This window comes from Streptomyces endophytica, from assembly GCF_026153355.1.
Classification (GTDB): domain Bacteria; phylum Actinomycetota; class Actinomycetes; order Streptomycetales; family Streptomycetaceae; genus Streptomyces; species Streptomyces endophytica.
This window is the reverse complement of sequence record NZ_CP110636.1, coordinates 2,701,308-2,814,889: the sequence shown is the minus strand read 5'-3', so window position 1 is coordinate 2,814,889 and position 113,582 is coordinate 2,701,308. Positions and strand designations below refer to the sequence as shown.

Here is a 113,582-nt window from a genome sequence, read left to right as displayed (position 1 = left end):
ACGCCACCGCAAGCTGGTGCACCGTTACGTCAAGCGCCTGATCATGCACGCCGTCACGCACATCCCGCACGGCTTCACGGTCCTGGACCGCTCGGCCACCGAGGAGCTGAACCCGTCGGGCGGGCTGACCGGGGTGCCCGCGCTGGTCTTCTGCGGTGAGCACGACACGGTGTCCTCGCCCGCACGGCAGCGGGAGTTCGCCGCCACCATCGAGGACAGCCGCTTCCTGACCATCGCCGAGTCCGATCACTGGGTCGCCCTCGAACGCGCCCAGGCGGTGGTCGACCTGGTCGTCCGGTTCTTCACCGACCAGCCCCTGGAGACCGCCGACTACCTGGTCACCTGCGAGCCGGCCCGGCTCTGAAACGGCGCACGGGCGGGAAGCCGTAGTCCGCGCCGGGCGGGGCCGGTTGTCAGTGGCGGCTGCCATGCTCGACGTATGGGAGTGCTCTACGGCTATTACGCCGCCGCTGACGACGAAGACGCCGCCCGGGCCGTGGTCGGGGGCGACGACCGGCCGACCGGATCGGACCACGACGAACTGGTCGTCAAGGGCGTCGATCCGTCGGACGACCTGCTGCTCGCCGAGTCCCTCATCACGGGCACCGCGGCGAAGACGCTGCTGACCACGCCCCGCCGGTGCTCCCTGATACCCCACGCTCGGCGAGGGCGAGGTGGTGGCCGTCACCCTCACCGACGACTTCCGCGACGCCCTCGCCTCGTTCGACACCGCGCTGCTGCCCGACGTCGCCCAGGGCTGGGCCGCCGCCGGTGACTTCTTCACCCCGCCCGACCCGGATTCCCTGACCCGCTTCCTCACCGAACTCGCCGCCCTGGCCCGACGCGCCGTCAGCCGCGGGCAGCACCTCTACTGCTGGATATGCCCGTAGCGGAGGCCGGTAGCGGACAGGACCACGAGCGTCTGGGCGGACTCCGCTAGCCCTGGACCTGGCTCAACCAGTACAGGGTGCGGCGGAGTTCGGTGGGGAAGGCGTGGTGGGGGCCGTGGAGGCGCTCGGCGTCGTAGAGGAGGCGGGAGAGGGCTTCCTGGGCGGCGCCGCGTTCGCCCTGGGCGAGGAGCAGGTGGCCTATGGAGCGGCGGATTTCCAGGGGGCGGAGGGGATCGTCGGCGTAGTGCTCGAAGTACGGGAGCAGGGCGCGGTATTCCTCCAGGGCCTGGGTGACCTCGCCGAGCTGTTCGAGGCACTGGGCGGCCTCGTAGTGGAACTGCAGGGCCTGGCGGGTGGCGCCGGCGCCGGATTCCTTGGCGTACTCCTCGGCCAGCAGCCGGAGTTCGGGCAGGGCGCGGCGGTACTGGCCGTCGTCCATGAGGGTCGCGGCGTACTGCTTGCGCAGGGTGCGGACGACCGGGGAGTGCGCGCCGTGCCGCTCGGCGGCGGCCGGGAGGATGTTGCCGAGGATGTCCACGGCGTGGGTGATCCGGCCCTGGTCGAGCAGGTTCTTGACCTCGTCGACGGCGGCGGCGACGTCCGGTCCGCCGGAGGGGGGAGCGGACGGGGGGGGGCACCAGGGGGGTGGCGGCGGAGGTCCAGGCGCCGGGCGGGCGCGAGGTGTGGGGCGCTGCCGGTGGCGGGCCCGGTTCGTCGGGGCCCGGGTGCACGGCGCCGCCGGACGTCAGTACACCCGAGAGGGCGGAGACCCGGGGGTCGGCCGGGGCGGCGGGTGCGGGTGGTGCCGCGGCCTGGGGGTGGAGAGGGCGGTGGGGCCGGGGGGTGGGCGGAGCGGAGGGGCCAGGGGGCCTGGGGGTGGCGGAAGGGACGGGTGGGGTCCATGGGGGCGAGCGGTGCGGGCGGGCTCGCCGGGGAGCCGACCGTAGCGGTGGGCAGGAGCGGGGCCAGGGCCTGGTAGACCTCCTGCGCGTCGGCCGGGCGGGCCTGGGGGTCCTTGCGCAGGAGGTGCAGGACGAGGGCTTCGAGGGCCTCGGGGACGTCGGGCCGGAGCTTCCGCACCGGCACGGGCTCCTCGTGGAGGTGGCGATGGAGCACTCCGAGCGCCGTCGACCCGGCGAACGGCACCTCGCCGCTGAGGAGTTCGTGCAGCAGGACACCCAGCGCGTAGAGGTCGGTGTACGGGCCGACGGCTCCGCCCATGGCCTGCTCGGGTGCCATGTAGGCGGGGCTGCCGATGGGCGAGCCGGTGTGCGTGAGGCGGGTGGTGTCGGTGTCCAGCGCGGAGGCGATGCCGAGGTCGAGGACGACCAGGGAACCGTCCGGGCGGATCATGACGTTACGGGGTTTGAGGTCGCGGTGGACGATCGGCACCGCGTGCACGGAGGCGAGCACGGCGCAGAGCTGGGCCGCGACCGACACCGCCCAGGGCCAGGGGTAGGGGTCGTGCTCGGCGAGGTGGTCGGAGAGGTCGGCGCCCTCGACGTACTGCATGACCAGATAGAGGTCCTCGCCGTCGCTGCCGGCGTCGTGGACGGTGACCAGCCCGGGGTGGTCGACCTGCGCGGTGACCCGGCACTCGCGGACGAAGCGGCGCCGCATCTCCTCGCCGTCCGGGGTCCCGGCCACCCGGTCCGGGCGCAGCAGCTTGACGCCGACCCGGCGGTCCAGCCGGCGGTCGTAGCCGATCCAGACCTGTCCCATCCCGCCCTGCCCGAGCAGTGCGGAGAGTTCGTAACGGTCGCCGATGACCCGGCCGTTCACCGCCCCTCCTCCTTGCGGAGGTAGTCGCTGAGTTCGTCGAGTTCGGCCCGCACCCGGTCGATGCGCTGCGGCTGCGGACGCTCCTGGGGCGCGGGCGCGGGGAGGTACGGGGCGGGCGCGGGGAGGTGGCCGGGCGCCGGCGGCGGGGGCAGCCGGGTCTCGGTCACGGCGTACGGGTTGGCCGGGCGGGGACCCTGGTACGGCTGGGTCTCCCGGCTGTGGAAGGCGCCCGGTGCGGCCGGCGGCGGGCCGTAGGGCTGCGCGAGGGGCGGGACGCCCGGGATGCCGGCGAAGCCCGGGTAGGGCGCCGGCGCGTGGCCGGCGCCGGGTGCGGCGGTGCGCCGGGCACGGGTGTCGACCACGAGGTAGTAGGCCACGGCCGCCGCGATCTGCATCAGCAGCAGGCCCACCCCGACGTTGGTGCGCCAGTCCGTCTCGGCGTAGCTGGTGATCAGCACGCACGCGCCGATGACCGCCACCAGGTCACCGCCGAACAGCCACCAGCCCAGCTGCCCGCGCTGCACGATCGCGGCCGCAGCATCGGCACCCAGGCCAGCAGCCCCAGGCTGAGCACCGCGGTGGCCACGAACACCACCCGCAGCAGGATGACCGTGCCCTGCGCCGGCGGACGGTGCGGGGGGTGGGCCGGGACGGGGCCGTGCATCACTGCTCCTGACGGATCGGTTCGTGGCCGGTGGGGCCGTGCTGACACGGCGGCCTGGCACGCCGGCGGTGGTGCGCCCATCGCCGCACGTGCCTTGCGAGCGTATATACGACACCGGGCCCGCGTGCGGGGTTGTACGGAATGGGCCGGGCGATGTGCCGGGCCCATTCTGCGACCTCCGGCGGCCTCCCAGGCCCCGAGGGCCCTCCCTTCCGCCGGTCCGTCCCTATACCCGATCCGTCCGTCCGTCCGTGAAGTGAGGGGCGCCCGGTGCCGGAAAACGCACCGGGCCGCGCGCCCCACCGGTCCGTCGGTTCGGCGTGACCACCGGTCCGTCAGCCCGGCGTGACCACCCGTCCGTCACTCCGGCGTGACCGACCCGTCCGTCAGTCCGTCGTAGAGGCCCTGGACCAGCTGTTCGCCGAGCCGGGTGGCCTGGCGCAGGGTGCTCTCGAAGGCGGCCAGGTCGCTGAACCGGCTGCCGTAGCGGCGCTGTTCGGCGAGCGGGAGCCGGGGCAGCTGGAGACGGCGGACGTCGAGCCGGGTGGCGGTGGAGGCGTAGCTGCTGGCCTGGCGGTTGTTGGCGGTACCGCGCAGGAAGCCGGCGAGGAACCACGGGTCGAGGGCGGCCGGGTCGGGGCGCAGCAGGGTGAGGTTGCGGCCGAGGGCGGCGCCGGCGGTGGCCGCGTCGACGACCCGGGCGATGGCGCCGCCGCCGAGGACCGGGACGACGACGTCGCCCTCGCGGATCAGGACCGGTTCCTCGGCCGGCCCGGGGGCGGGCGTTTCGGGCAGGGCGCCGGAGGGGGCGCCGCCGGCGATGACGTCGTGGTCGGTGAGGACCGGGGGCGCGTCCATGCCCTCGGCGGGGGCGGTGCCGGGGCCGCCGGTGCGCAGCACCAGGGCGCCGGAGCGGGGCGAGTTCGCCGACGGTGGTCAGCGGCCAGCGGGCCGGTCCGGCGTCGGCGTCGGCGGGGCGCGGGGTGAGCTGGGTGGTCCGGACGAGGGTGGCGGTCAGCCGGTCGTGCACCTCGGCGAGTGCGGCCGGGCCGCCGGCCGCGGCGGGCGGCGGGAGGTGCCGGGCCGGGGCCAGGTCGACATCGTCGTCGAGGAGGTCGATGGCGGCCAGCGAGCGCCGGACGCCGGGCCGTTCCTCGATGCCGCCGTCGCGGTCGAAGGCCCGCCAGGCCTCCACGGCGGTGTCCCGGACGGTCTGCCAGTCGGGCCGGTCGCGGCCGGCGGCGGCTGGGCCGGCGGCGGGGCCCGCGGTGTCGACGACGAGGAGTTGCGGGGTGGGCGGGGTGGTGCCGCCGGGCTTGCGCAGCACCACAGGTGCAGCGGGACGCCGTTGGGCGGGGCGGCGCCGGCCGGCAGCGCGATGACCGCGCGCAGTGCGCCGCGGCGCAGCAGGTCGGCGCGGATCCGGCGGCCGGAGCGGCGGGACGCGGCGGCGGGCGGCATCAGCACGACGGCGGTGCCGCCCTCGCGCAGCCGGGCCAGGGCGTGCTGGACCCAGGCGAGTTCGGATTCGGTGCGGGCCGGGAAGCCGTACTCCCAGCGCGCGTCGTAGGCGAGTTCGTCGTGGCCCCAGTTGCGTTCGTTGAAAGGCGGGTGGACGAGCACGGCGTCCGCGGTGAGTTCGGGGAAGGCGTCGGCGCGCAGGGTGTCCGCGGCGCGCACCCGGACCTCGGCGGCGGGGGCGCTCAGGGCGAGGCGGAGCGCGGTGAGCGCGGCGAGGTCGGGGTCGGACTCCTGGCCGTGGAGGGTGACGGCGGTGCCGTCGGTCTCGTCGGCGGTGCACTCGCGGGCGGCGGCGAGCAGTGCGCCGGCGCCGCAGGCGGGGTCGAGGACGGTGGTCAACGGGCCCGCCACGGCGGCGAGTTCGGCCATCAGCGCGGCCGGTCCGGGCGGGGTGAGGGTGTACTGCCGGGGGTTGGCGTCGAGGTGGCGGCCGAGCAGGAAGGCGTACGCCTCGGGGCGCCGTCCAGGACCGCGAGCTCGCCGGTGGACCGTACGAGCGCGGCGGAGGGGGCGAGTGCCTCGCGGGTGAGGCCGCGGACGGGGTGGCCGGGGCCGAGCCGGGCGACGAGCACGGAGTCGAGCATCGCGGGCAGCACACCGGTCAGCTCGGTGTCGTCGGCGGCGCCGCGCAGCTGCTGCCAGGCGGCGGGCCGGTCGTGGGCCAGCAGCAGGACGGCGCCGGCCTGGCGGAGCGCTGCGGCGGCACCCGCGGGGTGTCCGACGAGCTGCTGCCAGACCCGCTCGCGCAGCGGGACCTCGGCGAGTTTGCCCTGGTCGCGCAGCCATTGCTCGATGTCGCCGAGGGCGAAGGCGGGGCTGGTCTCGGTGCCGCCGACGGGCTTGGGGAAGTCGGCGTGGCGGCGCCGCCAGTTACTGACCGCGGCCCGGCCGACGCCGGCGAGCCGGGCGATGCCGGCGGCGGTCACCTCGGTCGGGCGGCCGTCCGCCCCCTGGTCCGCTGACGCGTTGTGCGGCACCTGGCTGACTCCCATTCCGTGAACCCCCGACCTCCTGTGACCCCCGACGCTGTGTCGGCCAGCATACCCATCCGTCGAGATCCTCCCCCTTCACAGCGTGAACCAATCCTCTTCGCTCATTCATGTTGACTCGGTTCACAGCCTCTGCTGTTATTGACCCATCACCACAACGGTCTTCGATCCACCAGCCCGGAAGGGGCTCCCACGCATGTCCCAGCAGATGCACTTCCAGCCCGCCCCGCAGGGGCACGCCGCCCGCAGCAGGCCCGTAACGGTCTCGGCATCGCCGCCCTGATCCTCGGCATCATCGGCGCGCTCAGCGGCATCCCGATGATCCTGTTCTGGCTGCCGGGCCCTGGGCATCCTGGCCCTGATCTTCGGCCTGGTGGGCATGAGCCGGCCAAGAAGGGCCAGGCCACCAACAAGGGCGTGGCGATCACCGGCACGATCCTGGGCGCCCTCTCGATCATCCTCGCGGTCGTCGGGGTCATCGTCACCCTGATGGCGGTCAACAAGGCCGTCGACGAGGTGCACAAGGAGTACGAGAAGCAGTCAGGCAGCAGCAGCAACATCAAGGACCTCGGCGCGGGCGCGGCGGCGAAGTACAACAACGGCCTCGAAGTGACCGTCTCGAAGCCGACCCCGTACACCGTCGACAAGAACACCCTCATCAGCGGCCACACCGAGGGCAACAAGGCCTGGAAGGTCACCGTCACCCTCAAGAACACCGGCACCAAGGCGGCCACCAACCCCCTCATGACGACCGAGGCCGAGGCCGACGGCAAGAAGGCCGAGGAGGTCGACGACGACAAGCACGGCATCCTCCACCACGACTGGGAGAAGCAGCTCGACCCCAAGGAGTCCGACAGCGTGGAGATGGTCTTCGACGCCCCGGCGACCGCCAAGCAGCTCGACATCAAGATCACGCCGGACCTGCTGCTCGACCCGGCGAACTGGAAGCTGGCGCTCTGACGCCACGGGGTCCCGCCCCTTCCTCCTCCCCCTCCTGCCCGGCACCGCGACCCGCGGTGCCGGGCAGGCGGCGTCCCGTCCGGCCGGCCGGCGGGAACGGACCGTGCCGGCGCGGCGTCTGACTCACTGCCCGACGGGCGCCCGGCATCCGGGCCGGCCGCGTCAGGTACCTTTCCGGCAGTTGAGAGTGAGTGAGGACCCTGATGGACACGGCCGCCGCAACGGCCGGGGGTGCCCCCGGACGGACCTGGGGCAGGACGGCCACACCGTGCCACCGCCCCGGACCGCCGCCGCCCCGGCCGCGCCCGCCACCCCCGGGCCGCCCGCCGGCCCCCTCCGGAGCACCGCCGCCTGCTGGACCGCACGGCGCCGTGGGGGCACCTCCCTGTTCGAGCGAAGCCGAGAGCTTGGGGGAGGGTCCCCCGCCTCGACCCGTACTGGGCCGCCCTCTTCTTCTTCCTCGCCTTCGCGCTGCTGGCCCTGCACCGCTTCCAGACCCTGTCCACGTCCTCCTGGGACCTGGGCATCTTCGAAACAGGCGATACGCGGCTACGCCCACTTCCGGGCGCCGATCGTCGACCTCAAGGGGCCCGGCACCAACATCCTCGGCGACCACTTCAGCCCCGTACTGGTCCTGCTCGCCCCCTCTACCGCGTCTTCCCTCCTCACTGACCCTGCTGATAGCCCAGGCCGCGCTGTGCGGTGTCCGTCATACCGGTCACCCGGGCCGCGGCCCGCGCCCTCGGCCGCCTCCCCGGCCTCGCCCTCGGCATCGCGTACGGCACCTCCTGGGGCCTCCAGAAGGCCGTCGACTTCGACTTCCACGAGATCGCGTTCGCCCTGCCGCTGCTGGCCTTCGCCCTCGAAGCGGTGCTCCGCGGCCGCTGGACCGCGGCGGTGTGCTGGGCGGCGCCGCTGTCCTGGTCAAGGAGGACCTGGGCGTCACCGCCGCCACCATCGGGGCCCTCGCCCTGATACGCACCCGGAGGGCCAGCCCCCTCCCCATCGCCCTGGTCGGCTTCGGCCTCGGCGCCGCGGCCCTCACCCTCGGCGTCCTCATCCCCGCCTTCAACGGTCCGGCTCGTACGACTACTGGAGCAAGTTCGGAGCCGACGGCGCGGCGCGACGATCCCCCTCGACACGGCGCTGCGCACCACGCTGTGGGTGCTGCTCCCCACCACCGGGCTGCTCGCCCTGCGCTCCCCCCTCCTCCTGGTCGCGCTGCCCACCCTGGGCTGGCGGTTCCTCTCCCACGAACCCCACTACTGGGCATCGACTGGCACTACAACGCCGTCCTGATGCCGGTGGTCTTCCTCGCCCTGATCGACGCGCTCCCCGGGCCCGGGTCTCCGCCCGCCCCTGGCTGCGCTCCTACGCCCACCACCTGCCGGCCGCCGTCCTGGCCGCGGCCCTCGCGCTGACCGCCAACCTGCCGCTGGCCCGGCTCACCGAGTCCGCGACGTACCGCACGCCACCGGACGTCGCGGCCGCCGCGCGGCTGCTCTCCCGCATCCCCGACGGCGCCACCGTCGAATCCGACATCCGCCCCCTGAGCCGCCTCACCGACCACACACGGTCTTCTGGCTCGGCAACACGGGGGCTTGGCGCCCGGCTACATCGCGGTTCAGCTGCGGGACGGGCACACGGTGCGCCAGGCGGTCGCGGATGCGGTTGCCCGGCATCCGCGGGCGCACTATGTCGTTCTCGGCGGGCCGCGGATGTCCTGGTACTCCGCCGTACGGCGGTCCACTGACCCGTACGTTGCCGGCTTGCCCGCCGGGCGCGGGCCGAGCCCCTGGCCTTTGACCAATCCCCACAAGGGCGGGGGCGCCCCACCGGACGCAAGGGGGCGGCCCGGAGGCGCCTGTTGGGTGGACGTAAAGCGTCAGCAGTCCACCCAACAGGCGCCGGAGGGCCGAACCCGGCACCGCCCACAACCAGGCGCCCCCGGCCCAAGCCCCCACGCCCGCCGAAGGCGGAAGAAACAGCAACCCCCACGGCGGGCAAGCCGACAACGTACGGCTAGCTCAAGACCGTCGTGAGGAACTCGCCCACCCAGGCGAGCAACTCACGTCCCACCACCGGCTTGCCGCCGATCTTGGCCGTTGTGGGCCGGGGAACCAGGATCTGGTGAGCGGCCGGCTTGAGGACCGTACGGGGGTACAACCGCTTCAGGCGGAGCTCCTGGGACTCGCGGAGGTCGACCGGGCCGAAGCGGATGTTGGCGCCCTGGAGGGTGATGTCCGAGACGCCGCAGGAACGGGCCAGCATCCGCAGGCCGGCGACGAGCAGGAGGTTCTCGACCGGCTCGGGCAGCTTGCCGTAGCGGTCGGTGAGCTCCTCGCGGACCGCGGCGATGTCCTCCTCGGAGTTCGCGGAAGCGATGGCGCGGTACGCCTGGAGGCGCAGCCGCTCGCCGGGGGCGTAGTCGTGCGGGACGTGCGCGTCGACGGGCAGCTCGATCTTCACTTCGAGCGGCGGCTCTTCCTCCACGCCGCCTTCGAGGGACGCGCGGTAGTCGGCGACGGCCTCGCCGACCATCCGCACGTACAGGTCGAAGCCGACGCCGGCGATGTGGCCGGACTGCTCGCCGCCGAGGAGGTTTCCGGCGCCGCGGATCTCCAGGTCCTTCATGGCGACGTACATGCCGGCGCCCATCTCCGTGTGCTGGGCGATGGTGGCGAGACGCTCGTGGGCGGTCTCGGTCAGCGGCTTCTCGGGCGGGTAGAGGAAGTACGCGTAGCCGCGTTCGCGGCCGCGGCCGACCCGGCCGCGGAGCTGGTGCAGCTGCGACAGGCCGAAGTTGTCGCCGCGCTCCACGATCAGGGTGTTGGCGTTGGAGATGTCGATGCCGGATTCCACGATCGTGGTGGAGACCAGGACGTCGAACTTCTTCTCCCAGAAGTCGACGACGACCTGTTCCAGGGCCGACTCCGACATCTGGCCGTGGGCGGTGGCGATCCGCGCCTCGGGGACGATCTCGCGGAGGCGGGCGGCGGCGCGGTCGATGGACTCGACGCGGTTGTGGATGTAGAAGACCTGGCCCTCGCGGAGCAGTTCGCGGCGGATGGCGGCGCCGATCTGCTTCTGCTCGTAGGGGCCGACGAAGGTCAGGACCGGGTGCCGCTCCTCCGGCGGGGTGGTGATCGTGGACATCTCGCGGATGCCGGTGACCGCCATCTCCAGGGTCCGGGGGATCGGGGTCGCGGACATCGTCAGGACGTCGACGTTGGCGCGGAGCTTCTTGAGCTGTTCCTTGTGCTCGACGCCGAAGCGCTGCTCCTCGTCGACGATGACCAGGCCCAGGTCCTTGAACTTGGTCTCGGAGGAGAACAGGCGGTGGGTGCCGATGACGATGTCGACGGCGCCGTCCCGCAGGCCCTCCAGGGTCGCCTTGGCCTCGGTGTCGGTCTGGAAGCGGGACAGCGCCTTGACGCTGACCGGGAACTGGCCGTACCGCTCGGTGAAGGTGCCGTAGTGCTGCTGGACGAGCAGCGTGGTCGGGACCAGGACGGCGACCTGCTTGCCGTCCTGGACCGCCTTGAAGGCGGCGCGGACCGCGATCTCGGTCTTGCCGTAGCCGACGTCGCCGCAGATCAGCCGGTCCATCGGGACCGACTTCTCCATGTCCTCCTTGACCTCGGCGATGGTCGTGAGCTGGTCGGGCGTCTCCGCGTACGGGAAGGCGTCCTCCAGCTCGCGCTGCCAGGGGGTGTCCGGGCCGAAGGTGTGGCCGGGGGCCGCCATCCGGGCCGAGTACAGCTTGATCAGGTCGGCGGCGATCTCCTTGACGGCCTTCTTCGCGCGCGCCTTGGTCTTGGTCCAGTCGGCGCCGCCGAGGCGGTGCAGGGTCGGGGCCTCGCCGCCCACGTACTTGGTGACCTGCTCCAGCTGGTCGGTGGGGATGTAGAGGCGGTCGCCGGGCTGGCCGCGCTTGGCGGGCGCGTACTCGACGAGGAGGTACTCGCGGGTGGCGCCCTGGACCGTGCGCTGCACCATCTCGATGTAGCGGCCCACGCCGTGCTGTTCGTGGACGATGTAGTCGCCCGCTTCGAGGGTGAGCGGGTCGATGGTCTTGCGGCGGCGGGCCGGCATCCGCTGGCCGTCCTTGCCGGCGGCCTTCTGGCCGGACAGGTCGGTCTCGGTCAGCACGGCGAGCCGGAGCTGCGGGGCGACGAAGCCGTTGTCGAGGGAGCCGCAGGCGACGTGGACGAGGGCGGGTGAGATCTCGGGGAGGTCGGCGTCCAGGCGGGCGGCGATGCCCTCGCCGCCGAGCACCTCGACCGTACGGGCCGCGGGGCCGTGCGCCTCGGTGACGTAGACCGTGCGCCAGCCGTCGGCGAGCCACTGCTTGGTGTCGGCCAGCGCCCGCTGGGTGTCGCCGCGGTACGTCTCGGGGGCGTGCAGGCCGAGCTTGAGGGTGTCGCCGTCGTCGCCGGCGGCCAGGTCCTCGTCGCCGTCGGCACCGGGCCCGAGGTCGCCGGAGGCGAACGGCGTCACCGACCACCACATCATGTCCAGCTCACGGGCCCGGTCGCGGACGTCCGCGATGCCCCACAGGGACGCCGCGCCGACGTCGATGGGCGCGTCGCCGCCGCCGGCCGTCGCGGCCCAGCTGGCCTGCAGGAACTCCTGGCTGGTCGCGACCAGGTCGGCGGCCCGGGTGCGCACCCGCTCCGGGTCGCAGACCACGGCCATGGAGCCCTTGGGCAGGACGTCGAGCAGCAGCTCCATCTCGTCGACGAGGACCGGTGCGAGCGACTCCATGCCTTCGACCGCGATGCCCTCGGCGATCTTGCCGAGGAGTTCGCCCAGCTCCGGGTGGCGCTCGGCGAGGGTCGCGGCCCGGTCGCGGACGTCCGCGGTGAGCAGCAGCTCACGGCACGGCGGCGCCCACAGGCCGTGCTCGGCGATCTCCAGGGAGCGCTGGTCGGCGACCTTGAAGTAGCGGATCTCCTCGACGTCGTCGCCCCAGAACTCGATCCGGAGGGGGTGCTCCTCGGTGGGCGGGAAGACGTCCAGGATGCCGCCGCGGACCGCGAACTCGCCGCGCTTCTCGACCAGTTCGACGCGGGCGTAGGCGGCCGCCGCCAGGCCGTCGACGATCTCCTCCAGATCGGCGGTCTGGCCCGTGCGCAGACTGACCGGCTCCAGCTCGCCCAGGCCCTTGACCTGCGGCTGGAGCACCGAGCGGATCGGCGCGACGACGACGGAGACGGGGCCCGCGGTGGGGTCGTCCTGGCTGGGGTGGGTGAGCCGGCGGAGCACCGCCAGGCGCCGGCCGACGGTGTCCGAGCGCGGTGAGAGCCGCTCGTGCGGCAGCGTCTCCCAGGACGGGTACTCGACGACGGAGTTGTCCTCGCCGGCCGGCATCAGGCTGCGCAGCGCGGCGGCGAGGTCCTCGGCCTCCCGGCCGGTGGCGGTGACCGCCAGCACCGGGCGCTTCGCCTCGCGGGCGAGCGCGGCGATCACGAACGGGCGGGCGGCCGGCGGGCCCACGAGATCCACGTGCGGGCGGCGTCCGTCGGTCGCGGCCCGGACCGCTTCGGCGAGCGCCGGGTCCCGTACGACGGCGTCGAGCAGACCAGTCAGGCTCATGAAAGGCTTCCGTCCCAGAAAGCGAGGCGAACAACGCGAACAGCCCGCGACGTCACACGGGCGGGGGTTGCCCACGATACGCCCGACCGCCGACAAACCGCCGACCGAGCGGACGGGGCCCGGCCGGGGGCGGACCGCCTGGTCCCGTTCCGGATCCCGGTCCGGCATGGAAGGCTGTGACGGGAACGGTGCCCACTACACACAACGGTGGCACGGAAGCGGAGGGGGATCCATGAGCCGCAGGACCAGGGGCAGCGACCGCCCCACGGACCGGGGGACGGACGGCCCGCGGACGCCGGCGCCGGACACCGGGGACGCCCGCACCGGGCGGCGCGGCCCGGTCGTCGCCGCCCTGATGCTCGGCATGGCGCTGGCCGCGCTGGACTCCACGATCATCGCCACCGCCGTCCCCCAGATCGTCGGCGACCTCGGCGGCTTCGCGGTCTTCTCCTGGCTGTTCTCCGGCTACCTGCTGGCCGTCACCGTCACCCTGCCGGTCTACGGCAAGCTCTCCGACACCTTCGGCCGCAAGCCCATCCTGATCACCGGCATCGTGCTCTTCCTGGCCGGCTCGCTGGCCTGCGCCGCGGCCTGGAGCATGGCGTCGCTGATCGCCTTCCGGATCCTGCAGGGCCTGGGCGGCGGCGCCCTCCAGGGCACCGTGCAGACCATCGCCGCCGACCTCTACCCGATGAAGGAACGCCCCAAGATCCAGGCCAAGCTGTCCGGCGTCTGGGCCACCTCGGCGGTCGCCGGGCCGGCGCTCGGCGGGCTGCTCGCCGCGTACGCGGACTGGCGGTGGATCTTCCTGGTCAACCTGCCGGTCGGCGCGGTGGCGCTGTGGCTGATCGGGCGGCACTTCACGGAGCCGCGGCGGGCCGCGGACCGCGGCGGCGGCCCGGCCGGCCGGCCCCGGGTGGACTGGCCCGGCGCCCTGGCGATCTTCGCCTGCGGCGGGCTGCTGCTGACCGCCCTGGTCCAGGGCGGCGTCGCCTGGGCCTGGCTCTCCGCCCCGTCCCTGCTGCTGTTCGCCGGCAGCGTGGTGTGCGCCGCGGCCACCGTCCTGATCGAACGGCGCGCCGCCGAGCCGATCATCCCCGGCTGGGTGTGGCGCCGCCGCACCATCTCCGCGGTCAACCTCGCCCTGGGGGCGCTCGGCCTGCTGATGGTCGCCCCCACCGTCTTCCTGCCCACCTACGCCCAGTCGGTGCTGGGCCTGGGCCCGATAGCGGCCGGTTTCGTGCTGTCCGTGATGACCCTGAGCTGGCCGGTCTCGGCCGCGCTGAGCAGCCACGTCTACAACCGCCTCGGGATCCGCAACTGCGCCCTGCTCGGCATCGGCGCGGCCGGGCTGATCCTGCTCGCCTTCCCGCTGCTGCCCTACCCCGGCGCGGCCTGGCAGCCCGCGCTGATCATGCTGGCGCTGGGCGCCGCCCTCGGCCTCTTCCAGCTGCCGCTGATCATCGGCGTGCAGTCGTCCGTCGGCTACGCCGAGCGCGGCACCGCCACCGCGTCCATACTCTTCTGCCGCCAGGTCGGCCAGTCCGTCGGCGCCGCCCTCTTCGGCGCCGTCGCCAACACCACCCTCAAGGACCGCCTCGCCGACGCCCCGGCCGACATCCGGCCCGGCCTGCCCGGCGACCTCGACGCGGTCTCGCACGCCCTGGAGCACGCCGGCACGCTCACCGCGCACGCCACCGACTACCTGCGCCGCGCGGTCGCCACCACCGTCGGCCACGTCTACCTCGGCGCCGCCACGGCCGCCGCGCTCGCCGTGCTCGCCCTGCTCCTGCTCGCCCCGCGGCGCTTCCCGGTGCACGCGGAGGCCCGTACGGCGGAGGCCGAGCCCGGCGGGAAGTAGCCGGGCCGGAACCCTCGCGGGTCAGCCGCCGGCCTGGCGCGGCACCTGGGTCTCCACGGTGTCCTCCTCGTCCGGGCCGAAGGGGCCGGCCGCCGGGCCGTCGCCCTCCGCCGCCGGGGCCTTCCCGGTCAGCGCCGCCAGGCTGTTGCGGACGTGCGCCATGTGGGAACGGAGCTCCTCGCGCTCCTCGTCGTGCTCCCGCAGCACCCGCTCCGTGGACCGCTCGACGCGCTCCGCCGCGACCCGGGCCTGCGCCAGCAATTCGGCGGCCTGGTCCTCGGCGGCCTCCTGGTGGTGCCGGGCGGCCTCCTCGGCCTGGGCGTATCGCCGGCGCTCGTCGGCGAGCAGCGCCTCACCCCGCTCGTCCAGCTCCGCCACCAGCCGGTCCAGCGCCGCCTCCCGCTCGGCGATCTCCCGCCCGGCCGCGTCCCACTCCTCCCCCTGCCGCTTCTCCTGGTCGCCGAGCAGCTGGTCGGTGCGCCGCACCACGTCCGCCAGCGCCTCGGTGGCCTCCGTACGCAGCTGTCCGGCCTCCCGGGACGCCGTCGCCACCAGCTTCGTGGCGTTGTCCCGGGCCACCTCCTCGGTGTGCCGGGCCCGTTCGTCGGCGTCGGCGCGCAGCACGGACGCCGCCTTGTCCGCCGACTCCCGGACCTTCTTGGCGTGCGCATCGGCCGCGTCCCGCTCCTGCTCGGCGGCCTCCTCGGCCTCCGCGCGCAGCCGCGCCGCCTCGGACTCCGCCGTGGTCAGGATCAACCGGGCCTCGCGGCCGAGGGATTCGTACGTCTGCGGGGGCAGCTTGGCCAGATAGAGCCGCAGCTCGGCGAGTTCGGCCTCCATCTCGTTGCCAAGGACGGTGAGCCGCGCGGCCCGCTCCCAGCAGGAGTCACGGTCGATGGAGAGCCCCTCGAAGCGGCGGTCCACATCCTCCGGCCGGTACCCACGGCCCCGTACGATCTCGAACCCGTGAGGCGAAACCGATGCACTCATCCCTCAAGCCCCTCTGTGCAGTTGCGCGCACTTCTCCTCGGACCGGCCGGCGGCGGCGTCCTCGCGACCCGCCGGCCGACCCACTGCACCAGGATGCGTTATTTATCGACAGAAGTCGGAATTGGATCATCGTGGCGCAACGCCCGGAACAACCGGCTCGCCCCGTTTTCGTCCCACAGCAGTACCGACCCGGCCCCGGCCACCATCACCCCCGGCTGCCGCACCGGCACCGTCGTCGCCGCCCCGCTCCCGCCCGCGATCCGCTTCATCGCCCAGCCCATGTCCAGCAACTCCGCCATTCCGGCCTGCTGATCCACCCTCAACGCCGCCACCGACACGTCCAGCACCCGCCGCAGCCGGAACGGATCGAGCAGCACCCGGGAGTCCGTCATCCCGTCCGCCAGCGCACCGATCAGCTCACGCTGCCGCTTCACCCGTCCGAGGTCCCCCTGCGGGTCGGCGTACCGCGCCCGGACGTACGCCAGCGCCTGGGTGCCGTTCATCCGCCGGCAGCCCGCCGGGAAGTCCGCCCCCGACCTCGCGTCCCGCAGCGGCCGCGCCAGACACAGCCGCACGCCGTCCGGCAGCGCGTCCACCACCTGCACCAGCCCCAGGAAGTTGACCTCCGCATAGCGGTCGATCCGCAACCCCGTCGCCTGCTCCACCGTCCGGGTGAGCAGCCGCGGGCCGCCGTCCGCGTACGCCTCGTTGATCTTCCGGCTGCCGTACCCCGGCACCGGCACGTAACTGTCGCGCGGCAGGCTGACCAGCGAGGGACCGTGGTCGCCATAGTGCAGCACCATGATCGTGTCGGTGTTCCGCACCTGGTTGTTGCCGACGTGCAGCTCCTTGCGCTGCTCCGGGGTCAGCTCGGCCCGGCTGTCCGAACCGACCAGCAGCCAGTTCGTGCCCCGGCCCGCGGCCGGCCGCCCCGCGTAGTCGCCCAGCGCATCGACGTGCTGCAGCTGCCGCCCCGCCCGCACATACAGCCCCGCCCCGCCCGCCACCACCAGCAGGACCAGGATCAGCAGCGCCACCAGCAGCCACCTCAGCCAGGACAGCCGGGACGCCCCGGGCCCGGTCCCCCGGCGCCGCGGCGGGCGCCGCCCCGGCAGCGAACGGGCGATCCGCCGCCGGTGCCACCACGGCGGCCGCCGCGCCCGGTACAGCGTCGTCGACGAGGCAGGCCACGGCGACGGCCACGACGGGGGTATCGGACGGCCCATACAGGCATGGTCAGGGCGCCCGGCCCGGCCCGCAGGTCGAGCGCCCCGACTTCCCCCGGAGCACCGTTACAGCAGGCCGTCCCACATCTGCTCCAGCAGCACCGACCACCAGGTCTCCGGCGAACCGAGCGCCGGCGGATCCAGCGCCACCAGCTGCGCCTGGAAGTCCACCGTCCAGCGGCCCGCCTGCTCCGGCGTGAGCCCGTACCGCAGCCGCCACATCCGGCCCAGCATCGCCAGACAGCGCACGAACTCCGGCAGCCCGGAGTTCACGAACTGCGGCGCGGCCGGCTGACCGCCCGGACCGTCCCCCATAGCCTGAACGGCATGGGAGGTGCCCCCACCCATCGGCACCGCCACGATGTTCGCGGTCCCGTACTGGACGCACAGCTGACGGCCGAAGTCGTTGCCCATCACCAGGTACGACCCGGCGTCCGACGCCGGCTGCACCCCGCGCTCCGCCGCCAGCTCCGCCAGCGTCGGCACCGGGCGGCCCGGCTGCGCCTGCGCCCAGAAGAACGGCCCGAAGTCCACCGGCAGCCCGGCCCACACCAGCATCTGCGCCACCACATCGGGCACGCCGTGCCGGGAGACCGCCCGCTGGTCGAACCGGAAGATCCCCTGCGGCCCGAAGGACTGCTCCAGCTCCTGCCCGATCACCTGCGGCGGAACCGGCGGCACCGGCGGCACCTGCGACGGATGCGGCAACGGCACCCGCACCGGGGCCGGCCGCGCCGGACCGTCCGCGACCTGGTGCAACTCGCCCTGGTGCTCGACGAGATGGCGCACACCCTGCTGACGCGAGGCGTGGTCCCGGCCGTACGCGGCGGTGTGGCTGATCCGCACCTGCGGCCAGTTGTCCCGGATCATCCGCGCGCAGTAGCCGCCCGGCAGATCGCAGCACTCCAGCTCGGTGTGCAGCTCCAGCACCTGCTGCGGCGGGACGTTCATCCCGCGCAGCTCGTGCAGCAGCTGCCACTCCGGATGCGGCGTACCCGGCGCCGAACGGCGCACGATCTTCTGCTCCGAACCGTCCGGGGCGCGATAGCTCAGCACCGCCATGTAGCCCGGGCCGACCGTCGGCTGACCACTGGGCGCCGGCGGGTAGCCGTACGCACCGGGAGCCGCACCACCGGGGCCCGGCACACCGGGCGGCGGGGCGGGCTGCCCCTGCGGCGGACCCGGCACACCGGGCGGCGGCACGGCGGGACCGGCGGCCGGCGGCACACCCGGACCGCCGGGGCCGCCCGGGCCACCGGGCAGCGCCGCGCCACTGGCCAGCATCGTCGCCGCGGCGTGCACCCCACCGGAGGCACCGCCCGTGGCGGGCGCCGGCGGGGGCGGCGGCGGGCCGCCCGGCGCACCCTGGCCCCCCTGCGCGCTCTGCGCGCCCTGAGCACCGGGCGCACCCTGGCCGGGCCGCCCCGGCGGGCCGGGCGGCTTGGGCGCACCGGGTACGCCCGGAGGCGCGGGCGGCGGCGGCACACCCGGCCCCGCACCCGCACCACCCGGACCACCGGCACCCACGAGCTCCTGCAACGACGCCCCGTCGGCGAGCATCGTCGCCGCGGCGTGCACTCCGCCGCCCGGACCGCCGGCACCGGGACCGCCCGAGCCGGCCGCGGCCCCCGCACCGGGTCCGTCGGCGCCGCCCGGCCCGTCCACCGCGCTCAGATCGAGACCGTCCACATCCAGCTGCGAGACCAGCTGTGTCGGCACGTACCCGCCGGCCGGTGCACCGGCCGCACCCGGCCCGGACGCCGCGGGCCCACCGGACGGACCCGCGCCGGTCCCACCCGAACCCGCGGCCGGGGATTCCGCGGCCTGCGGGCGGGCGGGGGCGTGCCGGGGCCGGAAGCGCCCGGCACCGCGACACCGGGCGGCGGCGGGACGTCCGCGACCGGCGGTCCCGACGGCGGCGGCAGGTCCGGCAGCCCCGGAACGCCCGGCGGCGCGGACGGCATCGGCGGCAGCGGCGCGCCACCGGGCCCGCCGGCACCGTCGGACGGCAGGTCCAGCGCCGGCGCGACCTGGGTGCGCGGCAACTGGCTGCCGCCCTGGAGCAGTTCGGTCTTGGCGTCCGGCCGCGCCCGCGGCGCCGCCGGGGCGTCCTCCTCGTCGTAACCGGCCAGCGGCGGCGCGAAGACCGTCGCGGGCAGCCCCACCGAACGGTCCCCGCCGCCTGCGTCGGAATGAGTCGTGTCCGCCGCCGCCCAGGGGGTGTCGTCGCCGGCACCCGAAGCGGGGGCAGGAGTGGGGGCAGGAGCGGGCGCGGGCGTCGCGGACTGCTGTGGGGCGGCGGCCTGCTGCGGCACCGACGGGGCCGCCGGGCCGGAACCCGCACCGGTCCCCTCCCCCGCACTCCCCGTGCCGCCGCGCCGCTCCGGGACGCCGATCGCGTCCGCCGCCTCCTGCAGCCACTCCGGCGGCGTCAGCAGGAACGACGTCGCCTCCAGATCGATCCGCTGCGGCGGCGGCTCGGCGGCGCCGTACCCGCCGTCCACCGGCGAGCCGTACTCCTCCTCGTAACGGCGGATCACCTCGCCCACCGGCAGCCCCGGCCACAGCGTGGTCTCCCCGCTGTCCCGCGCGATCACCATCCGGGCCCGGCCGCCCTCCGACGCCGGACCCCCCTCACGGTCCTCCGCCCAGGCCACGAAACCCAGGTCGAACTCCCGCACCCGCACCTCACGGTGGAGCTCCGCCGGCACCTCGCCGTTCACCCACCGCTCGGCGCGCTCCTGCGCCTGCGCGAACGTCACCACCGCGATCAGCCCCCCACCGCGACGGCCTGTGCGAAACCGCCGTCCACCATCAGGTTCGCCACCGTCTCCAGCTCCGGCGGGTTACCCGCCAGCCGCTGCAGGAATTCGTCGAAATCCGCCCCGCACGGCAACAACAGCCGCTCCACCCGCTCCTGCACCGTCCAGCCGTCCCGGTCCCGCGCATCGTCGTACGGGCAGAACCACACCGAGCCCCGCCCCTCACCGCGCACCTTCACCGCGACCACACCGCCCTGCGCGAACGCCACCCCCAGATAGTCCTTGGTGAAGTGGTCCCGCAGGCACTTGTTCACGTACACCAGGTCGTTGACCGCCGCGTCGTCCCGCACCGTGAAGAACGGCTGGTCCACCAGCAGCCCCAACTCCGCGTCCAGCGCCGCACCCACCGGCGCGCAGCCGCCCGCCGCCTTCACGAACGACCGGTACGCGCCCGGCAGCCGGTACCCCAGCGCCTCCTCGGCCTGGACCACCTGCTCCTCACCCACCGACAGATCGCGGTGCGGCAACCCGAAGTGCGCCGGCCGGGTCTCCTGCAACGGCCGCGTCCCGCGCTTGTCGTGCGCCACCGCCGCCGTCGCCAGCCCACCGTGATGCCGCAGCAGCGCCTTCACCTCGACCGGGATCAGCTCCATCCGCCGGGTACCGGCCACGTGGTGCCAGGTCCAGCCGTGCGGCGTGGCCACCGGCGGCACGTCTATCCACAGCTCATGGCCCTGCGCGTGCAGCGCCGCGTTCGCCGACACGTAGTCCGTCAGCCTCAGCTCGTCGACCCCGAAACCCTCCGGCGGCTCGGCGATCTCCGCCGCGGCCCGGGCGTACGGCGTGAACTCCGGGAAGCCCCGCCCGTCCATCCGCACCCCCGCGGGATACCGCGCGGCACGCACCGGATCCGGAAAATGCACGACCTGTCCGGCATAGGCCGCATTCGGTGGCGCGGCATGTCCCGCCGCCTGGGGGCCGGGTGGAACCCCCAGCCCTGGCCGACCTGTCGTCATCGCGGTTGCCCCCTGGCTGAAGCTGGCTTTGAGGCACAGCCTATGCCGTGCCGCAACACCCTCCGCCGCCCCCGCCCCGCACGTCAGCGCCGCCCCCCGGGCCCGCGGCACGGCACCTCCGACCCCGCGGAACCGCGCCCTCCGCCCGCCAGCCCCCCACCCGTCAGCCCCGCGACACACCGGTGTCACCCGCCGGCCCACCACCCCGCAACCCCGCACACCACCCCGCCCACCAGCCCCGTTGGCCCCCGACCGACACCCCGTCAGCTCGTGGTGATCACCGCGACAGGCCGTCCGACTACCGGAACACCCAGCACATTTGGCAGGCTGACCCCCGCAACCGGGGGTTTGCAGGGAGGGAAAGCACCACGGATGAGCACCACGGCACGCCACGGCACCGGCACCGAAGCCGGCGACCCCCGCATCGGCTGGAGCGGCACCGCTGACACGCACCGCCCGCCCACGCTGCACCACCGCCGCGACGGCATCCTCCCCACCATCGGCGCCGCCTTGTCCGTACGCGGACACACCCTCACCTGCACCGCCAGCAAGGCCGAACAGCCCCCGCCGCTCCACCCCCTCGTCCAGGACTTCCTCGACACCCTCGCCACCGCACAACGCGAACGCTTCACCGGACGATGTCCCGAGGCCGTCCTGCTCTCCCGCCACCTCACCGCCGTCGAGGCCAACCGCGGCAAACGCGCCTCCCGCAAGCCCCTCACCAACGGCGAAGCCCGCCGCTCCCTGAAACACTCCAAGATCACCGCACGCCACATCCGCGAGGACGGCGACCCGCAGCACGGCACCTACGCCCCGCCCTGCCGCTCCTGCGACGCCCTCCTCGCCCACTTCGGCGTCATGCCGATCGGCGCGACGCCCACAGGGAGCTGAACCGCCACCATGCCGCCCACCACCCCCGGACCCCGGGACGCCGCCCACGACCGGGCCCCCGGCCCCGGCCGCACCGACTCCACCCGGTTCCCCGCCGCCGTCGACGTCGCCCTCCAGGGAGCCGGCTGGCAGCCCGGCCGCTGGGACATAGAGCAGGCCGAACACTGGGCCGACACCCTCCGTGCCCACACTTCCCCGGCCGGCCACCGCCACACGGTCTTCCCCGCCGCCGTCGAGGCCTGGGCCGAATTCGGCGGCCTGCGCATCGCCGGCCCCGGCCCCGGCCGCCACATCGCCCCCGCCCCGTTCGTCATCGACCCCCTGCACGGCCTCCACCTCGCCCGCACCCTCGGCGACCTCGGCCGTGCCCTCGCCACCGACGTCGCCCCCCTCGGCCGCGAGGAACTCACCACCCACGACGGCGTCCACCCCCAGGCCACCCTCGCCATCGACGCCGAAGGCCGCGTCTACAGCCTCGACCACACCGGCGACTGGTACCTCGGCGCGGACATCGACACGGCACTGGGCACCCTGGTGCTCGGCACACGGCCGAGCCGGCTCTCCACACAAGGGGCCGACTGACCACGGCGCCGCACCACGGCGCCTCCCGTCGATGAGGCGCCCCGCCCCGTAGGGCAAGGAGAAACGCCCTGGGTGCTCAGCCCGCGACGTGCGGAGCCGGCTGCGGCGTCGGCAGCACCGCCGAGACCCGGAAACCACCGGTGTCCGTCGGACCCGAGACGAAGACGCCCCCCAGGGCCGTCACCCGCTCCCGCATCCCGACCAGGCCGTTGCCACCGCTCGGCAGCCCCGCATCCGCCGCCCCGCCCTCACACGGACCGTTCTCCACCTGCACCGCCAGCTCACCCTCGCGATGCGCCAGCCGCACCCGCGCCCGGGCACCCGGCGCATGCTTGTGGACGTTCGTCAGCGCCTCCTGGACCACCCGGTACACGGTCCGCTCCACCCGCGCCGCATAACGCGGCCGGGACGACTCCGCCACCTCGTCGCCGTCCACCGACAGCTCCACCACCATCCCGGCCGCCCGGGACTGGCCCACCAGATCCCCCAGATCGTCCAGACACGGCCCGTCCGGATCCCCCTCCACCGCCGACGAGGACTTCACGGCGGACCGGTCCGGCGCCCCCTCGGTCGCCTCCTGCGCCCGCACCCGCGACGCCACCGCCGCCAGCCGCTCCGGCACATCCGCCCCCGCGGCACCCCGCACCGCCGATCCCTCGGCCGTCCGCAGCACCCCCAGCATCTCCCGCAGCTCCGTCAGCGCCTGCCGGCCCATGTCCCCCACCAGAGCCGCGTTCTTCGACGCCTTCTCCGGGTCCTTCAACGCCACCGCCTGCAGCGCCGCCGCATGCACCACCATCAGGCTCACCCGGTGCGCGACCACGTCGTGCATCTCCCGCGCGATCCGCGTCCGCTCCTCGTTACGGGCCCACTCCGCCCGCTCCTCGGCCCGGTCCGCCAGCAGCGACAGCTCACGCTCCAGACCGTCCGCACGCTCCCGCAGGCTCTCCACCAACCGCCGCCGCGCACCGACGTACAGACCCCACAGCACCGGCGGCGCCGTCAGCACCAGACCCAGCGCCAGCGCCATCACCGGCACCAGCCACACCGGCGGATTGAAGTCCGGCTGCGACGCGATGTCCTGCCGCATGCTGAGGAACGTCGTCACCAACGTCCCCGTCACCGTCATACCGGCCAGCAGCGCGGTGATCCGCCGCGGCACATCCGACGCGGCCAGCGTGTACAGCCCCACCACGCTGAGCAGCCCGCCCATCTCCGCAGGCATCACCGCTATCGAGACCAGCACCACCACCACGGGCCACCGGCGACGCACCAGCAACACCGGGCCCACCAGCAGACCGAGCAGCATCCCCAGCAGCTCCGGCAGGTCCGCCCCGTGCGCGAAACTCGCGCCTTCGAGCAGGCATTCCACCGTCGAAGCGGCCGCCAGCGACGCGTCCAGTACGGCACTGCGCCGCCGCGCCCACCACCACGGCCCACCTATCGGCGCACCCCGCGCGCCCACACCTTCACTTGCCCCCGTCGCGGTCATACCGACCAGCCTACGGGGGCCCACCCCGGTTCCTCCGCCCTCTTATCGACGCCCGCTCGCCCGGATACCAGCCTTACCCTCGGTTATTCCTTGAACTGTTGAATCGCCCACGTTTGCGCCTCATTCTCCCACTTGCCCCGGCATCCCGACCCCAGGCCGAACACCCATCCCACCCGTCACGACTACGAAGCGTTACGCCACGAAGTCGGCCGGAGGACGGCAAGAGCAACCCGTACGCCCGCCGCTCTCACAGGCGGACCACATGGGCACCCCCGCGACCGACCCGCAGCGCACGGCGCTATACCGTCGCACCGAAGGCTGCTGGTACGGCATAGTGTTGGGTGCCAAGCGGCCAGCCTGACGGAATGTCCGGTATGAACCGCCCTACCATCCCCTGTGGTGTAATTGGCAGCACTGAGGCTTTTGGTGCCTTATGTCCGGGTTCGAGTCCTGGCAGGGGAGCCAAGCAAAGTTCGGGTCCTGATCGCAAGATCAGGACCCGCAGTCGTTTCTCCCGCAATACGCCCCGGTATCCTTCGGGTGACCACCACCCGAAGTAGCCAAGAAGCCGAAGGGCATCCCCGTGAGCGCCAACCGCCCGGCAGCCGTCGTCGTTCTCGCAGCGGGTGAAGGTACCCGCATGAAGTCGGCGACCCCCAAGGTCCTGCACGCACTCTGCGGCCGCTCCCTCGTCGGCCATGTCGTCGCCGCCTCCCGTGAGCTGGATCCCGAGCATCTCGTCGTGGTCGTCGGCCATGCCCGCGAGCAGGTGCGGGCGCACCTCTCCGAGGTCGATCCCGAGGTGCGGACCGCCGTCCAGCACGAGCAGCTGGGTACCGGGCACGCGGTCCGCATGGCGCTGGACGAGCTGAGCAACAGCGGTGTCGTGCTCGACGGCACGGTGATCGTGGTCTGCGGTGACACGCCGCTGCTCACCGGGGAGACCCTGCAGCGGCTCGCCGAGACGCACGCGGCGGACGGGAACGCGGTGACCGTGCTGTCCGCGGAGGTGCCGGACGCGACGGGTTACGGGCGCATCGTGCGGGATGCGGCGTCGGGCGCGGTGACGGCGATCGTCGAGCACAAGGACGCCTCGGAGGCGCAGCGAGCGGTCCGCGAGATCAATTCGGGGGTGTTCGCCTTCGACGCCCGGCTGCTGGTGGACGCGCTGGGGAAGGTGCGGACGGACAACAGCCAGGGTGAGGAGTACCTCACGGATGTGCTGGGGATCGTGCGTGAGGCGGGACACCGGGTGGGGGCCGCGGTGGCGGTCGATCACCGGGAGATCCTGGGGATCAACAACCGGGTGCAGCTGGCGGAGGCGCGGCGGCTGCTGAACGAGCGGCTGCTGGAGCGGGCGATGCTGGCGGGCGTGACGGTGGTGGACCCGGCGTCGACGTCCGTGGATGTGTCGGTGTCGTTCGAGCAGGACGTGACGGTGCACCCGGGCACGCAGCTGCTGGGTGCGACGCATGTGGCGTCGGGCGCCGAGGTGGGGCCGCATTCCCGGCTGACGGATACGTCGGTGGGTGAGGGTGCGGTGGTCTCGTTCACGGTCGCCGAGGGTGCGCGGATCGGTGTGGGCGCGAATGTGGGCCCGTATGCGTATCTGCGGCCGGGCACGGATCTTGGTCCTCGTTCGAAGGCCGGCGCGTATGTGGAGATGAAGAACGCGTCGGTGGGTGAGGGCACGAAGGTGCCGCATCTTTCGTATGTGGGGGATGCGACCATTGGCGAGTTCACCAATATCGGTGCGGCGAGCGTGTTCGTGAACTACGACGGTGAAGCCAAGCACCACACGACCGTTGGTTCGCATTGCAGGACGGGGTCGGACAACATGTTTGTGGCTCCTGTCACGATCGGGGACGGCGCTTATACGGCGGCGGGCTCGGTCATCACCAAGGATGTGCCCCCGGGTTCGCTGGCGGTCGCGCGTGGCCAGCAGCGGAATATCGAGGGCTGGGTCGCGCGTAAGCGGCCCGGAAGTGCCGCCGCGCAGGCTGCTGCGGCCGCTCGCCAGGAGTCGGAAGGCGAGCGGTGATCGTGATGGGGGAACCTCCCAGCGTTAGCTGGGGGAAGGTGCGCCGTGCGGGGCGTACCGTGATGAGCGCACGCAAACTGTGATTCGAGGAGATTTGCTGTGACCGGGATCAAGACGACCGGCGAGAAGAAGCTGATGTTCTTCTCCGGCCGCGCCCACCCTGAGCTGGCGGAGGAGGTTGCGCATCAGCTGGGTGTCGGGCTGGTCCCGACGAAGGCTTTTGACTTCGCCAACGGTGAGATCTATGTCCGCTATCAGGAGTCGGCGCGTGGTGCGGATTGCTTTTTGATTCAGAGCCACACGGCTCCGATCAATAAGTGGATCATGGAACAGCTGATCATGATTGATGCGCTGAAGCGGGCCTCGGCCCGCAGCATCACGGTGATCGTGCCGTTCTACGGTTATGCGCGTCAGGACAAGAAGCACCGTGGCCGTGAGCCGATTTCGGCGCGGCTGATCGCGGATTTGATGAAGACCGCGGGTGCGGACCGTGTGGTGACGGTGGATCTGCACACGGACCAGATCATGGGTTTCTTCGACGGTCCGGTGGATCATCTTTTTGCGCTGCCGGTGCTGGCGGATTACGTCGGCGCGAAGGTGGACCGGGACAAGCTGACGGTGGTGTCGCCGGACGCCGGCCGGGTGCGGGTCGCGGACCGCTGGTGCGACCGCCTGGGTGCGCCGCTGGCGATCGTGCACAAGCGGCGGGACAAGGACGTGGCGAACCAGGTCACGGTGCACGAGGTCGTCGGTGACGTGGAGGGCCGGGTGTGTGTCCTGGTCGACGACATGATCGACACCGGCGGCACGATCTGCGCGGCCGCGGACGCGCTGTTCGCGAATGGCGCGTCGGATGTGATCGTGACGGCGACGCACGGCGTGCTGTCGGGTCCGGCGGCGGACCGGCTGAAGAATTCAAAGGTGAGTGAGTTCGTGTTCACGAACACGCTGCCGACGCCTTCGGAGCTGGAGCTGGACAAGATCACGGTGCTGTCGATGGCGCCGACGATCGCCCGGGCGATCCGTGAGGTGTTCGAGGACGGTTCGGTGACGAGCCTGTTCGAGGAGCAGTGATCGTCGGCGTCCGTGGGGCGGGGTAGGTCCCCGCGTCCGCCGGGCGCTTGAGATCCATTTTGGGGCGGCCTTCCCGCCGGGTAGACTCGTGGAGTTGCTCGGCGAGGGAGGCCGCCTTTTTGGGTGGTTGTCCGTTATCGACGCGCTCTTCGTAGCAGGTCTGTCGTGGGCCGGGTGACGCCCACCAGATGTTTCTGAGATACGAGGAGTGCTGTCATGGCTGAGGTGAAGCTTTCCGCCGAGCTGCGGAACGACTTCGGTAAGGGTGCGGCCCGCCGTCTGCGTCGCGAGTCCAAGGTTCCGGGTGTCATTTACGGTCACGGTGCTGAGCCGCAGCACGTGGCGATCGACAGCCACGCGCTGATGATGGCCCTGAAGACGCCGAACGCGCTGCTGCGTCTGGAGTTCGACGGCAAGAACGAGCTGGTCATCCCCAAGGATGTGCAGCGTGAGGCGATCCGCCGGTTCCTGGTGCACGTGGACTTCCTGGCCGTGAAGAAGGGCGAGAAGGTCACGGTCGAGCTGCCGATCCAGACCGAGGGTGAGCTGGCCCCGGGTGGCAACCTGCTGGAGCACGTGCTGAACACGCTGCCGGTCGAGGCCGAGGCCACGCACATCCCGGAGTCGGTGACCGTGTCGATCGCCGGTCTGGACGCGGGTACGTCGGTGCTGGCGAAGGACATCACGCTGCCGTCGGGCGTGTCGCTCGCGGTCGAGGACGAGGCCGTCGTCCTGCAGGTCGTGTCGGCGCAGGCCGAGGCTCCGGCCGAGGAAGGTGCCGAGGGCGAGGCCGAGGGCTCCGAGGCCTGATTCGCTTCCGGGGCCGGCGTGCCCTGGTGATTCTTTTGGTGACCGTCGTCCCGTGCCGTTGGCGCGGGGCGGCGGTCGTGCCGTTGGAGGAGGGTGCAGATGTCGGCGGATGCGGACAGCCCGTGGCTGGTGATGGGTCTCGGTAATCCGGGTGCGGAGTACGCGGGTAATCGGCACAACGTCGGTTTCATGGTGGCGGATCTTTTGGCGGAGCGGATGGGGGGCCGTTTCAAGGCCCACAAGTCGCGGGCCCAGGTGGTGGAGGGCCGGCTGGGTGCGCCGGGGTTGTCGAGCCGCCGGGTGGTGGTGGCGAAGCCGTTGTCGTTCATGAATCTGTCGGGTGGGCCGACGACCGCATTGCGGGATTTCTTCAAGGTGCCGGTGGCGCATGTGGTGGCGGTTCATGACGAGTTGGACATTGATTACGGCGCGCTGCGGCTGAAGCTGGGCGGTGGTGACAACGGCCACAACGGGCTGAAGTCGATCACGAAGTCGCTGGGTGCGGATTACCACCGGGTGCGGTTCGGGATCGGGCGTCCGCCGGGTCGTATGCCGGTGGCCGATTTCGTGTTGAAGGACTTCTCGTCGGCGGAGCGGCGGGAGTTGGACTATTTCGTGGACCGTGCGGCGGATGCGGTCGAGACGTTGATCGTGGACGGTTTGGAGCGGGCGCAGACTACGTACAACTCGTGATCGAGCGCCTTTAGGGGACGGGTCGGGGCAGGGTCTGACGAATTGTTGTCGGAGGTTGACCGGGTGCTGGTGGATGGCCAAGTATCGCGGCCATGCCCAAGAGCAGTACGCGCACCCGTTCGGTCAGACGCAGTCGTTGGCGACGGCTCAGTGAGAGTGCCTACGGGGTGGTGCTGGTCGCCCGGACGGGGTTGATGGGGCTGCTGGCGTTGCTGTTGCTGGTGGCGGGGGTGTGGACGTCCTGGAGCACGGCGAAGTACGCGATGCTGGTCAAGGGCCGGGAGCACGGGGTGCTGACGGTGTCGGCGTGTGCGGGTGAGCGGTGTACGGGCCCGTATGTGCCGATGGCGGGGACGGGTCGGCCGCGCCCTTCGGTGTCGATCGCGAAGGCGGCGGCGCCGGAGAAGGGTGAGCGGGTCGAGGTGGTGCTGAAGCCGGGGACGTCGCGTGCGGTGCGGACGGGGCCGGCGGGGGTGCTGCATGCGTGGGTGCCGTTCGCGGGGGCGTTGTTGCTGGCGGCGCTGGTGGTGGCCGGGGGGATGCGGTTGCGGCGTACGGCGTGGGGGATGGGCTTGCTGGGGGCGGCGTTGCTGGGGGCGGCGTTCGCGGCGATGTAGCGCACGACGGAATTGCCTGGAATTGATACGGCGGCGGCCGGCTCCTTCGGGGAAGGGGCCGGCCGCCGCCGTATGTGCGTGTGGGGGGTGTGCCGGGTCAGCCGGTGTTGCGGAGGCCGGCGGCGACGCCGTTGACGGTGAGGAGCAGGGCGCGGGCCAGCACCGGGTCGGCCTCCTCGCCGCGTTCGGCGGCGGTGCGCTGGCGGTGGAGGAGGGAGACCTGGAGGTAGGAGATCGGGTCGAGGTAGGCGTCGCGGATGTGGAAGGTCTGCTTGAGGACGGGGCTGGCGTCGAGGAGTTCCTTTTCGCCGGTGATGCGCAGGACCTCGGCGACGGTGAGTTCGTGTTCGGCCTTGATGACGTCGAAGATGTGCTTCAGTTCGTCCGGCACGAGGGTGTCGACGTAGTGCTGGGCGATCCGCAGGTCGGTCTTGGCCAGCGTCATTTCGACGTTGGAGAGGAAGTTGCGGAAGAAGTGCCAGTGCTCGTGCATTTCGTCGAGGACGGTGTCCAGGCCGGCCTCGCGGGCGGCCTTGAGGCCGGTGCCGACGCCGTACCAGCCGGGGACGATCTGCCGGGACTGGGTCCAGCCGAAGACCCACGGGATGGCGCGCAGACCGTCGAGCGAGACGCCCGAGCCGGGGCGGCGGGAGGGCCGCGAGCCCAGGTGCAGGTCGGCGAGCTGGTCGACCGGCGTGGAGGCGAGGAAGTACGTCGGCAGGTCGGGGTCTTCGACGAGCCTGCGGTAGGCGCCGTGGGCGGCCTCGGAGACGGTTTCCATGGCCGCGTCCCACCGGGCGAGGGCCTCGTCCGACTGGCGGGGTGCGGTGTGCAGCGCGGAGGCCTGGAGGGTGGCGGCGACGGTCAGTTCGAGGTTTTCCCGGGCCAGGGACGGGATGAGGTACTTGTCGGAGATGACCTCGCCCTGCTCGGTGACCTTGATCTCGCCTTCGAGGGTGCCGTAGGGCTGGGCGAGGATCGCGTCGTGGGAGGGGCCGCCGCCGCGGCCGACGGTGCCGCCGCGGCCGTGGAAGAGGCGGAGGCGCACGCCGTGCCGGTGGGCGACGTCACGGAGGAGTCGCTGGGCGCGGTGGATCTCCCACTGGGAGGTGGTGATGCCGCCGAACTTGGAGGAGTCGGAGTAGCCGAGCATGACCTCCTGGACGTCACCGCGGAGGGCGACCAGGCGCCGGTAGGAGGGGTCGGCGAGCATTTCGTCGAGGAGCTGGTCGGCAATCTTGAGCTCTTCGGTGGTTTCGAGGAGCGGGACGATGCCGATCTTGGCCCAGCCGGCGTGCAGGTCGATGAGGCCGGCCTCGCGGGCGAGGACGGCGGCGGCGAAGACGTCGTCGGAGCCCTGGCACATGGAGATGATGTAGGACTCGATGACCTCGGGGCCGAAGGTCTCCTTGGCCTTGAGGATGGTGCGGAAGACGCCGAGGGTCTTGGCGCCGGCCTCGTCGAGGGGGCCGGGGTGGGGGCGAGCGGGCGCCGGGAGCGGAGTTCCTTGGCGAGGAGCTTGCGGCGGTAATCGCGCGGCATGTCGGCGTAGCGCCAGGATTCCTCGCCGAGTCGGTCGAAGAGCTGGCCGAGGGTGTGGTGGTGGGCGTCGGCGTGCTCGCGGATGTCCATGGTGGCGAGCTGGAGGCCGAAGGCGCCGATGGTGCGCAGGGTGCGTTCGAGGTGGCCGTCGGCGACCAGGCCACCGCGGTGTTCGCGCAGCGAGGTCTGCAGGAGGGTGAGGTCGTCGAGGAGCTCGGTGGTGCCGAGGTAGTCGCGGCCGGGGACGTGCGGGGTGTCGCCGGCGAGCCGCTCGCGGGTGTTGACCAGCTTCTGGCGGATGCAGGTGGCCTTGAGGCGGTAGGGCTCTTCGGCGTTGAGGCGCTTGTAGCGGGGGCTGATCTCGGGGAGGACGTCGAGGTCGCGCTGGAGGGATTCCAGCAGCTCGTCGGTGGCGCCGCAGTTGCGGATGGAGTTGGACAGGGCGCCGCGCAGCTCGTCGATGTGCTCAAGGGCGTCGGTGATGCCGTGCTCGTGCTGGAGGATCAGCACGTCCCAGGTGACCTGGGGGGTGACGTTGGGGTTGCCGTCGCGGTCGCCGCCGATCCAGGTGCCGAAGGTGAGCGGGCGGGTGCCGGGGGGCAGCGGGGAGCCGGCGCGTTCGAGCTCGGCGGCGAGGTCTTCGAGGACGTCGCCGACGGCGCCGCGGGCGAGCTCGTCGAGGTAGTAGATGGCGTTCCGGGCCTCGTCGGTGGGCTCGGGGCGGGCTACGCGGAGCTCGTCGGTCTGCCAGATGAGGTCGATGCTCTCGGCGAGGCGGAGGTCGGTGCGGCGCCGCTCGGTGGCGTCGGTCCGGTCGAGCAGCTCGGCGACCTTGCGGAGCTTGGTGAGGACGGAGCGGCGGGCGGCCTCGGTGGGGTGGGCGGTGAAGACGGGGCGTACCCCGAGGTGCCGGGCGGTGTTCCGCAGGTGCTCGGGGTCGGCGTCCTTGAGCATGTCGGCGGTGCGGGCGAGGATGCTGCCCTCGGCGGCGCGCTTGGCGCGCAGCTCACGGCCGCGGTGGACCTGCTCGGTGACGTTGGCGAGGTGGAAGTACGTCGAGAAGGCGCGGACGAGCTTGGCGGCGGTGGCCAGGTCGGTGTCGCCGAGGAGGCGGGCCGCTGCCTCACCGTCGGAGCGGGTCAGCGCGCGTACCCGCTCGACGAGGTCGAGGAGCTCAGGGCCTTCCTGCCGGACGAGGGTCTCGCCCAGGAGGTCGCCGAGGCGGCGGATGTCGGCGCGCAGGGCGACGCCGGCGGCCTCGCTGGGCTCGGTGGTCGCGGTCTCGACGGGGGTGTTGTCGGCACTGCTCACTGGTGCTCCTTGCGGCAATCAGGGGCGTCGCTCCGCGGCTCGCGGGGAGGGGTGTGGCGGCGACGCGTGGGCAGGTCTGATGCGGGCGGGTTGCGGACCGCGCTGTCCGACGTCCCCAGGATAGGACTGCCCACTGTCAGCGGATCACACCGTCCGATGGGTGGGCATCCGTGGCGGGAGGTGGTGGTGTGGGGCCTGTCACGGCCTTGCCCGTGGCGGTGTCACTGCCATACTTACGAGACCGTAGGTTACGGTTCCGTAGGCCGTAGCCGTGCCCCCGAGCCCCCGACGAGGGACACCATGACTGCTGGTCCTGAAGCCGTAGAAGACCCACCACTTTCCACTGATTCGTCCGGGCGGGCGGGTGGTCCGTTCCCGTCCGCCACGCTGGGGGGTGAGCAGCGCCGGTCGGTCGAACAGATCGCGCTGCTGCTGTTCATCACCGTCCCGTTCGTGGCGCTGGTGGCCTCGGTGCCGCTGGCCTGGGGCTGGGGGTGAGCTGGCTGGACCTGGCGCTGATGACGGCGATGTATTTCATCGGTTGCCATGGCATCACGATCGGTTTCCACCGTTATTTCACCCATGGGTCGTTCAAGGCGAAGCGTCCGATGCGGATCGCGCTGGCGATCATGGGGTCGCTGGCGGTGGAGGGTCCGCTGGTCCGCTGGGTGGCGGACCACCGCAAGCACCACAAGTTCTCCGACGCGGAGGGTGATCCGCACTCTCCGTGGCGGTTCGGTGAGACGGTGCCGGCCCTGATGAAGGGCCTGTGGTGGGCCCACATCGGCTGGATGTTCGACGAGGAGCAGACGCCGCAGCACAAGTACGCGCCGGACCTGATCAAGGACGACGCGATCCGGACGATCTCGCGGCAGTTCGTGCTGTGGACGACGGTGTCGCTGCTGGTCCCGCCGCTGGTGGGCGGGCTGGCGACGTGGTCGTGGCAGGGTGCGGCCACCGCGTTCTTCTGGGGTTCGCTGGTCCGGGTGGCGTTGCTGCATCACGTCACGTGGTCGATCAACTCCATCTGCCACGCGGTGGGCAAGCGCCCGTTCAAGTCCCGCGACCGTTCCGGCAACGTGTGGTGGCTGGCGGTGCTGTCCTGCGGGGAGTCCTGGCACAACCTGCACCACGCGGATCCGACCAGTGCCCGGCACGGCGTGATGAAGGGGCAGCTGGATTCCAGTGCCCGGCTGATCCGCTGGTTCGAGAAGGCGGGCTGGGTGTACGACGTCCGCTGGCCGAACGCGTCGCGCATCGATGCCCGGCGCAAGGAGACCGCCGCTGTGGGGTAGCCCGCGGCGGTGACGGGGGAAGGCATCATTGACGGGTGGCGATCGACGACAGCAGTACGAGCAGCAGCAAGAGCAAGTCTTCCGCCGCCGCGGGCACGCGGCGGGCGCGCAGGGTCCGGATGACCGGCGCGGAGCGCCGTGAGCAGCTGCTGGACATCGGTCGCACACTCTTCGCCGAGCGCGGCTTCGAGGGCACGTCGGTGGAGGAGATCGCCGCGAAGGCGGGGGTCTCCAAGCCGGTGGTCTACGAGCACTTCGGCGGCAAGGAGGGGCTGTACGCGGTGGTGGTGGACCGCGAGATGCGTCAGCTGCTGGACATGGTGACCGGCGCGCTGACCGCCGGCCACCCCCGTGAGCTCCTCGAACAGGCCGCGTTCGCGCTGCTCGACTACATCGAGAAGTACACCGACGGTTTCCGCATCCTGGTCCGCGATTCGCCGGTCGCCCAGTCGACGGGCACGTTCGCGTCGCTGATCAGCGATATCGCCACCCAGGTCGAGGACATCCTCGGCCTGGAGTTCAAGGCCCGCGGCTTCGACCCGAAGCTGGCCCCGCTCTACGCCCAGGCCCTGGTCGGCATGGTCGCCCTGACCGGCCAGTGGTGGCTCGACGTCCGCAAGCCGAAGAAGGCCGAGGTCGCCGCACACCTGGTCAACCTGGCCTGGCACGGCCTGGACGGCCTGGAGCAGAAGCCGCGGCTGATAGGGCACCGGAAGAACTGAGCTATTGCGCACAACATTAACCTTGTGAAACCCTCTGTGCATGACTGAGATCACGATCAGCTCTGCGCGCTCCCAGCTCGGCGATCTGGTCCGCCGGGCCGCCCATGGTCGCGAGACCATCGCCCTCACCGACCACGGGCACGTGGCTGCGCTTCTCGTATCTCCACAGGTCATAGAGGATCTCGAAGACGCCTTGGCCGTTGCCGACTACCAGCGTCGCAAGGCGGAGGGCACGCTCGGCGAGGGCATCCCCATGGCCGAAGTCCGCAGGCGACTGGGGCTCGAACAGCAGTGACCTACGAGATCATCTTCGAACCGCAGGCCCTCGACTCCGCAGCCCGGTTCTCGAAGGAAGACCCGAGCGGCCTCGCTGTGGTCCTTGACACCATCGACAAACTCGCCCATGACCCCCGCCCAGCGGGATCAACGCCCTACGGGCCCGAGATCCGTCGCCTGCGCGTCGGCAGCTACCGCGTCCTCTACGTAATCGACGACAGCGTGATCCGCATCCTCGTCACCCACCTGGGCCGTACCCCCTGATCCGTGCCGGCCTCAAACCAGCGGGCTTGCCTTGCCTCCCCAGGCAGGCGGCGAGCTGGTGTGGTCGAGGCCGGTTTCACGGGGCGTGGATCAGGCCGGCGGCTTCTGGGCCACCGCGAAGATGCGGCGGAAGGGGAAGACGGTGCCGTGGGGGCCGGTGGGGTAGGCCTTGCGGAGGGCGTCGCGGTATTCGGCGAGGAATGCCTCGCGGGCCACGGGGTCGTCCTCCAGGGCGGTCAGGACGGGGCGCAGGGCGGTGCCCTTGACCCAGTCGAGGACCGGGTCGTCGCCCGCCAGGAGCTGGACGTAGGTGGTTTCCCAGACGTCGGCGTCGCAGCCGAGGTCGGCGAGGCGTTCGAGGTAGGCGGCGGGTTCGAGGATGTGGACGAAGCGCCGGCCGTGGGTGGTGAGGCGTTCGCGCCACTGGGGGGCGTCGCACAGCTCGCCCAGGAGGGCATGGCTGGGCGAGGTGAAGTTGCCGGGGACCTGGAAGGCGAGGGTGCCGCCGGGCGGGAGGGCGTCGATCCAGCGCGGCAGGGACTCGGGATGGTTGGGAACCCATTGCAGCGCCGCGTTGGAAACGATCAGGTCGAAGGGCTCGTCGGGGGTCCAGTCGGCGGCGTCGGCGGGGGCGAAGTCGAGGTGGCCGCCGCCCGGGGTGGGGCCGGCGCAGGTCTCGGCTTCCTTGAGCATCTCGGGGGAGTTGTCGTATCCGGTGATGTGCGCGTCGGGCCAGCGGATGGTGAGCTGGGCGGTGACGTTGCCTGGGCCGCAGCCGAGGTCGGCGATGCGGGCGGGGCGGCCCCGGCGGGGCAGGTCCGGTATCCGGGCGAGCAGGTCGAGGAAGGGGCGGGTGCGGTGCCCGGAGTGGCGGAGGTACTGCTGCGGATCCCAGGTTGGTGCGTCGTGCATGTTCAGAACCCTTTCGTCGTGCAGGGCTGGCACAGGGCTTGGCGCGGTCGGGTGAGCAGGTCCGGTTCGGGCCGTGGCGGCCGGAAACCGAGCCTCCGCCGACGATGCCCCATAGTCCAGCGAAATATATCTCGACGTCAAGAGACTTCATGTCGACAGACCCTTTACACTGATCGTCATGGAGGACGAGGTCGACCGACTGGTCGCAGCATGGCGCCGGGAGCGCCCGGACCTCGACGTGGAACCGCTTGAGGTCCTCAGCCGCGTCTCCAGGCTGGCCAGACACCTCGACCGGGCCCGCCGCATCGCGTTCGCCGAGGTGGGCCTGGAACCCTGGGAGTTCGACGTCCTGACGGCGCTGCGCCGGGCCGGGGCGCCGTATCAACTCTCCCCCGGAGCACTGCTGACGCAGACACTGGTCACCTCGGGGACGATGACCAACCGCATCGACCGGCTCGCCAAGAAGAACCTCGTCGAGCGGCTGCCCGACCCCAGCGACCGGCGCGGAGTGCTGGTCAGGCTGACTCCGGAGGGCCGCGACAAGGCCGACCAGTCACTGGCCGGCCTGCTGGTACAGGAACGCGCCATTCTGGCCGAACTCTCCCGTCAGCAGCGCGGCGAACTGGCCGGCCTGCTACGGAAGCTGACCGGGCCGTTCGACAACATCCCGGGGTAGCCGGTCGCCGACGCCCCGGTGCGCCCGTCCGGCTTCCGGCGGCGGCCCGCCGCCCCGCCCGCGTCGACTTTCCGGGGCGGGAGAGGGCGCGTACTCCCCGGGCGGCGGCGCGGGCGCGGTCGCCAGAGGTCGCGAGGGCGGGGGCGCCACCGCGGAAACACACCGTCAGCCCGCGTGCGCCCCAGTGCCACACACGGAATTTGGGGGCGCGTAAGCCTGCGTAATGCGCCCCATGATTCGACGCGCGCCCCCTGTGCACCCCGTCCCCTTGCAGCCCGCTCCCGTTGTGCACTTGGATCGCGCCATGAGCCAGCAACGCGCACCGCGCCGGCCCCGCGGCCCGTACGGCAGGCGGTTCGAGGGCCGTACGGTCGTGGTGTCCGGGGCCGCCGCCGGTATCGGGGCGGCCACCGCCGACCGGCTGGCCGCCGAGGGCGCCGGCGTCCTGCTGCTGGACCTCGACGACGCCCGCGGCGAGCACCTCGCCCGGCGGATCCGCGCGGCCGGCGGCCGGGCCTCGTTCGAGCACGGCGATGTGGCCGGCGAGGCGGACTGGCAGCGGGCCGTCGAGGCCGCGCGACGGCGCTACGGCCCGGTGGACGGGCTGGTGAGCAACGCCTACCTGCCGTACGTGGCACCGGCCGACCGCACCCCGCTCGCCGACTGGGAGCGGCAGCTCGCGGTGAACCTGACCGGCTCGTTCCTCGGCGTGCGGGCCGCCCTCGCGGACCTGCGGGAGCGGCACGGCGCGGTGGTGCTGACCTCGTCCGTGCACGCCCTGGTGGGGCTGCCGGGCCGGCCCGCCTACGCGGCGGCGAAGGCCGGACTGACCGGGCTGGGCCGCCAACTGGCCGTCGAATACGGGCCGGAGGTACGCGTCAACAGCGTGCTGCCGGGGCCCGTGCTGACCGCGGCCTGGGACGGGATCGGCGAGGAGGAACGGCAGGCCGCCGCCGCGGAGACGGCCGCGCGCCGGCTGGGACGGCCCGAGGAGATCGCCGCCGCGATCGCCTTCCTGCTCTCCGCCGAGGCGTCCTTCATCACCGGCGCGAGCCTCGTCGTGGACGGCGGCTGGAGCGTGTACAAGAACTCGTCCTGACCGGGACGCGGGTCCCGGGCGCCCGCGGGCCACGGACCGGCCCGCCCGAGCTTCGACCCCTGGGGGGACCGATGGGCATCCATTTCGGCGGCGACTACAACCCCGAGCAGTGGCCCGAGGAGGTGTGGGCCGAGGACCTGGAGCTGATGAAGGCGGCCCACGTCACCATGGTCACCGCCGGGATCTTCTCCTGGGCGAAGGTCGAACCCCGGCCCGGGCAATGGGACTTCGGGTGGTTCGACCGGGTCATGGACGGGCTGGCCGGCGCCGGCATCGCCGTCTGTCTGGCGACCATGACCGCCTCACCGCCACCCTGGCTGTCCCGCGCGCACCCCGAGATCCTCCCCGAGGGCCCGGACGGACAGCGCCGCTGGCCCGGCGGCCGGCAGCACTACTGCCCCTCCAGCCCCGTCTACCGCACCCACGCCGTACGCCTCGTCGAGCAGCTCGCCACCCGTTACGCGGACCATCCGGCGCTGGCCATGTGGCACGTCGGCAACGAGTACGGCTGCCACACCCGGCAGTGCTTCTGCGACGTGTCGGCCGCGGACTTCCGGCGCTGGCTGCGCACCCGCTACGGCAGCATCGACGCACTCAACGCGGCCTGGTCGACGGCCTTCTGGTCGCAGGGCTACGGCGACTTCGACGAGGTGCTGCCGCCGCGCACCGCCCCCACCTTCCCCAACCCCGCCCAGCAGCTGGACTACCTGCGGTTCGGCGACGAGGCACTGCGCGCCTGCTACCTCGCCGAGAAGGAGGTCCTGGAACGGCTCACACCCGAGGTACCGGTCACCACCAACCTGATGCCACAGCACAAACCGGTGGACGCGTTCGCCTGGGCGCCCCATATGGACGCGATGGCACTGGACTTCTACCAGGACCCGTACGCCGCCGACGACCACGTCCGGGCCGGCTACGTCTTCGACCTGATGCGGTCCGCGCGGTCCGGGCAGCCCTGGCTGCTGCTGGAGCAGGCACCGAGCGCGGTCAACTGGCGCCCCCGCAACGGCCCCAAGCCGCCCGGTGCGATGCGGCTGTGGAGCTGGCAGGCCGTCGCACAGGGCGCGGACGCGGTGCTGTTCTTCCAGTGGCGGCAGTCGCTGGGCGGCGCCGAGAAGTTCCACTCGGCGATGGTGCCGCACGGCGGGACCGGCACCCGGACCTTCCGCGAGGTGACGGAACTGGGACGGGAGCTCGCGGCCGTTCCCGGCATCGAGGGCACCCGGTCCCGGGCCGAGGTGGCACTGCTGGCGGACTGGCACAGCTGGTGGGCACTGGAGCTGGACTCCAAACCGTCCACCGCACTGGACCACTCCCGGATCGCGCTGGACCACTACCGCCCCCTGTTCGAGGCCGGCGTGGCCTGCGACGTGCTCCCGCCCCAGCGCGATCTGACCGGCTACCGCCTGGTCGTCGTCCCCAACCTCTACCTGCTGACCGAACGGGACGCGGAGCGGCTGGCCGACTACGTGCGCGACGGCGGGCGGCTGCTGGTGTCGTTCTTCTCCGGCATCGTCGACGCACACGACCGCGTCCACCCGGGCGGCTACCCGGGGCCGCTACGAGAACTGCTGGGCCTGCGCGTCGAGGAATTCTGGCCACTGGCCGCGCACCAGTCCGTGAGCCTCGGAGACGGCGCGTACACCGGCCGGGCGGACCTGTGGTCCGAGGCCATCGACCTCCAAGGGGCCGAGCCACTGGCCCACTTCACCAACGGCGACCTCACCGGCCGCCCCGCCCTCACCCGCCACACCTACGGCCAGGGCACCGCCTGGTACGTCGCGACCCGCCCGGACCCCGCGCTGCTACGCGCCCTCCTGGACGACGTGCGGTCGGAAGCGGGCGTCACCCCCGTACTCCCGAACCTGCCCCCCGGCGTCCAGGCCACCCTCCGGGAGGGCACCCACGACCGCTACCTCTTCCTCCTCAACCACGGCGCGGACCCCGCCGACATCACCCTCCCGAGGCCACTCCACGACGCACTGACCCCCGACGGCCCCACCGTCACCCAGCTCACCCTGCCACCCCGCGGCGTAGCGGTCCTGATGGGTCCTTCCACATCCCCTGCGCGCTGAAAGGCGCTACGTACACCCCCACCGGCTCGTCACTTCCCCCTCACGGGAGGGGACGGGCCGGAGGGGCCTGGTGTGTGGACGTAAAGCGTCAGCAGTCCACACACCAGGCCCCGGAGGCCCGTCACCGCACCCACCACAACCCAGCCCGCCGCAGGCGCAACGGCGAGACGACCCGCGGCGGGACAGACAGGTACGTGCGGGGCGCCGCAAAGCGCAACGGCGAGAACCACCACGGCGGGACAGCCAAGTACGTGGGGCTACGGCACAGCCGGCACCGGCTCAAGCTCCACCGGCCCCACCCCCGCCCGGCGCGCCAGCGCCACCGCGGCGAGGGTCGAGTGCACTCCCAGCTTGCCGAGCACGTTCTGCATGTGCGTGCGGACCGTGTGCGGGGAGAGGAACAGCCGCTCGGCGACGGCCTTGCGGCCCAGGCCGGCCACCATGCAGCGGAGCACCTCGCGTTCGCGCGGGGTGAGCGACTCGACCAGCCGCTCGCTCTCCGAACGGTGTTTGCGGGCGGCCGTCAGCTCGCGCAGCACACCGGTCAGCAGCGCCGGCGGCAGATGCGTTTCGTCCCGCAGCACGCCGCGGATCACGGCGAGCAGCCGGGACAGCGAGCAGTCCTTGGCGACCCAGCCGGACGCGCCGGCCTGCAGGGCGGCGGCCGCCCGGCGCGGGTCGTCGCGGTCGGCCACGACGACCGTACGCAGGTACGGGTGGCTGGTGCGCAGGCCGGAGACCAGCGCGATGCCGTCCCGCGGGCAGCTGCGCGGGACGACCTGCTCACGGGCCGTGCCCTGTGCCGGCACCGCGAGCAGCGGCGCGGCCAGGTCGGCGTCGGCGAGCAGCACGTCGAAGCGGCGGCCGTCGGTGACCGCCCGGTCGAGGTTGCGCAGGGCGGCCGGGGCGCTGCCCGCGGCCGCGACGTCCACGTCCTGCTCCGCGGCGAGCGCGGCTGCCAGGGATTCGGCGAAGATGCGGTGGTCGTCGACCACCAGAACCCGGATGCGTTGCACAGAGACCCCCTGTCTCGGTGAACGGACCATAGCGGGCACGACGCCCGGATTGAAGATCGCCTCGGTCGCACGGCCGCCGCCGTGCCGACATGACTACCCCCACCCCAGGCGCCGTACCCGAACGGTCTCGCCCCCTGATCAGCACCGGCCCCACCGGTGCAGGATCTCAGGGTACGGACGGGCCGCGGCGAGGGAAGGTGAATGGCCAAACTGCTGTCGCAGCCCGTCCATTTGGTGACGCCCCGATGGCCGCACGCCGCCCGTCGCGCCCTACTGGAGCCGGTGCGCTCCGGCGCTGGGTACGGCTTCGAAGATCCGCGGTTCCAGGTGGCCGGCGGCCGCGAAGGCTGCGGTGACCGCCGTGCCGATGTCGGCGGCGGCGGCTTCCTCGACGAGGACGATCGCCGAGCCGCCGAAGCCGCCGCCGGTCATCCGGGCCCGAGGGCGCCCGCGGCGAGGGCGGTGTCGACGGCGAGGTCGAGTTCCGGGCAGGAGATCGTGAAGTCGTCGCGGAGCGAGGCGTGGCCGGCGGTCAGCAGCGGGCCGATGGCGCGGGTGCGGCCGGCGTCCAGGCAGGCGATGACCTCTTCGACCCGCTGGTTCTCGGTGACGATGTGGCGGACCAGGGCCTGCACGCCGGGTTCGCCGGCGAGCTCGGCGAGGGCCTCGGGCAGATGCGCACCGGACACGTCGCGCAGGGCCCGCACCCCGAGCGCCCGCGCTCCGCGCTCGCAGCCGGCGCGCCGCTCCGCGTACGCGCCGTCCCCCAGCTCGTGCTTCACCCGGGTGTCGACGACCAGCAGCCGCAGCCCCTCCCCCGCGAGGTCGAACGGCACCTGCCGGTGGGTCAGGTCGCGGGCGTCCAGGAACAGCGCATGGCCTTCGGTGCAGCAGGCCGCGGCGGTCTGGTCCATGATCCCGCAGGGCACGCCGACGAAGGCGTTCTCGGCCCGCTGGGCGATCCGGGCCAGCCGCTGCGGCTCCAGGCCGAGGGCGTAGAGGTCGTTGAGGGCGAGAGCGGTGGCGACCTCCAGGGCGGCGGAGGAGGAGAGTCCGGCGCCGGTGGGCACGGTGCTGTCGTAGTGCAGGTCCGCGCCGCCGACGGGCAGTCCGGCCTCCCGCATCGCCCAGACGATGCCGGCCGGGTAGGCGGCCCACCCTCCCTGGGCGGTGGGCCGCAGCGCGTCGATGCGGAGTTCGACGACGCCGCCGTCGGCGCCGCCGGAGTGCAGCCGCAGCACCCCGTCGGTGCGGGGTGCGGCGGCGGCGAGGGTGGTGTGCGGGAGCGCCAGCGGCAGCACGAAGCCGTCGTTGTAGTCGGTGTGTTCACCGATCAGGTTGACCCGGCCGGGCGCCGCCCAGATGCCCGTGGGGGCGGCGCCGTACACCGCGGCGAACCGGTCCGCGGTGTGCCGGGCGCCGTGCGGGCGCCCGGTGGTCGGGGTGGCGGCTTCGTGACCTGCCATCAGGGCTCCTTCGTCCGGTGCGGCTAGCTGGTGTGGTCGAGGCTCTGCGCGAACGCCCAGGCGTCGGCGACGATGCCCGCGAGGTCGGCGCGGCGGGGCTGCCAGCCGAGGCGGTCGGCGGCGGTCTTGGCGGAGGCCACCAGGACGGCCGGGTCGCCGCCGCGGCGCGGGGCGGTGACCTCGGGGATGGGGTGGCCGGTGACCGTGCGGACGGTCTCGATGACCTCGCGGACGGAGAAGCCGTTGCCGTTGCCGAGGTTGCAGATCAGGTGCTCGCCGGCGGTGGCGGCGTCCAGGGCCAGCAGGTGGGCGTCGGCCAGGTCGGCGACGTGGATGTAGTCGCGGACGCAGGTGCCGTCGGGGGTGGGGTAGTCGTCGCCGAAGACGGAGATCGCCTCGCGCCGGCCCTGGGCGACCTGGAGGACGAGCGGGATGAGGTGCGACTCGGGGTCGTGGCGCTCGCCGCAGCTGCCGTAGGCGCCGGCGACGTTGAAGTAGCGCAGCGAGACCGCGGCCAGGCCGTGGGCGGCGGCCTCGCCGCTGATCATGTGGTCGACGGCGAGCTTGCTGGCGCCGTAGGGGGAGGTGGGGGCGGTCGGGTCGGTCTCGGTGATGGGGGTGTTCACCGGCTCGCCGTAGGTGGCCGCGGTGGAGGAGAAGACCAGCTTGCGCACGCCCGCGGTGCGCATCGCCGCCAGCAGCGCCATGGTGCCGCCGACGTTGTTGTCCCAGTACTTCTCGGGCTTGACGACGGACTCGCCGACCTGGGAGAACGCGGCGAAGTGCAGCACCGCGTCGTAGGAGGCGTCCAGCCACTTCGCGGCGTCGCGGATGTCGCCCTCGATGAAGTCGGCGCCCGTGGGGACGCCGGCCCGGAAGCCGGTGGAGAGGTTGTCGAGCACGGTCACGGTGTGGCCGGCCTCCAGCAGGTGCTGGGCCACCACACTTCCGACATACCCCGCCCCGCCCGTCACCAGGTACTTGCTCATGGCTTGCTCGCTACCTCTCGCAGTCGCTCGGCCGCGGCTTCCGGCGGCACGTCGTTGATGAACACGTTCATGCCGGATTCGGAACCCGCGAGGAACTTCAGCTTGCCGGAAGTCCGGCGAATGGTGAAAAGCTCAAGGTGGAGGGCGAAGTCCGGGCGCTGTGCGGTGCGGTGCGGCGCCTGGTGCCAGGCGGCGATGTAGGGGGTCGGCGGGGCGCCGGCGCCGGTGTCGAAGATCCGGTCGAAGCGCCGCAGGAGCTCCAGGTAGAGCCGCGGGAATTCGGCGCGGGCGGCGTCGTCGAGGGCGAGCAGGTCGGGCACCCGGCGCTTGGGGTAGAGGTGCACCTCGTAGGGCCAGTGGGCGGCGTACGGGACGAAGGCCACCCAGTGGTCGCCGTCGAGGACGATGCGCCGGCCGTCGGCCCGTTCGTCGGCGACGACGTCGTCGAAGAGGTTGCGTCCGGTGGCCTCGCGGTGGGTGGCGAGCGAGCGCAGCATCCGCTCGGTGCGCGGGGTGACGAAGGGGTAGGCGTAGATCTGGCCGTGCGGGTGGCCGAGGGTGACGCCGATCTCCGCGCCGCGGTTCTCGAAGCAGAAGACCTGCGCGACGCCGGGGAGTTGGGAGAGTTCGGCGGTGCGGTCGGTCCAGGCGGCGAGGACCAGGGCGGCCTGGTCCTCGGTGAGGTCGGCGAACGACGCGTCGTGGTCGGGGGTGAAGCAGACGACCTCGCAGCGGCCGTGGTCCCCGGCGAGGGAGGGGAAACGGTTCTCGAAGACGACCACGTCGTAGTCGGCGGCGGGGATCTCGGACTGCCGGCCCTCGCGGGAGGGGCACAGCGGGCATGCGTCGGCCGGCGGGTGGTAGGTGCGGGCCTGGCGGTGCGAGGCGATGGCGACGCGGTCACCGAGGAGGCGGTCGGCGCGGATCTCGGCGGCGGTGGCGACCGGGTCGAGGGGGCGCCGGTCGACGGCGTCGCGTACGACGTCGTCGCGCGAGTCGTAGTGGATCAGCTCCCGGCCGTCCGCGAGCCGCGTCGTCGTCTTCTTCACCCCGGGGGCTCCTCACCTCACCGACCAAACACAAACAAACACAATGAAGCACAACTAAACAGTTGCGTCAACGCCGGACCAGGCCGCCGTGGCCGTGCGGGCAGCGCCGGACGAGGCGGGGCATATGCCCCTCCCTCATCACGATCCAACAACTCAAACGAACAAAAGTGTTCAGTTTCTGACCGCCCAAGCGTAGCTTTCTGTGCGTTCCGACCGCCCGCAACCGCCGCACGCAAAGAAGCGAGCTACGACATGATCAATCTGGCCGAAGGGCTACGGCTGCCCACCAACGGGCTCGACTACACGATCCTGGCCCTCTACTTCGTCGTCGTCCTCGGCATCGGCTTCGCGGCCAAGCGCAGCGTGAGGACGAGCCTGGACTTCTTCCTCTCCGGGCGGTCCCTGCCCGCCTGGGTCACCGGCCTGGCGTTCGTCGCCGCCAACCTCGGCGCCACCGAGATCCTCGGGATGGCCGCCAACGGCGCGCAGTACGGCGCCTACACCGTCCACTGGTACTGGATCGGCGCCATCCCGGCGATGGTCTTCCTCGGCCTGGTGATGATGCCGTTCTACTACGGCTCCAAGGTCCGCTCGGTGCCGGAGTTCCTGCTGCACCGCTTCGGCCCGTCCTCGCACCTGCTGTCGTCGGTCATCTTCGCCGTCTCGTCCGTGCTCATCGCGGGCGTCAACCTCTACGCGATGGCGATCGTGCTGCAGGCGCTGCTCGGCTGGCCGCAGTGGGTGGCGATCGTCGTCGCCGGCTTCTTCGTGCTGGCGTACATCACCATCGGCGGGCTGTCCTCGGCGATCTACAACGAGGTGCTGCAGTTCTTCGTCATCCTCGCCGCGCTGATCCCGCTGACCGTCGTCGGCCTCAAGCGCGTCGGCGGCTGGCACGGCCTGACCGACTCGCTGACCTCCTCGCACGGTGACGCGTTCCTGACCGCCTGGAAGGGCACCGGCATCGGCGAGGGCAACCCGCTGGGCGCCAACTGGCTGACCATCGTCCTCGGCCTCGGCTTCGTGATGAGCTTCGGCTACTGGACCACCAACTTCGCCGAGGTGCAGCGCGCGCTGTCCGCGAAGAACCTCTCGGCCGCCAAGCGCACCCCGCTGATCGCCGCCTTCCCGAAGATCTTCATACCCATGGTCGTCGTCGTGCCCGGCCTGATCGCGCTGGTCATGGAGCCGACGCTGGGCAAGAGCAAGGACGGGCTGCAGTACAACGACGCGATCCCGGTCCTGATGCGCGACCTGCTCCCCAACGGCGTCCTCGGCATCGCCGTCACCGGTCTGCTCGCCGCCTTCATGGCCGGTATGGCCGCCAACGTGTCGTCCTTCAACACGGTCTTCACCAACGACATCTGGGCCGCGTACCTGAAGAAGGGCCGCGAGGACGCGTACTACCTGAGGACCGGACGCGTGGTCACCGCGGTCGGCGTGCTGATCGGCATGGGCACCGCCTTCATCGCCTCGTCCTTCAGCAACATCATGAACTACCTCCAGACGCTGTTCTCCTTCTTCAACGTCCCGCTGTTCGTGGTGTTCATCATCGGCATGTTCTGGAAGCGGACCAGCGCCGCGGCCGGCTTCTGGGGGCTGCTGTCCGGCACCGCCGCCGCCATGGTCAACTACTTCGGCTTCTACAAGCAGGGCATCATCGCGATCCCCTCGGACCAGGGCGCCAACTTCGTCTCGTCGATCGTCGCGTTCGTCGTCGGCGCGCTGGTGATGGTCGTGGTCACCATGGTCACCAAGCCCAAGCCCGCCGAGTCCCTGGCCGGACTGGTCTACGGCACGAGGTCCCCCGGCATGGAGGAACCGCCCGCCGAGGGCGACGACGCCTGGTACCGCCGCCCGGCCCTGCTGGGCTGGGGCGCGCTCATCCTGTCCGCCGTCTGCTACGTCCCGTTCTCCTTCTGAACCCCGGCCCCGAACAGCGGAGTTGACCCACCATGAGTGACTACCAGCACGAGGTCGAGGAGCTGGAGCGCGAATCGGCGACCGCCGCGCGGCTCTTCGACGTACGGCGCATCATCGGCGGCCTGTTCGTCGTCTACGGCGTGATCGTCACGATCGCCGGCATCACCGCGTCCGACGCGGACCTGAAGAAGGCCCAGGACATCAACATCAACCTCTGGACGGGCCTCGGCATGCTCGTCCTCGGGCTGTTCTTCCTGGTCTGGCTGAAGCTGCGGCCGACCGTGCCGCCCACGGCCGAGGAACTCCGGGCCGCGGCCGGCGACGGGCCCGCCGAGGGCTGACCGGCGCCGGCCTGCCGCGGCGGCCCGGCCCTACTGCGGCGGCGGGGACGGCTCGTCCGTCCCCGCCGCCGCCGTCGTCCGCGCCGGCCGTCCGCGGCCCGCCCGGTCCAGCAGCCCGGTGCGCGCCGCCAGCGCGGCCGCCTCCAGCCGGGAGCCGACCTCCAGTTTCATCAGCACCCGCTGCACGTGCGTGCGCGCGGTGCTCGGCGCGATGTCCATCCCGGCCGCGATCAGCCGGGTGTCCTCCCCGTCCGCGACCCGCATCAGGACCTCGACCTCGCGCGGGGTGAGCAGTTCCAGCAGCCGCGCGCCCTCGTCGTCCGGCTGCGCCGCCGGGTGCAGCAACTCCTCGAACGCCTGCTGGAGGAGCTGCGGCGAGACCGCCGACTCCCCCGCCCTGGCCTTCATCATGGCCCGTTCGACGCCCTCGATCCGCTCGTCGTTGCGGACGTACCCGGACGCCCCGGCCGCGAACGCCGCGGCGATCCCGCGCGGACTGGGCACCGGACCCAGCACCACCACCGCGACCTGCGGCCGCTCCTTCTTGATCCGTACGACCGGGTCGAAGGTGCCCGGCTGGGCGGGCGCCGAGGTCCCCAGCAGGCACACCTCGGGCGCCCGGCTCACCACCAGCTCCGCGGCCCCGGCGCTCGGCGCGGCGGCCGCCAGCACCCGGTGACCGCGCAGCTTCAGCGCCGAGGCGAGCGCCTCCGCGAGCAGCCGGTGATCGTCGACCACCATGAGCCGCACGCCCATAGAGCAACCCCCTCCCTCCGCGCGGCCCCGGCGCGCCCCGGCCGGGCCGTTCGTCCCCGGGAAGCTACACGCTCGATTGCCGATGCGCGCCCCCTACCGGGCAGAAGCCCCCCGGAATGCTGGAATCCCGGCCATTCGGGGCCGATTGCCGCCTGAACGAGACACTCCGCCTGGGCCCCGGCGTGCGCGGGGAACGCCTCCGGGGCGGTGTCGGTGCCGTGTGCCACAGTTGACGGCAGCAGGCGGGGGACGGGACGACCGGCTCCATGCGGTGCACACGGCACGCGGTTCGATGCCGGGGTGGGGCGAAACGCGAGCGAAGGAACGTCATGAGTACACCGCAGCAGCCGCACAACGGCTTCGGGGGCGCGCCGGGTTACGGACCGTCCCCGGCCGGTCAGCCCGGCGGATACCCGCAGCAGGTGCCGGGCGGCCAGGTACCGGGCGGTCAGATACCGCCGCCCCCGGGGCCGTACGCACCGCAGGGGCCCTACGACGCACCCGCCCAGGGGCCGTACGGAGCGCCGCCGCAGTCGCCTTACGGGGTGCCGCCGCAGGGTTACCCCGGTTACGGCGGGCCCGGAATGATGCCGCCGGTCCCGCCCCGGAACAAGAGCGGAAAGGTGTGGGGGATTATCGGCGCGATCGTGGGTGTGCTGGTGGTCGGGAGCATCGCGTCGACCGTGGCGCTCCGCGGGGGCGGTTCCGGCGGTTCGGGTGGTTCAGGCGGCCCGAAGTACCGGATCACGGTGCCACAGACGCTGGCAGGTGGGGAGTACAAGCTCGCCAAGGACATCTCCCAGCAGGCCGACAGCGCGGTGCCGCACGACGGGGCCAACGAACACGGCCTACGGACGGTCGGCGGACAGTACACCAGCGGGACCAAGTCGATGGTGATGCTGGGGATGTACGGCTCCATAGACGACCCGGAGACCAGCGTCGAGCACGCCATCCAGGGGATGACGCGCGACGGGAAGACGGTCGTCGCGGTGCCGGAGAAGAAGTTCACGCCGAGCGGCGGCGGTGACCCGCTGACCTGTGGCGTGGACGTGCGCACGGAGATGGGGCAGAAGGTCACGCTGGCGTTCTGCATATGGGCCGACTCCAGCGCGTCCATGAACGTCGCCCAGACCGACGCCGCGGAGCTGTCCAAGGACCCGCAGTCCGTCGACCTCCAGGCGTTCGCGGACAAGGCGGGCAAGATCCGCACCGAGGTCCGCAAGCCGTTGAGCTGAGGCCCGCTGCGGTGGGCCGACGGCCCACCGCACCGGCCCGCCCCTACGCGTCCTCCGCCAGCTCCAGCCAGCGCATCTCCAACTCGTCGCGTTCCGCGGCCAGTTCGCGGAGCTGGGCGTCGAGGCCGGCGACCTTCTCGAAGTCGGTGGCGTGTTCGGCGATCTGGGCGTGCAGCTTCGCCTCCTTGTCACCGATCTTGTCCAGCTGGCGCTCGATCTTCTGGAGCTCCTTCTGGGCCGCGCGGTTGAGCGCCGCGGGCTTCTTCGCCGCCGCGGCCGGCTGCGCGGGCGCCGGGGTGGCGGCCTCGATGACCTTCTGGCGGCGCTCCAGGTACTCGTCCAGACCGCGCGGCAGCATCCGCAGCGTGGCGTCGCCGAGCAGGGCCTGGACCCGGTCGGTGGTGCGCTCGATGAAGTAGCGGTCGTGGCTGATGACGATCAGCGAGCCGGGCCAGCCGTCGAGCAGGTCCTCCAGCTGCGTCAGCGTCTCGATGTCCAGGTCGTTGGTGGGCTCGTCGAGGAAGAGGACGTTGGGCTCGTCCATCAGCAGCCGCAGGATCTGCAGCCGGCGGCGCTCACCGCCGGACAGGTCGCCGACCGGCGTCCACTGCTTCTCCTTGGTGAAGCCGAACTTCTCGCAGAGCTGGCCGGCGGTCATCTCCCGGCCCTTGCCCAGGTCGACGCGTTCCCGGACCCGCTGTACGGCCTCCAGCACCCGCCAGTCCGGGTCGAGTTCGGCGACCTCCTGCGAGAGGTAGGCCAGTTTCACGGTCTTGCCGACGGTGATCCGGCCGCCGGCCGGCTGCGTCTCGCCCGACGTACGGGCCGCCTCGGCCAGCGCCCGCAGCAGCGAGGTCTTGCCCGCGCCGTTGACGCCGACCAGGCCGATCCGGTCGCCGGGGCCCAGCTGCCAGGTCAGGTGCTTGAGCAGCACCTTCGGGCCGGCCTGGACGGTCACGTCCTCCAGGTCGAAGACGGTCTTGCCCAGCCGGGAGTTGGCGAACTTCATCAGCTCGGCGCTGTCGCGGGGCGGCGGGACGTCCGCGATCAGCTCGTTGGCGGCCTCGATGCGGAAGCGGGGCTTGCTGGTCCGCGCCGGGGCGCCGCGGCGCAGCCAGGCCAGCTCCTTGCGCATCAGGTTCTGCCGCTTGGCCTCCTCGCTGGCCGCGATCCGCTCCCGCTCGGCGCGGGCGAAGACGTAGTCGCTGTAGCCGCCCTCGTACTCGTGCACATCGCCGCGCTGCACGTCCCACATGCGGGTGCAGACCTGGTCGAGGAACCAGCGGTCGTGGGTGACGACGACCAGGGCCGAGCGCCGGGCCTGCAGGTGCCGGGCCAGCCAGGAGATGCCCTCGACGTCGAGGTGGTTGGTGGGCTCGTCGAGGACGATCAGGTCCTGTTCGGCGATCAGCAGCTGGGCGAGCGCGATCCGGCGCCGCTCACCGCCGGAGAGCGGGCCGATGACGGTGTCCAGGCCGTGCGTGAAGCCGGGCAGGTGCAGATCGCCGAAGAGGCCGGTCAGCACGTCGCGGATCTTGGCGTTGCCGGCCCACTCGTGGTCGGCGAGGTCGCCGATGACCTCGTGCCGGATGGTGGCGGCCGGGTCGAGCGAGTCGTGCTGGGACAGGACGCCGAGCCGCAGGCCGCCGGCGTGCGTGACCCGGCCGTCGTCGGCGCCCTCCAGCTTGGCCAGGATCCGGATCAGCGTCGTCTTGCCGTCGCCGTTGCGCCCGACGACGCCGATCCGGTCCCCCTCGTTGACGCCGAGGGAAACACCGTCGAGCAGGGCACGGGTCCCGTACACCTTGCCGACGGCTTCCAGATTGACGAGGTTGACGGCCATCTCACTCCTGCGCTTCCCACGATGCGCTTCACATCGATCGACCTTCCCAGCGTAGTCGGCCTCCGGAAGCGCCCCGACGGGGAAAGCGGCTGAGGGGCCGCGGCGGGGTTGGATAGCGTGATCGCATGACTTCCGGAAATGCCGACACATCCGGCGCGGGCACGCCGGTGGAGACGGAACGCGGGCTGGTCTACGGGCCGGGCGGCGAGCTGCTGGACCTCTACCGTCCGGCGGGGGCGGCCGGGCCGCTGCCCACCGTCCTCCTCTGGCACGGCATCGGCCCCGACGAACGCGACGTCCTCGAACCCCTGGCGCGCACCGCGGCGACGCGCGGTCTGCTGGTCCTCGTACCGGACTGGCGCTCGGACGCCGCGGACGGCGGCCGGTCGCAACTCCTGGAGTCGCTGGCCTTCGCCCGCAAGGAAGCGGGCGGGCTGGGCGGCAACGGGGAGTCCTTCGTGCTGGCCGGCTGGTCGGCGGGGGCCGGCGCCGCGCTGGGGGTCGCGCTGCGGCCCGAGGTTGCGGAGGAGTGGCGGCCGAAGGCGGTGGTGGGTATAGCGGGCCGCTACGACCTGCCGGCCCGCACCACCGGGACCGCCCCGCTGGCCGACCTCGCCGCGGGCCGGGACCCGGCCGTCCCGGTGCACCTCGTCCACGGCAGCCGCGACCCGATCGTGGCACCCCAGTACTCCCGCGACCTTGCCGAGGCGCTGCGCGCCGCGGGCCACCCGGTGACGTTGCAGGAGCCGGACACCGACCACGCCGGCGTGATCATGACCGCCTACGATCCGACGACGGACCGCTGCGTCCCGACCAACGACGGGTCCGCGGTGGCGGCGGGACGACTGGTGGCGGGGGTACTGGCAGCGGCCGGGGGCGCGACCCCCGCTGCTCACCCCTAGCACGCTCGGTCACCGTCGCCCGTACCCGCCGGACGACCATGCGTTGAGCACCCGGATCCGCTCCGCCAGCTCCCGACGCCTGACCTCGTGAGCCGGCGGGCTCTGCCCCGCCCCCGATGCATACGACACCTCCGGCGCGCACACGTAAGGCCGGACGAGGCGGCTGTCCTCCCCGCACAGGAGGAGCAGGCCGGGCGGCACCCGGCGGACATGCACCAGGCGACGCCGCGTCCGGGCCGTCGGCGGGGCGGCGGTGGCGCAATGGACGCCGGTACTGCGGCTCCCCCGATGACCGCCCCGCCCCGGAAGTAACCAACTCAGCAGCGTCTCAAGGGCTGCAAGGATCGTTCGGAGGCATCCCGTCATGCCGTTCACCGCGCGGCCGCCTTGCGAAGGACCTCGGCGAGCTGGCGGGCGGTGGCCTCGTTGCAGTTACCAAGGGCGACGAGCGGAACGCCGTAGCTCCCTGCGAAGCCCGGCAGATCGACGCCGAGCGAGGGCAACGTGATGCCGTTGTCCTTGAGCGCGGTACGCAACTCCTCAGCACTGTCGTGCACGTCTTCGGGGGTGGAGGGGTGGATGGGCATGACCGTGCGCCTTCCTGTACGCATTGCAACGAACCGCTCACACAGTGACGTCACTCGGCGTAGCGTGAAAGGGGTTTGGGCTCCCGGTCGCAGTGCGGGGAATGCGCGGTGTTGAGCTGTGGCAATGCGGGGAACCGGCGGGGCCCATCCGGAACGACCGTGAATCAGCTACCCGTACGGCGGTGAACCGTGGCGCGACGCAAAGACATCGACGGCTCGACAGGAGTCCCCACCTTTTACGGCAAGGAACTGCGCTATCAGCGGGAACTGGCCGGGCTCACACTCCAGCAGCTGGTCGAGGGCAGCTTCTTCGGGCAGAGCCACCTCAGCGAGATCGAACGCGGCGAACGACGCATGCCGCCGGAGCTGGCCGAGCACGTGGACAGGGTGCTCAAGACGGACGGCTTCTTCAAGCGGCGCTGCGAGGACGTACGGAAGGCGAAGAGGAAGGGCCATGTCGGCTGGTTCGAGGATGCATTGGAGGCCGAGAAACGCGCGGAAACCATCGAGGAGTGGTCCCCCACCCTCATCCCCGGTCTGTTGCAGACAGCGGCATACGCCACGGCGGTGGTACGGGCAACTCTTCCGCTGGCGATCGACGAGGAAGTGAAGGAGAAGGTCAGCGCCCGCGCTGCGCGGACTCACCTGTTCGAGGACGACCACAAGACGCCTGAGTACTGGGTGATCATGCCCGAGTCCGTGCTGCGCTGCCCGATCCTCCCACTGGACGAGATGGCCGATCAGGCCGACCACATCGCGGCGCTGGCACGGCGGCACCGGATCGTTCCACAGATCCTCCCGTGGAATTGCGGACCACACCCCCTCATGCTGGTCGGCTTGCTGCAGATCACGACCTTCTCTGATGCTCCGCCGCTGGCCTACGTGGAGTCCGAGTACAGCGCTCACACCCTCGACGATCCGACTCTCGTGAAGAAGTACCGCAAGGCATACGATCGGCTCCGGGCTGCCGCACTACCGCCGAAGGCGTCCCTAACCATGATCGAGACGGCCGCAGAGGGATACCGAAATGGCAAGCAACCGGATTGACTTGAGCACCGCCGTCTGGCGCAAGAGCAGCTACACCAGCGGTGAAGGCGGGAACTGCGTCGAGGTGGTCGACGGCCTCCCCGGCGTCGTCCCCGTACGCGACTCCAAGGACCCGCACGGGCCGGCGATAGTCTTTCCCGCCGCGGCCTGGTCGTCCTTCGTTTCCGCCGTCAAGGGTACGGCGCTGCCCCGCAGTTGAGCCGTACGGGGCGGGCGGGGGCCGCGGCCCGCGGGAAATATTGCCCGCCCTAGCCCCGTTGTGGCCCCGCAGGGGGCCTCGCGTCCCCCTACGGGATCCGTTCGAACACCCCTTGCGGGAACGCCCCCTAGAGAACCGTAGCCCCCGCCGCCGGCGCATCCGCCACCCGTACCGCACGGCAGGTCCCCGACGCCAGCAGCGCCGCGGAGACGGACCGGGCCGACTCCGCGTCCTTGACCAGGAAGGCGGTGGTCGGTCCGGAGCCGGAGACCAGGGACGCCAGGGCGCCGGCCGCGGTGCCGGCGCCCAGGGTGGCGGCCAGGGACGGGCGCAGCGAGAGGGCCGCGGGCTGGAGGTCATTGGTGAGGGTGGCGGCGAGGGCGGTGGCGTCACCGCTCGCGAGGGCGGCGAGCAGCTCGGGGGCCGCCTCGGGCTCGGGCACGTCCGTGTCCTCCGTCAGCCGGTCGAACTCGCGGTAGACGGCCGGGGTGGACAGTCCGCCGTCGGCGACCGCGAAGACCCAGTGGAAGGCGCCGCCGACGGGGAGCGGGGTCAGGAGCTCGCCGCGGCCGCGGCCCAGTGCCGCGCCGCCGACCAGGCTGAACGGTACGTCGCTGCCCAACTCGGCGCAGAGGTCGAGGAGTTCGTCCCGGGAGGCGCCGGTGGACCACAGGGCGTCGCAGGCCAGCAGGGCGCCCGCGGCGTCGGCGCTGCCGCCGGCCATGCCGCCGGCGACCGGGATGTCCTTGGTGATGTGGAGGTGGACGTCCGGGCTGCGGCCGTAGCGGGCGGCGAGGAGTTCGGCGGCGCGGGCGGCCAGGTTCGTCCGGTCCAGCGGGACCCGGTCGACGTCGTGGCCCTCGGCGGTGATCCGCAGGGTGTCCGCGGGGGTGGCGGTGACCTCGTCGTACAGACCGACCGCGAGGAAGACGTTGGCGAGGTCGTGGAAGCCGTCGGGGCGGGCGGCGCCGACCGCCAGCTGGACGTTGACCTTCGCGGGGACCCGTACCGTCACCGTCGTCGTCACTTGCCCGCCTCCCGGTTCTCCGCGATCCGTGCGAATTCCTCGACCGTCAGTGCCTCGCCGCGGGCCTGCGGCGAGACGCCGGCGGCGACCAGCGCGGCCTCGGCCGCGGCGGCCGAGCCGGCCCAGCCCGCCAGCGCGGCCCGCAGCGTCTTGCGGCGCTGGGCGAACGCCGCGTCGACGACGGCGAAGACCTCCTCGCGGCCGGCCGTGGTGTCCACCGGCCGCTCCCGGCGGACCAGGGAGACCAGGCCGGAGTCGACGTTGGGGGCGGGCCAGAAGACGTTGCGGCCGATGGCGCCGGCCCGCTTGACGTCGGCGTACCAGTTGGCCTTGACCGACGGCACGCCGTAGACCTTGTTGCCGGGGCGGGCGGCGAGCCGGTCGGCGACCTCGGACTGGACCATGACCAGGGTGCGGTCGATGGACGGGAACGTGGCGAGCATGTGCAACAGCACCGGCACCGCGACGTTGTAGGGCAGGTTGGCGACCAGCGCGGTGGGCGCGGGGCCGGGGAGTTCGGTGACGTGCAGGGCGTCGCTGTGCACCAGGGCGAAGCGGTCGGCGCGCTCGGGCAGCCGGGCGGCGACGGTGGCCGGCAGCGCGGCCGCCAGGACGTCGTCGATCTCGACGGCGGTGACCCGGTCGGCGGTCTCCAGCAGGGCCAGGGTCAGTGACCCGAGCCCGGGGCCGATCTCGACGACGACGTCGTCGGGCCGGACATCGGCGGTCCGCACGATCCGGCGGACCGTGTTGGCGTCGATGACGAAGTTCTGGCCGCGCTGCTTGGTGGGGCGTACGCCCAGCGTCGCGGCCAGTTCGCGGATGTCGGCGGGACCCAGAAGCGGGCCGGACTCGTCGGTCGTACTCTTGCTCACCCGTGAAGCTTACGGCCGCACACCGGCCACGGGCTCGCCCCCCGGCTGATGTAGAGCTTCTTGGCGCGGTAGGTCTGTTCCTCGGCGGGGGCGTCCTGGGGCCGGCCGCGGCCGCCGAGGGCGTGCCAGGTGGCGACGTCGAACTGGTAGAGCCCGCCGTAGGTGCCGGAGGAGTCGACCGCGTCGGGCCGGCCGCCGGCCTCGCACCGCGCCAGGGCGCCCCAGGCGAGGTGGTCGGTGCCGCGTACGGAGAGGGGCAGTTCCTTGGTGCCGAGGTGCACGATCTGCGGGCGGGGCGCCCGGACGATCTCGCTGTGCAGCCGTTTCGGTTTCTGCTTGACGCCGTTGACGGTGCGCAGCCGGTAGGTGACCCGGCGCACGCCGGGCCGCCCCTGCTGGACGATCGCCTCGGTGCCGCGGGCCAGCTGCGGGTCGGTGCGTTTGACGGTGCGGAACGGGACGGGCTCCTCGCGGACCTCCTTGCCGCCGGTGATCCGCAGCACGGAGACGGTCTGGCCCTCGCGCGGGAAGCTGTCCGGCGGTACGGAGGTGGTGTCCTGGTCGCGCAGGGCCAGCCCGGCCTCGGCGAGGGCCTCGCGGACGGTGGCGGCGTTGGTGCGGACGCGGTGTTCGCGGCCGTCGGCGACGAAGACGACGGTGCGCTCGGTGCGGACCGCCAGTTCCATGCCGTGCCGCTCGATGCGGCGGGAGCGGGAGGTGGAGAGGTAGGCGCCCTCGGCGCGCACCCCGAGCTGGTGCAGGGCGCCGGCGACGGTGTCGGCGGTGGTCCACACCTGGTGGCGCCGGCCGTCGATGGTGAGCACGACCGGGCGGCCGTGCCGGACCACGACGTGGTCGCCGCTGTGCAGGGTGCTGCCGGGGGCGGGCGCGACGATGTCGTGGTCGCCGATGCCGAGCTCTTCGTCGGCCAGCAGGTCCTCGACGTCGTCGGCGAAGGTGTGCAGGGTGCGGGGGGTGCCGTCGATGCTGAGCCGGACGGCCTTGTCATGGGCGATGAAGGCGGTGGTGCCGCCGGCGAGGAAGGCGACGACCGCGGCCCGGGGCAGCAGCCGCCGTAGGGTTTCGGGGCGTTCGGCGCGGCGTCTGCGACGGCCGCGCGCGGCGCGGTGGCTGCTGCTCTGCGGAAGACTCACGGCGCGCTCCACATGCCACGGATGCGGTTGACGGGCGGAGGCTAGCCGAGCGTCGGTCACTCTCCAAAGTCGGACCGATACGGTAAGTGGTCACTTCGGGGGACGTCCGGCCCGCCGCGGTGACGGCGGCGGGCGCGGTGATCAGTACCCGAAGGCGCGTGCCGTGTTGGCCGCCACGGCCGTCGCCAGGGCGTCCTCGGTCATCCCCTTGACGTCGGCCATCGCGCGCAGGGTGACCGGAATGAGGTAAGGGGCGTTGGCCCGTCCGCGGTACGGGGCGGGGGTGAGGAAGGGGGCGTCGGTCTCGACCAGGACGAGTTCCGGCGGGGCGACGGCGAGGGCGTCGCGCAGCGGCTGGGCGTTCTTGAAGGTGACGTTGCCGGCGAAGGACATGAAGTAGCCGGCCGCGGCGCAGGTCCTGGCCATCTCGGCGTCGCCGGAGTAGCAGTGGAAGACGGTCCGCTCGGGCGCGCCCTCCTCGCGCAGGATCCGCAGCACGTCCTCGTGGGCCTCGCGGTCGTGGATGACCAGGGCCTTGCCGTGCCGCTTGGCGATCTCGATGTGGGCGCGGAAGGACCGCTCCTGGGCGGCGATGCCGTCGGGGCCGGTGCGGAAGTGGTCCAGGCCGGTCTCGCCGACGCCGCGGACCTGGGGCAGGGCGGCGAGCCGGTCGATCTCCGCGAGGGCCTCGTCCAGCGCGGCGTCGCCGCCCGGCTCGCGGGCGCCCTGACGGGACCAGCCGTCAGGGTCCCCGAGGACGATCCGGGGGGCCTCGTTGGGGTGCAGGGCGACGGTGGCGTGCACGCTGTCGTACGCGGCGGCGGTCTCGGCGGCCCACTGCGAGCCCTTGATGTCGCAGCCGACCTGGACGACCGTCGTCACCCCGACGGAGGCGGCCTTGGCGAGGGCCTCGTCGACCGTTCCCTCCTGCATGTCCAGGTGGGTGTGCGAATCCGCGACCGCCACCCGAAGGGGTTCGGGCAGCGGCGGCGGGGTGTTCTTGTCCTGCGGTGCCATGGCCGCGATCCTACGAGGGCCGCGGCCGGGCCTCACCGGCGGTGGTGCTGGAAGGGGTGCAGCAGGTCGGAGAGGTGCCAGTGGTGCTTGCCGGCCTCCGGGGGCTCCTCGGCGGTGCTGCCGGTGCGCTCCGCGGCCGGCGTCCCCTTCTTCTCGCTCTTGTCGTGCTTCTCGGCCTTGTGGTTCTTCTCGCCGGCCGGCTGGCGCTGGTGCATGTTCGCGATCGCGTGGGAGACCATCGAGACCTGTCCGGAGCGCATGATGCGTACGACGTTGCTGCCGCAGCTCAGGCAGGTGGGGCAGGTCAGCGGCGACGGCACCCGCTCGCCGTCCGTGTAGTAGACGACCCGCTCACGGCCCTTGGTGTCGAGCTGGTGGACTATCTCGTACGCCTGCTCCCAGCCGTATCCGCACTTCATGCAGGCGAAGGAGTACGCCTCGTGGGCGGAGGGCTCGGGCTGGGGGATGGGGTGGACGCCGGTGGCGTTCGCCGCGGTGGTCTTAGCGATCTCGCTCATGTGCGCTCCTCTTGTCCGCTGGACAAGGTCTTCGGGAACGGTTCGTCCCTCCCCCAGTGGACGCCTTTCCGTGGCGCGATGCAGCAGGTCTCCGACGGTATTGGCGCAGATTTGGCCGACGGTAGGAAAATCACCCCAACGCCTCGGCCTGCGCTTTACCTTTCCGGCCAGTCATTTACCTTCTGATGAGTCGGTTTTCTCCGTGGCCTGCGCATTATTCTTCGGCGGCCGGTTTCGGAGTGGCCGGTGAGCCCGCGGTAAGGGCCGTCTACGGGGCGGCTTTCTCCGCCTACGGGGCGCTTTTCTCCGCGTTCTTCGCCGCGACCACCGCGTCGAAGACCTCCCGCTTGGGCAGCCCCGCCTCCGCCGCGACCGCCGCGATCGCCTCCTTGCGCCGCTCCCCCGCCTCCTCGCGGACCCGCACCCGGCGCACCAGCTCCTCGGGCGCCAGCTCCTGCGGCCCGCTCTCGGGGGCGCCCTCGACGACGATCGTGATCTCGCCCCGTACGCCCTCGGCCGCCCAGGTCGCCAGCTCGCCCAGCGTCCCGCGCTTGACCTCCTCGTACGTCTTGGTCAGCTCGCGGCAGACCGCGGCCCGGCGGTCCGCGCCGAACACCTCGGCCATCGCGGCAAGGGTGTCGTCGAGCCGGTGCGGCGCCTCGAAATACACCAGGGTGCGCCGCTCGTCGGCGACCTCGCGCAGCCGGGAGCGCCGTTCGCCGGCCTTGCGCGGCGGGAAGCCCTCGAAGCAGAAGCGGTCCACCGGCAGTCCGGAGACGGCCAGCGCGGTGAGCACCGCGCTCGGGCCCGGTACGGCGGTGACCTTGATGCCGCGCTCGACGGCCGCCGCCACCAGCCGGTAGCCCGGGTCGGAGACCGACGGCATCCCGGCGTCGGTGACCAGCAGCACCCGGGCGCCGCCGGCCAGCGCGTCGGCGAGCTCCGGCGTGCGGGCCGCCTCGTTGCCCTCGAAGTAGGACACGATCCGGGCGGTGGGCGTCACGTCCAGCGCCTGGGTCAGCCGGCGCAGTCGCCGGGTGTCCTCGGCGGCGATCACCTCGGCGGCGGCCAGTTCGGCGGCGAGCCGCGGCGGCGCGTCCGCGATGTCGCCGATGGGCGTCCCTGCAAGTACCAGCACTCCAGTCACCCGCCCATCCTCCCAGGACACCGCCGGCCCGCCGACCCGCCCCGGCCCGTAGGGCATCCGCCGGTGGCGCTCCCCACCGGTCCACAGGCCGCTTCCCTACGATGGGCCGGGTGACGAGTGACACCACCGCGACCGACGCCGCCGCGCACGCCGCTCCGGAGCCGGCCCGGCAGCCCCCCGTCTGGCAGCGGCGGCTGCGCCGATTCGGATATCCGGCCGCGCCGCCGGCCGACGTACGGACCCGGCTGGCGCCCGCGTTCCCCACGTCGGGCGGCCGGCTGTGGGCGGTGTTCGGCGCGGGCCCGGACGCGTCGGCCCGGCTGGCGCGCTGGTCGGGCTGGGGCGGCCCGCTGCTGGTGGCGCTGTTCGCGGGGGTGCTGCGGTTCTGGAACCTCGGCAGCCCGCGCAAGGTGATATTCGACGAGACGTACTACCCCAAGGACGCCTGGTCGCTGCTCCAGTACGGCTACGAGGGCACCTGGGCGAAGAACGCCAACGACGCGCTGGTGGCCCACCCGCCGCAGATCCTGCTCTCGCCGGAGCACTCGTACGTCGTCCACCCCCCGATGGGCAAGTGGCTGATTGCGGTCGGCGAGTGGGCGCTGGGGATGAACCCCTTCGGCTGGCGCTTCATGGTGGCGCTGCTCGGCACCCTGTCCGTGCTGCTGGTCTGCCGGATCGGGCGGCGGCTGATGCGGTCGACGGCGCTGGGCTGCCTGGCCGGGACGCTGCTGGCGGTGGACGGCCTGCACTTCGTGATGAGCCGTACCGCGCTGCTCGACCTGATCGTGATGTTCTGGGTGGTGGCCGCGTTCGGCTGCCTCCTGGTGGACCGGGACCGCACCCGCGCCCGGCTCGCGACGGCGCTTCCGGTGAGTCCGGACGGGGTGGCCCGTCCGGACGGCGCTGTCGGTGACCGGCTCCGGCTGGGGTGGCGGCCCTGGCGGATCGCGGCCGGTCTCTGCCTGGGCCTGGCCTCGGCCACCAAATGGAACGGTCTGTACTTCCTCGCGGCGTTCGCCCTGATGTCGTTCCTCTGGGACGTCGCGGCCCGCCGCACGGCCGGTGCCCGGCGCCCGTTCCGCTCGGCGCTGCGCCGCGACGTGCTGGCCGCCTTCGGCTCCACCGTCGTCGTCGCCCTGGCCACCTACCTCGCGTCCTGGACCGGCTGGATCGCCACCAAGGGCGGCTACTACCGCGACTGGGCCACCACCCCGGAGGGCCGGGCGGCCGGCTGGACCTGGCTGCCGGACTGGCTGCGCAGCCTGTGGCACTACCAGACCGAGGTCTACGCCTTCCACACCGGACTGACCACCCCGCACACGTACCAGTCCAACCCCTGGAGCTGGCTGGTCCTGGGCCGCCCGGTGTCGTACTTCTACGAGGACCCCAAGTTCGGCCAGGACGGCTGCACCGCGGCCGAGGGCTGCGCCCGCGAGGTCCTGGCCCTGGGCACCCCGCTGCTGTGGTGGGCGTCCTGCTTCGCGCTGCTGTACGTCCTGTACCGCTGGCTGTTCAAGCGGGACTGGCGGGCCGGCGCCATCGCCTGCGGGGTCGCCGCCGGCTACCTCCCCTGGTTCCTCTACCAGGAACGCACGATCTTCCTCTTCTACGCCGTCGTCTTCGTGCCGTTCCTGTGCCTGGCGCTGGCCATGATGATCGGCGCGCTCATCGGGCCACCGGGGGCGACCGAGCGCCGCCGGACCGTCGGCGCCGTGGGGGCCGGCGTCCTCGTCCTGCTCATCATCTGGAACTTCATCTACTTCTATCCGCTCTATACGGGCCTGCCGATCCCGAAGAGCGCCTGGCACCACCGGATGTGGTTCGACAGCTGGGTATAGCCGGGGAAACGCCGTTCGTCGCGTCACGCCACAACGGTCGTTGTTGGCGGTCGATGGTCAGCGTGGGCCGTCATCAGACGGCCCACAGACGGCCCCAAGGTCGCCCCCGTGCTGCCCCGAAATCGCCGTGCGGAATAACCCGAGATACGACCGGAGGCAGCGTGACTCTTGCCCGCTACGCTGGTACGCACCACCTCAAGAGGGAGAGTGCCCTGCGGATGGGACCGAAGACAGCCAAGGTCTACGAGACGATTCGTGCACGGCTCGCCTCAGGCGAGTACGCCCCGGGCGACAAGATGCCGTCAGAGCGCACTCTCGTGGAGGAACTCGGCATCGGCCGGACGGCACTTCGGCAAGTGCTGGCCCGCCTCGTAGCAGAGGGAGCCTTGGAGGTTCGCGGCCGTAGCTCCTATCGAGTGCCCGCTGCGAGTGTCGAGACTCCTGAGGGGCTGGAGCCTTGGCGTATTCATGGTGAGCGCGATATCTACGACAATCGCTGGGTCAAACTCCAGGTCTGGGATGTGGAGCCGCCCGGCATGGAACGCTTCGAACATCACGTGGTGAAGCTCAACCATGTCGCCGTGACTGCGGTTCTGGACGATCAGGACCGCGTGCTGATGATGTACCGGTACCGCTTCGTCCCGCAGCAGTGGGGATGGGAGCTCCCGGGCGGCATCGTGGACGCGGGAGAAGACCCCGCGGAAACGGCGGTACGGGAAGTCGTAGAGGAAACGGGTTGGCGGCCGAAATCGGTCGAGCACATCGTCACCTATCAGCCCATGGTCGGCATGGTCGACTCTCCTCACGAGATTTTCGTGGGGCGGGGAGCTGACCAGGTTGGCGACCCAACGGACCTTGAAGAGGCCGGCCACATCGCGTGGGTACCTCTGAGCGACATTCCGAACCTGATGGCTCGTGGCGAGCTGATGGGCTCCGGCACGCTCGTTGCTCTGCTCCACATCCAGGCCAGCCGCGGCACGCAGGGAGCTACAGCCGCGCGCTGAGGAGGTCAATGCGGCGGCGCTGGCGTACGGAACCCGTGCGACTCGCCAACAGCCTCGCTTGCCTCAGGTGGGTGTTCGCCTCCTCGTACTCGGCTCGCGCCAAGTGGGCCTGTACGAGGTCGGCGTGCAGCCCCGCCTGCGCTCGTACGAAGGACGGATCGACCACTTCCAGAGCGCCGTACAGGCTACGCACAGCATCCTCGTCGCCGAGCAGGGCAAGTGCGTTCCCGCGCCATCGAGCTAGGTGAGCCTCGTTGAGGAAGATGCTTCGCATCTCGGGATCGCGGTCCTCATGGCCAGGGGGGAGACTAGCGGCAGCAGCGTCGAGCGCCCGCCGGCAGTCATCAGGCAGTCCTGCATGGACGCACAACTCTGCTTCCGCGGCGTACAGCCACGCACGGAAACGGGGAGAGCCGTCCCGACCAAGGGTGCGCTGCGCGTCCCGTACCAGTTCAAGGCCGAGCCCCGGCCGGCCAGCCTCACAGAGCACGTACGCCTGCTCCGCCATGGCGTGCGTGAGGTACATGCGGTCCTCAGCGTCACGTGCTGCCCTCTTCGCAACTTCGTAGTGCCTCCAGGCTCGCTCGACCGCCCCGGCATCGATTGCCTGCCATGCGGCCAGCGTTGACGCTCCCGCCAGCGCAAGGGCCACAGGCCGCCGTGCACTGGGCAGGACCGCGAAGTTCAGCGCGTCTTCAAGGGCTGCGAGGTGACCCGTCATTTGGTCCACGAGGGCAGAGGCGCCCAACTGGCGGTCCATGGTTCGCAGTAGCTCGGTCTGGTCGTTGAACGTCTTCACCATGGATTGGCTGACGCTGCTAGCTGCGTCGATCCTGCTCAGCAACTCGTCGTACCCGTCGACCCCAGACGGGGCAACCTCGGTCGTGCCGCCCCTCAACTCCGTGTCGATGACACCGAGGAGTTTCCGCAAAATCGCCGCATAGCGGTCCGAGATGTTGCGCTTGCCGTTCTCCCACTCAGACACGTACACACGCAAACTCGCCGTCGAGGCAACATCCGTGACGTGCCGTCGGGCGTACTGCTCAATCTCGCGAACCAGACGCTCTTGAGACCAGCCTCGCGCTGTCCGTGCATTCCGAAGTCCTGTACTCACAGGCCACCGCCCGGCGATAGATCCGCTCGCTGACCACCCCAGCATGCCTCACAACACCGCAGGTCAACAGGGGTTAACAGGCTTGGGGTTAAGGCCTGTTGGCTACCGACACCCCATCCCGGACCGGTCTTCTAGAGACACGCCAGGGGCGGGCAACCGCCGCTCGAAACAGCGAAGCCCTTGACTCTGGTGCGCACCAGATGCCAATCTGGTGCGCACCAGATGGAGCATCACTTTCGATCTGGTCCCCAACTCAACAGCGTGATCCGCCACAGACACGACGGCCGTGAGCACACCGGCCGAGGTGAGCGGAGACCAGTCGGCCATCTCCCGTCAGGGACACGTGCCGACTCAAAAGAACGGATCTGCCCAAGGGCACGCACGCCGCGCGAAGAGACCGAGATGCGATTCCTCGGAAGAGCGGGACAGAGGCACAGATCCATATCGCGTACGACGGGCCGTCACCTCCCGCAAAAGGCGTCCAGCGCGGCTCAGGCCCGCGCACCGCTTGACCTAGAGCACGCCGCCGCACCAAGTGCGGCGGCCGGTTGCCTCCTCCGCCCGTCCGGGCGCCCCCTTCGAGGGGCTGTCCGTACGGGCGGGGGTGTGGGGAGCCGGATCATCCCTCTCACCTCCGAGGAGTCCTCATGAGCGCCCTTGTGGAGATCCTGTCGTTCGGCTATCTGCATGGCGAACCGCCTGTCGCGGACCTGACCCTCGACTTGCGGCACCACTTCCGTGACCCGCACGTCAGCCCGGAACTGCGGTACATGACCGCCGCCGATGAGCCGGTGCGTAACGCCGTGCTGAACACGGCCGGCATCCCGGCCCTGGTCGAGGCCACCGCGACGGCCGTTGCCGCGTTCGCGGCCGGGCCCAGCGCCGGAGTTGTCACCGTGGCCGACGGCTGCGCCGGTGGACGCCACCGCGCCCCCACCTTCGCCGGTGCACTCGCCGAAAGGCTGCGTGCCGACGGCTTCCGGGTCGCGGTCACCCACCGGGACATGCACCGCCCGGTGGTCCAGCGCTAACCCCCGCTCACCGCCCCGGCATTCAGCCGTGAAGGGCGCCGGATCGAATCCGGCCCGGGGCACTGCGGCCACCACCGGCCGCTCTCATCAAAGGAGCAGACATGGCCCGCATCATCATCAACGGCGACCACCACGGCGACATCGGAACGGTCATCTCCGACACGTCCGGCCCGGTCGCCCTCAACGGCGACATCCACGACGGCGACACCCGCAGCGAGGACACCGGAAGCCGGACCTTCTCCGGCGACGGGATGACGGTCATCAAGGGCGACCACCACGGCACCATCTCGCACTCCTTCTGACGCGCACCGCCCCGGCATCCAGCCGTGAAGGGCGCCGGATCGAATCCGGCCCGGGGCACCGGCCGCCACGCGGCCCGCCGCACACACCCTGTGCGGCCTCATCCGAACGGCGCGCGGCCCCGGGAGGCACCCCGGGGCCGCTGGAGGGCCGTTCCACCTGAGAGGACACAACGACCCATGAGCATCATTGCACTGGTCCCTGATCCGGACCGTGAGCCGGCCACGGAGTGGGCCGCCATCGTCGCCGAGACGCCGCTGATCGAGGCGGAAGTCGAGCTGCTGGACGTTCGCATTGCCCTGATGGACCGGGTGCCCTCGGAGCTGGACGCCCGGCGCCTGCGCCGGGCCCAGGCCCGGGTGCTGGCCGAGCGGGCCGCGCTGGCGAACAAGGCCCAGGCGGGAGGCGCGGCATGAACGCCTTCTTCACTCCCCACCCGCGGCGCGGATTGGTCCTGGTGTTCGTCGGGATCGCCGTCTTCCTGGTGGGCACCCTCGCGCATGCCGTCACCGGCAACGCGTCGTGGCGCGTGCTGGCAGGGGTCGGGCTGCTCCTGAAGGGTGCCGGATGGCTGCTGTTCGCTCGGGACGGGAGGCAGTCGTGATCCGCTTCGTCACCCGAATCCGTCTCGCCCGACTGGTCGCCGAAGCAGATGCCGCCCGCGCTCAGGCCCGGGAGGTTCAAGGGCGAGCGGATGCCGCCTACGGCTCCCACATCCGGGAAGTGTTCGCGCTCACCGCCCGCGCCGAGGCCGCCGAGAAGGAGGCCGAGACCGCCGTGCAGGACGCGCAGTTGCTCCAGATCGCACTGGAGGACACGGCGGCCGAACTGGCCCAGGCCCGGTCCGGACCGGCGGCTGACGCCTCGGTGATGCTGCTGCTCCACTACGGCGAGCCTCACAGTCTCCACCCCGACCGCGCGGCCGCCTACGCCTTTGCGGCCACCCTCGGTGTCTCGCTGGACGGCTGGCGGCCGGTCGGTGAACGCCCGGCGGCCGAGGTTGCGTGGCGGTGTGTGCCGTTCATCTACGACGCCACCGGCGACCACTTCCGCAGCGTCACCGCCCCCGCGGTCGAGCCGCCGGGGGGTGCGCGGTGAACGGTGTTCAAGTGCGTTCAGCCGAGCGCGCGTTGGCGGTCGGCACGTGGCTGATCGTGGCCGGCGCGATGCTCTACTCCATCCTGACCGTCACCCCGCTCATGGCCTCCCACACCCCGGGCGGGTGGGTGTGGACAGCGCCGATCCTGCCGCTGGTGGTTGACGCGGCCGTGGTCATCGTGGTCCGGCTGGACTCGGTCCTGGCCCGCCTGGGCGGGCACGGCGGCCGGTGGCCCATCGCTCTTCGGTGGATGACCGGAGCCATGACCCTGGCCCTGAACATCGCCGACTCCGCGCTGAAGAAAGACCTGGTGGGCGTGGCCGTGCACGCGGTCGCGCCGCTGCTGCTGATCGTCACGGCAGAGACCGGACTGGCCTACCGCCGCGCCATCACCCGCGCGGTCAACGCCCTGGAGGACAAGCAGCGGGCCGAGCGCGAGCGCCGCGAAAAGGCGGCCCGGGAGCGGGAGGAGGCTGCCCGCCGGGACCGGCAGGAGGAGCGGGAGCAGGCCGCCGCCCTGGCCCGTGAACAGCGCGAGCATGAAGCCCAGATCGCCCGTGAACAAGCCGAGCGGGAAGAGCGCCAGCGACGCGAGGAACGCGAGCAGGCCGCCGCCCAGCAGCGGGAGGAGCGGGAGGCTCGTGAACGCCGTGAACGCGAGCGTGAACAGCAACAGCGCGAGCGTGAACAGCGTGAACGCCAGGCCGCCGAACAGGCCGAGCGTGAACGCCGCGAGCGTGCTCAGGCTCGTGAGCGTGAACAGCGTGAGCGTGAAGAGCGAGCCGAGCGTGAACGCTCCGCCCTCCTAGCCCGTCCTCCGGCCGAGGAGAAGCTGCCCGAGGACGAAGCGCGCACCCTAGTCGCCGCCGCCTTCGCTGCCGGGCTTCCGGTGCGGGCCGCATCCGACCTGTGCGGCTGGTCCGTCGGCTGGGTCTCCGCCCGGTATGCCGAGCACCGCCAGCCTGGCGACGCCCGGCGCGCTGAGCTGGCCATCGCCGCCCCGTAATGGGAGGCATTCCCACCTACCCGTGGCGCCTGGCACCCGACGGGCTTGCCACCCGCCGCCAGCTGCGCGCCCTCGGCCTGCGGCCCGCCGGTCAACCGGTGGTCGCACAGCTTGAGCGGCGCCGCCGCCGCCGCCGCGGGCCGCTGGTGGCCTACCTGTACCGCATCGACGCCGCTCGCCCGGTCCGGCCCATGACGCCGGGCCGGTGGGCGGCCCTGGAACGGGCGAACCTCGCCCGCCGCACCTGCCCCCACTGCCATCGCGATGCCGGGTACTGCATCCCGCGCTCCCTCGGCATGTGCGTCCCCTGCGCCTACCCCGACGACGAACAGCGCGCCGCCTGACACCCGACTCCCAAGGAGCACAGTCATGAGCACCAGCACCCAGACCACCTGGGCTGAAGGCACCACCGCCCGCTATCTGACCCTGGCCGCGGAGATCCTGCGCGACCCCACCCTCACCGTCGACGTCACCGAACGGGACTGGGTGTACGCCTACACCTGCCGGGGATGCGGCGACCAGGCCAGCGGCTACCTGAAGAAGGTCATCCACCGCGGTGCCCAGCAGCACGCCGAGAAGTGCCGCGCCATGCCCCGCCCCTCCACGGTCTGACTTGCTGAAAGGAGGCGGGCCGTGACGCCGCGCCGCTACCAGTTCGACAACCCCCTTCCCGTTCCCAGGGAGTCGCATCCGCCGGTCTACCGGCCCGAACCGCTGCCCACCCCGACGGTCTACGACCAGCAACCGATCGTGGTTCAGCACATCCACCAGGCCGCACCCGACCGCACCGTGCAGCGTCTGGCCCTGGGGGCCGGCGCCGGGGGCGGAGCGGTGGCGGCCGGGGTCTTCCTCGGGCCGATGCTCATCACCGCCATGACCTCCCTGGCGGTGCCGCTCGCCTTCCTCGCCCTGGTCCTGGTCGCCGGAGCCTGGGGTGTTGGCACCGTCGTGAAGTCCGTCGGAGGCCCCGACGGCAAGGCGGCCGCCGCGAACGTCGCCAAGGCCCGCCGCAAGCACGGCTGACGGCTGCCCGCGCCACCCCGCCCGGCTGGTCGGTGGGGTGGCAAGGGGAGCTGGACAGCCCAGCTCCAGATCGGAGCGTCATGGCCCAGGAACCGCCGCTGACCGCCGCCGAGAAGGCCAAGGTCGCCTACTTCACCGCCCGCATGTGCAAGCGCTCCCTGGCGGGTGAGGACGTTGACCTCTCCGACCTTCAGCGCAAGGTCGACCGGGTTCTGGACGGCGCCGCGAAGCGCGGCGCCAAGACCGGCAAGTGACTGCGCCCCGGGGCGGCCGATGGCTGCCAGGCGAACCGACCGCCCCGGGCCTTCCCCATCCACACACACCTCTGTGCAGACAGGACTCCCAGCATGACGGACACCGTCACCCCCGCGGCGCACCTGCGCGCCGTACCGGACACCCCCGACGATGACGAGACCCCGGCGGCCCCGCCGGCAGTCGACAACCCCAACCTGCCCAAGCCCGGCGTGGTCAACGAGAAGCGCAAGCCGATCGTGGCCGGCTGGTTGACCAACCGCCGTGACTTCCTGGCCACCGCCCAGCACGCCGGCGCCAACCTCGGCTACGCCGCCCTCTTCCACGGGGCCCGCGTGCCGCTGTACGCCGCGCGTCTAACAGGGATGGCGCCGCGCGGCACGTGCCGCTTCATCGCCTCCACCAACCGGTGGATCTGGGACCGCGAAGCGGCCCCGCTGCGCGCGTACGCGGTGCAGCAACAGGACGTGGAGGCGTACATGCGTCTGGCCCGGCTGCGGGCCGGACGCGTTGGCCTGCGGGGCCTGGTCACCCTCGTCGCCCTGGTCTTCGGCATCGGATTCGCCCTGTGGCTCTACGTCATGGCACCCGCCCTGCTGTATGCGTTCGGGGCGGGCGGGGTGCTGCTGCTGGGCCTGGCCGGCCAGCAGCCCGACGCACCCGTCGTCGGCCCCGCGGTCCTCAAGACCGAGGTACAGAAGCTCACCGGCACGATCGTGCTGCGGGGGCTGGAGAGCATCGGCAACGCGAGGATTACCGCCGCCATCAAGAAGGGCGGCGAGATGAACGGCATGCGCTTCACCAGCGAAATCGTCCGCGACGGGCCCGGCTACCGCGCCGACCTTGACCTTCCTTACGGCGTCACGCCGGAGGACATCATGGAGGCCCGCAAGCCCCTCGCCTCGGGCCTGCGCCGCAAGGTCGGCTGCGTGTGGCCTTCCCCCGACCCCACCGAGCATGAGGGCCGGCTGATCCTGTGGGTGGGGGACAAGCCGATGAACGAGACCACCAAACCGGCCTGGCCGCTGCTGAAGTCCGGGCAGGTGGACCTGTTCAAACCGGTGGTGTTCGGCAACGACCAGCGCATGCGCGACGTGGTCGTCACGCTGATGTTCGCCTCGGTCGTCGTCGGCTCCATCCCCCGCATGGGCAAGACGTTCCTGATGCGGCTGCTCCTGCTCATCGCGGCCCTCGACCCGCGTGCCGAGATCCACGCGTTCGACTTCAAGGGCACCGGCGACTTCGGCGCCCTGGAGCCGGTGTGCCACCGCTACCGGGCCGGGGAAGAGAGCGAGGACATCGAATACGTCGTCCAGGCCCTGAGGGAGCTGAAGGACGAACTGCGCCGGAGGGCAAAGGTGATTAAGTCCCTGCCGCGCTCGCGGTGCCCGGAGTCGAAGGTGACCCCGGAGCTGGCCGGTGACAAGAAACTGGGCCTGCACCCGATCGTGGTCGGGTTCGATGAGTGCCAAGTCCCCTTCGAGCACGAGAAGTACGGCGCCGAGATCGAGGACATCTGCACCGACCTGGTCAAACGCGGCCCCGCGCTGGGCATCGTCGGCATGTTCGGCACCCAGCGCCCCGACGCCAAGTCCCTGCCCACCGGGATCTCCGCCAACGCCGTTCTGCGGTTCTGCCTGAAGGTGATGGGCCAGCCCGCCAACGACATGGTCCTGGGCACGTCCATGTACAAGGCCGGATACCGGGCCACCATGTTCTCCCGCTCCGACCGCGGCATCTGCTGGATGGCCGGTGAGGGCGACGACCCGCGCATCGTGGCATCCGCGTTCGTGGACGCCGTCGCTGCCGAAACCGTGGTGGCACGGGCGAGGAAGATGCGCGAGGAGTACGGCAACGTCACCGGCCACGCCATCGGCAACGGGCCGGAGAAGAGCACCAGCGCGGACATCCTGACCGATGTGCTGGCCGTGATGCCGGCCACCGAGAAGGCCGTGTGGTGCGAGCGGATCGCCGCCCGCCTGATCGAGCTGCGGCCGGAGACGTACGAGGGGTGGAAGGGTGAGAACGTCACCGCCGCCCTGAAGCCCTGGGGCATCAAGGCCGGGCAGGTCTGGGGCCAGACCGACGACGGCGAGGGCAAGAACCGCCGGGGCGTCGAACGCGCGGACATCACCGCCGCGATTACCCGGCGTGACGCCGATCGGGCCGCTGCCTGACCCAGCAGCGCTGCTAGACCTAGCAGCCCGCGCTGCTAGGTCTAGCACCCCCGCTAGCACCCCAAAGGGCCTGCGACCAGGCACCTAGCGTCTAGCGCCTGACCAGGCCCAACCCCCGAAACCGCCCAGGAATGGGAGTTGCCCCCTCATGCTCACCGCTAGCTCCGCGCTGCTGCTCCTCGCCATCGGTGGTTACGCAGCGTTGTGCGCCATCCAGCCGTTCGGCACCTGCCGCGCATGCCGCGGTGTCGGCTACCGCCTGCGCCGCACCCGCACCGGTGCGCTCAAGCGCGGCAAACCGTGCCGCCGCTGCCGCACCCACGGCAAGCGCCTGCGCATCGGCCGCCGCCTGCACAACCACGCCCGCCGCCTCCACACCGACGGCACCCGCGCCCACCCCACCACCCGCAAGGAGCCCCTGCCGTGGCAATAACCCTCTCCGTCGTCGTCATCCTCGGCGTCCTGCTCGCCCTGCTGCTCCGCTACAAGTCCCTCGGCACCGGCGCCGCCATCGTCGCCGTCCTCTTCGGCTTCTACCTCGCCAACACCGGCGCTCGCCAGACCATCAACGACCTGACCACCGCCATCGCGCACGCCATCTCCGGCCACTAGGACAACCGCATGCTCCGACTGCGCATCCAGCGCGCCACCTGGCCCCGACCGGCCCTCATCCTCACCGACACCCCCACCCCGACTGCCAATACTGCGAGGGCGACGGCGGCATCGAGCACGAATACGGCCACCCAAAGACCGGCGAGTACGACGGTTCCCGCTGGGAGCCGTGCATCTGCTGGAACCACGAGCGCCGCTGGCTCCTGATGCCCCTGCCCCGCCTTTCCCGGCGGCACCGCTGCACCCCCGACTGCCTCTGCAACGAACCTCCCTTCTAGCCCGGAAGGACCACTGACATGGGCTTCAACCCCACCGAGACCGTGACCGCGGAGCAGGCGTACGCCAACGCCCCACACCTGGTCGCCGAGATCGCTTCGCTCACCGCGGTCTCTGCGGACCCGGAGGCCGAACTGGGTCGCGAGTGGTACCTGCGCCATGCCGCTCTCCTGGACCGTGTCGCGCTGCGGCTCACGGCCTTCGACGACGAGCCCGGAATCGCCACGGCGGTCGAGGAGGCCGAAGCCTCCGCCGTCTACCTGCTCGACACGGACAAGGCCGGTGACGGCAACTACGGCGGCACCCCGTACTGGCCCGAGCACCCCGCCGCCGAGGCCAACCCCCGCGGCTACGTCCGCCAGGAGTACACCCTCTGGGCCGCCGCCCAGATGGACGACCCGTGGGCCAGCACCAACAGCTAGCAACGCCCAGGGCGGCCGCGTGTCTTTGGCGAGAAGGCGGCCGCCCTGGTCTCTCCCAGTCCTCAACAGACCTGTGGAGGTCTCCAGCATGACCCAACCCACCGACATCCAGCGAGAAGCACTGGCCCTGGCCGCCCTCGGCGTACCCGTGCTTCCCCTGCGGCAGGGGAAGCAGCCCTTCGGCAACTGCCTCCAGTGCGCGCGGAGCGCCTGCGGGGACCGGCCGCACATGAAGGCCGCAGGCCCGTGCCAGTGCCCCAGCCATGCCACGGCTGGGCCGCCGCCACCACCGACCCGCCGTCCTCACCTCCCCGGCCTGGAAGGCCGCGTGGCGCCAGGCGGTAGCCGTCGCCTACCACCCGGCGGGCGCCGGGCTTACCGTCCTCGACCTCGACAACGCCGCCGCCGTCACCTGGGCCCGCCAGACCCTGCCCGCCACGCGTACCGTGCCGACCACGCGAGGTGAGCACTGGATCTACCGCGGCACCATGCCCTCCGCAAACCGCGTACGCCCCGACGTGGACATCAAGTCCACGATGGCCTACGCCCGGTGGCTCGGGTCCGGCACCGGCACCACGGTTCCCCTCCCCGACGCCGTTCGCGCCCTGGCGGTGAAGGACACGGTGCGGCCCGCGTCGCACGCCATCACCGTGCCCGCATTGGCCGGGGCGGGGAGTGCCGTCATCGCACGCCTGCCTACCTGGAGCGTGGCATCTGCATGGCCGAGCAGCGCATCACCGAGGCGCGCAGTGCGGTCCACACGACCGTCTACCGGACGTTCCTCGCCGTGCTGTCCGCCCACGGCCGGTGCGGCTGCCTCACCAACGCCCACATCGCGCGACTGTTCACCGCCGCGCAGGCCAAGGGCGAATCCCTCCGGCACTGCACCGACGCCTGGGCCAACGCCCGCACCCGGCTGGGGATGTGACCGTGGCTGACGACGAGAAGAATCCCGCCCGCGAGGTCATCACCGACTACGCGCAAGCGCACTTCCGGTACTTCCGCACCGCCGACGGGACCGTGTACGCGCAGAAGAACGGCCACCCCGTGGCCCGCCCGATCCGCTCCCAGGGCACCACGGGCAGCCACCGCCAAGAACTCATGGTCGGCCTGTACAAGGACGGCCGCGGCGTCTTCAACGGAACCGCGCTCAAGGAAGCGTTGGACTTGATCGAAGCGCTCGCACTGACCGAGGACGTCCAGCCCGTGAACATCCGCGTTGCCCCCGGATTCGACGGGGCGACGTGGCTCGACCTGGGCCGCAGCGACGGGCAGTCGGTCCGCATCCACCCCACCGGGTGGGACATCGCCATCCCCGACCCACGCGAGGTGTGCTGGCGACGCACCCAGCTCACCGGGGAACTCCCCCTGCCGGCCAAGGACACCGACGACAAGGGCATCGACCTCCTGCTGAGGCTGTGCAACTTCGCCAACGCGGAAACCGAGTGCCTGGCCATCGCGTGGCTGATCGGCTGCCTCGGCCCGTCCGTGCCCGTCCCCGCACCCTTCCTCACCGGCCCCCAGGGCGCGGGCAAGTCCACCGCGGGGCGAATGCTCCTGCGGATCATCGAGGGCATGAGCAGTGACCTACGCCGTCCCCCGAAGGACGAGGAGAATCTGACTGCGGCCGTGGCGGCCGGGTGGGTCACGGCCCTGGACAACCTCTCCCACATGACCCCGGACCTCTCCGATGCCATGTGCTGCATCGTCACCGGCATTGAGAACGTCAAGCGCGCCCTCTTCACCGACGGGGACGTCTTCCGCGCCCGCTACCGCCGGCCCCTGCTCCTGACTGGCATCGACGTGGGAGTCATCCGCCCCGACCTCGCCGAACGCCTTCTGCCACTGCGGCTGGAGAGGCCCAAGGTCCGGCGCACCGAGGCGGAACTGTGGGCGGAGTACGAAGAGGTTCTGCCCGTCGTTCTCGGGTCCGTGCTCGATCTCACGGTCAAGGTCCGCGCAGCCGAGGCGGAGACTCCCACCGACCTGCGGATGGCGGACTTCGCGCACCTTTGCGCGCAGCTCGACGCGGCAACCGGCCTTGGAGCGCTCACCGCGTACCGGGCCAGCCTGGACGACCTGAACGACGACGTGATCGAGGGCGACCTCCTGGCGCAGACCGTCCTTAGGCACGCCGACACCATCGAGCCGGGCGGCGAGCAGCGGATGACCTCTACCGAGTGGCTGCACTGCCTCAGTCGCCTCTACACGGGCGAGGACTTCCGTCCCCTGCCCAAGGGGTGGCCGACCACGGGAAAGGTCCTCTCCGACCGGCTCAAGCGCCTCCAGCCGACGCTTGCCGCTCGGGGTGTCCTCATCGACACAGGCCGCACCAGCGAGGGCCGGTACCTCGAAATGACCCGCATGGCAGCCCCGCCGCCAGCCCAGGAGAAGCGGATGTTCTGACCCGCGCCCCCGTGATCGTCCGGACAAGCAAGAAGAGCACCCCCGGCCACAGGCGAGGCGTGCTCCTCTTGCTGTTCGGCGGGACGCCGGCCAAAGGACGCGCCGCGAAGCGGCTCCTTCTTCACGCTTTGAGGCGCACCGCACCACAACAGGCACCCCCTCTTTTGTCCTAAGAGGGAAGACGCTGCGTCATCTGCGTCATGCCAGCCGAAAAACAGCCCCTGACCTGCGGCGAAAGCCATGACGCAGACGGCGGTCTCTACGTCATCCTGCGTCATCTGCGTCATCTGCGTCATTCAATGACGCAGCCCATGACGCGCCGATGACGCACCTCCTCGCCGCTGCGTCACGCAAAGCCGCAGGTCAGAAGCCCCAATGACGCTGATGACGCAATGACGCAGAAATCCGCACCTCGGACAGTCGCGCCCCGACCCGCTACCGAATCTCGGCATTAAACCGCCGCTCCCCTGAGGAGACCCGCTGTGCCACGCGCAACCGCCGTTGCCACCCTCCGGGGCGGCCTCCCGGACCACTACCTGACCCCGGAAGACCTCTTGGAACTGTTCCGTCTGGACAGCGTCGAGACCCTCTACGCCTGGCGCAAGAAGCGCACCGGCCCGCCCGGATTCCGCGTGGGCAAGCACCTCCGCTACGACCCCGCCGCCGTCCGCGCCTGGGTCGCCCAGCAGGCCGTAGCCGAGGCCGAAGCCGCCTGACAACGCCAAGCCAACCGAACATCACCTCCATGCAGGGCGGGGCCCATGGTCCCGCCCTGCGGCATGCCCAGAAAGGACCGCCGACACATGGCCGGCCACATTCAAGACCGCTGGTACAAAACCGAGACTGGCCCCAGTGGGCAGCCTCGCCGAGTCAAGACCAGCCGCTACGGCAAGGGCATGCGTTACCGCGCCCGCTACATCGGCCCCGACGGCACGGAGAAGAGCCAGTCCTTCCCCGACAAGCAGAGGCGGCTTGCCGAGCAGTGGCTCACCCAGATCAAGGCCGACATGTCGCGCGGGCAGTACATCGACCAGCGTGCCGCCCGCATCACCTTCCAGGAGTTCGCGGAGAAGTGGGTGGCGACCCACACGACCGAGATCAACAGTCGGGAGGCGGCAGAGCGCCGGTTGCGGCTGCACGCGTACCCGTACATCGGGACACGCCCCCTCGCCTCCTTCCAGCCCGGACACATCCGTACCTGGCTGGGAGAGCTGGAGGCCCAAGTGCCCGCGTCCTCACACCGCCGAATCATCTTCGGGACCGTTTCCGCAGCCCTGAGCGCTGCCGTTGACGATTCGCTGCTCAGCAAGAATCCGTGCCTCGCTCGCTCGGTGCAGACCCCGAAGGCAAGCCCGTCCCGGGTCACGCCGTGGACATCCACGCAGGTGTTCAGCGTTCGCTCGGCGCTCCCCGAGCATTTGCGCGCGACCGTGGACGTGGCAGGCGGGTGCGGACTGCGGCAAGGTGAGGTTTTCGGCCTTTCCGACGACGAATTGGACTATGAGGGCGGCTGGATCGCCGTACGGCACCAGTTGAAGCGGATTCGAGGGAAGTTCGTCTTCGCTCCGCCGAAGGGCGGCAAGCTGCGCGACGTCCCCCTCCCCCGGGCCGTGGCCGCAGCGATGCAGGCGCATTCGAAAGCGCACCCCACCATCAAGGTGACGCTGCCGTGGCGCACACCGGACGGGCCACCCATCACCAAATCGCTCATCTTCAGCGGTAGGACGGGCGACTTTGTGAGGGTGAGCTATTTCGATGACTTCATGTGGAAGCCTGCGCTTGCCTCTGCCGGCATCATCCCCGAGCCCGAGGAAGGAGAGCGCTACGCCGTGGCGCGTGAGCACGGCATGCATGCTCTGCGGCACTTCTACGCCTCGGTACTGCTGGACGCCGGCGAGAACATCCGCGCCCTGAGCCAGTATCTGGGGCACTCCGATCCGGGGTTCACGCTGCGGACCTACACGCACCTGATGCCTACCAGCGAGGGGCGCACCCGCAGAGCCGTGGACAGTCTCTATTTGGCGTCCGGAAACCAAGATCACGGCCCAGAGACGGCCCAGGCTGCGTGAAACGGCCCCGCTTGGAGGTCAAAGCCCTGGTCGGGGCCCGATTACCACCAAAAGACGGAACTTCATCTACTTCTATCCGCTTTATACGGGCCTGCCGATCCCGAAGAGCGCCTGGCACCACCGGATGTGGTTCGACAGCTGGGTGTGAGCGCCCGCGAAGTTCGACAATTCCGTCACAGGCTTACAACAGCGCGTCACCGGACCGTGCCCGGATCGAGACTCGGGGCTCTCCCCGTGTCCCTTAGAGTGCGATGCACGTTCTTGTGTGCGTATTCAAGGACGAGGCTCCAGGGAGGGAATCGGTGGCATGCGCCGTGAGGTGAAGTACGGGCTGATCGGCGGATCGGTGGCCCTGGTGGCGGGAGTCGTGGGCGGCTTCACGCTGTTCGGGGGATCGGACGACACGCCGCAGGAGGTCCGGTCCGCGGGCGCCGCGGGCGGTGACAACGCGCCCAAGGTGCCGACCGGCCCGCTGTCCGCCAAGGAGGTGCAGACGGCCGGCCAGGAGTTCCTGACCGCCTGGCAGTCCGGCGACGCCGCCAAGGCCGCGAAGCTGACCGACAGCCCCGACACCTCGCGGGCGGCGCTCACCACCTTCGCCAAGCGGGCCGGCTTCTCCAAGGTGACGGTGACGCCCGGCACCCCCGCCGGCGACAAGATCCCGTACACCGTCGCCGCGCAGATCGACTACAAGGGCACCAAGGCGCCCTACTCGTACCGCACCTCCGCGACCCTCCACCGGGACAAGGCCACCGGCAAGCCGGTGGTCGCCTGGCAGCCGTCCGTGCTGCACCCGGACCTGGCCAAGGGCGACGAGCTGCGGACCGGCGAGGCCGAGGCGCCGCCGATCAAGGCCGTGGACCGCAACGGCGCGGTGCTGACCCCCGAGGCGCACCCGACGCTCGCCGCGATCCTGGACAGTCTGCGCGACAAGTACGGCGACAAGACCGACGGCAAGCCCGGCGTGGAGCTGTTCATCAAGCGCGCCAAGGCCGCCAAGCCGGCCGACCAGCAGCCCGACAAGACCCTGAAGGTGCTCTCCAAGGGGACCCCGGCACCCTGAAGACCACCCTGGACGCGAAACTCCAGGCCGCGGCCGAGAAGGCCGTCCAGGGCAAGAAGTCCGCCTCGGCGGCCGCGGTCAAGCCCAGCACCGGCGAGATCCTGGCGCTCGCCAATTCCCCGGCCAAGGGCTTCAACATGGCCACCCAGGGCTCGCTGGCGCCCGGCTCGACGATGAAGATCGTCACCTCGGCGCTGCTGATGGACAAGGGCCTGACCTCGCCGGGCAAGAAGAACCCGTGCCCGAAGTACGTCACGGTCGGCGGCTGGAAGTTCCAGAACCTCAACAAGTCCGAGATCAAGGACGGCACCTTCGCGCAGAGCTTCGCCGCGTCCTGCAACAACGCCTTCATCGCGCACGCCAAGGACCTCAGCGACGACGACCTGACCAACGAGGCCCGCGACGTCTTCGGCATCGGGCTGAACTGGCAGACCGGCATCCCCACCTTCGACGGCGCGGTGCCGGTGCAGCACGACGCCCAGATGGGGGCCTCGCTGATCGGCCAGGGCGGTGTGCGGATGAACCCGCTCAACGTCGCCACGCTCGCCGCGACGGTCCGCGCCGGCTCCTTCCACCAGCCGTACATCGTCGCCCCGTCGCTGGACAACCGGACCCTCGCCCGCGCCGCCCGCACCATGAAGCCGGCCACCCTCAGCGGGCTGAAGTCGCTGATGAAGCTGACCGCGACCTCCGGTACGGCCGCCGAGGCGATGTCCGGGGTCAGCGGTGACGTCGGCGCCAAGACCGGCTCCGCCGAGGTCGACAACCAGAAGAAGCCGAACGCCTGGTTCACCGCGTACCGCGACGACCTGGCCGCGGCGGCCGTCGTCCCGGCCAGCGGCCACGGCGGCTCCAACGCGGGCCCGGTGGTCCGCGCGATCCTCACCGCCCGCTGAGCGCGGGGGCGCCCGCGGTGGGCGCCCCTCTCACGCTCCGGAACCCGGTCGCATGGCCCGTACAGCTTTCGCTAGCGTGCGGGCCATGTCCCTTTCCCCCTCCGACGCTCCCTCCCCCACCTACCCACGCTTCGCCCAGGCCCTCGCCGACGTCTGGGCCGCCGGCACCCCGCACACGGTCTTCCCGCTCGCTCCCACGACGCTGATCGAGCACGCGCGGGACAGGGTCGTGGACGTGCGCGAGCGTTCCTCGTGACGCCGCTGGTCGTCGCGGCCGTCCTCGCGGCCGCCGTGACGCACGCCAGCTGGAACGCGATCGCCCACGGCATACGCGACCAGCTCCTCGCCTTCACCCTGGTCGGCGGCGGTGGCGCCCTCTGCGGCGCGGCCATGGCGGGCTTCACCCCCCTGCCCGCCGCCGGCGCCTGGCCCTACCTCCTGGGCTCCGCCGTCCTGCACATCGTCTACCAGGCCCTGCTCATGCGGTCGTTCCGGCTGGGCGACTTCGGGCAGATGTACCCCATCGCCCGCGGCAGCGCCCCGCTCGTCGTCACCGTCCTGGCGGCCGTCTTCGTCCACGAGATCCCCGGCCCCTGGGCCCTCGCGGGCGTGGCCCTCGCCTCCACGGGCCTGGTCGGCGTGGCCCTGTGGGGCGTCCGCGCCGCCGGCACCCGGCCGCACTGGCCGGCCATCATCGCGGCCCTCGCCACCGGCCTGTCCATCGCCTCGTACACCACCGTCGACGGCCTCGGCGTCCGCGCCGCCGGCACGCCGCTGGGCTACATCGCCTGGCTGATGATCCTCGAAGGCCTCGTCATCCCCCTCTGGGCGCTCGCCGTCCACCGGGGCCAACTCCTCACCGCCCTCCGCCCGTTCGCGGCCCGCGGCCTGGCCGGCGGTTTCCTCTCCGTCCTCGCCTACGGCCTGGTCCTGTGGGCCCAGACCCGCGCCGCCCTCGCCCCCATCGCCGCCCTCCGCGAGTCCTCCATCATCGTCGGCGCGGCGATCGGCGCGTTGTTCTTCAAGGAACGCTTCGGCACCCCGCGGATCGCTGCCGCGGGGCTGATGGTGGTGGGCATCGGCCTGATGTTGTATTCGGGTTGAACGACGCGGCCGAGCCCCTGGTCTTTGACCTTCCCCCCACCGGGCGGGGGCGCGGTTACCGGCGGGAGGGTGGGGGCCGGAGGGGGCGGGTTTCCGGACGTAAAGCGTCAGCAGTCCGGAAGCCCGCCCCCGGAGGACCACACCCGGCACTACCACCAAGCGAGCGCCCCCCCCCGGCCCTAAACCCCACCCCGCCGAAGGCGAAAAAACAGAAGAGGTACGGCGGGGCCACCCGACAACGCGGGAGGCGGCTAAGCGAAGCGCAGCGGCGGGTCAGCCGACAACGTGGGAAACAGCGCGCAACAGCGCTTGCGCTCGCGGGTCCGCCGTGACGTTCCGCTGCATCCCGTTCGTCACGTAGCCGAAGGCGACCCCGCTCTCGGGGTCCGCGCAGGCGAGTGCCCCGCCGCGGCCGGGGTGGCCGAAGGAGCCGGGCGAGAGCAGCGGCGAGGCCGGGCCGTGGAGCATGAAGCCGAGGCCGAAGCGGGTGGAGACCAGGAGCGTGCGGTCGGGGCCCGCGGACTCCTCGGTGCGGGCGAGGGTGAGGGTCGCGGGGGCGAAGAGCCGCGGGTGCCCGTCGACCGCGCCGATCAGCGCGGCGTAGCAGCGGGCCAGCGCACGGGCCGTGGCGACGCCCGCCGAGGCGGGGAGTTCGGCGGCGCGGAAGGCGGGGTCGTTCTCGTCGGGGCCCGGCGAGATCGCCGCGAAGGCGCGGCTCGTGAGGGAGGTCGGGTCCTCGTACGCCGCGGCGACGGTTTGCTTGGGGCGGACCCGGAGGCCGTGGGCGGCGGGCGGCGGCGGGGGCGTGACGGGGGCCAGCCGGCCGACCCGGGACTGTTCTGCGTCCGGCAGGCCGATCCACAGGTCCAGGCCGAGCGGCCCGGATATCTCCTCGGCGACCCAGGTGCCGAGGGTGCGGCCGGTGACCCGCAGCACCAGTTCGCCCAGCAGCCAGCTGTAGGTCTGGGCGTGGTAGCCGTGGTCCGTGCCCGGCTCCCAGGCGGGGGCCTGGGCGGCGACCGCGGCCGGGCCGCTGGTGCCGTCGAGGGCCTGGGCGGGGGTGAGCGGGGTGTCGAGGACGGGCAGCCCGGCGCGGTGGGAGAGGAGGTGGCGGACGAGGACGCGTTCCTTGCCGGCGGCCTTGAATTCCGGCCAGTACGTGCCGACGGGAGCGTCCAGGTCGAGCTGTCCGCGCTGGTGCAGCAGCAGCGGGACGACGGCGGCGATGCCCTTGGTCGCGGACCGGATCACCTGGGCGGTGCCGGCCTCCCAGGGTGCGGCCGTGCCGTCCGGCGCGCCGTCACCGTCCTTCGTACCGCCCCACAGGTCGACGACCTTCCGACCGTGCCGGTAGACGGCGACCGCCGCCCCCCGCTCTCCGCGTCGCGCGAAGTTGGCCATGAAGGCGTCCCGGACCGGCTCGAAGCCGTCCTCGACCGTGCCCTGGACGTCCACCACTGATTCCCGCTTCCCATTCATCCGTCGCTTTCGTGACCCATCAATGGTGCAACGCCCGGATCGGTGCTGATGACCAGGGCCTCGGGCCGTGGCGTTCGTCACACGGGAGCGGCGGCGCGGGCGGCGGGGCGGGGCCTCACCGCGGGACGGTGACCGAGCGCGGGTCGAAGCCGAACGGCAGCTCCAGGCGGTGGGTACGCATCAGCTCCTCGTCGCACAGCAGCTCCTGGGTGCTGCCGTCGGCGACCAGCACGCCACCGGAGAGCACGACGGAGCGCGGGCACAGCTCCAGCGCGTACGGCAGGTCGTGGGTGACCATCAGCACGGTGACGTCCAACGACCGCAGGATGTCGGCGAGTTCGCGGCGGGAGGCCGGGTCGAGGTTGGAGGACGGTTCGTCGAGGACGAGGATCTCCGGGCGCATGGCCAGGACGGTGGCGACGGCCACCCGGCGGCGCTGGCCGAAGGAGAGGTGGTGCGGCGGGCGGTCGGCGAAGTCGGCCATGCCGACGCGGTCGAGCGCCTCGGTGACCCGCGCGTCGAGTGCGGCGCCGCGCAGGCCCGCGGCGGCCGGGCCGAAGGCGACGTCCTCGCGGACGGTGGGCATGAACAGCTGGTCGTCGGGGTCCTGGAAGACGATGCCGACCCGGCGGCGGATCTCCGCGAGGTGCTGCTTGGCGACCGGCAGCCCGGCCACCGCGACGCTGCCGGCGCCGGCTTCGAGGATGCCGTTGAGGTGCAGGACGAGGGTGGTCTTGCCGGCACCGTTGGGTCCGAGCAGGGCGACGCGTTCGCCGCGGGCGACGGTCAGGTCGACGCCGAACAGCGCCTGGTGGCCGTCAGGGTAGGCGTAGGCGAGGCCGGAGACGGCGAGCGAGGGGGCGGTGGCGGCGGTGCTCAAAGGGTCCATCCCAGGAGGCAGACGGCGAGCGCGGCCAGCGGGAGGGCGGCCGCGCGGGTCCATTGTGTGCGGGTGGCGGTGGTGGCGTCGATGACGGGCATGGTGCCGGTGTAGCCGCGGCTGACCATGGCGAGGTGCACCCGTTCACCGCGCTCGTAGGAGCGGATGAACAGCGCGCCGGCGGACTTGGCGAGCACGCCCCAGTGGCGCACGCCGCGGGCCTCGAAGCCGCGGGAGAGCCGGGCGATCCGCATCCGCCGCATCTCGTCGGTGATCACGTCGCCATAGCGGATCATGAAGGAGGCGATCTGGACCAGCAGCGGCGGCATCCGCAGGCGCTGCAGGCCGAGGAGGAGTTCGCGCAGTTCGGTGGTGGCCGCGAGCAACACGGACGCGGCGACGCCCAGCGTGCCCTTGGCGAGGATGTTCCAGGCGCCCCAGAGGCCGGACTCGCTCAGGCTCAGCCCGAGGGCGTGCACGCGCGGCCCCTCGGCCACGAACGGCATCAGTACGGCGAAGGCGACGAACGGCACCTCGATCAGCAGCCGCTTGAGCAGGAAGCCGGCCGGGACCCGGGCCGCGACGGCGGCGGCCGCGATCAGCAGGGCGTAGAGCCCGAAGGCCCAGACCGCCTCGCGCGGGGTGGAGACGACGATCAGGACGAAGCAGAACACCGCGGCGATCTTGCAGTGCGCGGGCAGCGCGTGCACCGGCGAGTGCCCGTGCCGGTAGAGCTTGTGTGCGTGGCCGGCTCCCATGTCAGGCGCTCCCGGTGCCCTCGGCGGCCGGCCCGGCGTGCTGGGCCGGCCCGGCGTTCCTGCGGCGGCGTACGACCACGAAGACGCCGGTGCCGACGGCCAGGGTGGCGCCGACCCGATGACCCCGGCGAGCCCGCCGGCCAGCCGCGGGTCGGCGATGTCCGTGACGCTGTAGTCGGCGAGCGGCGAGTCCTTGGTGGCGTGGTCCTTGGTCTTGGCGTCGATGCCCTGGTCGTGGGCGACCTTCTCCAGGCCGTCGGGGCTGGCGGAGGCGTAGTAGCTGAGGCCGCCCGCGCACACCAGCGCGGCGGCGACCCCGGCCAGCCAGACCGGGCGGACGGAACGGCGCGGGGCGGCGGGGGTGGCGGCAGCGGCGGCCGGGACGGGCCTGCCCGCGCCCTCCGGGGCCAGCGGCGAGGTCCGCAGCTCCAGCGGCTTGGCGAGCCCGCGCGCCCCGTACACCAGGTCGGGCCGCACGGCGATCACCGCACCCACGGTCAGCGCGGTGATCACCGCCTCGCCGATCCCGATCAGCACATGCACGCCGACCATGGCGGCGAAGACCTTGCCGATCGGCACCTCGGCGGTACCGCCCAGCGCGTAGATCCCGGTGAAGGCGATCGCGGCGGCCGGTACGGAAACCAGCGCCGCGACGAACGACGCCGCCGTGACCGAACCGCGCCGCCGCGGCAGCACCTTCACCAGCAGCCGGAACACCGCGTAGGCGACCACGGTCGTCACGATCGCCATGTCGGTGATGTTGACGCCCAGCGCGGTCAGCCCGCCGTCCGCGAAGAGCACGCCCTGCATGAGCAGCACGACCGAGACGCACAGCACCCCGGTGTACGGCCCGACGAGTATCGCCGCGAGCGCCCCGCCCAGCAGGTGCCCGCTGGTACCGGCCGCCACGGGGAAGTTCAGCATCTGCACGGCGAAGATGAACGCCGCCACCAGCCCGGCCAGCGGCGCGGTCCGCTCCGCCCCCGCCCCGACACCCTGCCCCGCACCCGCCAGCTCGCGCCGGGCCCCGCGCAGGCTGACCGCGACCGCCACCGCGGCGACCGCACTGGTCGCCACCGACACCGGGGCATTGATGAATCCATCGGGTACGTGCATCTCAGGGTCTCCGCTTCAGGGTCTGCAACCCGCCAATGGTGAGGCTTACTGCAATAAAGTCGCAAGAGCGCCTTGAATGCGGGAGGGGCGTGCGCGCCCGGAGGGAGGCGCCACCGTGGCCTCAGCCGCCGCAGCGAAGGCGTCGAGCTGGTAACCAGCGGGAAATGAGTCGACGGAGTGCAAGGCTCATCAGAGCAGTGAGCACACGTGACGAGAGGGTAGGTATGTCGCAGGTTGAGGGCGCGCGCCTGTTCCGAGAGGCATGGATCGCCGGTGTGCGAGAGCACTTTCCCGGCGAGCCGAAGCCCGGCTACGTGACGCCTTGGGAGGACACCCCGGACTGGGAGCGCCAGGCTGCGGACGCCGTCTACGAGCAAGTACGCCAGCTACTGGATGTGAGCGCCGGCCACGCGTCGCGACTGACCTCCGAGCAGAAGAGCCGGTTCGTCGCGACGTGCTGGACGGCCCAAATGTTCAAGCACTTCGAGGAGCCGAAGCCCGGGTACGTCGCGGACTGGAGCGATCTGCCGGAGTGGCAGAGGAAGACTGACGCGGACATTTTTGAAGCGGTCGAGAAATCGCTGAAGTGATCAGCAGCGAAAGCCCCGCCGCTCCGAAGGTGAGGGAGTGGCGGGGCCTCGGTGGTTGTCAGACGTTGTCGAAGCGGTCCGCCTGAACGGCCGCCACGAACGAGGACCAGGCGGCAGTCTCGATGCTGAGCACGGGGCCATGCGGGGCCTTGCTGTCACGGACGGGGACCACACCACGCGAGGTGGTGAGGTTGGTGGCGACCTCGATGCATTGGCCGCCGTTGCCGCTGTAGGAGGACTTGAACCAATGGGGGGATTCGGTCGTCACGAGGAACCCTTTCGAAGCTGTTCGATCAAGGCCACTGATGCCGCTGGGGACAGCGCTTCGGCTTGCAACTGATGGTAGGCCGTGAGTATGGGCACCACGGAGGCGTTATCCCGTTCAAGATGGCCCCGCTGGGCAGACTCGGCGTAGGACATGATCGAGCGGTCCGGCATGGTGAGCACCGTGACCGGAAGGCTGAACGGTCGCCGCGCGCCCATGGAGAAGGGCGCCACCTGGAGCACGGTGTTCGGTCGCTCGGCGAACTTCAGCAAACGCTGGAACTGGGCTTCCATGAGGGTGGGATCGCCCATCGGGCGGCGGAGGCAACTCTCGTCAAGTACCGCAATGATCAAGGGCGATGGGGTGCGAGCGAGCGTGGCTTGCCTTCGCGACACCAGCTCAACCCGCTCTTCGGCTTGCTCAGGCGTGATGGCTTCGCGGCGCACGGCATCAGCTTCCAGCGCTGCCGCGTACTCAGGGGTCTGGAGTAGGCCGGGGATGACACCCACTTCGTACAGCCGGATTTCTACGGCCGCCCCTCGTACTTGACGTATTCCGGGAAGCCCTCCAGCAACGCGCCATGCTTGATCTCGCGGTACTCGTGCTCGAACGCGTCTGCGGTGCCCTCGGCCCCGAAGGCCCGGTCAATACTGCGCGAAAATCGGAGAGTTGGAGGCTTCCGACCATTTTCCACAGCGGAAATATGCACGCTGGAGTACTCCGTGCGGCCAGCAAGGTCCTCTTGAGTCCAGCCGCGCGCTTCCCGCCGGCTGCGTAAACGCGCTCCGAAGGCTGCTTGAGGGCTACGGTCCGGGTTCAACTCGTTCTTGTTCATGGCCCCTTCGCCAACCTTCCATCCCTTCCTGACACGTTGAACGCTTCCCAGGCGTGGGCCACGCTGAACCTCCCCAGTAGTCGAATCACTACGGAGAGGAGCGCACGACCATGACTGCCCCCACCCTCAGAACGCCGCAGCAGGCCGTCTTGGAGCTGAGTCGGCGCCTGGACGATGCGCTGCGCCTGGCCGGGCTTGATCCCGCCCCGTCCCTCGCGGCTCTTGACGAGATTGCCGGCGTCAAGAGCCACCGGATCCGTCCCGCCGCACTGGCGACCGCTCAGGGGATCGAGCTGACCGAGGTGCTGGGCGGCCGAGTGTTCTGGGCTGACACGTACGAGGTCGCGAGGGCGCTGGATGCCGCACTCCGCGCGGCAGGCGTCCTCGCGCCTCCGTCGCATGTCGTGTGGGGTACGGCGGGCAATCGGATCATCCCGCCATGGCTGTCGTTCGGTCAGACCGAGCAACTGGTGAAGAAGATCATGCAGGGGGCGCGGCAGTGAGCGGCTTCCAGGAGAACCCCGTGGAACTCCCGTGTCCGTACGAGGACCTCATCCCTGACCCCGTCCCCGGCTGCCCCAAGTGCGCCGAACTGGACGCCACTCGGTACAAGGCACGCAAGCGCCGAGAGTTCGCCGTGGCCGTCGTCGCAAGCCAGCAGATCCGGCACCACGAGCAGGGCCACCATGCCTGAGCAGCAGCCATCCCGTCCCGCCGTCAGTGAGCGGGAGGAGCGGGTCAGCGGGCCACCGGTCCAGCACGCTTACGTGTCCCCGGCGTGACATTCATCCCCGTTGAAGAACCCGTTCCGCCCTGTCCGTATCCCTGTACCCCCTGCGTGGAGAAGGGGCGCCAGTGAGGGCAGCCGTCCGGACTGCGCGGTAGCCCGGATCACCAGATACGCCCAGCTCGGCCGCGAGACCCCGTGCAGCGACCTGGAGCTGGGGAGCCCACACCGCCGGCAGTGATCGCGCGTGTGTGTGGAAGGGGCCGCCTGTGCTCACTCCCCCGAGTGCGGGCGGCCCATACAGACACCCGGCCCATCAAGCCGATGCCGACTCCCCGCCCGCCATGTCGGAACAAGCCGTAGTCGACCTCTGCCACACTCGAAGCGTCGGCAGGAGGCCCGATGGCTGAGTGGGCCAACTCCCGGTATCGCCTCCCGTGCAAGCGTGGCGCGACGCTCGTCCGCGTGACAACTCGTCCGCTGAACGCACCGTGACCCTGCTCCGGCCATGCGCCGGAGCAGGGTCACGTTCGTGGTTACGGGCAGGGGCTACTTACCCCCTCCACCCTGCGGGGACGGCTCGCGCGGAGCCTCCGGGGGCATGGGGCCGCCGTCATGCTTGCCGCCGTCCGCCTCCATGTCCGCCGGGTGTAGGAAGGGAACGCCTCGCCACCCTTCGGCGTCCGGCGTGCGTGTCTCGTACGTCTCAACAGCAACGGCCATCTACCAACCTCCTCTTTCGCGAGGGGCCATGCCGCCGTACCGTCGAGGCATGGCCCATAGGCCGCAGAGGGATTCCTCTGCGGTAGGTCACCCGTCCCGGCTGCTCGACTGTCCAGGTTCCGCCGCCGGGGCGGGAGTCTTCAGGTTCCGACTATCGCCGGGCAGATGTGGCAGACCCACATGCCGGCCTGCTCTTCAGACATGGCGTACCCGTGAGGGCAGAGCATTCACTGACGCCCCTTGGATCGGCAGTCCGGACACAGAAACGGACACGGTGGCACCTTCGCTCCCTGCGGGAGAAACACCACCTTCGAGCACCCATCCAGCCTGCCGCCCAGCGGCGCCCACCAGCCCTCTGCGCGGTCTGACTTCGGCGTATCCAGCAGCCAGGGATCCAAGGACAGTTCAATGGGCGTTTGCCTGTATCGAATCGGGCTGGTCATGACCCCTCCGCCGTTCACCTCGCGCGTCGCCTCGATGACGACAACGCTAGGAGTCGGCGCGGTTCAACTCACAGTCAATTGCACGCGATTGCAAGGCAATCACCTCAGCGAGGCCATGGCTGACGCGATCAACCCACGAGCCTTGTCGCCGTAGAGCGCGAGATCGGCCAGCATGGCGAACGTGTCGGCGTACGCGCCTACCTCACTGGGCTGCACGAGCGTGAGATAACCCGACACAAGCTCTACGTTGACCTGCGACTTGTCGAAGATCCAGAACCCTTCTACCGGCATGCGTGTGCGGCCGGTCCTGGCCGGGATTACTCCAAGACTCACGTTGGGCAACGTGCCGACCGTCAGCAGGTGCTCAAGTTGTTCCACCTGCATGTCGGCATTGCCCAGGGCGTTGTGCAACACCGACTCCTCAATCAGGAATGCGAATTTCTTCTGCCCTTCGTACAGGACGCGCTGACGGTCCATGCGGGCGGCGACTGCATCGGCTACGTCATCGATGGCTACCCGCCTTCGCTGGACTGCGCGCAGCACATCTTCCGTGTAGCCGTAGGTCTGGAGTAGTCCAGGCATGAGCCACGACGAATAGCACCGAAACCAACGGGTGCGTTTGAAGAGTGGCAGCCGCCCTTCCTGTGCGTGCTTGAGACCTGTTTGCTCCATCCGGCGCCAGTCGATCCACATGCCCTCAACAGCCCGCAGAGAGGCTATGAGGTCCTGCGCCTGTTCCTCCGCGCCGCACGCCTGGCACCACGCCAGGATGTCGTCAGCGGATGGTGAGGTTTTGGCGGTGGCAATGCGAGACACCTTGGACGGGTGCCAGCCGCACGCCGCAGCGAGCTGTTTACCTTCCAAGCCGGCGTCCCGGCAGATCTCACGGAGACGGTCTGCAAGCACCTGCCGGGCTGCCTGGACGCTGGACGATGACGAGACTGCCATGGGTCAGACGGGCTTGTATTCCTCGTGCGGGATGGCTCGCTCCCACACCGCTTCAAAAGCCAAACTCACGAACTCGATGACAGCTGGTTCAGTGCGCCACTCGCGGTCGACTACGTCGCCTGCGCCTGAGAAGTACGTGAACAGCACTGACCTTTTGTCGAACATCCACAGGTCGGTTCCTGGGAGCGGAATGTCAGCGGCCTTGCGGCGGGGGAGCCATCGGACCAGTTCGCCTGCCGCAACGTTGGCGAACGACATGTCGTGTTCGTATCGGATGTAGTCGGTTACCGGCTCCGAGACGATGCGGGCTCGCCTGATGACGACTCCGCGGGCTGTCGTCTCAGTCGCCAGGTCACCCCAGGACCCCCAGTAGTCCGGCAGTTTCGTCGGATCGTTGTCGTACCGGTGCCCCGCTCGCCAACGTGCGAACTCGGGATCATCTGGGGTGTAGATGTCGCGCATCTCCAAGTGCACTGCGGAGTGCTGCGCCTTGGCGAGCCCTTCACGTACGGGGTACTTCACCGTCTCCGTCCTCCGGTCGAGGGATGTACTTCAACATCACGGCCGGCAGCCGGATGATCGTCTCGTGATCCGGCACATCTGTGGAGTGGCCGGAAACCGAACCGATCCCCTGGCACGCTGCGGCCTCGTCGTCTGTGGCCTTGTAGGGCTGGACCAGCAGATCTCCGCTGTCTCGGTCCAGCCGAGATGGTGGGAGAGTCGTCGAGGGGCGCGATCGGGATGATCCCTAAGAAACGTAGCTGCATGCCGTCCTCCTCGGGCGAGGCAATTGCGCTCGTTGCACGACCATCACCCTGGGGGCGCAGGGCTTCAAGGGGGCCTGGCTTCCCGGTCCGCGGTTTCATCCTCCCTTACGCCAGCGACGAGCCAGCCCGGTGGTGGGCGGGGTGGTGGGCGGGGGTGGTGGGCGGGGGTGGTGGGCGGGGGTGGTGGGCGGGGGTGGTGGGCGGGGGTGGTGGGCGGGGAGCCTGCTCGCTCGGCGCTCGCGGCTCCGGTCGCCCTCGGCCCGTACTCGTACTCGTACTCGTACTCACCGCGCCGATACGCCGCACGTACAGCCGGGGTCGAATGCCTGCTCCCCCGACCGGCCGAGTCGCCCATCACCCACCCGGCCGAGTTGCCACCCTCTCCCCCGCCCGAAACCATGGGGGCGTGAGCGATGTACCCGGGGCCGTCGGGCCTCGTATGGGGACGGACGTCGTCGAGGCGGAGGGGCGGCTGCGGGGGATGCCGCCCGGGCCGGGGGCGCCGCCCGGGTCGTACCTGCGGTTTCCGCATCTGCACGGGGATCTGCTCTGCTTCGCCGCCGAGGACGATCTGTGGGTGGCGCCGATCGCCGCGGCGGGTGCGGAGCCGGAGCGGGCCTGGCGGCTGACCGTGGACCGGACGCGGGTCGGGCATCCCCGGTTCTCGCCGGACGGGCGGGACATCGCGTTCACGTCGTGGCGCAGCCTGGACCCCGAGGTGCACCTCGCGCCGGTCGACGGGGGCCCGGCCCGGCGGCTGACGTACTGGGGCAGCACCGACGCGCGGGTGTGCGGGTGGACGCCGCCGGATCATGAGGGGCAGGCGCACGTCCTCGCGGTGTCCTCGCACGGGCAGCCGTTCTCGTACTACTCGTGGGCCTACAGCGTGCCCACCGACGGCAGTCCGGGCGGGAAGCTGCCCTGGGGGCCGGTGTCCGACATCGCGGTCGCCGACGTCGAGGGGGAGCGCCGCACGCTGCTGCTCACCGGCAAGCCGCCGCACGAGCCCGCCTCCTGGAAGCGCTACCGGGGCGGGGCGATGGGCCGGATGTGGCTGCACGGCACCCGGCTGCTGCCGGATCTGTACGGGCATCTGGACTCGGTGATGTTCGTCGGCGGGCGGATCGCGTTCCTGTCGGATCACGAGGGCATCAGCAATGTGTACTCGTGCCTGGGGGACGGGACGGATCTGCGGCGGCACAGTGATCACGCCGATTTCTACGCCCGGCACGCCTCGACCGACGGCGAGCGGATCGTCTACCAGTGCGCCGGCGACCTCTGGCTGATCGACGACCTGGGCCCGGACGCCGTACCGCGGAAGCTGGCGGTGCGGCTGGGCGGGCCGCGGGCCGGCCGGCGCGGCTACCAGGTCCCGGCCGCCTCGCACGTCACCTCGCTCGCGGTGGACGCCACCGGGCGGGCCAGCGCGGTCGGCGTCCGCGGCAGCCTGTACTGGCTCACCCACCGCGACGGCCCGGCCCGGACGATCCACGACACCCCGGGCGTCCGGGTCCGGCTGCCCGAGATGCTCGGCTCCAGCGGCCGGATCGCCTACGTCACCGACGCCGAGGGCCCGGACGCCATCGAGATCGCCAATCTGCCGCGGGCCAGCGACCCGGGACGGCCGCGCCGGCTGGCCGCCGGTGAGCTGGGCCGGGTCCACGAGATGACGTCGTCGCCGGACGGTGAGCGACTGGCGGTGGCCTCCAACGACGGCCGGCTGCTGCTGGTGGACGTGACCCGGCCGGACCAGGAGAGCACCGAGGAGGACCGCTCGGCGGAGGAGGTGGCCGCCGGTCCGGGCGGGGTCACCGAGCTGATCCGGTCCACCAACGGCCCGGTCCGCGACCTGGCCTTCTCGCCCGACTCGCGCTGGCTGACCTGGTCGCATCCCGGCATCGGCCGCTCGCTGCGGATGATCAAGATGGCCCGGCTCTCCGACCGGCTCGTCGTGGACGTCACCAACGGCCGTTTCGAGGACGAGCAGCCGGTGTTCACCCGCGACGGCCGCTATCTGGCGTTCCTGTCCTGGCGCGGCTTCGACCCGGTCTACGACGTGCACACCGGCGACCTGTCGTTCCCGCTGGGCTGCCGTCCGCACCTGGTGCCGCTGTCGTCGGCGACGCCGTCGCCGTTCGCGCTGTCGCCGGAGGGGCGGCCCGCGGCGGGCGGACTGGACCCGGACGAGAACCCGCCGACGTCCGGCGAGGGGCCGGTACTGGTGGAGGTCGAGGGGCTGGAGAACCGCGTCACGCCGTTCCCGGTCGCGGCGTCCAAGTACTCCTCCCTGGAGCCGGTCAGCGGCGGCGGGCTGGTCTGGCTGCGCTGGCCGATCTCCGGCGCGCTGGGCGAGACCTTCGCCAGCCCCGACAACACCTCCGGCAAGCCCACCCTGGAGCACTTCGACCTGATAAAGGCCCGGCGCACCGAACTGACCAGCGCGATCGACGAGTTCGCGCTCAGCGGCGACGGCTCGCGGCTGGTCGTCAACGACGACGGCGAACTGCGCGCGGTCCCGGCGACCGAGCCGGCGGACAGCGATTCGATGGTCTATCTGGACCTGCGGCGCATCCTGCACGACGTCGATCCGGGTGCGGAGTGGCGGCAGGCGTACGAGGAGGCGGGCCGGATCATCCGGGCGTACTTCTGGGAGCCGCGGATGTGCGGCATCGACTGGGACGCGGTGCTCGCGCAGTACCGGCCGCTGGTCGAACGGGTCGCCTCCCCGGACGAGTTCGCCGATCTGCTGCGCGAGGTACTGGGCGAGCTGGGCACCTCGCACGCGTACGTCACCGGCGCCCGGCGCAACGAGGGACCGCCGCACTACCAGCGCGCGATCGGCCTGCTCGGCGCCAACTTCGTGTGCCGGGACGGCCGGTGGGTGGTGCAGCGGATCCTGCCCGGTGAGTCCTCCGACCCCAAGGCGCGCTCGCCGCTGGCCGGTACGGGCATCCGCGAGGGCTCCGCGCTCACCCACGTCGACGGGCGGCCGGTGGACCCGGTCACCGGCCCGTACCCGCTGCTGGCCGCGGCCGGCGGCACCACCGTCGAGCTGACCTTCGCCCCCGCGGAGGGCAACGGGCACGCCCGCCGGGTCGCCGTGGTGCCGCTGGTCGACGAACGGCCGCTGCGCTACCAGGACTGGGTCGCCAAGCGCCGCGCGGTGGTGCGGGAGCTGAGCGGCGGCCGGTGCGGCTACCTCCACATCCCCGACATGGGCGGCTCCGGCTGGGCGCAGTTCAACCGGGACGTGCGGATGGAGATGTCGATGCCCGCGCTGATCGTGGACGTACGGGGCAACGCCGGCGGCAACATCTCGGAGCTGGTGATCGAGAAGCTGACCCGCACCATCATGGGCTGGGACCTGACCCGGGACGCCGAGCCGGTGTCGTACACCAGCAACGCCCCGCGCGGCCCGGTCGTGGCGGTCGCCGACGAGATGACCTCGTCCGACGGCGACATGATCACCGCGGCCTTCAAGCTGCAGGGCATCGGCCCGGTGGTGGGCATGCGCACCTGGGGCGGGGTGGTCGGGATGACCGGCCGGCACCGGCTCGGTGACGGCACCACGATCACCGTCCCGATGAACGCGGCGTGGTTCCGGCTCTACGGCTGGGGCGTGGAGAACCACGGCGTCGAGGTGGACATCGAGGCGCTGCGCTCACCGCTGCACTGGGCCGAGGGACGGCATCCGACGCTGGGCGTGGCGGTGCGCACCGCGCTGGAGCTGCTGGAACGGCATCCGGCGGCCACGCCCCCGGACCTCTCGGACGTACCGGACCGGCGGCGGCCGGCCCTGCCGCCGCGCGGCGCGGGCGACGACGCCGAGGAGGCGGCGGGGGCCTGAACCGGCGGCGCGGGGCCGGTGCCATGCTGCGTCCCGTCAGCCCGGGCCGATCACGAAGGTCTGGTCGTCCGCGCCGGTGCGGCACGGGACGCCGACGGCCGTGGCGCCCGCCGCCGGGCCGCTGAGGCCGACGCACCGGTCGCCGTCGGTCAACCGCAGCCGGTACGCCGGCCGTCCGCCGTCGGTCCGCGCGTCGACCGGCTCGATCCGGAACCGCTGCGCGGGCCCGCCCGCCGTGCAGTCGTTCTGCGGCTCCAGCAGCCCGGCCAGGCCCGGCGCCCGCAGCAGGACCAGGCAGCCGGTGCCCTCGTCCGGGTGTGACCACTGGACGAGGTGGCGGCCGCCCCCGGCCGCCGTCAGCCGGGTGTGCGGGGCACCGCCTGCGCGCAGGGCCGTACCACCGCGACCGTGTGGTACGCGTGCGCCCGCAGCACCCGCCCGTCCGTCAGGCACAGCCCGGGTGCCCGCAGCGGACGGATCCGCACCTCGCCGGCCGGCGGGGTGGCGGCCGGCGCCCCGGGCTCCGCGCCGCCGTCCCCGGTCAGCAGCAGGACGCCGACGGCGAGCAGTACGGTGCCCAGCAGCGCGGCACCGGCCAGCAGCCGTCGCCGGGGGGCCGGACGGCGGGCGGCACCGGACGGCGGGCCGGGGGCGGGAGCGGCGCCGGGAGCGGTGTCGGGAGCGGCGCCGGGAGCGGGAGCGGCGCCGGGAGCGGCGCCGGGAGCGGTGTCGGGCTCCGGCGCCGGAGCGGGCGGGGCCGCCGTGCCCTCCGCGATGCGCTGCCGGGCCGCGAGCCACTCCCCGACCTCGTCCTCGGGGCGCCCGCACGCCCGCAGGAACGCGGCGAGCACCTCGGCCCGCGGCAGGGACTTCCGGTTGAGCACGTCCGCGAGGGTGCTGCGGGCGAGCACCTCGCCGCGCTCCGCCGCCCGCCGTTCCAGCTGACGGTAGGTCAGCCCGCTGCCGTCCTTGAGGTGTTGCATCAGCGCGACGAGTGCGGCCGGGTCGTGGGCCGCCGCCGGCCCCGCACCGCCGGTTCCCCCCGTGCGTGTCATGCCGGTCATTGAACCGCCGCCCCGGCCACGGCCACAACACCGTCTCCGGCCGTCCCGGACAGCGCCCGCCACCGTTCGAACAAGCCTCGCACCACCCGTCCGACCTGCCCGGACAGCGAGCGGTCCGTCCGGGACGGCCGGGGGGTCTTGCCGGACACCGGCCGGCCCAGCAAGGTCGTGTCCAGCCCCGGCCGGGCACACCGCACCAGCCACCAACCACCGCACACCCAACGGGAGATGTCCGATGCGCATCCGTCACCGGATCGTTCCGCTCGCCGCCGCGCTGGCCCTCACCGGCGGCCTCGCGGCCACCGGGGCCGCCCCGCGCTGGCCGCCCACCCGGCGCCCGGGAAGGCCGCCACGGCGGCGGCCGGCGGTACGTACCTGTACTTCAACAAGAACTGGAGCAAGCCCAGCGACTCCAGGCTCTCCCTGATGAGGAGTGTCCCGAACGCCAAGGACAAGGTGCTCGCCACGTACCGTGCGGGCTCCGGCAACGGCGGCCGCAACGGGACGAACGAGTGTGCCAGCATGCAGGGTTGGCTGCCCACCGGCAACTACCGGGTGCTGAACCACACCAAGCGCCACAACGGCGGCCGCAGCGGCATCAACGGCTACGCGATCCAGGTGCAGGACAAGGTGTGCAAGAACCACCGGACCAAGCGCACCGAGCTGTTCGTGCACAGCGAGATGAACGTCAACGGCACCCAGGGCGCCCGGCAGCCCGGCCGGGACAACCCCTACCGCTGGGACGGGGTCCGCGACTACTACTCGCTGGGCTGCATCAAGCTGACCCCGGCGCACATCAAGAACCTCTTCGCCAAGGCCGCGCACTACGGCTGGCCGACGAGGCTCAAGGTCGCCAACTGACCTCGTAGGGAACCACGGGGGCCGCGGGGGAACGGGGGCCACGGGGGAACGGGGGCCACGGGGGAACAGCGGGGGAACGGGGGAAGGCAGTTGGGGCGCACCCGGTCGACCGGGTGCGCCCCGCACGCATGGCGCGTACGCCGCCACGCGTGACCTTCAGGACTGCGGATCAGCTCTGGAAGCGGTCCCGCTCGTCGTGCAGCTCGTCCATCGGGTCGGGGGCGGGGCGACGGCCCTGCTGACCGCGCTCCTGCTGACCGCGCTCCTGCTGACCGCGTTCACGACCCTGCTGGCCACGCTGCCGGGCCCGGTCCTGGGCCTGCCGGCCGCGCTCGTCCGCCTCGTCGCGAGCGCTGCCCATGGCCTTCTGGGCCTGGTCCTTGAGCTCGTTGGCCTTGTCCTGGAACTGGTCCTTGATGCCCATGCTGTTCACTCCTAGTGGGGCGTAGGGGGAGGGCCCCGGACAAGAGTGACACGCCCGGACATTGCTCGCATTTCGATCACGTTCGACTACCCAGCGTCACAAACGCCAGGAAGTGAGCGGGTCCGTCAGCGGTCCGCGCGGGCCTTCTCGTCCGCCTCACCGCCGGCGCCGACCAGGCCGACCCGCATGCCGTCCAGCCGGTCCCCGAACCGCCGCATCTCCCGCTGGCCCACCGACCCGATGACCGACGGCAGGTACCCGCGCAGCGACTGCATCCCGCGCAGCCACCACTGCCCGTAGACGTGCGCGGAGCGGCGTTCGATGCCCGCCACGATCCGGTCCACCGCGGGTCCCAGCGGATAGGTCTTGTTCGACGGCCAGGGCAGCCGGGAGCGCAGTTCCCGCATGATGTCGTCCTGGTCCGCGCCGCGCACCATGTCGGTGTCGGTCCAGCTCAGATAGCCGACGCCGACCCGTACGCCCCGGTGGCCGACCTCGGCGCGCAGGCTGTGCGCGAACGCCTCGACGCCGGACTTCGAGGCGCAGTACGCGGTCATCATCGGCGCCGGGGTGATCGCGGCGAGCGAGGCGATCTGCAGGAAGTAGCCGCGGGACGCCATCAGCACGGGCAGGAAGGCCCGGCCGGTGACCGCACCGCCTATGAGGTTGACCTCGATGACCCGCCTCCAGGAGACCGGGTCGGAGTCGACGAAGGGGCCGCCGGTCGCCACCCCGGCGTTGGCGACGACCACGTCGACCTTCCCGAAGCGTTCCTTGACCCCGGCCGCGACCCGGGCCATCGCCTCGTGGTCGGTGACGTCGGCGTGCCAGTGGTGCGCCGGGCCGTGCAGCGCGGCGGCCACCTTCGCCAGCTCGTCCGGTTCCAGGCCGACCAGCGCCAGCGTCGCGCCGCGTGCCGACAGCTTGCGGGCCAGCAGCGCACCGACCCCGCGGGCCGCGCCGGTCACCACGACGACCTGCCCGTCCAGGCTCCTGCTCCCGCTCATGCGGTCTTCTCCTTCTTCTGGGCGGCCTTCGGGGTGGCCTGCCGCGCGCTCTTGTGGGCGGTGTCCTGGGCGGTCTTGTCGGCGGTGTCCTGGACGGTCTTCTGGGTGGGGACGGCGGCACCGGCGGTCGCCGCCGCGGACCGGTCGGCGTCGGGCCGGAGGTGGTCCCGGACGAGTTCCCGCAGCAGGCCGGCGACCGCGCCGGGGTCCTCGATGGGTGTCATGTGGCCCTTCCCCGGCAGCTCGGTCAGCCCGCGGAAGTCCGGCAGCACGGAGGCCAGCCGGCGGGACTGCACCGGCGGGGTCAGCCGGTCGGCGGCTCCCGCGAGCACCACCGTCGGCACCTCCAACCGGCTGACGCCGCCGGTCAGTTCGAGGATGGAGAGCACCTTGCCCCAGCGGGCCCGTACGGCCGGCGGGCAGGCGTGCACGATGCGGGCGCACGCCTCGATCTGCTCGGGGGTGGCCTCGGGGCTCATGGTCGCGTACGTCAGCGCGCGCCGGGTGAGCGGCGAGACCGGGCCGAGCGGGGCCCGGGAGCCCAGCAGCAGCCGGTGCGCGAGACGCCGGGCGCCCTCGCTGCGGAACGGGAACACCTGGGACGCGGCGGGCAGTCGGGCGCAGCCCGTACTGCACAGCATGGCGGCGGCGGCCCGGGCGCGCAGTTCCGGGCGCTCGGCGGCGGCCATGATCGTCATGCCGCCCATGGAGTGGCCGCCCACCACGGCGCGCTCGTCCGGGCCGAGGGTCGCCTCCAGTACGGCCACCAGGTCGTCGGCGAGCGCCGTCGTGCCGTAGCCCGCCGGGCCGGTGGCCGGGCTGCGGCCGTGGCCCCGCTGGTCGTAGACGACGACCTTGTGGTCGGCGGCCAGGTCGCGGACGACCGGGGCCCAGAAGGCGGTGGAGCAGGTCCAGCCGTGGGCCAGCACCACCGCGGGGGCGTCCTCGGGGCCGTGGGTCTCCGAGTAGATCCGGGCGCCGTCGGCCGAGATGACCTCGGTGGTCGTGCGCGGGACCGGCGGCGCATAGGGGCCGCTGGTGACGTGTCCGGGCCGGCGGCTCATGCGGCCACCTCCGCCCGGGCGTCGGCGGAGGCGCCCACCGGCGCGGCCGCGGTCGCGGTCTTCGGGCGCAGCACCTCGTACTCGGCGAGGTCGACCTGGCGGGTCAGCCGCTTGAACTCGCCGGTGGTCCCGGGCCAGGCGGTGGTGTTCCGCCCGCTCGCGTCGAGGTACCAGCTGTCGCAGCCGCCGGTGTTCCACACGGTGCGCTTCATCCTCTCCTGGATCATGCGGTTCCAGTCCTCCACCGCCTCCGGGCGGGCGCTCAGCGCGGTCTTCCCGCCGAGCAGGTCCAGCTGCCGGAGGTAGTCGGCCAGGTAGTTCAGCTGGGCCTCGATCATCAGGATCATCGAGCTGTTCCCGAGTCCGGTGTTGGGCCCGATGACGGTGAGGAAATTCGGGAATCCGGCCGCGCTGGCGCCGCGCAGCGAGGCCATGCCGTCCTTCCATTCCTCGGCGAGCGTGGTGCCCTTGGCGCCGGTCACCCGCTGGGCGATGGGCATGTCCGTCACATGGAATCCGGTCCCGAAGACGAGGGCGTCGGCCTCGACTTCGCTTCCGTCGGCGCCGATGAGGGTGTTTCCGCGCACTTCCTTGAGGCCGGAGGTCACCAGGTCCACATTCGGCCGGGCGAGCGCCGGATAGTAGGTGTTGGAGAGCAGGATCCGCTTGCAGCCGATGCGGTAGTCGGGCGTCAGCGCGGCCCGCAGCGCCGGGTCCTTGACCGCCTTCTTCAGGTGGCTCCGGGCCAGGAACTCGATCAGGCCCAGCCGGTCGGGGCGTTTGGTGAACGCGCTGACCTGCAACTCCCGTATGCCCCAGAGCAGTTGGCGACGCGCGGCCCGGGTCGCCGGGACCTTGGTGTGCAGCCATTTCTCGGCGGCGCTGATCCGGCGGTCGGCGCGCGGCAGCACCCACGGCGGGGTGCGCTGGAACAGCGTGAGCCGCCGCACCTCCGGCTGGATGGCGGGCACGATCTGGATCGCCGAGGCGCCGGTGCCGATCATGGCGACGCGCTTGCCGCGCAGCTCGTAGTCGTGGTCCCAGCGCGCGGAGTGGAAGACCTTCCCCGGGAAGGAATCCAGCCCCGGAACGTCCGGGACCTTCGGGTCGGACAGCGGGCCGGTGGCCGACACCACCACATCGGCGGTGAGCTCCCCGTTCGCGGTCTCGATCTCCCAGTGCAGTGCGTCGCCGTTCCACCGCAGATGCCGTACCTCGGCGTTGAACCTGAGGTGCGGCCGCAATCCGAAGATGTCGGTCACCCGCTCCAGATACGCCCGGATATGGGGCTGTCCGGAGAAATTCCGCGGCCATTCCGGATTGGGCGCGAAGGAGAACGAGTACAGATGCGAGGGCACGTCGCACGCGCACCCCGGATAGCTGTTGTCCCGCCAGGTCCCGCCCACCGAATCGGCCCGTTCCAGGACCACGAAGTCGGTGATCCCCTGGCGGCGCAGCCGTACCGCCGCCCCCAGACCACCGAATCCCGATCCGATCACCGCCACCCGCACGTGCTGTTCTTCGCGCCCGGCCATCCGCCGCCTCCCGAGTCCGACGCTCCACCTGCCCGCCCACGGCCCACGCATACCGCGACCACGGGGCGTTCCGCACACCGCCCGTCAATCACGCCAGCAATCACTGGCACGATCGGACACAAGGGGGAGCGTAGGGCAGCCACGTACCGAGCGGTAGGGGTCGGGCGGCAGGAAGTTACCGGCAGTTGCACCCCGGACCGCTGTCCCGCCCCCGGCATAGGCTGGCCCCGTGGCAGCGAACGAGAAGCCGAAGGACGAGCGCGCGGAGACCGGGGACGACCACCGCCCCGCGCGCGAATTCCGCATGACCGAGCTGGCCGAGGAGGCCGGCATCACGGTCCGCACGCTGCGCTTCTACCGCGAGCGCAAGCTCATCCCGCCGCCCCGCCGCGAGGGCCGGATCGCCTGGTACAACGAGCACCACCTCGCCCGCCTGCGCACCATCGGCGCCCTCCTGGAGCGCGGCCACACCCTCGGCGGGATCGCCGAGCTCCTCGCCGCCTTCGAGTCCGGCCGCGACGTCGGCGAACTCCTCGGCCTGCGGACCCCGTTGCTCCCCCCGTGGTCCGAGGAGACCCCGGTCCGCCTCAGTCCGGAGCAGCTCGCCGACCACTTCAGCGAGGACATCACCGCGGAGAACCTCTCCGCCTCCCTCGACATCGGCTATCTGGCCGTCGACGGCGACGAGTTCGTGCACATCAGCCGCCGTCTCCTGGACGCCTCCACCGAGCTGGTCAACAAGGGCATACCGCTGGCCGCCGTCCTGGAGGCCGGCCGCAGGGTGCGCGCCCACGCCGACGCCCTCGCCGACGTCTTCACCACCCTCATCCGCACCCACGTCCTGTCCGACATCCTCGAACGGGCCACGGCGGCGGACCCGCCCACCGCCCAGGAGGTCGAGCGGATAGCCCGCACCATCGAGGCCCTCCGCCCGCTCTCCAAGGGCGTCGTGGAGGCCGAACTCTCCATGGCGATGGACCGCCGCGTCCAGGCCGAACTGGAACAGTGGCTGAAGGAGCAGGGGCAGACCCCGCAGTGAGGCGCTGACGCCCCGTCACCGAGCGGCGGGACGAACGGCGTCCGGCCCTGTCCCGAAGGACAATTGCCGGTGCATCGCCCGCGTGGTTGGGTGCGGCGTCAGGTATGACACGACCGCACCTCAAGGGGGACATCCACGTGCGCATCCGTACGGGGGCCGCTTCCGCTGCCCTGGCCGGCCTGTTGGCCGTCGCCGCCACCGCCCCGGCCCAGGCCGACGACCGCGAGCCGACGCAGCCGCCCAGCAGCACCTACAGCAACGGCCACGGGCCCGGCGTGGCGGCCGGGGGCGGCGTCGGGGCCTTCCTCACCGACGGCGACAAGGTGCACTTCTCGCACACGGTCCGCGGCAACATCAACGCCCACGGCTGGTGGAAGCGGATCAACGGCCCGGCGAAGAAGGCCAAGGTCACGGTGTGGCTCCAGGTCAAGAACAACGGCCACTGGTACACCCTCAACAAGGGCGTCAAGACCGTCTACTCCGGCGGCGGCAGCGGCAAGCGGGCGTCGGCCGCCTGGAAGTGCACGAACCTCGTCGCGAAGTACTCGTTCCGCAGCGTCATCGACGTGGACATCGTGGGGTACCCCGACGACGACCACAAGAAGATCACCGACACCCAGTCGCTGTTCTGCGGAATCTGAGCAACGGCTGACGGCGGCACCGGAAGATAGCCTTCCGGTGCCGTCCGCTGTCCGGCCGTCCGCTTCCCGGGAGTGCCTGTGTTTCCGCCCACCGTGATCATCGGCCTGCACGGCATCCTCCGACGCTCCCCGTGGTTCGACCGGGTCGTCGAGCAGTATCGGGGCGCACCCGACGAGGACGGGGACGAGGGCTCGGTCGAGGAGGAGCTCCTCTCCCTCGCGCTCGACCGGGCCGGTGCCTACGGCTGGCAGACCGTGAGCCGCTGGCTGACCGAGAACGGACGCGTCACCGCCCGGCACGAACCCACCGCATGGGCGCACGAGGAGGCCGGCGGCGACTGGACACCGGACGGCCGGGTGCGCCAACTGGCCTGGCTGCAGGCCGGGGCGCTCACCGACCCGCCGCGGCTGGGTCTGCCCGTCCGGCCGATCGCCCTGGTGCTGGCCGAGACGCTGGCCCGGGTGGGCACCGTGACGTTCACCGGTCTGCACGCCCTGCTGCCCCTGCCGGCGGCCCGGCGCAACACCGCCTTCCACCAGACCGAATTGGCGCCGTGGTTCGCCCTGGCGGATCCGGACGCCCGGCACGAGGTCGTGGTGACGGTCTCCGGCCGTCCCGGGAAGGGCGCGGTGACCGGGGACGATGCCGCGGCCGTCCGCGAGGCGGTGCGGGAGATGGCGGACGGTGCGGTGGAGGTCCTGCCGCCCGGGGCGCACTCCGCGGCCTCCGTCACGTCCCCGGCCGGCCCGCCCGGGCTGGACCTCGATCTCGGTCGCGGGGTGCACACCGAGGGCATGCGCGAGGCGTTCCGGTTCGGCTGCGCCGCCCGGGAGTGGTCGCCGGACCTCGCGGTCTGGCTGGTGGAGATGGTCGCCGACGCGCTGCGCGCGGCGGGGCGGGTGGCACCGGTGGTGGTGACGGCCTCGCTGGTCCTCCCGCCGGCCTGAACCGAGAGACGCGGCTGTTTCCGGGGCTCTCGGGGTGCCCCGTCTGGCGTCTTGTGTTCTATTCCGTCCACCAGGAGCCCTTCAGCCTTCCGCCGGCGGGGCGAGTGGCACACAAGGCGCACGGGAAAGGGCAGGGCGGAATCTCTTCTCCATCGGGTACTTTCACGACGGCTGGAGTGTTGCCCCATATCGGGGATAAGCCACCGGCACGCTCTTCCCACTGCTGAACGGGCTCCTCGTTACTCACTCTGACTCCGATCCCGATAAATGCACCCCTGAGGGGCCGACCCCCGCGTTTGCGAAAGTCGACCCCGGACCAGCTCATCCGGAACCCGCCCCTACCGGCCTGGCGCCGCCGCCATCTCGGGAGGACGGGAGTCTCAGGAGGCCGGCTTACTTGTCTCCGCCGCTGGGCTGCGGGGCCGGATCGCGGGGCGCCTCCGGGGGCATCGGGCCACCGTCGTGCTTTCCGCCGTCTGCCTCCATATCGGCAGGGTGACGGAACGGGACGCCGTGCCAGCCTTCGGCATCAGGGGTGCGCGTCTCGAACGTCTCCACCGCTACAGCGCTCATCTCTCAACCTCCACTTCCGATGCGGCGCATTGCTTGCAGCCGGGAACTCGAAGCCCTTCGAGCAGCCAGTCGTCAAGGGCAGTTCCACGGCCTGTTGGCTGTACCGAATGGGACTTGTCATGGCATCGCCGCGGTTTGCCCTGGCGCGTTGTCTCGCTTCAGTCAACGGCTAAGTGCCGACCGGGCTCAACGAACTTCTATGGACTTGCATGAATTCACCCAAGGGCGGCGATTGCTGACGTGATCAGCTTCCTGGCGGAGGCTCCATAGACGGCGATACCTGCCAGCTCGCTGAAGGTCTTCGCGTACTCGGCGACCTCGCGTGGCTGCGTCACGGTGAGGCCGGCGGACACAAGCTCTGCGGATACCTGTTTGTCGTCGTACATGGAGAAGGCTTCGGCAGGCCACGCGTTGCCTCGCACAACGCCCATGGGGATCACACCAAGGCTCAGAGCGGGGGCGGTGGTCACCCCGATGAGGTGGCCGAGTTGGTCCGCCATCGTGGCGTGCGTGCCGATGATGGAACGAAGTACCCATTCCTCAATCAGGAAGGCGAAGCGACGCCCTCCCCTGTGCAGAATGCGTTGACGGTTCATGCGTGCGGCAACGGCCTCTTCGACGTCGTCAGGCGTCTGCCTCATCGCAACGACCGTGTTGAGGATGGCTCGGGTGTAGTCCTCGGTCTGGAGCAGGCCGGGAACGACTTGGGACTGATAGAAGCGGAACCAGACGGTTCGCTCGAATAGTGGCAGTACAGACTCCTGGACGCGTTTCAGGCCGGCGCTCTCCAGGCGGCGCCACTCGACGTACATGCCATCGATGCCACGAGCTGTGGCAATGAGGTCCGCGGCTTGTTCCTCGGCGTGGCAGATGCGGGTCCAGACTCGGATGTCCTCATCGGAAGGGGGGTCCTGCCGTTCTCAAGCCGTGAACTCTTCGATTCATGCCACCCCGCCGCCGCTGCCAGGGCACGAGCAGTCAGACCGGAGTCTTTACGGATCTCTCGGAGGCGCTTCCCGAGCGCTTCCCTGGCCTCCTGGACGCTGGAGGGAGGCGACGACGAGGACACAGATGTTCAGCCTTGGGCGAGCGATGGTTCAGACCGGCCTGTACTCCTCATGAGGCACCGCGCGTCGCCAAACCGACTCGAAGGCAGCGGAGCACAGACGCACCACTGACGGCTCGGCCGTTCGCTCCTCATCGCCCTCGGGGGATAGTTCTCCTTCGCCGGTGAAGTGCAGGAACACGACGAGGCTGTCATCGAAGAGCCAGAAGTCGTTGCCGGGGAGAGCCAGATCCGAAGCCCTGCGGCGCGGGAGCCACCGAACCTGTTCTCCGGCCGCAATGTTGGCCGGCGTGAGGCAGTGCTCGAAGCGAAGGTAGTCGCTCATCGGCTCCGAGAAGACCCGGGCGCGACGAACCTCCACCCCGCGGTTGGTGATCTCCTGCATCAGTGCAAGCCAAGGGCGCGACTCCGGGTCCCACTCGGACAGGAGGCTGCCGGGATCGTGCTGCCAGGAGATGAAGCTCGGGTCAGACCGCATGTAGCCGTCCCGCATCTCCAGATGCACGGCGGAGTGCTTGGCCTGTCGGAACAGTTCTTCAAACGTCGGTTCCTCGACCACCGCTCACCTCCGGGAAGAACTGCATCATGCGCTTGGGGATCTCGACAACCGTCTCGTGGGACGGGAGGTCGAGCTGGGACAGCCGCTCGTCGTCCAGGACCTTCCACCCTTGTACTACGTAGTTGTCGGTCTGGTCGTCGTAGTACACGGTCGGCGACTTGCCCTCGGGCGACTCGGGGTCCTTGCCGAGCATGTGCAGAGCCATGGTGACCTCCCTCGTTCGCGGTGGACGTGTACGAGCTTGCACTCAACTCCTCATATAACGCAGCGAACTTGCACGAACTTGCACGGGTTCCCGTGATGGGGCCATCCGCAGTTCCGCACCAGAACCGCGGACGTCCTCCGCGCTCCCCTCTTCGTCCCGCCGCCCTTGGTATGGCGGGACTGGGGCCGGGGGGAATTGTGTGGGCCCTCCGTGAGGAGCACGCCCGGCCACAGGTAGCCGGGGGTTGGTGGAGCAGGAATGCGATCACTGCGCTGATCACCGGGGCCGGCCGGCTCCCCTGGTGTTCTCTGTGACCTCCGCCGACTGGTGCTCGACCCGGTCCAGTCGGCCGGGGAGGTCGAGGCGCTCCGTGTCGTGGACCACGACTGTCACACCGTGATCGTCGCAGCGGAACGTCCCGCCGCATATCCGTGCGATCTCGTGCCACCCGAAGGGGCATCGCATGTGCTGCTCAGGCATGGTGACCACGCCCGTGGTTTCTGATCCGTTGGCCTGCGACGACGGCAGCAGCGAACTTCCGGCGCTTCCGGGCCTCGTAGCGCTCCTCGTCCAGCGCGCTGCACTCGGCACAGCCGGGAACGGGGTCGGGGCTGAGATCGGCGTACGGCTCACCGAGTGACACAGGGCGTTCGTGGTACCGATTGCCGCTCATCGCCGCGCCGTCTTCACGATGTGGGTGAGCCGGGCGGTCTGGCTGACAGTGGTGGTCATGGCACCCTCCTTGACCCTCTGTAGTGGTTCCACTACCGGGGCGACTCAGCGTGGCCTACAGTCGGACTGTCCTCAACTTGCTCCTTTTGAGCGGAGAGTTGGTCGCCTGGATGGTGAACCGCAAGGAATTGGACCCCAACGCATCGCCCGGCGCGCGCTTCGGGCAGCGTTTACGCAGGTTGCGGGACGAACGCGGCTGGACACAGGACGAGCTCGCGGAACGAATGGGATGCTCCGGAACGCATATTTCCGCTGTTGAAACTGGTCGGCGCCCCCCGACTCCTCGTTTCACTGCAAGCGCTGACAGGGTGTTCGGCACTGGCGACCAGTTAGAGCGTCAGGGGCGGGCCGTACGGAACAGCGCGATACTTGAGGGGTTCCCGGAGTTCGTTGCGCAGGAGGTACGCGCGGCGGAGATCAGGCTCTTTGAGTTGGGCATCATTCCTGGGCTGCTCCAGACCCCGGACTACGCTGCCGCCATCACGACCGGCGCCGTCCGCCGAGGGGCCATCACGGAGCAACAGGCAGAGGAGCGGTTGTCTCTGCTCGCGGAGCGGCAGGCATCCCTGGAGCGCACGCCTGCACCGATGGTCTACGCGGTTCTGGACGAGAGCTGCATACGGCGGTCGGTAGGCAGCCCCGGTGTCATGACGGCACAGTTGGACCGACTTGCCGCGTTCGCCGAGCTGCCCTCCACGGTCCTCCAAGTGGCCCCATTCGATCTCGGCGAACGCCGAGCGTTCGATTTGCCGGTAACACTGTTGACCCTCGCCGATCGATCCCACGTCGCCTACGCGGAGTCCGCACAGCAAGGGCGGCTGGAGCGCGAATTGAGGTTCGTGCAGCCTCTGCTGACGGCCTACCATCAGCTACAGGCCGAAGCACTGTCGCAGGCGGCATCCATGGCCATGATCGAACAGCTTCGAAAGGGTTCCCAGTGACGACCGAATCCCCTCGCTGGTTCAAGTCCTCCTACAGCAGCAACGGCGGCCAGTGTGTCGAGGTCGCCACCAACCTCGTGTCCTCTCAGGGCGTCGTCCCCGTCCGTGACAGCAAGGCGCCGCAGCACCCGGCCCTCTCCCTCCCCATCGCGTCCTTCTCCGCCTTCATCGCGGCCCTCAAGAACGACGCGTTCTGAGGCCGGAGCGGCCGTGAGCGCAGCAGAACGGCCCTCTTCGCACGATGGCGAAGAGGGCCGTTTGCGTTGGCCAGGGAACGGAGAAGGAGACGGGGAACGAGGAAGAGAGACGGCCGCCGGGGGCAGACCGTCCCCCGGCCCTGCCCCGGCTACTGCTCGTAGACCACCGTCACCGGCGCGTGGTCGCTCCACCGCTGGTCGTACGCCGCCGCCCGCTCCACGTACGCCTTCACCGCGCGCTCGGCCAGCCCCGGTGTGGCCAGGTGGTAGTCGATGCGCCAGCCGGCGTCGTTGTCGAAGGCGCGGCCGCGGTAGGACCACCAGGAGTAGGGGCCCTCGGTGTCGGGGTGGAGGGCGCGGACGACGTCGACGTAGCCGCCGCCGGTCCCGGTGAGGACGTCGGTGAGCCAGGCCCGCTCCTCGGGGAGGAAGCCGGACTTCTTCTGGTTGGCCTTCCAGTTCTTGAGGTCGGCCTCCTGGTGGGCGATGTTCCAGTCGCCGCAGACCACGACCTCACGCCCGTCGGCCGCGGCGCGCTTGCGCAGGTCGACGAGGTAGGGCAGGAACTCCGCCATGAAGCGTTCCTTCTCGTCCTGCCGCTCGGTGCCGACCTCGCCGGAGGGCAGGTAGAGGCTGGCGACGGTCACGCCGGGCAGGTCCGCCTCGACGTACCGGCCGCTGGTGTCGAACTCGGACGAGCCGAAGCCGATCCGGACCCGGTCCGGCTCGCGGCGGGTGTACAGGGAGACGCCGGCGCGGCCCTTGGCGGCGGCCGGGGCGTGCACGGTGAACCAGCCGGCCGGCTCGCGGACCTCGTCCGGCAGCTGGGCGGTCTCGGCCCGTACCTCCTGCAGGCAGAGCACATCGGCCGAGGTCTCCGCCAGCCACGGGACGAAGCCCTTCTTGGCCGCGGCGCGCAGCCCGTTCACATTCACAGAGGTCACGGTGAGCATCCGGGCACGATACCCAGACCGCGGCGTTGATCGTCTTCGGGCCGTACGGCACGGGCCGCAGGGCAGGGGCCGTCCGTCCCTCGTCGGGTGCGGTGCCCCGGCCCGTACCCTCCTGGGTATGGAGACCCCCCCCGTCCGGACCGGCCCCGTCGAGATACGCCCGGTCCGCTACGACCACCCCGACGCCGTGACGCTCGACACCCTGGTGCAGCAGGAGTACGTCCTCCGCTACGGCGACGGGGACATGACGCCGCTGGACCCGGAGATGTTCGTGCCGCCGCGCGGGACGTTCCTGGTCGCGTACGAGGGTGAGACGCCGCTGGCCACCGGCGGCTGGCGGGTGCAGGAGGACACCGCCGAGGGGTACGCCGTCGGGGACGCCGAGATCAAGCGGATGTTCGTGCTGCCACAGGCGCGCGGGCGGGGCCTGGCGCGGCGGATCCTGGCCGCCCTGGAGGCCGACGCCCGGGCCGCGGGGCGCTCGCGGATGGTGCTGGAGACCGGCATCAAGCAGCCCGAGGCGCTGGCGCTGTACGCCTCCGCCGGCTATCTGGCGGTGCAGAAGTTCGGGCTGTACCGCACCTACGAGGACAGCCGCTGCCTGGCGAAGACGCTGGGGGACGCGGCGGCCGGCTGAGCCGTCGGGGAGGTGCCCGCCCGTCCGGTGCCGCGGCCCCGGCGGCACCGGACGCTGTTTGACAGTGATCGTGGCCGCTCCCCATACTCATTCCACTAATCAACTAGCTAAAGGGGGATCCGTGAGCGACGACCCGAGCCCCTGGGCCATCGAGGCCGCAGGACTGGGGAAGAAATACCGCCGCGGCTGGGCGCTGCGGGACTGCTCCTTCCGGCTTCCCGCCGGCCGCATCTGCGCCCTCGTCGGGCCGAACGGCGCCGGCAAGAGCACCTTCCTCGGCACCGCGACCCGCCTGGTGACGCCGACCACCGGAACGCTGCGGCTGTTCGGCGTCCCGGTGACCGACCCGGCCGTCATGGCGCGGACGGCGTTCCTCGCCCAGGACAAGCCGCTCTACACCCGCTTCACGGTCGCCGAGATGCTGCGGCTGGGCCGTGAGCTGAACCCGCGCTGGGACCAGGCGCTGGCCGAGCGGGTCGTACGGTCCGGCAACGTGCCGCTCACCGCCCGGATCGGCACCCTCTCCGGCGGCCAGCGCACCCGCGTCGCCTTCGCCCTGGCCTTCGGCAAACGGCCCGACCTGCTGCTGCTCGACGAGCCGATGGCCGACCTCGACCCGCTGGCCCGGCACGAACTGTCCGGCCTGCTGATGGCCGAGGCCGCCGAGCACGGCACGACCGTGCTGATGTCCTCCCACCTGGTCTCCGAGATGGAGGAGATGTGTGACTACCTCCTGCTGCTCGCGGACGGCCGGCTGCGGATGGCCGGGCCCACCGACGCGCTGGTGCCCGCGCACATGCTGGTGACCGGGGTGGCCTCCGGCGACGACGGGGTCCCCGAGGAGCTGCGGCAGCAGCACACCGTGGTCGAATCGCGGGTGACCGGGCGGCAGTTCAGCGCCCTGGTCCGGCCCGGCGGCCCGCTCTCGGACAGCTGGGAGGCGCTGGTGCCCAACATGGAAGAAGTACTGCTGGCCTATCTGCGGTCGCCCGGCGCGCCGGACCTGATCGCCGGCGAAGCGCGGCTCGACGCCTCCGGGGAGGTGGCGGCATGACAACCACCACCGCCCCCGCCCCCACCACGGCCGCCCCGGGCCGAGGCCTGCTGCGCGGACTGCCCTGGGTGGTCTGGCGCCGGCACCGCACCTTCCTGCGCGCTGCCCTGCTGCTCACCGTCATCGGTTGCGCGCTCTTCCTCTACCAGCGCATGGGCGTCATGGACTTCCTGCACGGGAAGGGCGCCCCGCCGGAGGGCAACGAGAAGCTGCTCACCGAGTTCCGGAGCCGCTTCGGCTCGACCTTGGAGAGCGACATGGAGTACCTGCGGTACGTGCCGTTCGTCGTCGGGGTCTTCCTCGGCGCACCGCTGATCGCGCGCGAGCAGGAACACGGCACCCTCAAGCTGGTCACCACCCAGTCGGTCAGCCGCAGCCGCTGGCTCGCCGCCACGCTCGGCCTGCCGCTGGCCGTCGCGGTGGCCTGCTCCGCCCTGCTGTCGGCGGTCTTCACCTGGGTGTGGACACCGGTCCACGGCATGGACGTCAACGGGGACTGGCTGACCGGCGGCGCCTTCGAGTCCACCGGCCCGGTGCCGGCCGCCCGGGCCCTCTTCCTGGCCGCCTGCGGTATCGCCCTGGGCATGCTGATCAAGCGGGTGGTGCCGGCCATGGCCGCCACCGCCTTCGTCGCCCTGGCCACCTCCGTGGTGTGGGAGCGGTTCCGGGGCGAGCTCGGCGCCGTCCGCAGCATCACCTACCCCTACAACGGCGACGGGCCGAACCTGCCGTTCGACGCCGCCCGGTTCGACGACTGGGTCGCCACCGCCGACGGCAGGCTCTACGGCTTCGGCACCTGCGTCAGCACCGACAGCGGAGCCGACCACGCCTGCCGGGCGAAGCTGGGCATCGTCAACCGCGTGATCCAGTACTTCGACTACGAGCAGATGGCCGGGATGCAGTGGCTCGGCGCTGCCGTCCTGGTGGCGCTGGCCGCCGTGGTGCTGGCGTTCGTCGTCTGGCGCACCCGGCGGCGGCCGCTCTGAACGGCACGGCCCGGCGCCGCGCCACGGGCGGCGCTTTGACACCCCGCACGGGCGGCCGGATGATCAATCGGTCGGGCCGCACGGCCCGGCGCCGCCCGGGAGGGGCCCGGGGGCGGTCCCGGCGGCACGGGGGAAAGCAGCAGAGAGGTGGTGAGCGCCGTGGAGTTCCGCATCGACCGCCGCAGTGGCGTCGCCACCTACCTCCAGATCGTCCAGCAGGTCCAGCAGGCGCTGCGGCTGGGCATCCTCGTCGAGGGCGACCGGCTGCCGACCGCGGCGCAGGTCGCTGCGACGACCAAGGTCAACCCCAACACGACCCTGAAGGCCTACCGCGAGCTGGAGCGCGAGGGCCTGGTCGAACCGCGCCCCGGCCTCGGCACGTTCGTCAGCCGTACGCTCGCCCGCCCCTCCTCCGCGGCGGACGCCCTGCTGCGCGAGGAGCTGCGCGCCTGGATGGAGCGGGCCCGCGCGGAGGGACTGGCCCGGGAGGACGTCCAGGCGCTGATGAACTCCCTGCTGGAGGAGCGGTATCCGAAGGGCTGAGCCGGGCCGGTCCACCGCGGTGGACCGGCCCGGCCGGGGCGGCCCCCGGCAGCCGGCCGCCCGCTTGACCCTCACGTCACGTCAGGGCACACCCTGAAGCGGTACGGCCCCACGGGACGAAAGGCGCTGCGATGAGCTACTCGGTCGGTCAGGTCTCCGGCTTCGCCGGGATCACGGTGCGCACCCTGCACCACTACGACAAGACCGGTCTGCTCTGCCCCAGCGACCGCAGCCCCGCCGGCTACCGCCAGTACAGCGACGCCGACCTCGCCCGGCTGCAGCAGATCCTCTTCTACCGGCAGCTCGGCTTCCCGCTGGAGGAGATCGCCGCCATCCTGGCGGACCCCCAGGCCAACGCCCTCGACCACCTCCGCGCCCGGCACCGGCTCCTCAACGAGCAGATCGGCAAGCTGCAGCGGCTGGTCGAGGTCGCCGAGCGGGCCATGGAGGTGCAGCAGGCCGGGGTCGAACTGACGCCGCAGGAGCGGTTCGAGGTCTTCGGCGAGGTGGCCTTCGACCTCACCTACGCCACCCAGGCCCATCTGAAGTGGCAGCACAGCGAGGGCCACCAGCGCTCGATGGCGCGGGCCGCCGCGCACTCCAAGGACGACTGGGCCACGCTCATGGCCGAGGCCGCCGACTGGCGCCGCCGGCTGCTGGCCGCCTTCGACGCCGAGGAGCCCGCGGACGGCGAGCGCGCCATGGACCTCGCGGAGGAACAGCGGCAGCACATCAGCCGCTGGTTCACCCCCTGCCCCACCGACATGCACGGCCGGATCGCCGATGACTTCGCCGCCGATCCCCGCGCGTTCGCACTGATCGTCCCGCCCACGGAACAGCGCCCCGGTCTCGCCCCGTACCTGCGCACCGCCGTCCACGCCAACGCCGTACGCCACCCGGACGGCGACGGCTCCTGAGGCCCGCCGCGCGCTGAGCGCCGCACTCGTACCCCGGTACCTCTCGACCCCCGAACCTCCCTAAGGCTGCCCACCCATGCCCAAAATCCTGCTCACCGCCGCCGGGTCGTACGGCGACGTCGCCCCCTACACCGGCGTCGGCGCCCGGCTCCGCGCGGCCGGCCACGACGTCACGCTCGCCACCCACGACGCCTACGAACCCCTCGTCCGCGCCGCCGGCCTCACGTTCCGCCGGCTGCCCGCCGATCCGCGCGGCCGGCGCCCGGCCGACGGCACCGCACCGCCGCAGGGCGCCCCGCCCGGCCGCCGCGCGCTGATGCGCCGGGCCGCCGCCTTCATCGAGGAACTGGGCGGGGGCATGGCCGACGCCGCCGACGACGGCACCGAGCTCCTGCTGCTCTCCGCCACCACCGCACCGCTCGGCCACCACCTCGCCGAGGCGCACGGCATCCCGTCGCTGGGCCTGTTCCTCGTCCCGCAGGCCCCCACCGGCGACTTCCCCCCCGTCGTCAGCGGCGGCCGCTCCCTGGGCCGCCGGGGCAACCGCGCCCTGGGCCGCCTCTCCCTCCGCGTCATCGACCGCCTCTACGCCGGCGCCACCCGCACCCTGCGCGCCCGCCTCGGCCTGCCGCCCGCCACGCCCGCCACCGTCCGGCGCCGCGCCGAAGCGGCCGGCTGGCCGGTCCTGCACGGCTTCAGCGAGACCCTGCTCCCCCGCCCCGCCGACTGGCGCGCCGGCCTCGACGTGGTCGGCAACTGGTGGCCCTGGCACGCCCCGGACGCCCAACTCCCGCCCGCCGTACGGGACTTCCTGGCGGCCGGCCCACCCCCGGTCTTCCTCGGCTTCGGCAGCATGGCGGGCGGCGAGGGGGAGCGCCTCGGCGAGCTGGCGGTACGGGCCCTGCGGCGCGCCGGGGTCCGCGGCATCCTCCAGTCCGGCTGGGCCGGCCTGTCCGCCGCGCACGCACCCGGCGCGGACGACGTCCTCACCGTCGGCGAGGTGCCGCACGCCCTGCTGTTCCCGCACATGGCCGCGGTCGTCCACCACTGCGGCGCAGGCACCACCGCGGCCGGGCTGCGCGCCGGGTGCCCACCGTCCCCGTCCCGGTCACCGCCGACCAGCCCTTCTGGGCCGCCCGCCTGGCCGCCTCCGGCGTCGCCACCGCCCCCATCCCCTTCGCCCACCTCACCGGCGACACCGGCGTCGCCCGCCTGGCCCACGCCCTCACCCAGGCCACCACCGGCCCCGAACGCCCCGCCCGCGCCCGCGCCGCGGCCGCCCGCCTCGCCACGGAGGACGGCACCGGCGCGGTCGCCGAAACGGTCGCCCGGCTCATGAGCTGAGGCCCCGGGCGGTCGCGAACACGGTCGGCCGCCTCACGAGTTCATGAGCCGAGGCCCGGGCGGTCGCATCCGGGAGCAGGACGACGGCACGCACACCACACCACCAAGCACCGCATCGCCGCAGGCCGCCACCCGATCGGCGGCCCATCGCCCCGCCCCGGGATGCGACCGCCCGCCACAGGGCGTGGGCTCGCAACTATGACCACGTTCCGCAAAAGCACCCCGCTGCGCAGAGCGCTCCTCCGTGCCGCCCTGCTGGCGGCCGCGGGCCCCGCCGTCACCGTGACGGCGGCCCAGGCCGCCCTCGCCGCCTCCGCCGGCAACTGGGCCCACCCGGTCGCCGCCCGCTACCGCATCAGCTCGCCCTACGGCGTGCCCGGCGCCTGGCAGGCCGGTCACCACACCGGCATCGACCTCGCGGTCCGCACCGGCGCCAAGGTCAGGTCCGTCGGGCCCGGCACCGTCGTCCTCGCCCGGCGCTCGGGCGCGTACGGCAAGGCCGTCACGATCCGGATGCGGGACGGCCACTACACGCTCTTCGGGCACCTCTCCCGGATCACCGTCCACCCCGGCCAGCACGTCCGCGCCCGCACCCGCCTCGGCTACGCCGGCGCCACCGGCCGGGCCACCGGCCCCCATCTCCACTTCGAGGTCCGCACCCGCCGCCACTACGGCTCCGACATCAACCCCCTGGCCTACCTGGCCCGCCACGGCATCCGCCTGACATGACGTCCGCCCCCGCCGACCGGCCACGGCACCGAACTCCCCCTGACGCAGGGCCGGTCCCGCCGCACACAAACGAAAATCCCGCCCGATCGAACCGATCGGACGGGATTCACGAAGTGCGTGGACCTGAGGGGACTCGAACCCCTGACCCCCTCGTTGCGAACGAGGTGCGCTACCAGCTGCGCCACAGGCCCTTGCGACGAGTGAAACTCTAGCATCTCGGTCGCGGTGCTCGGAAATCGCTTCCGGTGCTGGTCAGCGGAGGGGCGGCCGGTGTGGCGCGGGTCACTCGTTGGCGGCGCGGGGGCGGTCCTCGTCCTCGTACTGGTCGAAGAGGGGGGTGCGGCCGCGGGTGCGGCGGCCGGGGGCGGGGCGGTCCTGCTGGGGGGCCTCGGGCTGGGTCCGTTCGGAGGCGGCGCTGGAGCGGGCGGAGCTCCAGGCGTCCTCGGCGTCGAGGTCGACATGGCTGGTGGCGCGCGGGGCGACCGGGGCGGTGACGTAGGTGGGGAGCGGGACCGGAACGGGGTCCCAGCTGCCGGCGGGGCGCGGGCGCTCGCGTTCGCGCTGCTGGTCGACCCACTCGGCGTGGTCGGTCTCCTCGACGACGGCGCGGCGGCCGGCGGTGGGGGAAGGACGGGAGGCGGGCGCCGGGCGGGGCGCTTCCACCGCGGCGTCGGCCGGGTGGTCGGCACGGACGTCGACCGGGTGCTCGTCGGCGGGTGGCTGGTCGGCGGCCTGGCGGGGGCGGCGGCCCTCGCGCAGGCGCTGGGCCGCGGCCTCCGCGCGGCGCTGGTCCATGGTGAAGGTGAAGCGGCGGCGCTCCTGGGCGCGCAGGTAAATGATGTACGCGGTCAGGAGGAGGGCGGGGGTGGCGGGCGCCCAGAGGAACGGGGTGCCGCCGACGGCCGCGACGATGGCGCCGGTGGTGAAGGTGAGGAACAGGATGGTGATGGTGCGCCGGCGGCGGGCGAGGACCTTGGCGCGCTTGGTCCGCTCGGTGAGCGAGGGCCGCGGCGGGGCGGGCTGCACGCGGGTGAGCGGAGCCGCGGGCTCCTCGGCGGGAAGGGGGTCGGCGAAGGGCCCGGCGGCGGCCTCGTCGGCCGGCTCGTCCGGGTCCACGTCGTCGTCCGCCTCGTCGGCCGGGTACTCCCCGCGCTCCTTGTCGTAGCGGCGCTGCATGGCCGCACGTCCGGACAGCAGCCGGATGGCGGTGCTGAAGCGCTCGGTCGGACGGGCCTCGTTGAGCTCATCCTGTCTACGGAGCCACATCGGCACCAAGTAGGCGGCCCAGGCCCCGACGATGACTGCGTAGATGAGGCCGCTGCTTCTCACAACTCACACGGTAGAGGGGTTTGCAGGGGGCCATCCGCCAATTGGGCCGGTGTGTCGCACGATCTGGCTGATATCTCGAACTTTTTTGTGATGGTAGAGATCCGCACCCACCCCAATCCGGCCAATCAGGGATTGCATTCGAACGTTTATTTTATTTGTGGGGGCGTGCCGGGGGCGGTGCCTGGCCTGCTGGGTTTCTCCCGGCGCCAGCGGTTGAGCAGGCCCTCGGGCACTTCTTCCGCGGTGAGCGCGTAAACGGCGTGATCCCGCCAGGCGCCGTCGATGTGGAGGTAGCGCGGGCGGATGCCTTCCTCGCGAAAACCGAGCTTTTCCACCACCCGCCGGCTCGGGGAGTTCTCCGGGCGAATGCAGACCTCGATGCGGTGCAGCCCGACGGAGCGGAAGCAGTGGTCGACGGCGAGCGCCACGGCGGTCGGGATGACTCCGCGCCCGGCGACTTCCTGGTCGACCCAGTAGCCGATGTGGCCGGAGCACATCGAGCCCCAGGTGATGCCCGCGACGGTGAGTTGCCCGACGAGGCGGCCCTGGTATTCCACGACGAACGGGAGCATCCGGCCGGCGTGCGCCTCCGCGCGCAGATGGCGGACCATCTGGCGGTAGGTGGGCCGGTGCGGCGGGACGAGACCGGGCGGGGGCGGCGGAATGGTGGCTTCCCAAGGGCGCAGCCAGTCGCGGTTGCGGCGGTTGACCTCGCGCCAGGCCCGCTGGTCGCGCAGCTTTATGGGGCGGAGGGTGATCTCACCGTCCGTCAGGACCACGGGCCAGGGCGCGTTCAGCTCGGGCTCCCGGAGGGCCTGGGATGGTCGCCGCCGCGGATCTGGTCGACGGCGTGCGGCAGCAGGTCGGCCAGTACGGCGAGGCCGTCGCGGACCCCGCCGGAGGAGCCGGGGAGGTTGACGATCAGGGTCGTGCCGGCGACGCCGGCGAGGCCGCGGAGAGCGCCGCGGTGGGGACCTTGTCGCGGCCGGCGGCGCGGATCGCCTCGGGGATGCCGGGAACCTCGTAGTCCAGGACCCGGGCGGTGGCCTCGGGGGTGCGGTCGGTGGGCGAGATGCCGGTGCCGCCGGTGGTGAGGACGACGGCGTAGCGCGACGAGTCGACGGCCCGGCGCAGGGCGGCCTCGACCGGGTCGCCGTCGGGGACGACCTCGGGGCCGTCGACCTCGAAGCCCATGGCGGCCAGGCCCTCGGCGAGCAGCGGGCCGCCCTTGTCCTCGTAGACGCCGGCCGCGGCGCGGTTGGAGGCGGTGACCACCAGGGCGCGGGCGGTGGTCATGACCGGCTCCAGTCGCCGGACTTGCCGCCGGTCTTCTCCTCGACGCGGATGTCGGAGATCACCGCGGCCTTGTCGACCGCCTTGATCATGTCCACGACGGTGAGGGCGGCGACGGAGACGGCGGTGAGCGCCTCCATCTCGAC

At 71.7% G+C, this 113,582-nt stretch carries 100 protein-coding genes, 2 tRNA genes and 14 pseudogenes (2 of these 116 cut by a window edge); 67 read left to right on the top strand and 49 right to left on the bottom strand.

The window, feature by feature from the left end:
- Together OJ254_RS12780 and OJ254_RS12775 are read left to right on the top strand one after the other, a co-directional pair.
- Window positions 1-364, top strand: the 3' portion of a protein-coding gene (locus OJ254_RS12780) for an alpha/beta fold hydrolase (RefSeq protein ID WP_265362431.1). Its footprint begins 512 nt before the window's first position; only the last 364 of its 876 coding nucleotides appear in the window; its start codon lies beyond the left edge, outside the window; its stop codon occupies window positions 362-364.
- Between the two features lie 310 nt (window positions 365-674).
- Complete coding sequence (locus tag OJ254_RS12775) at window positions 675-890, top strand: hypothetical protein (protein ID WP_265362430.1); 216 nt, start codon at window positions 675-677, stop codon at window positions 888-890.
- Between the two features lie 46 nt (window positions 891-936).
- On the opposite strand, the pseudogene OJ254_RS12765 reads toward OJ254_RS12775, so the two are convergent.
- The 4 genes and pseudogenes from OJ254_RS12765 to OJ254_RS12750 form a co-directional block, all read right to left on the bottom strand.
- Window positions 937-2,672, bottom strand: a pseudogene (locus tag OJ254_RS12765) (protein kinase domain-containing protein).
- A complete protein-coding gene (locus OJ254_RS12760; protein WP_265362429.1) occupies window positions 2,669-3,196 on the bottom strand; it encodes a hypothetical protein in 528 nt (175 codons plus the stop codon). The pseudogene OJ254_RS12765 and the gene OJ254_RS12760 overlap by 4 nt, the downstream one beginning before the upstream one ends.
- A complete protein-coding gene (locus tag OJ254_RS12755; protein ID WP_265362428.1) occupies window positions 3,124-3,336 on the bottom strand; it encodes a hypothetical protein in 213 nt (70 codons plus the stop codon). Before OJ254_RS12755 ends, OJ254_RS12760 begins: the two co-directional genes overlap by 73 nt.
- Before the next feature lie 360 nt (window positions 3,337-3,696).
- Window positions 3,697-5,849, bottom strand: a pseudogene (locus OJ254_RS12750) (N-6 DNA methylase).
- 138 nt (window positions 5,850-5,987) lie between these two features.
- Between OJ254_RS12750 and OJ254_RS12745 the strand changes: the two are divergent.
- The 3 genes from OJ254_RS12745 (at window position 5,988) to OJ254_RS31010 (ending at window position 8,105) form a co-directional block, all read left to right on the top strand.
- Window positions 5,988-6,806, top strand: a complete 819-nt coding sequence (locus OJ254_RS12745) for a DUF4190 domain-containing protein (RefSeq protein ID WP_265362427.1) — start codon at window positions 5,988-5,990, stop codon at window positions 6,804-6,806.
- A 702-nt stretch (window positions 6,807-7,508) separates the two neighbouring features.
- Window positions 7,509-7,781 (top strand): DUF2079 domain-containing protein, encoded by a 273-nt coding sequence (locus OJ254_RS31015; RefSeq protein WP_341483603.1) that lies wholly within the window; start codon window positions 7,509-7,511, stop codon window positions 7,779-7,781.
- A 189-nt stretch (window positions 7,782-7,970) separates the two neighbouring features.
- Entirely contained in the window at window positions 7,971-8,105 is a 135-nt protein-coding gene (locus OJ254_RS31010; RefSeq protein ID WP_341483602.1) for a hypothetical protein, read from the top strand.
- A gap of 723 nt (window positions 8,106-8,828) precedes the next feature.
- Here OJ254_RS31010 and mfd read toward each other — a convergent pair.
- Window positions 8,829-12,404 carry a transcription-repair coupling factor gene (gene mfd / locus OJ254_RS12735; RefSeq protein WP_265362426.1) on the bottom strand — a complete coding sequence of 1,192 codons (3,576 nt, stop codon included), beginning with the start codon at window positions 12,402-12,404 and terminating at the stop codon, window positions 8,829-8,831.
- Between the two features lie 232 nt (window positions 12,405-12,636).
- Between mfd and OJ254_RS12730 the strand changes: the two genes are divergently transcribed.
- Window positions 12,637-14,265: an MFS transporter gene (locus tag OJ254_RS12730; RefSeq protein WP_265362425.1), complete on the top strand. Its 1,629-nt coding sequence runs from the start codon at window positions 12,637-12,639 to the stop codon at window positions 14,263-14,265.
- A 21-nt stretch (window positions 14,266-14,286) separates the two neighbouring features.
- On the opposite strand, the gene OJ254_RS12725 is transcribed toward OJ254_RS12730, so the two are convergent.
- The 4 genes and pseudogenes from OJ254_RS12725 to OJ254_RS12710 all read right to left on the bottom strand — a co-directional run bounded on the left by OJ254_RS12725 (window position 14,287) and on the right by OJ254_RS12710 (window position 20,259).
- A complete protein-coding gene (locus tag OJ254_RS12725) occupies window positions 14,287-15,189 on the bottom strand; it encodes a cellulose-binding protein (RefSeq protein WP_265362424.1) in 903 nt (300 codons plus the stop codon).
- Between the two features lie 164 nt (window positions 15,190-15,353).
- On the bottom strand, window positions 15,354-16,292 hold the full coding sequence (locus OJ254_RS12720; protein ID WP_423836011.1) for an LCP family protein: 939 nt from the start codon (window positions 16,290-16,292) through the stop codon (window positions 15,354-15,356).
- Window positions 16,293-16,547: 255 nt separating this feature from the next.
- Window positions 16,548-19,246 (bottom strand): annotated as a pseudogene (locus tag OJ254_RS12715) (SUKH-4 family immunity protein).
- A gap of 5 nt (window positions 19,247-19,251) precedes the next feature.
- The gene (locus OJ254_RS12710) at window positions 19,252-20,259 is read right to left on the bottom strand and encodes an SMI1/KNR4 family protein (RefSeq protein ID WP_265362422.1); all 1,008 of its coding nucleotides are present in this window, start codon (window positions 20,257-20,259) and stop codon (window positions 19,252-19,254) included.
- Between the two features lie 372 nt (window positions 20,260-20,631).
- Between OJ254_RS12710 and OJ254_RS12705 the strand changes: the two genes are divergently transcribed.
- Together OJ254_RS12705 and OJ254_RS12700 are read left to right on the top strand one after the other, a co-directional pair.
- Window positions 20,632-21,150, top strand: a complete 519-nt coding sequence (locus OJ254_RS12705) for a YwqJ-related putative deaminase (RefSeq protein ID WP_265362420.1) — start codon at window positions 20,632-20,634, stop codon at window positions 21,148-21,150.
- Between the two features lie 9 nt (window positions 21,151-21,159).
- Complete coding sequence (locus tag OJ254_RS12700) at window positions 21,160-21,732, top strand: SUKH-3 domain-containing protein (RefSeq protein ID WP_265362419.1); 573 nt, start codon at window positions 21,160-21,162, stop codon at window positions 21,730-21,732.
- A 76-nt stretch (window positions 21,733-21,808) separates the two neighbouring features.
- On the opposite strand, the gene OJ254_RS12695 is transcribed toward OJ254_RS12700, so the two are convergent.
- A complete protein-coding gene (locus OJ254_RS12695) occupies window positions 21,809-23,224 on the bottom strand; it encodes a sensor histidine kinase (RefSeq protein ID WP_265362417.1) in 1,416 nt (471 codons plus the stop codon).
- A gap of 390 nt (window positions 23,225-23,614) precedes the next feature.
- On the opposite strand from OJ254_RS12695, the gene OJ254_RS12690 reads away from it, so the two are divergent.
- From OJ254_RS12690 to OJ254_RS12665, 6 genes are all read left to right on the top strand, one after another.
- Window positions 23,615-23,689 (top strand) — tRNA-Gln (locus OJ254_RS12690).
- Window positions 23,690-23,807: 118 nt separating this feature from the next.
- Window positions 23,808-25,265, top strand: a complete 1,458-nt coding sequence (gene glmU, locus OJ254_RS12685) for a bifunctional UDP-N-acetylglucosamine diphosphorylase/glucosamine-1-phosphate N-acetyltransferase GlmU (protein ID WP_341483601.1) — start codon at window positions 23,808-23,810, stop codon at window positions 25,263-25,265.
- Between the two features lie 99 nt (window positions 25,266-25,364).
- Window positions 25,365-26,339, top strand: a complete 975-nt coding sequence (locus tag OJ254_RS12680) for a ribose-phosphate diphosphokinase (protein ID WP_030811974.1) — start codon at window positions 25,365-25,367, stop codon at window positions 26,337-26,339.
- A gap of 216 nt (window positions 26,340-26,555) precedes the next feature.
- Window positions 26,556-27,149: a 50S ribosomal protein L25/general stress protein Ctc gene (locus OJ254_RS12675; protein WP_265362416.1), complete on the top strand. Its 594-nt coding sequence runs from the start codon at window positions 26,556-26,558 to the stop codon at window positions 27,147-27,149.
- A gap of 99 nt (window positions 27,150-27,248) precedes the next feature.
- The gene (gene pth, locus OJ254_RS12670) at window positions 27,249-27,842 is read left to right on the top strand and encodes an aminoacyl-tRNA hydrolase (protein ID WP_265362415.1); all 594 of its coding nucleotides are present in this window, start codon (window positions 27,249-27,251) and stop codon (window positions 27,840-27,842) included.
- 92 nt (window positions 27,843-27,934) lie between these two features.
- A complete protein-coding gene (locus tag OJ254_RS12665) occupies window positions 27,935-28,459 on the top strand; it encodes a hypothetical protein (RefSeq protein WP_265362414.1) in 525 nt (174 codons plus the stop codon).
- Window positions 28,460-28,556: 97 nt separating this feature from the next.
- Here OJ254_RS12665 and ppc read toward each other — a convergent pair.
- Window positions 28,557-31,312, bottom strand: a pseudogene (gene ppc / locus OJ254_RS12660) (phosphoenolpyruvate carboxylase).
- A 300-nt stretch (window positions 31,313-31,612) separates the two neighbouring features.
- Between ppc and OJ254_RS12655 the strand changes: the two are divergent.
- The 4 genes and pseudogenes from OJ254_RS12655 (at window position 31,613) to OJ254_RS12640 (ending at window position 33,869) form a co-directional block, all read left to right on the top strand.
- Window positions 31,613-32,607, top strand: a pseudogene (locus OJ254_RS12655) (acyl-CoA desaturase).
- 41 nt (window positions 32,608-32,648) lie between these two features.
- Entirely contained in the window at window positions 32,649-33,329 is a 681-nt protein-coding gene (locus OJ254_RS12650) for a TetR family transcriptional regulator (RefSeq protein ID WP_423836010.1), read from the top strand.
- Window positions 33,330-33,369: 40 nt separating this feature from the next.
- Entirely contained in the window at window positions 33,370-33,624 is a 255-nt protein-coding gene (locus tag OJ254_RS12645) for a type II toxin-antitoxin system Phd/YefM family antitoxin (protein WP_265362412.1), read from the top strand.
- On the top strand, window positions 33,621-33,869 hold the full coding sequence (locus OJ254_RS12640; protein WP_265362411.1) for a type II toxin-antitoxin system RelE family toxin: 249 nt from the start codon (window positions 33,621-33,623) through the stop codon (window positions 33,867-33,869). The genes OJ254_RS12645 and OJ254_RS12640 overlap by 4 nt, the downstream gene beginning before the upstream one ends.
- A 90-nt stretch (window positions 33,870-33,959) precedes the next feature.
- On the opposite strand, the gene OJ254_RS12635 is transcribed toward OJ254_RS12640, so the two are convergent.
- On the bottom strand, window positions 33,960-34,781 hold the full coding sequence (locus OJ254_RS12635; RefSeq protein ID WP_265362410.1) for a trans-aconitate 2-methyltransferase: 822 nt from the start codon (window positions 34,779-34,781) through the stop codon (window positions 33,960-33,962).
- Between the two features lie 178 nt (window positions 34,782-34,959).
- Here OJ254_RS12635 and OJ254_RS12630 point away from each other — a divergent pair, with 178 nt between their 5' ends.
- The 3 genes from OJ254_RS12630 (at window position 34,960) to OJ254_RS12620 (ending at window position 38,631) form a co-directional block, all read left to right on the top strand.
- A complete protein-coding gene (locus tag OJ254_RS12630; protein ID WP_030413445.1) occupies window positions 34,960-35,457 on the top strand; it encodes a MarR family winged helix-turn-helix transcriptional regulator in 498 nt (165 codons plus the stop codon).
- A 304-nt stretch (window positions 35,458-35,761) separates the two neighbouring features.
- Window positions 35,762-36,556 (top strand): SDR family NAD(P)-dependent oxidoreductase, encoded by a 795-nt coding sequence (locus OJ254_RS12625; RefSeq protein ID WP_265362409.1) that lies wholly within the window; start codon window positions 35,762-35,764, stop codon window positions 36,554-36,556.
- A gap of 71 nt (window positions 36,557-36,627) precedes the next feature.
- Window positions 36,628-38,631: a beta-galactosidase gene (locus tag OJ254_RS12620; protein ID WP_265362408.1), complete on the top strand. Its 2,004-nt coding sequence runs from the start codon at window positions 36,628-36,630 to the stop codon at window positions 38,629-38,631.
- 257 nt (window positions 38,632-38,888) lie between these two features.
- Here the strand turns inward: OJ254_RS12620 and OJ254_RS12615 are convergent, their stop codons facing one another.
- The 4 genes and pseudogenes from OJ254_RS12615 to galT all read right to left on the bottom strand — a co-directional run bounded on the left by OJ254_RS12615 (window position 38,889) and on the right by galT (window position 43,151).
- On the bottom strand, window positions 38,889-39,647 hold the full coding sequence (locus OJ254_RS12615; protein ID WP_265362407.1) for a response regulator transcription factor: 759 nt from the start codon (window positions 39,645-39,647) through the stop codon (window positions 38,889-38,891).
- 270 nt (window positions 39,648-39,917) lie between these two features.
- A pseudogene (gene galK, locus OJ254_RS12610) lies at window positions 39,918-41,113 on the bottom strand (galactokinase).
- A 23-nt stretch (window positions 41,114-41,136) separates the two neighbouring features.
- Window positions 41,137-42,102 (bottom strand): UDP-glucose 4-epimerase GalE, encoded by a 966-nt coding sequence (gene galE / locus OJ254_RS12605; RefSeq protein ID WP_265362406.1) that lies wholly within the window; start codon window positions 42,100-42,102, stop codon window positions 41,137-41,139.
- Window positions 42,099-43,151, bottom strand: coding sequence for a galactose-1-phosphate uridylyltransferase (gene galT, locus OJ254_RS12600; RefSeq protein WP_265362404.1), 1,053 nt, complete (start codon window positions 43,149-43,151; stop codon window positions 42,099-42,101). Before galT ends, galE begins: the two co-directional genes overlap by 4 nt.
- 252 nt (window positions 43,152-43,403) lie before the next feature.
- Here galT and OJ254_RS12595 point away from each other — a divergent pair, with 252 nt between their 5' ends.
- Both OJ254_RS12595 and OJ254_RS12590 read left to right on the top strand, forming a co-directional pair.
- Window positions 43,404-45,074, top strand: coding sequence for a sodium:solute symporter family protein (locus OJ254_RS12595; protein WP_265362403.1), 1,671 nt, complete (start codon window positions 43,404-43,406; stop codon window positions 45,072-45,074).
- 32 nt (window positions 45,075-45,106) lie between these two features.
- The gene (locus OJ254_RS12590) at window positions 45,107-45,415 is read left to right on the top strand and encodes a hypothetical protein (protein ID WP_265362402.1); all 309 of its coding nucleotides are present in this window, start codon (window positions 45,107-45,109) and stop codon (window positions 45,413-45,415) included.
- Window positions 45,416-45,445: 30 nt separating this feature from the next.
- Here OJ254_RS12590 and OJ254_RS12585 read toward each other — a convergent pair whose 3' ends face one another.
- Window positions 45,446-46,171: a response regulator transcription factor gene (locus tag OJ254_RS12585; protein WP_265362401.1), complete on the bottom strand. Its 726-nt coding sequence runs from the start codon at window positions 46,169-46,171 to the stop codon at window positions 45,446-45,448.
- A gap of 329 nt (window positions 46,172-46,500) precedes the next feature.
- Between OJ254_RS12585 and OJ254_RS12580 the strand changes: the two genes are divergently transcribed.
- Complete coding sequence (locus OJ254_RS12580; RefSeq protein ID WP_265362400.1) at window positions 46,501-47,406, top strand: hypothetical protein; 906 nt, start codon at window positions 46,501-46,503, stop codon at window positions 47,404-47,406.
- A 43-nt stretch (window positions 47,407-47,449) separates the two neighbouring features.
- Here the strand turns inward: OJ254_RS12580 and OJ254_RS12575 are convergent, their stop codons facing one another.
- Window positions 47,450-49,249 (bottom strand): ABC-F family ATP-binding cassette domain-containing protein, encoded by a 1,800-nt coding sequence (locus OJ254_RS12575; RefSeq protein WP_265362399.1) that lies wholly within the window; start codon window positions 49,247-49,249, stop codon window positions 47,450-47,452.
- A gap of 125 nt (window positions 49,250-49,374) precedes the next feature.
- Here OJ254_RS12575 and OJ254_RS12570 point away from each other — a divergent pair, with 125 nt between their 5' ends.
- Window positions 49,375-50,151: an alpha/beta hydrolase gene (locus OJ254_RS12570; RefSeq protein WP_265362398.1), complete on the top strand. Its 777-nt coding sequence runs from the start codon at window positions 49,375-49,377 to the stop codon at window positions 50,149-50,151.
- Window positions 50,152-50,522: 371 nt separating this feature from the next.
- Here OJ254_RS12570 and OJ254_RS12565 read toward each other — a convergent pair whose 3' ends face one another.
- Window positions 50,523-50,738, bottom strand: a complete 216-nt coding sequence (locus OJ254_RS12565; protein ID WP_265362397.1) for a hypothetical protein — start codon at window positions 50,736-50,738, stop codon at window positions 50,523-50,525.
- Between the two features lie 189 nt (window positions 50,739-50,927).
- Here OJ254_RS12565 and OJ254_RS12560 point away from each other — a divergent pair, with 189 nt between their 5' ends.
- Window positions 50,928-51,785 (top strand): helix-turn-helix domain-containing protein, encoded by an 858-nt coding sequence (locus OJ254_RS12560; RefSeq protein ID WP_265362396.1) that lies wholly within the window; start codon window positions 50,928-50,930, stop codon window positions 51,783-51,785.
- Window positions 51,766-51,984: a DUF397 domain-containing protein gene (locus OJ254_RS12555; protein WP_265362395.1), complete on the top strand. Its 219-nt coding sequence runs from the start codon at window positions 51,766-51,768 to the stop codon at window positions 51,982-51,984. The genes OJ254_RS12560 and OJ254_RS12555 overlap by 20 nt, the downstream gene beginning before the upstream one ends.
- 127 nt (window positions 51,985-52,111) lie before the next feature.
- Here OJ254_RS12555 and OJ254_RS12550 read toward each other — a convergent pair whose 3' ends face one another.
- From OJ254_RS12550 to rsmI, 6 genes are all read right to left on the bottom strand, one after another.
- Window positions 52,112-53,011 (bottom strand): 4-(cytidine 5'-diphospho)-2-C-methyl-D-erythritol kinase, encoded by a 900-nt coding sequence (locus tag OJ254_RS12550; protein ID WP_265362394.1) that lies wholly within the window; start codon window positions 53,009-53,011, stop codon window positions 52,112-52,114.
- Complete coding sequence (rsmA, locus tag OJ254_RS12545; RefSeq protein WP_265362393.1) at window positions 53,008-53,886, bottom strand: 16S rRNA (adenine(1518)-N(6)/adenine(1519)-N(6))-dimethyltransferase RsmA; 879 nt, start codon at window positions 53,884-53,886, stop codon at window positions 53,008-53,010. Before rsmA ends, OJ254_RS12550 begins: the two co-directional genes overlap by 4 nt.
- Window positions 53,883-55,052 carry a ubiquitin-like domain-containing protein gene (locus tag OJ254_RS12540; protein ID WP_423835884.1) on the bottom strand — a complete coding sequence of 390 codons (1,170 nt, stop codon included), beginning with the start codon at window positions 55,050-55,052 and terminating at the stop codon, window positions 53,883-53,885. The genes rsmA and OJ254_RS12540 overlap by 4 nt, the downstream gene beginning before the upstream one ends.
- Before the next feature lie 129 nt (window positions 55,053-55,181).
- Complete coding sequence (locus OJ254_RS12535) at window positions 55,182-56,057, bottom strand: TatD family hydrolase (protein ID WP_265362391.1); 876 nt, start codon at window positions 56,055-56,057, stop codon at window positions 55,182-55,184.
- 32 nt (window positions 56,058-56,089) lie between these two features.
- On the bottom strand, window positions 56,090-56,575 hold the full coding sequence (locus OJ254_RS12530; RefSeq protein ID WP_265362390.1) for a hypothetical protein: 486 nt from the start codon (window positions 56,573-56,575) through the stop codon (window positions 56,090-56,092).
- 289 nt (window positions 56,576-56,864) lie between these two features.
- Window positions 56,865-57,722 carry a 16S rRNA (cytidine(1402)-2'-O)-methyltransferase gene (gene rsmI, locus OJ254_RS12525; protein WP_265362389.1) on the bottom strand — a complete coding sequence of 286 codons (858 nt, stop codon included), beginning with the start codon at window positions 57,720-57,722 and terminating at the stop codon, window positions 56,865-56,867.
- Window positions 57,723-57,823: 101 nt separating this feature from the next.
- Here rsmI and OJ254_RS12520 point away from each other — a divergent pair, with 101 nt between their 5' ends.
- Together OJ254_RS12520 and OJ254_RS12515 are read left to right on the top strand one after the other, a co-directional pair.
- The gene (locus OJ254_RS12520) at window positions 57,824-59,563 is read left to right on the top strand and encodes a dolichyl-phosphate-mannose--protein mannosyltransferase (RefSeq protein WP_265362388.1); all 1,740 of its coding nucleotides are present in this window, start codon (window positions 57,824-57,826) and stop codon (window positions 59,561-59,563) included.
- Between the two features lie 218 nt (window positions 59,564-59,781).
- Window positions 59,782-60,567 carry a GntR family transcriptional regulator gene (locus OJ254_RS12515; protein ID WP_265362387.1) on the top strand — a complete coding sequence of 262 codons (786 nt, stop codon included), beginning with the start codon at window positions 59,782-59,784 and terminating at the stop codon, window positions 60,565-60,567.
- Here OJ254_RS12515 and OJ254_RS12510 read toward each other — a convergent pair.
- Window positions 60,551-61,558, bottom strand: a complete 1,008-nt coding sequence (locus tag OJ254_RS12510; protein WP_265362386.1) for an NsdA family TPR-like regulatory protein — start codon at window positions 61,556-61,558, stop codon at window positions 60,551-60,553. The two genes, OJ254_RS12515 and OJ254_RS12510, sit on opposite strands and share 17 nt — an antisense overlap.
- A gap of 770 nt (window positions 61,559-62,328) precedes the next feature.
- On the opposite strand from OJ254_RS12510, the gene OJ254_RS12505 reads away from it, so the two are divergent.
- From OJ254_RS12505 to OJ254_RS12400, 21 genes and pseudogenes are all read left to right on the top strand, one after another.
- Window positions 62,329-62,712: a RapZ C-terminal domain-containing protein gene (locus OJ254_RS12505; protein ID WP_265362385.1), complete on the top strand. Its 384-nt coding sequence runs from the start codon at window positions 62,329-62,331 to the stop codon at window positions 62,710-62,712.
- 101 nt (window positions 62,713-62,813) lie between these two features.
- Complete coding sequence (locus tag OJ254_RS12500; protein ID WP_265362384.1) at window positions 62,814-63,014, top strand: hypothetical protein; 201 nt, start codon at window positions 62,814-62,816, stop codon at window positions 63,012-63,014.
- A gap of 177 nt (window positions 63,015-63,191) precedes the next feature.
- Window positions 63,192-63,428 (top strand): DUF6284 family protein, encoded by a 237-nt coding sequence (locus tag OJ254_RS12495; RefSeq protein WP_265362383.1) that lies wholly within the window; start codon window positions 63,192-63,194, stop codon window positions 63,426-63,428.
- Window positions 63,425-63,616 (top strand): hypothetical protein, encoded by a 192-nt coding sequence (locus tag OJ254_RS12490; protein WP_265362382.1) that lies wholly within the window; start codon window positions 63,425-63,427, stop codon window positions 63,614-63,616. The genes OJ254_RS12495 and OJ254_RS12490 overlap by 4 nt, the downstream gene beginning before the upstream one ends.
- Window positions 63,613-64,110 carry a hypothetical protein gene (locus OJ254_RS12485; protein WP_265362381.1) on the top strand — a complete coding sequence of 166 codons (498 nt, stop codon included), beginning with the start codon at window positions 63,613-63,615 and terminating at the stop codon, window positions 64,108-64,110. Before OJ254_RS12490 ends, OJ254_RS12485 begins: the two co-directional genes overlap by 4 nt.
- Window positions 64,107-65,117, top strand: a complete 1,011-nt coding sequence (locus tag OJ254_RS12480; protein WP_265362380.1) for a DUF2637 domain-containing protein — start codon at window positions 64,107-64,109, stop codon at window positions 65,115-65,117. The genes OJ254_RS12485 and OJ254_RS12480 overlap by 4 nt, the downstream gene beginning before the upstream one ends.
- Complete coding sequence (locus OJ254_RS12475) at window positions 65,117-65,461, top strand: RRQRL motif-containing zinc-binding protein (RefSeq protein ID WP_265362379.1); 345 nt, start codon at window positions 65,117-65,119, stop codon at window positions 65,459-65,461. The genes OJ254_RS12480 and OJ254_RS12475 overlap by 1 nt, the downstream gene beginning before the upstream one ends.
- A gap of 25 nt (window positions 65,462-65,486) precedes the next feature.
- Window positions 65,487-65,729: a hypothetical protein gene (locus tag OJ254_RS12470; RefSeq protein WP_265362378.1), complete on the top strand. Its 243-nt coding sequence runs from the start codon at window positions 65,487-65,489 to the stop codon at window positions 65,727-65,729.
- A gap of 21 nt (window positions 65,730-65,750) precedes the next feature.
- Entirely contained in the window at window positions 65,751-66,140 is a 390-nt protein-coding gene (locus OJ254_RS12465; protein ID WP_265362377.1) for a DUF6251 family protein, read from the top strand.
- Between the two features lie 80 nt (window positions 66,141-66,220).
- Window positions 66,221-66,394: a DUF6257 family protein gene (locus OJ254_RS12460; protein ID WP_265362376.1), complete on the top strand. Its 174-nt coding sequence runs from the start codon at window positions 66,221-66,223 to the stop codon at window positions 66,392-66,394.
- Between the two features lie 93 nt (window positions 66,395-66,487).
- The gene (locus tag OJ254_RS12455) at window positions 66,488-68,569 is read left to right on the top strand and encodes a cell division protein FtsK (protein WP_265362375.1); all 2,082 of its coding nucleotides are present in this window, start codon (window positions 66,488-66,490) and stop codon (window positions 68,567-68,569) included.
- Window positions 68,570-68,717: 148 nt separating this feature from the next.
- Window positions 68,718-69,002, top strand: a complete 285-nt coding sequence (locus OJ254_RS12450; RefSeq protein WP_265362374.1) for a hypothetical protein — start codon at window positions 68,718-68,720, stop codon at window positions 69,000-69,002.
- The gene (locus tag OJ254_RS12445; RefSeq protein WP_265362373.1) at window positions 68,993-69,181 is read left to right on the top strand and encodes a hypothetical protein; all 189 of its coding nucleotides are present in this window, start codon (window positions 68,993-68,995) and stop codon (window positions 69,179-69,181) included. Before OJ254_RS12450 ends, OJ254_RS12445 begins: the two co-directional genes overlap by 10 nt.
- Before the next feature lie 296 nt (window positions 69,182-69,477).
- The gene (locus OJ254_RS12435) at window positions 69,478-69,879 is read left to right on the top strand and encodes a hypothetical protein (RefSeq protein ID WP_265362372.1); all 402 of its coding nucleotides are present in this window, start codon (window positions 69,478-69,480) and stop codon (window positions 69,877-69,879) included.
- An 88-nt stretch (window positions 69,880-69,967) separates the two neighbouring features.
- Window positions 69,968-70,807 (top strand): annotated as a pseudogene (locus OJ254_RS12430) (bifunctional DNA primase/polymerase).
- Between the two features lie 2 nt (window positions 70,808-70,809).
- A complete protein-coding gene (locus OJ254_RS12425) occupies window positions 70,810-72,285 on the top strand; it encodes an ATP-binding protein (RefSeq protein WP_265362371.1) in 1,476 nt (491 codons plus the stop codon).
- Window positions 72,286-72,767: 482 nt separating this feature from the next.
- Window positions 72,768-73,001: a helix-turn-helix transcriptional regulator gene (locus OJ254_RS12420; RefSeq protein WP_265362370.1), complete on the top strand. Its 234-nt coding sequence runs from the start codon at window positions 72,768-72,770 to the stop codon at window positions 72,999-73,001.
- A gap of 87 nt (window positions 73,002-73,088) precedes the next feature.
- Complete coding sequence (locus OJ254_RS12415) at window positions 73,089-74,354, top strand: tyrosine-type recombinase/integrase (protein WP_265362369.1); 1,266 nt, start codon at window positions 73,089-73,091, stop codon at window positions 74,352-74,354.
- Window positions 74,355-74,661: 307 nt separating this feature from the next.
- Window positions 74,662-76,313 (top strand): annotated as a pseudogene (locus OJ254_RS12410) (penicillin-binding transpeptidase domain-containing protein).
- A gap of 151 nt (window positions 76,314-76,464) precedes the next feature.
- Window positions 76,465-76,569 (top strand): annotated as a pseudogene (locus OJ254_RS12405) (YbaK/EbsC family protein); the annotation flags it as partial.
- Window positions 76,566-77,417 (top strand): DMT family transporter, encoded by an 852-nt coding sequence (locus OJ254_RS12400; protein WP_265362368.1) that lies wholly within the window; start codon window positions 76,566-76,568, stop codon window positions 77,415-77,417. The pseudogene OJ254_RS12405 and the gene OJ254_RS12400, both read left to right, overlap by 4 nt.
- Window positions 77,418-77,690: 273 nt before the next feature.
- On the opposite strand, the gene OJ254_RS12395 is transcribed toward OJ254_RS12400, so the two are convergent.
- The 4 genes and pseudogenes from OJ254_RS12395 to OJ254_RS12380 form a co-directional block, all read right to left on the bottom strand.
- Window positions 77,691-78,875, bottom strand: coding sequence for a serine hydrolase domain-containing protein (locus OJ254_RS12395; protein ID WP_265362367.1), 1,185 nt, complete (start codon window positions 78,873-78,875; stop codon window positions 77,691-77,693).
- 136 nt (window positions 78,876-79,011) lie between these two features.
- Window positions 79,012-79,785 (bottom strand): energy-coupling factor ABC transporter ATP-binding protein, encoded by a 774-nt coding sequence (locus OJ254_RS12390; protein ID WP_265362366.1) that lies wholly within the window; start codon window positions 79,783-79,785, stop codon window positions 79,012-79,014.
- Window positions 79,773-80,534 (bottom strand): cobalt ECF transporter T component CbiQ, encoded by a 762-nt coding sequence (gene cbiQ / locus OJ254_RS12385; protein ID WP_265362365.1) that lies wholly within the window; start codon window positions 80,532-80,534, stop codon window positions 79,773-79,775. The genes OJ254_RS12390 and cbiQ overlap by 13 nt, the downstream gene beginning before the upstream one ends.
- Window position 80,535: 1 nt before the next feature.
- A pseudogene (locus tag OJ254_RS12380) lies at window positions 80,536-81,650 on the bottom strand (energy-coupling factor ABC transporter permease).
- A 224-nt stretch (window positions 81,651-81,874) separates the two neighbouring features.
- Between OJ254_RS12380 and OJ254_RS12375 the strand changes: the two are divergent.
- Window positions 81,875-82,240 carry a hypothetical protein gene (locus OJ254_RS12375; RefSeq protein WP_265362364.1) on the top strand — a complete coding sequence of 122 codons (366 nt, stop codon included), beginning with the start codon at window positions 81,875-81,877 and terminating at the stop codon, window positions 82,238-82,240.
- 58 nt (window positions 82,241-82,298) lie between these two features.
- Here OJ254_RS12375 and OJ254_RS12370 read toward each other — a convergent pair whose 3' ends face one another.
- On the bottom strand, window positions 82,299-82,508 hold the full coding sequence (locus tag OJ254_RS12370) for a DUF397 domain-containing protein (protein ID WP_265362363.1): 210 nt from the start codon (window positions 82,506-82,508) through the stop codon (window positions 82,299-82,301).
- Window positions 82,505-83,340, bottom strand: a pseudogene (locus OJ254_RS12365) (helix-turn-helix domain-containing protein). The gene OJ254_RS12370 and the pseudogene OJ254_RS12365 overlap by 4 nt, the downstream one beginning before the upstream one ends.
- Window positions 83,341-83,450: 110 nt before the next feature.
- On the opposite strand from OJ254_RS12365, the gene OJ254_RS12360 reads away from it, so the two are divergent.
- Entirely contained in the window at window positions 83,451-83,843 is a 393-nt protein-coding gene (locus OJ254_RS12360) for a hypothetical protein (protein ID WP_261950969.1), read from the top strand.
- Between the two features lie 20 nt (window positions 83,844-83,863).
- On the top strand, window positions 83,864-84,034 hold the full coding sequence (locus tag OJ254_RS12355) for a hypothetical protein (protein ID WP_265362362.1): 171 nt from the start codon (window positions 83,864-83,866) through the stop codon (window positions 84,032-84,034).
- A 1,298-nt stretch (window positions 84,035-85,332) separates the two neighbouring features.
- Here OJ254_RS12355 and OJ254_RS12350 read toward each other — a convergent pair.
- Complete coding sequence (locus OJ254_RS12350; RefSeq protein WP_261950966.1) at window positions 85,333-86,181, bottom strand: helix-turn-helix domain-containing protein; 849 nt, start codon at window positions 86,179-86,181, stop codon at window positions 85,333-85,335.
- 3 nt (window positions 86,182-86,184) lie between these two features.
- Window positions 86,185-86,703 (bottom strand): DUF6879 family protein, encoded by a 519-nt coding sequence (locus OJ254_RS12345; protein WP_265362361.1) that lies wholly within the window; start codon window positions 86,701-86,703, stop codon window positions 86,185-86,187.
- A gap of 726 nt (window positions 86,704-87,429) precedes the next feature.
- Here OJ254_RS12345 and OJ254_RS12335 point away from each other — a divergent pair.
- Window positions 87,430-90,795, top strand: coding sequence for a S41 family peptidase (locus tag OJ254_RS12335; RefSeq protein WP_265365133.1), 3,366 nt, complete (start codon window positions 87,430-87,432; stop codon window positions 90,793-90,795).
- A gap of 36 nt (window positions 90,796-90,831) precedes the next feature.
- Here the strand turns inward: OJ254_RS12335 and OJ254_RS12330 are convergent, their stop codons facing one another.
- Window positions 90,832-91,248, bottom strand: a complete 417-nt coding sequence (locus OJ254_RS12330) for an RICIN domain-containing protein (protein ID WP_265362360.1) — start codon at window positions 91,246-91,248, stop codon at window positions 90,832-90,834.
- On the bottom strand, window positions 91,152-91,850 hold the full coding sequence (locus tag OJ254_RS12325) for a helix-turn-helix domain-containing protein (RefSeq protein ID WP_265362359.1): 699 nt from the start codon (window positions 91,848-91,850) through the stop codon (window positions 91,152-91,154). Before OJ254_RS12325 ends, OJ254_RS12330 begins: the two co-directional genes overlap by 97 nt.
- A gap of 435 nt (window positions 91,851-92,285) precedes the next feature.
- Between OJ254_RS12325 and OJ254_RS12320 the strand changes: the two genes are divergently transcribed.
- Entirely contained in the window at window positions 92,286-92,720 is a 435-nt protein-coding gene (locus OJ254_RS12320; RefSeq protein WP_265362358.1) for a hypothetical protein, read from the top strand.
- Window positions 92,721-92,889: 169 nt separating this feature from the next.
- Here the strand turns inward: OJ254_RS12320 and OJ254_RS12315 are convergent, their stop codons facing one another.
- From OJ254_RS12315 to OJ254_RS12300, 4 genes are all read right to left on the bottom strand, one after another.
- Window positions 92,890-93,144, bottom strand: coding sequence for a hypothetical protein (locus OJ254_RS12315; RefSeq protein ID WP_265362357.1), 255 nt, complete (start codon window positions 93,142-93,144; stop codon window positions 92,890-92,892).
- A gap of 125 nt (window positions 93,145-93,269) precedes the next feature.
- Entirely contained in the window at window positions 93,270-94,151 is an 882-nt protein-coding gene (locus tag OJ254_RS12310; protein WP_265362356.1) for an SDR family oxidoreductase, read from the bottom strand.
- On the bottom strand, window positions 94,148-95,215 hold the full coding sequence (locus OJ254_RS12305; protein WP_265362355.1) for an alpha/beta fold hydrolase: 1,068 nt from the start codon (window positions 95,213-95,215) through the stop codon (window positions 94,148-94,150). The genes OJ254_RS12310 and OJ254_RS12305 overlap by 4 nt, the downstream gene beginning before the upstream one ends.
- Window positions 95,212-96,750 carry a flavin-containing monooxygenase gene (locus tag OJ254_RS12300; protein WP_265362354.1) on the bottom strand — a complete coding sequence of 513 codons (1,539 nt, stop codon included), beginning with the start codon at window positions 96,748-96,750 and terminating at the stop codon, window positions 95,212-95,214. The genes OJ254_RS12305 and OJ254_RS12300 overlap by 4 nt, the downstream gene beginning before the upstream one ends.
- Before the next feature lie 304 nt (window positions 96,751-97,054).
- Here OJ254_RS12300 and OJ254_RS12295 point away from each other — a divergent pair, with 304 nt between their 5' ends.
- The 3 genes from OJ254_RS12295 to OJ254_RS12285 all read left to right on the top strand — a co-directional run bounded on the left by OJ254_RS12295 (window position 97,055) and on the right by OJ254_RS12285 (window position 99,378).
- A complete protein-coding gene (locus OJ254_RS12295) occupies window positions 97,055-97,789 on the top strand; it encodes a MerR family transcriptional regulator (RefSeq protein ID WP_265365132.1) in 735 nt (244 codons plus the stop codon).
- A gap of 104 nt (window positions 97,790-97,893) precedes the next feature.
- Window positions 97,894-98,430 carry a hypothetical protein gene (locus tag OJ254_RS12290; protein WP_265362353.1) on the top strand — a complete coding sequence of 179 codons (537 nt, stop codon included), beginning with the start codon at window positions 97,894-97,896 and terminating at the stop codon, window positions 98,428-98,430.
- Between the two features lie 78 nt (window positions 98,431-98,508).
- Window positions 98,509-99,378 carry a hypothetical protein gene (locus OJ254_RS12285; RefSeq protein WP_265362352.1) on the top strand — a complete coding sequence of 290 codons (870 nt, stop codon included), beginning with the start codon at window positions 98,509-98,511 and terminating at the stop codon, window positions 99,376-99,378.
- Window positions 99,379-100,166: 788 nt separating this feature from the next.
- Here OJ254_RS12285 and OJ254_RS12280 read toward each other — a convergent pair.
- From OJ254_RS12280 to OJ254_RS12270, 3 genes and pseudogenes are all read right to left on the bottom strand, one after another.
- Window positions 100,167-100,951: pseudogene (locus OJ254_RS12280) on the bottom strand (DUF5753 domain-containing protein).
- A 97-nt stretch (window positions 100,952-101,048) separates the two neighbouring features.
- The gene (locus OJ254_RS12275) at window positions 101,049-101,576 is read right to left on the bottom strand and encodes a DUF6879 family protein (RefSeq protein ID WP_265362351.1); all 528 of its coding nucleotides are present in this window, start codon (window positions 101,574-101,576) and stop codon (window positions 101,049-101,051) included.
- Complete coding sequence (locus OJ254_RS12270) at window positions 101,554-101,781, bottom strand: hypothetical protein (RefSeq protein ID WP_261950953.1); 228 nt, start codon at window positions 101,779-101,781, stop codon at window positions 101,554-101,556. The genes OJ254_RS12275 and OJ254_RS12270 overlap by 23 nt, the downstream gene beginning before the upstream one ends.
- A gap of 842 nt (window positions 101,782-102,623) precedes the next feature.
- Between OJ254_RS12270 and OJ254_RS12265 the strand changes: the two genes are divergently transcribed.
- Together OJ254_RS12265 and OJ254_RS12260 are read left to right on the top strand one after the other, a co-directional pair.
- A complete protein-coding gene (locus OJ254_RS12265; RefSeq protein WP_265365131.1) occupies window positions 102,624-103,454 on the top strand; it encodes a helix-turn-helix domain-containing protein in 831 nt (276 codons plus the stop codon).
- Window positions 103,451-103,651: a DUF397 domain-containing protein gene (locus OJ254_RS12260; protein ID WP_261950952.1), complete on the top strand. Its 201-nt coding sequence runs from the start codon at window positions 103,451-103,453 to the stop codon at window positions 103,649-103,651. Before OJ254_RS12265 ends, OJ254_RS12260 begins: the two co-directional genes overlap by 4 nt.
- 149 nt (window positions 103,652-103,800) lie before the next feature.
- Here the strand turns inward: OJ254_RS12260 and OJ254_RS12255 are convergent, their stop codons facing one another.
- A complete protein-coding gene (locus tag OJ254_RS12255; protein WP_265362350.1) occupies window positions 103,801-104,604 on the bottom strand; it encodes an exodeoxyribonuclease III in 804 nt (267 codons plus the stop codon).
- Between the two features lie 118 nt (window positions 104,605-104,722).
- Between OJ254_RS12255 and OJ254_RS12250 the strand changes: the two genes are divergently transcribed.
- From OJ254_RS12250 to OJ254_RS12220, 7 genes and pseudogenes are all read left to right on the top strand, one after another.
- Window positions 104,723-105,241, top strand: coding sequence for a GNAT family N-acetyltransferase (locus OJ254_RS12250; RefSeq protein ID WP_265362349.1), 519 nt, complete (start codon window positions 104,723-104,725; stop codon window positions 105,239-105,241).
- Between the two features lie 121 nt (window positions 105,242-105,362).
- Window positions 105,363-106,295, top strand: coding sequence for an ABC transporter ATP-binding protein (locus tag OJ254_RS12245; RefSeq protein ID WP_265362348.1), 933 nt, complete (start codon window positions 105,363-105,365; stop codon window positions 106,293-106,295).
- Complete coding sequence (locus tag OJ254_RS12240) at window positions 106,292-107,281, top strand: ABC-2 transporter permease (RefSeq protein ID WP_265362347.1); 990 nt, start codon at window positions 106,292-106,294, stop codon at window positions 107,279-107,281. Before OJ254_RS12245 ends, OJ254_RS12240 begins: the two co-directional genes overlap by 4 nt.
- 147 nt (window positions 107,282-107,428) lie before the next feature.
- Window positions 107,429-107,824, top strand: a complete 396-nt coding sequence (locus OJ254_RS12235) for a GntR family transcriptional regulator (protein ID WP_261950947.1) — start codon at window positions 107,429-107,431, stop codon at window positions 107,822-107,824.
- A 131-nt stretch (window positions 107,825-107,955) separates the two neighbouring features.
- Entirely contained in the window at window positions 107,956-108,741 is a 786-nt protein-coding gene (locus tag OJ254_RS12230) for a MerR family transcriptional regulator (protein ID WP_265362346.1), read from the top strand.
- A 76-nt stretch (window positions 108,742-108,817) separates the two neighbouring features.
- Window positions 108,818-110,085, top strand: a pseudogene (locus OJ254_RS12225) (glycosyltransferase).
- A gap of 198 nt (window positions 110,086-110,283) precedes the next feature.
- Window positions 110,284-110,814, top strand: coding sequence for a M23 family metallopeptidase (locus OJ254_RS12220; RefSeq protein ID WP_265362345.1), 531 nt, complete (start codon window positions 110,284-110,286; stop codon window positions 110,812-110,814).
- Window positions 110,815-110,932: 118 nt separating this feature from the next.
- Here OJ254_RS12220 and OJ254_RS12215 read toward each other — a convergent pair.
- From OJ254_RS12215 to moaC, 5 genes and pseudogenes are all read right to left on the bottom strand, one after another.
- Window positions 110,933-111,005, bottom strand: a tRNA-Ala gene (locus OJ254_RS12215).
- 91 nt (window positions 111,006-111,096) lie between these two features.
- Window positions 111,097-112,143 (bottom strand): divisome protein SepX/GlpR, encoded by a 1,047-nt coding sequence (sepX, locus tag OJ254_RS12210; RefSeq protein WP_265362344.1) that lies wholly within the window; start codon window positions 112,141-112,143, stop codon window positions 111,097-111,099.
- 146 nt (window positions 112,144-112,289) lie between these two features.
- On the bottom strand, window positions 112,290-112,922 hold the full coding sequence (locus tag OJ254_RS12205; RefSeq protein ID WP_261950942.1) for a GNAT family N-acetyltransferase: 633 nt from the start codon (window positions 112,920-112,922) through the stop codon (window positions 112,290-112,292).
- Window positions 112,923-112,936: 14 nt separating this feature from the next.
- Window positions 112,937-113,439: pseudogene (locus OJ254_RS12200) on the bottom strand (MogA/MoaB family molybdenum cofactor biosynthesis protein).
- Window positions 113,436-113,582: the 3' portion of a cyclic pyranopterin monophosphate synthase MoaC gene (moaC, locus tag OJ254_RS12195; RefSeq protein WP_265362343.1), read on the bottom strand. Its footprint extends 336 nt past the window's final position; 147 of the gene's 483 nt are visible here — the last part of the coding sequence; its start codon lies beyond the right edge, outside the window; the stop codon is at window positions 113,436-113,438. Before moaC ends, OJ254_RS12200 begins: the two are co-directional and overlap by 4 nt.

Bases quoted from the DNA above. Each gene is read 5' to 3' on its own strand.
- OJ254_RS12755 (WP_265362428.1), bottom strand. From the start codon at position 3,336: ATGCACGGCCCCGTCCCGGCCCACCCCCCGCACCGTCCGCCGGCGCAG.
- mfd (WP_265362426.1), bottom strand. From the start codon at position 12,404: ATGAGCCTGACTGGTCTGCTCGACGCCGTCGTACGGGACCCGGCGCTC.
- OJ254_RS12730 (WP_265362425.1), top strand. From the start codon at position 12,637: ATGAGCCGCAGGACCAGGGGCAGCGACCGCCCCACGGACCGGGGGACG.
- OJ254_RS12710 (WP_265362422.1), bottom strand. From the start codon at position 20,259: ATGACGACAGGTCGGCCAGGGCTGGGGGTTCCACCCGGCCCCCAGGCG.
- OJ254_RS12705 (WP_265362420.1), top strand. From the start codon at position 20,632: ATGAGCACCACGGCACGCCACGGCACCGGCACCGAAGCCGGCGACCCC.
- OJ254_RS12700 (WP_265362419.1), top strand. From the start codon at position 21,160: ATGCCGCCCACCACCCCCGGACCCCGGGACGCCGCCCACGACCGGGCC.
- OJ254_RS12695 (WP_265362417.1), bottom strand. From the start codon at position 23,224: ATGACCGCGACGGGGGCAAGTGAAGGTGTGGGCGCGCGGGGTGCGCCG.
- OJ254_RS12675 (WP_265362416.1), top strand. From the start codon at position 26,556: ATGGCTGAGGTGAAGCTTTCCGCCGAGCTGCGGAACGACTTCGGTAAG.
- pth (WP_265362415.1), top strand. From the start codon at position 27,249: ATGTCGGCGGATGCGGACAGCCCGTGGCTGGTGATGGGTCTCGGTAAT.
- OJ254_RS12665 (WP_265362414.1), top strand. From the start codon at position 27,935: ATGCCCAAGAGCAGTACGCGCACCCGTTCGGTCAGACGCAGTCGTTGG.
- OJ254_RS12645 (WP_265362412.1), top strand. From the start codon at position 33,370: ATGACTGAGATCACGATCAGCTCTGCGCGCTCCCAGCTCGGCGATCTG.
- OJ254_RS12635 (WP_265362410.1), bottom strand. From the start codon at position 34,781: ATGCACGACGCACCAACCTGGGATCCGCAGCAGTACCTCCGCCACTCC.
- OJ254_RS12630 (WP_030413445.1), top strand. From the start codon at position 34,960: ATGGAGGACGAGGTCGACCGACTGGTCGCAGCATGGCGCCGGGAGCGC.
- OJ254_RS12625 (WP_265362409.1), top strand. From the start codon at position 35,762: ATGAGCCAGCAACGCGCACCGCGCCGGCCCCGCGGCCCGTACGGCAGG.
- OJ254_RS12620 (WP_265362408.1), top strand. From the start codon at position 36,628: ATGGGCATCCATTTCGGCGGCGACTACAACCCCGAGCAGTGGCCCGAG.
- galE (WP_265362406.1), bottom strand. From the start codon at position 42,102: ATGAGCAAGTACCTGGTGACGGGCGGGGCGGGGTATGTCGGAAGTGTG.
- OJ254_RS12595 (WP_265362403.1), top strand. From the start codon at position 43,404: ATGATCAATCTGGCCGAAGGGCTACGGCTGCCCACCAACGGGCTCGAC.
- OJ254_RS12590 (WP_265362402.1), top strand. From the start codon at position 45,107: ATGAGTGACTACCAGCACGAGGTCGAGGAGCTGGAGCGCGAATCGGCG.
- OJ254_RS12585 (WP_265362401.1), bottom strand. From the start codon at position 46,171: ATGGGCGTGCGGCTCATGGTGGTCGACGATCACCGGCTGCTCGCGGAG.
- OJ254_RS12580 (WP_265362400.1), top strand. From the start codon at position 46,501: ATGAGTACACCGCAGCAGCCGCACAACGGCTTCGGGGGCGCGCCGGGT.
- OJ254_RS12575 (WP_265362399.1), bottom strand. From the start codon at position 49,249: ATGGCCGTCAACCTCGTCAATCTGGAAGCCGTCGGCAAGGTGTACGGG.
- OJ254_RS12570 (WP_265362398.1), top strand. From the start codon at position 49,375: ATGACTTCCGGAAATGCCGACACATCCGGCGCGGGCACGCCGGTGGAG.
- OJ254_RS12565 (WP_265362397.1), bottom strand. From the start codon at position 50,738: ATGCCCATCCACCCCTCCACCCCCGAAGACGTGCACGACAGTGCTGAG.
- OJ254_RS12555 (WP_265362395.1), top strand. From the start codon at position 51,766: ATGGCAAGCAACCGGATTGACTTGAGCACCGCCGTCTGGCGCAAGAGC.
- OJ254_RS12535 (WP_265362391.1), bottom strand. From the start codon at position 56,057: ATGGCACCGCAGGACAAGAACACCCCGCCGCCGCTGCCCGAACCCCTT.
- OJ254_RS12530 (WP_265362390.1), bottom strand. From the start codon at position 56,575: ATGAGCGAGATCGCTAAGACCACCGCGGCGAACGCCACCGGCGTCCAC.
- OJ254_RS12520 (WP_265362388.1), top strand. From the start codon at position 57,824: ATGGGCCGGGTGACGAGTGACACCACCGCGACCGACGCCGCCGCGCAC.
- OJ254_RS12515 (WP_265362387.1), top strand. From the start codon at position 59,782: ATGGGACCGAAGACAGCCAAGGTCTACGAGACGATTCGTGCACGGCTC.
- OJ254_RS12505 (WP_265362385.1), top strand. From the start codon at position 62,329: ATGAGCGCCCTTGTGGAGATCCTGTCGTTCGGCTATCTGCATGGCGAA.
- OJ254_RS12500 (WP_265362384.1), top strand. From the start codon at position 62,814: ATGGCCCGCATCATCATCAACGGCGACCACCACGGCGACATCGGAACG.
- OJ254_RS12495 (WP_265362383.1), top strand. From the start codon at position 63,192: ATGAGCATCATTGCACTGGTCCCTGATCCGGACCGTGAGCCGGCCACG.
- OJ254_RS12490 (WP_265362382.1), top strand. From the start codon at position 63,425: ATGAACGCCTTCTTCACTCCCCACCCGCGGCGCGGATTGGTCCTGGTG.
- OJ254_RS12475 (WP_265362379.1), top strand. From the start codon at position 65,117: ATGGGAGGCATTCCCACCTACCCGTGGCGCCTGGCACCCGACGGGCTT.
- OJ254_RS12470 (WP_265362378.1), top strand. From the start codon at position 65,487: ATGAGCACCAGCACCCAGACCACCTGGGCTGAAGGCACCACCGCCCGC.
- OJ254_RS12460 (WP_265362376.1), top strand. From the start codon at position 66,221: ATGGCCCAGGAACCGCCGCTGACCGCCGCCGAGAAGGCCAAGGTCGCC.
- OJ254_RS12455 (WP_265362375.1), top strand. From the start codon at position 66,488: ATGACGGACACCGTCACCCCCGCGGCGCACCTGCGCGCCGTACCGGAC.
- OJ254_RS12450 (WP_265362374.1), top strand. From the start codon at position 68,718: ATGCTCACCGCTAGCTCCGCGCTGCTGCTCCTCGCCATCGGTGGTTAC.
- OJ254_RS12435 (WP_265362372.1), top strand. From the start codon at position 69,478: ATGGGCTTCAACCCCACCGAGACCGTGACCGCGGAGCAGGCGTACGCC.
- OJ254_RS12415 (WP_265362369.1), top strand. From the start codon at position 73,089: ATGGCCGGCCACATTCAAGACCGCTGGTACAAAACCGAGACTGGCCCC.
- OJ254_RS12390 (WP_265362366.1), bottom strand. From the start codon at position 79,785: ATGGACCCTTTGAGCACCGCCGCCACCGCCCCCTCGCTCGCCGTCTCC.
- cbiQ (WP_265362365.1), bottom strand. From the start codon at position 80,534: ATGGGAGCCGGCCACGCACACAAGCTCTACCGGCACGGGCACTCGCCG.
- OJ254_RS12375 (WP_265362364.1), top strand. From the start codon at position 81,875: ATGTCGCAGGTTGAGGGCGCGCGCCTGTTCCGAGAGGCATGGATCGCC.
- OJ254_RS12360 (WP_261950969.1), top strand. From the start codon at position 83,451: ATGACTGCCCCCACCCTCAGAACGCCGCAGCAGGCCGTCTTGGAGCTG.
- OJ254_RS12350 (WP_261950966.1), bottom strand. From the start codon at position 86,181: ATGGCAGTCTCGTCATCGTCCAGCGTCCAGGCAGCCCGGCAGGTGCTT.
- OJ254_RS12335 (WP_265365133.1), top strand. From the start codon at position 87,430: ATGCCGCCCGGGCCGGGGGCGCCGCCCGGGTCGTACCTGCGGTTTCCG.
- OJ254_RS12325 (WP_265362359.1), bottom strand. From the start codon at position 91,850: ATGACACGCACGGGGGGAACCGGCGGTGCGGGGCCGGCGGCGGCCCAC.
- OJ254_RS12320 (WP_265362358.1), top strand. From the start codon at position 92,286: ATGAGGAGTGTCCCGAACGCCAAGGACAAGGTGCTCGCCACGTACCGT.
- OJ254_RS12315 (WP_265362357.1), bottom strand. From the start codon at position 93,144: ATGGGCATCAAGGACCAGTTCCAGGACAAGGCCAACGAGCTCAAGGAC.
- OJ254_RS12310 (WP_265362356.1), bottom strand. From the start codon at position 94,151: ATGAGCGGGAGCAGGAGCCTGGACGGGCAGGTCGTCGTGGTGACCGGC.
- OJ254_RS12305 (WP_265362355.1), bottom strand. From the start codon at position 95,215: ATGAGCCGCCGGCCCGGACACGTCACCAGCGGCCCCTATGCGCCGCCG.
- OJ254_RS12300 (WP_265362354.1), bottom strand. From the start codon at position 96,750: ATGGCCGGGCGCGAAGAACAGCACGTGCGGGTGGCGGTGATCGGATCG.
- OJ254_RS12295 (WP_265365132.1), top strand. From the start codon at position 97,055: ATGACCGAGCTGGCCGAGGAGGCCGGCATCACGGTCCGCACGCTGCGC.
- OJ254_RS12290 (WP_265362353.1), top strand. From the start codon at position 97,894: ATGACACGACCGCACCTCAAGGGGGACATCCACGTGCGCATCCGTACG.
- OJ254_RS12270 (WP_261950953.1), bottom strand. From the start codon at position 101,781: ATGGCTCTGCACATGCTCGGCAAGGACCCCGAGTCGCCCGAGGGCAAG.
- OJ254_RS12265 (WP_265365131.1), top strand. From the start codon at position 102,624: ATGGTGAACCGCAAGGAATTGGACCCCAACGCATCGCCCGGCGCGCGC.
- OJ254_RS12255 (WP_265362350.1), bottom strand. From the start codon at position 104,604: ATGCTCACCGTGACCTCTGTGAATGTGAACGGGCTGCGCGCCGCGGCC.
- OJ254_RS12250 (WP_265362349.1), top strand. From the start codon at position 104,723: ATGGAGACCCCCCCCGTCCGGACCGGCCCCGTCGAGATACGCCCGGTC.
- OJ254_RS12240 (WP_265362347.1), top strand. From the start codon at position 106,292: ATGACAACCACCACCGCCCCCGCCCCCACCACGGCCGCCCCGGGCCGA.
- OJ254_RS12230 (WP_265362346.1), top strand. From the start codon at position 107,956: ATGAGCTACTCGGTCGGTCAGGTCTCCGGCTTCGCCGGGATCACGGTG.
- OJ254_RS12220 (WP_265362345.1), top strand. From the start codon at position 110,284: ATGACCACGTTCCGCAAAAGCACCCCGCTGCGCAGAGCGCTCCTCCGT.